The organism is Shewanella sp. 2_MG-2023 (genome assembly GCF_030548905.1).
Lineage (GTDB): Bacteria > Pseudomonadota > Gammaproteobacteria > Enterobacterales > Shewanellaceae > Shewanella > Shewanella electrodiphila.
Map to the genome: position 1 here is coordinate 57672 of NZ_JAUOSO010000013.1, position 115343 is coordinate 173014.

A 115343-nucleotide genomic window follows, 5' to 3' on the forward strand; every position below is an offset into this window, starting at 1 on the left:
CCAGTATATTGTTCAGCCTTATTGGCTGCGCCTCTGGACCCGCGACACTGCAACAAGGCCCTGATGCTGAAACCACTAAAGATGGTTTAGTTAAAGTCGATAATTCAAAGCTCGCACTTTCATATGCAAGACCCAATGTTAATTGGCAGCAATACAGTAAACTGTATTTTAAACCGACAAAGGTCACCAACGATCACCCTGATGATTATCGCGCGCCGAAAATTGATAGGCAAAGTGACGGTTTAAACGCAACCTACGACCTACCTCAAGAGTCATTAGATAAAATGGCGCTACAATTTTCAAAGACCGTTGCCGATGTGTTTAATAGCGAGCAGCCTTTTGAGTTAGTCACTCAAGCTGGGCCAAATACATTAATCATTGAAACTGCAGTCACCGATATTCGCTTAACTGCTCCGATTGAAAAGTCTCGCAGAAGCTTTAACTCATCAGGTAAAACATACACCCAAAGCTCAGGCTCGATGGTGTTATTAGCCGTGCTTAAAGATGCTGAAAGTGGCGAAGTGTTAGCGAAAGCTGCCGATCGTGCGATGGGATTTGATCAATGGCGTCAAAACACTCAAGTATTTAATTGGGGAGATGTCAAAACGGTTTATCGTCGCTGGGCAAACGACTTCAAAAATGCCTTAATTGAAGCCAATGCTCAAACTGAAAACTAACATTATACATTCATTAGTTTGAATCAAGCGCCTTAGGTAAATAGCTTAAGGCGCTTGTTGCTTATAAGCCTCGTTGCCATTCTTGGCGAAGTGGAATTGTCCCTGTAATGGCATCAGAAACTTGATTCAATAATTGTTGTTTATCCTTGCCAAGTACACCTTTTAGCACTAAATAATTAGAAGCGTGATCGGATCTAAAAATGGTCTTGGTGAGATCAAGCTCTGATAATAATGTCTGCATCTCATTCAACAGCCCAAGTTGATCAGGTAATTCAAATTTACCATCAAACACGCTATCCATTTTCTCAGTGCCTAAGGGTAAGGTGACCACTAAAGTCGAAAGATAATCAGGCTGGGCAGCATTCATTAATTTCGCTGAAGCTTTAGCATGTTGTTGTGATAATTGTTTACCGCCAAGTCCCATTAAAATCATTACCGACGACTTCATGCCCGCTTGCTTGATTTTTTCAAGCGCCATTAAGGAACTTGCGTAATCCTCACCTTTTTTAATCCTAGTGAGTACTTCGTCATCGCCGCTTTCACAACCGACATAAAGCAATGAAAGCCCCATACCACGTAGTTCAGACAACTGTTCGACCGTTTTATTGGTCAAATTTCGTGGTAAGCAATAACTACTGATACGCGTCACGGAAGGTAAGTGAGTATTAATTAATTGGCATATTTCTTTTAATCGCTTAAAAGGCAACGTCATCGCATCACCATCTGCCAAGAACACCCTAGAAATGGGATGACCAGATGCGGCAGCAGCTAATATATCCTGCTCAATCTGCTCAATTTTAGTTGCTCTAAACTTTTTTTGCTCTTGGGTGTACATGTCGCAAAAACTGCAGTGATTCCAGCTACAACCATTGGTTACTTGAAGGATAAGCGACTTCCATTCTGATGGAGGTCGAAACACGGGTTCAATATAATTAATCACACTTTTCCCTTTTTAGTGCTCTGTTTTAAATACGCCCTGTACGAATTACGAGCATAGCGATTGTTTTTTATTCTATTTTTTGATCCAAAACGTTTGAATTGCTCGTATTGGTTGTTTATAGTCGTTTTGTTAACTAAATAATTATTCAGGCTAATTGATTATGAATCAAGTCGCATATGCACTCAGTGAACGTAGAGGCGAAGCCCTCGATCAAGAGCACCATTGGGAACTCATGACAGCAGATCAAAAAATGGCGCTGTATGATCTCAACCGATTTGGTTACCGATTGCTTTTTGTGAGAATGATGCCAGAAGGCCCTCTGGCAGTCATTGCTCAACAAAAAGAGTTGGCGACAATTGATTTTGAAGGCGAACTTAACCTACGCCCAGAGATCAAGTTACGTGATGAGTCTCAATCATAGTCTCAATCATAGTCACAAAGACTGTCTTAGTCTCAATGACAGCATTAATCACAATCATCCTCATGGTTAGTTAAGTACTTTATTGCCCGATAAAAAGAGTGCCTTGGCACTCTTTTTTTATGGCTTACTTTCTAATCAAATTGCTACAAGTTAAGCAGCATATCAATGTGCGGGATCCCATCTTCTAAATACATTTCAGAGTTAACAGTAAACCCCTGCTGCTGATAAAAGTCACTGAGATGCTGTTGCGCGCCTATTTGGATACTGGTTTGTGGCCACTGAGTTTTGACCACATCGATTGATCGCTGCATTAATGCATGAGCAATCCCTTTGCCACGACCTTGTTCTGCAATAATCACTCGACCAATACTGGCTTGGGGATAACTGACTCCTGCCGCTAAAATTCGAGTGTAAGCGATTAATTCACCTTGCTGATTGATGCCTAGTAAATGTAAGGTTTCAGCTAAACGATCTTTATTATCAAGCTCTGGATAAGGACAATTTTGCTCGACAACAAACACATCTACCCGCAGCTTTAATACCTCGTAAAGCTCATCAAGACTAAGCTGGTTAAAGTGCACAAGTTTCCATTGCATTGAATCTAAAGCAGACATATTGGTCCATTATCATTGGAGTGTATTTTGGCAGTCTAGCATGAAAAAAATACCTGATTAACATGCTTATTTGTGCATTTATTTCAGCCAAAAAAATACCGAGCCAAAGCTCGGTATTTTATCGGTTAAATTAGCTCAATTTAGAACTTGTATTTAACGCCAACTTTTAACTGCCAAGTAGACTTGTTTACGTCATAGCTATTGTAATTGTCAGTCTCTAACCCATCTTGCCCGTAAGGCACTGAGTAAGAGTAAACACCCGTTTCTGGGTTATAATTATGGTCTACCAACTTCTTACTACCATAGCTTTGTGTTTCTACACGGCCCCAATCATCATTCATCAGGTTAAGTACGTTTTTCACGTCAAAGTATAAAATACCTTTATGCCCATCCATAAATCCTGGTAGTTCCTGAGTGAAACGGAAATCTAATTGATGTACCCATGGTTGGTTACTAGTACCCTTACCTGCAATACCACCTGCGTACTTACTCAGACCGATTTCATCAATCGCCTTCTTGAACTCTTCGTACGTTAAACCGTTATATTCTACTAACGGATCATCCGCGTCCGTTGGTATATAAGGTAGATAGTATGAAGAACCATAAAACGCACTTTGATCCCCGAAACCACCGTCTTTATAAGAGCCAAGCACCCAAGTTAACGGGTTACCTTCACGGGCTTCGTAGAACATATTGAAGCTAGATGCATAACCAGCAACAAACTCAGTTTCATAACCTAGGCTAACAGTGAAACGGTGTGGCGTTTCATAGTAACCAGGACCCATAGAGGTACCATTGCGATCAGATTGAACAGGTGTGTATTGGTAGTTAGAAGTGGCTGTTGAAGATGAGCCTTGGTTACCTTCATCTACTGAGTTATATGCATAACTAGCACGCATATTCAGGCCCATATCCCAACTCTTAGCTAAGGTAAAAGATAACGTTTTACTGGTGCCATCTTCTTCGGCATTGGTCAGCATCAAGTCATAACGGTCAGTGTTTCCACCAACACCATTGTTAGCTAATGGGTCCCATGTTTCATAAATGACACGACCACTATCATCTGTTTTCACTTCACGACGAGCAAGGTCAACCCAAGCTACATCATTTTCTTTTTGGATATATAAGAATTCACCACCGAAGAACCAGTCTTGACCTAGAGCACCGAAGTCCCAGGTGCTATCAAAGCCAATGCTTGCACGCCAATCAGAAGGTAAATCGAAATCAGGATCTAATGAGTTAGTGTTACCATCGCCGCCCACTAAACCATCTTGTGCGTCACTTGGTACATCACCAAAGTCCGGCGTGCCCCATGCGTTATCCCAGCCACCATCATATGTTAGTAAGCTATTACCATCATTTGAGAAACTGTTAGACATCCATACCGTTGGTGAACCACCGCTATAACGACCCACCCCACCGCGCAACTTCACGTCATCTGATAGGATATAAGTTAAACCGATACGTGGTAGCCAGATATCCTTGCCATCAAAAGTAGCATTGTTGGCAAAACCATAGCGTTCAACAAAGTTATCATTCAATGCAGGTGAGTCTGACATGCTGATGGTTTCGTAGCGTAAGCCAAAGGTCATTTCTAAGTCGTCATTAATATTCCAAGTATCCTCAGCAAACAACGCTAAAGTACTCATATTAAATTCTGCAGCTACGTCTGTTGGATTGCCTGACTTTGCATTTGAATAAAAGAAGTCATCAACAATGGCCTGCTCAAAGTCTTCAATTGATTTGAAACTCCAATTACCCGATACGTTTTGTGCGAACAAATTGAATACTTCAATTTTATTGTATTGCACACCAAAGCCTATTTCATGATCACCTAAGTAGTAATCACCAACAAAACGCATTTCTAAATTTTGGTTATTTAGCTCATTAGCTTGGCGTGATTTATCAGTACCAAAGGTAACTTTGTCGCCTGAACCAAAGCTTTTCCATGGTTCATCAGCATTTGGGAACCAGTAAGTTTGTACTTCAACTTGGCCAATACCTAGGTCATCAATGGTGTTTGAGTTTGAAGTGGTATCTTTGTATGCCACTTTAATTTCAGTACTGAAATCTTCAGTCCAGTCGCTGTATAAATTAGCAGCGTACGTCTCTAAGATTTCTTCTTTGTTATACCAAGTGCTTGATAACTTAATGCTGCTTGAGTTGCTTGCTAAGTTGTTAGTTAAGTTACCTTTGGTATTTTGATAAGTAAAACTGGCACGGTGATCGTCGTTAATATTCCAGTCAATTTTAGCCAGAATTTTCTTATCTTCTTCTTGAGGGGTTTTATCGTAAGCACCAATATTTTCTAGACCGTAAATGCTTGCTGCAGCATCTCTCACACGCTGCAATTCGGCTTCTGTAATGTCAGAGTTGTTGCCAAAACCAGCTCCTTCAGGTCCCCATTCAGCAGATTTTGGCGCATCAAAGCTTTCATAAGAACCAAAGAAAAACAGTTTATCTTTGATGATTGGGAAGCCAATGGTGCCTCCAAAGGTTTTTTCTTCGAATTTTTGTTCTACCTTTTCACGAACACCATCTTCATCTGCGCGAGTAAGACCTTCACCAGCCATGCTGTCATTGGTCATTTCGTAAAAAACGGTACCAGAAACTTCGTTAGTACCAGACTTAGTTACCGCATTAATCTGCGCGCCAGTAAAGCCACCTAATCGTGCAGTATAAGGAGAAACATTTAACGCAACACTTTCTACTGCATCAATTGAGATAGGTGAACGCTGAGTTGGATAACCATTTGAGTTAAGGCCGAAATCATCATTTTGAGAAATACCATCGACAACGAAGGTGTTAAAGCGAGGGTTCATACCCGCTACGCTCATGGAAATACCATCGGTACCCACTACAGCCATTGGGTTTTGACGCAATACATCTTTAAGATCACGACTAATTCCTGGTGCGTTAGCAATTTCTTTTGCACCAAACTCGCTGTTAGCCCCAGCACTGCGGTAGTAACTAGCATTACCGACAACACCGATACGTTCCATATCAGCTGCAGATTGCAGAGTACGGTTAAAACGTAATGTTTCACCTACGTTTAGATATAAATCTTGCTCTATATCATCAGCAAATTTACCTGAATCAACTTTGATGATATATGGACCACCAACACGAAGACCACGAGCAAGGAATTGACCCTCAGCGCCTACTGACACTTCTGTTACAGTCCCTGTTGGTTCATGGATGATAGTAATTGTTGCATCTGTAACAGCATTTCCTTGAGGGCCAACAATCTGGCCTCGGATGTTTGATGCAGTATCGGCTGCCATGGCTGGTAGAGAAACACCCATAGCAAAGCAAGTCGCTAGTGCTAAGCGACTGATTTTATTGTTTAACATTTTCAGACCCCTGAAATATTTTTATATTTTAATTTGTTTGCTAGTTAATCTAGCTTTTAATATGAAGCTGTAGAGTAAAAACTTCAGGGCGGATTTTATAACCAATTTGTTTCAAAATCATGTCATTCTTGAACTATTTCTCAACAAAACCTAAACTATTCGCGCTCAATTTACTTTACAAATGCAACCAAAGCCATACAGACCAAGGTTTCTCGGCTTTTTCGTCACAAAAAATTAATAAATAAAAGATAATATACAAACCTTCTAAACCATCGATTTGGTCACATTACTAGGGTCAAAGTGGCTAAATCGTTAAAGGAATAATAATAATGAAACCTGCAGTACTTCTATTAAGCGCAACAATTACGTTAGCTAGCGCAATCAGCCAACCCGTTCATGCTTTTGGTCAAATAGGTCATAGAATTATTGGCGAGCTCGCTCAAAATAATCTATCACCAACAGCACAAAGTAATATCAATGCATTAACAAAAGGTGAATCACTGGCACAAATGTCGACTTGGCCTGATGAAATCCGTTCAGATAAAAATTGGTACCACTCTTCACCTTGGCACTATGTGTCTATTGAAGATGATGAAACGTGGGAGACAGTAACAAGAAATCCTAAAGGCGACATTATTGAAAGCCTTGAGCGATATGAAAAAATCTTAATCGATCCAAAAACAACAAAAAAAGATAAATGGGAAGCACTCGCTTTTTATGTTCATTTTGTCGGCGACATTCATCAGCCATTGCATGTAGGTCATAGTCATGACCGTGGTGGTAATTCGGTAAAACTGAAGTGGTTTGGAGACGATACAAATCTGCACTCTGTGTGGGACAGTAAAATTATTGAGCATCAAAAATTAAGCTACACCGAATACACAGGGTTTATTGAACGTATCTCAGATAAAGACATCAAAAACTGGCAAGGCAAAAGCTATTATGACTGGGCTGATGAATCTAAAGCATTACGTGCAGGAACATACGAGCTAGAAAAGAATCGTGATGATCAACCCGATCTTCGATTCCAGTACATATTCAACCATACCCCAACAGTTGAATTAAGACTGCAACAAGCTGGCATTCGTTTAGCTGAAAAGCTTAACGTCATATTTGGTCAGTAAATTAAAGCGCAAAATCTGCATGATTATCAAAATTTTATGAATCATGAACATAAGCCCACTTGTTTAATGATAGGTGGGTTTAATTTTTAGGAAACAATTCGTTAATCAATACGCCGTATATTCGTCATTTTTTCATCATTTATTTCGCATAAAACTATCTTAAATACGTAGCAATAGAGACTTATTAGTTCTTTATTACATTAATAATCACGAATGAGATCACTAGTGCGAATTACAGTCAACTTTATTAAGCCGTCTCGACAGATGATCGTTATAAAGTAAAAATGAGCAAGGTGAAACTTGAGCAGGAATAACGAGAAGTGAGCCTAACCAGCAGAAAATAAGAGCCTGTAAATAATGTTGCCTTATAAGATATCAAATAAAAAAAGCCACTATTGTTACCAATAGTGGCTTCCTGTTATTACAGCGCCAACAAGGTGGAGCTGTAATACACTTTTAACGTCTAGATTAACCTAATGTGATTAACGTTCGAAGTTATGGTAAACATCAATACCAAACGACTTACCAGTGTCATGACACGTTGCACATGACTCAGCAGTTCCTTCAGTAAACCATTTATCGGTAGTTGGAACGTTAAATTCGCCACCATTTTGTTCCATATGGCTCAATGCTGAATCTGAATCATGACATGCAAAACAGTTTGCTGTAATTGGGCTAGTCATTACGCCAGCAGTACCTTCGTTAAACGCTTTTGAAAGCATATATTGATTAGGCACATCAGCTAGGCTTACACCGTCAGCATGACAAGACACACAGTTGTCAGCATTCAAGCTTGCTGCAGAGTTAACTACATTCTCACCAGTCTCTTCATCAGTCTTAGCACCTGAAAGTGCATTACCGATACCCCAGTGCATGCTATGAACCATAGGTCCGAAACCAGGAGCTGATAAAGCGCCTTTACGATCTTGGCCGTTGTTATGACACGCAACACAATCTAAGCCGCCATCACGGTATCCACCATTTTTATGATAGTTAGTATCGTTGTTGTGACAAGTCGTACAGCTATCTTCAGTTACTGCGTGACGACGTCCCCAATCTTGTACTTTTTCAAAGTTAATTGGGTCAACGACTTCACTGTAACCAGTGAAAGATACACCGAACTCACCATCACTATCTTCCCAGTTAGTATCTGCGATAGTGATACGTGAACTTGCTGACAAGTTAGCATCTTCAAAGCCATCTGTTAGCTCGCCGTAACACACTGAACGAGAACCATCTTCGTTTTCAATGTAACCTTCTGCGCCATGAGAAATCACACGAGCCACAATAGAATCATTATGGTAGTTGTTGATGTAAGCACCGCCATAAGTCACTTCATGGGCTTCATACATTTCACCAATATTTAATTGCACAGGTGTTTCACCTGAGTTATCAAATAATGCGATATCAACACAGTAACCTGAAGTCCATGCTACGTCTTTGTGGTCAATCCACTCATCCATAGTTGGATTAAAGTATGGGTTACTTGTTGTGGTGTAATGGTTAGCACGAATTTCTTCACGCTCAACTAAACCAATAGAAGATGATTCAGCATGGAAAGCACGCGCATCGAATCCGTCAGCAGGTACAATAACGCCTGACTCGCCATTACCATGACAGTCACTACAACCATTGCCAGCAATACTAGTATTAACTACAGGTTCTGCGTGACAGGTGTAACAATTAGTTGGGGTGAAATCTTTTTCAAATTTCTGATGGTTAATATGACCCAATTTCTGCATGCTATTTTTAGCATAACCACCAGTGTCTAAAGAGTTTCCTTCAGCGTCGATATCACGAGGTACGTTGTTATGACACACCATACAGCCGCCAACAAAATCAACTTCTCCTTCTGTATTTAAGGCAACATACTTACTGTGCTTAATATCTGATGTTGCATAATCTACGTGGCACGAGTAACAAGTTTCAGTTGTGCTGGTATGAGTATTTTCAGGCTTGTTGACAATAATGTAAGGTGAAGATGCAATGTTATCCCCGCCACCCACTTGTAAACGAATCAAGCCTTCTGTATCCGCTTGAACAGCTGCCATCGGCGCAACAAATTCGTAGCGACCATCATCTAACATGGTTAACGTTGCACCTTCTGTGGCACTATCACCACCCGCGCTAGCACTGCCACCAACAGAGCCATCACGTGCACGCTGAATTCCATGGTCAGTTTTTGCAGCTAAATATACAGCGGCATTTTCAAGACCATTAATTAACGTGCCATCTTCATCTGTAATTTCAAACTCAAGGGTAACTTGACCTTCTCCTACAAGATGTGAAATATATTCGACATTAGTCACTGTTGAAACTTCTGTCACTGGGGTACTTGGTTCTCCAGGTGCACCTGGTTCGCCTGGCGCACCATCTTCTCCATCACTTCCGTCACTTCCACAGCCTGCTATCCCCATAGCGGCTGCAATAACGAACGCTAATTTACGTTTGGTTAAATGCTTCATCATCACTCCTAATTATTTTTGTTACTACTTTATAGGTATAAAGTTAATTTAATATAACCTTATGCAGATCAAAGAAGAGTGATGACTGTCACAACCGTCTGTATCATATGTTTTAAAACGAGGTGTTTATGTTAAAAAGTTGAGCCAGATCAATATCACTAGCCACTAATGCAATAACAAAGCTTTAACAGCATTATCTTTACATTACTTTACAATGACTTAAGCAACACCATTGAGAAATAAATAATACTAACAGCTAAAAGATGAAGAAAAGTTTAAAAATCTTATCGTTGAATTATGACGTATATCTTGAGGTTATAAGAGAGCTTTTAGATTTTTCATACCACTTTAAGCCTGAGAGGATTAAAAGTGTAGATCAACTCATACCGTAAACACTAAGATATTGAAAAATAGAAATATACTCAAAAAAATTTGCTCAATTTATAGCCTGGAATGTTTTTTAGCCATAAAAAAACCACTATGGTAAATAGTGGTTTTTTTTCAATACTTATATAGATTTAGCAAAAACTAGTTAATAATCTTGCCGTCTATATCATCTCGCGACACTAATGCTTTGCATTAGCTAACGACATTAACGCTCGAAGTTATGGAACTTGTCGATACCGAATGATTTACCAGTATCATGACATGTTGCACAAGATTCTGATGTACCTTCTGTGTACCAAGTACCATCAGCAGCTTCAACGTTTAACTCACCACCATTCTGCTCCATGTGGCTTAACGCTGATGCACTGTCGTGACAAGCATAACAGTTAGCTGTTACTGGACTAGTCATCACACCAGAAGTTCCGCCATTAAATGCTTTAGAAAGCATGTACTGGTTAGGGATTTCTGCTAGTGAGATACCTTCAGCGTGACAAGATACACAATTGTCAGCATTCAAGCTTGCTGCAGAGTTAACTACATTCTCACCAGTCTCTTCATCAGTCTTAGCACCTGAAAGGGTATTACCGATACCCCAGTGCATGCTGTGAACCATAGGGCCAAAGCCTGGTGCTGAGTTTTTAGCGCTACGATCTTGGCCATTGTTATGACAAGCAACACAATCTAGGCCGCCTTCAGCATAACTGCCGTTTTTGTGATAGTTAGTTTCATCGTTATGACAAGTTGTACAGCTTTCAGTTGTTACTGCATGACGACGATCGTAGTCAAACTCTTCAGTACCTAGTTCAGTACCGCTCCAAGTAACATTGGTTGAGTATGAAGTGAAAGACACACCATTTTTACCATCATCATCAGACCACGTGCTATCAGCAAAAGTTAGACGAGAGCTGGCCATTAAGTTATTGGCTCCAGCATCTGAGTCAATAACCGCGAAACAAAGACTGCGAGTACCGTCTTCACGATCAACTTTCCCATAACTGCTTGCAGGGCGACCAACCAAAGACTCATTATAATATCCATGCAAGTACGCACTGGTATAAACTAATTTTCCGTCATCATACAAATCTTTTATAATTTGCTTAACTGGTGTTTCATCAGTGGTAAACAACTCTAAATCAGTACAGAAACCTTCAGTCTCTTCACTTTCAATTTCACCGTAGCGATCGTAAATGGTGAAATCAACTTCTTCATAGTAAGGCTCCGATAACGTAGTGAAGTAGCCTTCACGAATAGTTTGACGCTCATCAATACCGATCTTGTCAGATTTAGTGTGGAATTCACGTGCATCGAAGTCACTGTTTGCAGATAGTAAAGCCATGTTATCTGACATATCAGTGCTGTGACAATCACTACAACCATTACCTGCAATACTTGTATTCATCACTGGTTCAGCGTGACAGGTATAACAGTTAGTCGGTGTGAAGTCTTTTTCAAACTTCTGGTGATTGATGTGACCAATCTTTTGCAAAGTGTTAGTAGCGTAACCACCGTCTTCTTCAGCACGAGACACGTTGTTATGACATACTAAACAACCTGCAACAAAATCAACGTCACCTTCTACGTTAATTGCTGTATAGCTTGCATGTCTTTGGCTAGATGTCGCGTAATCAACGTGACAGCTATAGCATGTTTCAGTAGTTGAAGTGTGGATCATTTCAGGTTTGTCAACAACGAGTGGTTGTGAACGAGCGATTTGAGTTGAGTCATCACCGCCAACACGTAACCAAACGATACCTTCAGATGCTACTGTTACTGCTGGCATGGCAGCAACTAACTCATAGCGACCTTCACCTAATCCAGTAAGCACGGTACCTTCTTTAGTGGTATCAGTGTAACCACCAATTGCGCCATCGCGATTTAATACCACGCCACGTTCAGTTTTTTCAGCAAATTTAGCTTCAGCTTTAACTAGGCCTTCAACTAACTCATCTTCTTCGTTAGTTACTTCAAATTCGTAACGAATTTGACCTTCTTCAATAGCATGAGAAATCATAGTGATATGAGTCACTTCAGACATCTCTGTAACAGGTGGAGTCGGTCCTGGACCTGGTTCACCTGGTGCGCCATCTTCGCCGTCTTTACCATCGCTACCACAGCCTGCAATCCCCATTGCTGCTGCAACAACGAAAGCTAATCTGCTTTTCGTTAAGTTTTTCATCATCACTCCGAATGTATTTGATACTACTTTGTAGGTATAACCCGTTTTTAATATTAGACTTTTCTGTATTGTTAAATAGTGACTAGAATCACATGCGCCATGACAAGACGTATATTTTATCGCCTTTATGGTAGAACTTTGAACCAGATCTTAATCAACACATTCTTATATAATCAAAGACGAATTTAACAAATACTTAAGCTGTTGTTTTTAAATGACTTTTAAAACCTTAAAAATGATTAATATTTTAAAAACCTTTATTTTCAAGCCTTTATATTAAAATTTAAGGTTCGCATTACGGTTAAACATACGAAGTATAGACAGGATTAATAATGAGTTAAGGTTATTTTAAGGTTGGAACACTAAAAACCATCAATTAATAGTGTAACCATATGTATCAAATGGTTTTAAATTATATTTGAATGCAATATATAATCTTGTGTCAATCATCCCAAATTCAGAATATAAAAAAGCCACTATGACTAGTGGCTTTTTTTATTCAAACATCAAACCTAAGAGTTAGTCTTGATTTAAGCTAACTCTACCAGTTTATATTGATAACTATTTAACGCTCAAAAACATGGAATTTTTCGATACCAAAAGATTTACCTTCAGCATGACAAGTGGCACAAGATTCTGATGTAGGTTGAGTATGCCAATCAGCAGTAACTGGTACGTTTAGCTCACCACCATTTTGTTCCATGTGGCTTTGTGCTTTCTCATCATTATGACAAGCAAAACAGTTTGCCATAACAGGAGAAGTCATCACACCAGCTTCACCACCATTGAATGCTTTAGACTTAATGTACGCATTTGGCACTTCGTATAAATCGATACCATCAGCATGACAAGCAACACAGTTTTCAGCATTTAGCTTAGTTGCTGAGTTCGGCTCACCAGTCACTGCATCGCTACCTTCACCCCAGTGCATGCTATGAACCATTGGTCCAAAACCAGGTGCTGAGCTTTTAGCATTACGATCTTGGCCATTGTTATGACATGCTATACAACCAATACCACCTTCATCAAAAGTGCCACCTTTATGGTAATCACCTTCAGAGTTATGACATGAAGTACAACTGTCAGCAGTAACGCTATGACGACGATCAAACTCATGAATGAACGCACCTTCAGCACTGACGATATCTGAATGAGCAGTCATGCTCACTAAGCCATCAAACGTAATACGTGCTGAAGCAAATAACTCAGAACCCACGAAGCTTTCATCTAAAGTGCCACATAAAGCCATGCTCTCACCAGATGTAGAAACGCTCATAGACGCAGCGCGACCAGTGATTGACGCTTCGTAGTACCCATGTAAGTAGCTAGATACAGAAACAGTACCAGCATCCACTAGTTCACCTAAGTTAAGTTGATTTTCTTCAACATCGTGAAGAGAAATATCGCTACACCACTCTCCTGACTCTTCGCCTTGAACAAAGTAAGGAGCTGATGCTGAAACAACATGCTCTTCCTTCAATTCTTTACGTTCAGTCATTACAGTGTGGAATTGACGCCAGTCATCACCAGTTTGGTTAAAGCTATTAAATGTTGCTTCAACTTCAGTGTTTGCAACACCTGCTGCATCATGACAATCAATACAAGTCTGTTGGTTATAAACAGTCGTGATTGGATCTACGTGACAAGTTGTACAGTTAGATACTTCAAAACCAGTTTCAAAACCTTGGTGATTGATATGACCAATTTTTTGCATATGGGTGTTTGAGCCATTGTCGTCACGAGTAACGTGACCGTGACAAGTCATACAACCAGCAACAAAATCAGTTTCACCTTCTAAATCAACCGCTACACGCGATGGATGTCTGAAACTTGAAGTTGAGTAATCAACGTGACAGGTATAACAAGCTTCTGTTGACGTTGTCATCGCTGCTTCTGGCTTATCAATTACGATGTAGTCAGATGTTGCGATGTCACCGCCGCCCACTTGAAAGCGAATAATACCTTCAGTGCCAGCAGTTACTGCTGCCATTGGTGCAATAAACTCATAATTGCCATTTTCAAGCTCAGTTAACGAAGCACCTTCGTCACTCGCTTTTGCTGCGCCGCCGACAGGATTTTCATCACTGCTGTTACTACGCTTAATACCATGCTCAGTTAACGCGGCAAGATATAACTCGGCATCTTCTAAGCCAATAATGCGAATATCATCTTCATTGGTAATGCCAAACTCAACCGTTACTTGTCCATCTTCAACCGCATGATGGATAACATCTACATTTGTAATTTCTGATGTTTCTGTTGTTGGTGGGGTTGGTCCTGGACCTGGTTCCCCTGGGTTGCCATCTTTACCATCACTACCACAACCTGCAATCCCCACTGCCGCTGCGATAACAAATGCTAATTTGCATTTCGTTAAATGTTTCATCATCACTCCGTTATTTTTAATACCTAATAGGCACTTGCGCGCATATTAGGTATTCCATTTAGTGAAATGAGTGACGCTGATCACATGAGATCTGAAATTTAACAAATATGATATTGTTTAAATTAAAAACTTGAGCTGTGTCTTGTTTAGGTAAAGCTGATATTAACAAGTATGACCTGAATGCTAACTTGAGGTTTATAAATCAATAAACTAGGTGACAAAATGTATCATTAACTAAAAGATTTAACCCATGGCTTTTAAACACAAAAAAGACCCTTTCGGGCCTTTATTGGTGGGCATATTTTCAGTAATTAAAGTTCAACCTATACAAGCATTAAGAACAGCAATCTCTTCGCATACTCTTTTTAGGTAACTTATCGTAAATCACTTTTGCCATTAATAGTGCCAACACAATACCCGAGCCCATGGTGACATACGAAGGAAGCAGTTCATGCTCGTGACCAATTTGCGGCATCACCACAAAACCAAACTCTGCCACAAGATAGTTAACCAATACACCAAACGCTAATGCGACACCCAGTACGCCGCCTAGATAGCCAAACAAGGCGCGCTTACCTAACTCTTTAGTGACAACGCCTAAAGTCGCGATATTAGTAGCAGGACCTGCCATCATGAACACCAATACCGCACCAGGTGAAACACCAGCCAATAACAAACCAGCCGCAATCGGCGTGGATGCTGTAGCGCAGATGTACATAGGCACAGAAATCAATACCATCACTAACATAGCCAGTATGCCATCCCCCCACTTGGCAAGAAAATCACCAGGCACAAACGTCTGTACTAATGCTGCAAAGAATAACCCCACCAACAACCATAACGTGGTATCTCTGACTAAATCAGTGGCGGCATAAACCAACCCTGATTTCACTCTTGATAATATTGACTCATTTTTAAGCTCTGTCGCCATGTCTTTAGTGGATTCACAGCAGCTTTCAGACGATTCAGCAGCGAGATCCGGCTTACTTGAACAACAACTGGTCTCCTCTGCCATAAGGTTAGCTTTATCCGCTTTGCTTGCACAACAGCTAGCTTTGTCTGACTTAACCTCAGCTTTATCCACTTTACTAGAACAACAGCTGGTTTTTTCAGGCTGTACCGCCTTACTTGAGCAACAGCTTTTAGTCTCAGTTGTACTAGCCATCATAGGCGCTGTATCAGGTGTAAATTTAGGCGCTGCGCTGGCTTTATTTTTACTGCAGCAAGAAGAAGTCACTTCACCTTTATCGCCAAGCTCGCGGGCTAATTTTTCACCCTTATCTAACTTAGTTTCAACGATTTCAGGCTTATCATCTCGTCCGACTAATAGCCCAGCCACAACAGCACTGGTGATAGCAGCAATAGGGCGAATGATGGCCATAAATGGCCCTAATAAAACATAAGACACCGTTACTGAATCGACACCCGTTTCAGGCGTCGACACTAAAAATGATGTCGTTGCAGCTTTTGAAGCACCCGAGCGACGAAGTCCCACTGCCGCCGGAATAACCCCGCATGAACACAGCGGCAAAGGTGCGCCAATAACAGCAGCCTTAACAACAGTTTTTAAACCGTGACCACCCAGCTGTTTTTGCATCCACGCCATCGGCACAAACACTTTTAACAAGCCAGCCAACACTAGGCCTAATAACAGCCACGGCGCTGACTCTAAAAATAACTCAATAAAATTACTTAATAACATAATATGTCCTACCCCTGCTTTTCTGCATGAAGGTGATGTTCAACTTTTGGGCTTAACTCTTTATCGGTTGATTCTAGCGCCTCTAAAATAGAGCAGTGCTCAGCACTATCAGGTCCGCCGCAACACGCCTGTGATAATTTATTTAATGAACTGGCAAAAAATTCAAGCTCTGCGATCTTCGCCTGTACTTGTTCTAACTTGGTATCCACCAAGCCTTTCACATCGGCGCAGGCCCAATTAGCTTTGTCCAACTCAATCGATAACAGCTCTGCAATATCATTTAAACTAAAGCCGACCGCTTTCGCACGAATAATAAAACGTAATTTTTGCGCATCATCTTGGCTATATAGTCGATACCCTGCCTCTGAACGAGTTGAAGATGTCAATAAACCATGCTTTTCATAAAATCGCAGCGTATCTGTTTTAACATCAAATAAAGTCGCGAGTTCGCCAATTCGATACATATATTTACCTGCCCAGTGAAAACTTAAATTCAAACCTTTACCAGCTTAATAAGCCAATTATAAACCTTGGAGTTAAATCCAAGGTCAAGGGTTTTATAGAACAAAGTTCACCCCCTTACTTTGTTCTTATTTCAATATTGTGAAATCGCGCATAAATTTCCCGAAATAACACTGATTACGTTAAAATACGCGCGTTTCATTACGGCCCACCTAAAAACAATAAGATGAAGGGCGTAGGAACTTTGGCAAAACAGATTTCACGCAACTGTGTTCGAGTAATTCTGTTTTGCCAAACTTCCTTAAAATAAATAGTGGACACTGTACCTACATGAATACTGTCAGACCTATTCGTCGCGCGCTGTTAAGCGTATCTGATAAAACTGGAATGCTTGAGTTTGCTAAAGCATTACATGAGCAAGGCGTAGAATTACTTTCTACTGGTGGCACCGCTAAATTACTTGCTGATAATAATATTCCAGTGACCGAAGTCTCTGACTACACGGGTCATCCTGAGATCATGGATGGTCGTGTTAAAACTCTGCATCCAAAAGTACACGGTGGCATTCTAGCCCGTCGTGGTATTGATGAAATCGTGATGGAACAAAACGCCATCAAACCAATCGATTTAGTTGCCGTTAACCTATACCCATTTGCTTCTACTGTAGCAAAAGAAGGTTGTACCCTTGCCGATGCTGTTGAAAACATCGATATCGGTGGCCCAACAATGGTGCGTTCTACCGCTAAAAACCATAAAGACACCACGATTGTTGTTAATGCTAGCGACTACGGCCGCGTCATTGCAGAAATGCAAGCAAACGAAGGTAGCACCACACTTGAAACCCGTTTTGATCTAGCGATTGCAGCGTTCGAGCACACTGCAGCTTATGACGGCATGATTGCTAACTACTTTGGCACTATGGTTCCTGCCCACAGTAAAGATGAGTGTCACGAAGATTCAAGCTTCCCACGTACATTCAACACTCAGCTAATCAAAAAACAAGATTTACGCTACGGTGAAAACAGCCATCAAAAAGCGGCTTTCTATGTTGATAGCAACATTGATGAAGCCTCAGTTGCAAGTGCAACACAATTGCAAGGTAAAGCGCTGTCATACAACAACATCGCCGATACTGATTCAGCACTAGAATGTGTTAAAGAATTTGACGGCCCAGCTTGTGTCATCGTAAAACATGCTAACCCTTGTGGTGTGGCATTAGGCAACACGATTCTTGAAGCTTACGATCGCGCATTCAAAACTGACCCAACGTCAGCATTTGGTGGCATCATCGCCTTTAACCAAGAGTTAGATGCTGATACCGCAAAAGCCATTGTTGACCGTCAATTTGTTGAAGTGATTATTGCGCCAACAATAAGCCAAGCAGCACGTGATATCGTGGCAGCAAAAGCTAACGTACGTTTATTAGAGTGCGGCCAGTGGAATACTAAAACCACGACTCAAGACTTCAAACGTGTTAACGGCGGCTTATTAGTTCAAGACCGCGACCAAGGCATGGTTGATGTGGCTGACGTTAAAGTGGTATCAAAAATACAACCAACAGCCGAGCAGCTAACTGACTTAATGTTCTGCTGGAAAGTGGCTAAATTCGTTAAATCTAACGCGATTGTTTACGCAAAAGATGGCATGACTATCGGTGTCGGCGCTGGCCAAATGAGCCGTGTTTACTCAGCTAAAGTGGCTGGCATTAAAGCGGCTGACGAAGGTTTAGTGGTTGAAGGTTCAGTGATGGCATCGGATGCCTTCTTCCCATTCCGTGACGGTATCGATGCAGCAGCGGCTGCAGGTATTAGCTGTATCATCCAACCGGGTGGCTCAATCCGTGATGAAGAAATCATCGCAGCGGCAGATGAGCACGGCATTGCCATGGTATTTACTGGCATGCGTCACTTCCGTCACTAAATAGCATTTGAATAGAGCAGCCTCATTTGGCTGCTTTTTTCGTTTTTAAAAGATTATATTTTTAATTGTTTGAGGGTGAATCAATGAGAGTCTTAGTAATAGGCGGCGGCGGACGCGAGCACGCACTGGCTTGGAAAGCAGCACAATCACCACAAGTTGACACTGTATTTGTCGCGCCAGGCAATGCGGGCACGTCTTTAGAGCCAAAACTAGAAAACGTCGACATTAACGTTGAAGCGATTTCAGAGTTAGTTAAGTTTGCTCAAGACAACAAAATTGAATTGACGATTGTGGGTCCAGAAGTGCCATTAGCACTGGGCGTAGTCGATGCTTTTAACGAAGCAAAATTACCGATTTTCGGCCCTACCCAAGGCGCTGCGCAGCTTGAGTCTTCAAAAGCCTTTACCAAAGACTTTTTAGCACGTCATAACATCCCAACAGCTGACTACTCAAACTTCACTGAAATTGAAGCAGCAAAAGCGTACTCAGCAGAGTTAACCTCAAAAACAGGTTTCCCTGTTGTGATTAAAGCTGACGGCTTAGCAGCAGGCAAAGGCGTGATTATCGCTGCTGACCAAGCTGAAGCTGATGCGGCAATCGAAGACATGCTAGCTGGCAACAAGTTCGGTGAAGCCGGTTCTCGCGTCGTTATCGAAGAATTTTTAAAAGGTGAAGAAGCCAGCTTTATCGTGATGGTAGACGGCAAAAACATCTTAGCAATGGCCACCAGCCAAGACCATAAAGCCCGTGATAACGGCGATTATGGCCCTAACACTGGCGGCATGGGTGCATACTCACCAGCCCCTGTTGTCACCCAAGCCGTTCACGATTGGACGATTGCAAATGTTATCCGCCCAACGGTTGATGGCATGGCAGCAGAAGGCAATGTATACACAGGCTTCTTATATGCAGGATTAATGATTTCTCCAGATGGCAGCGCAAAAGTACTTGAGTACAACTGCCGCTTTGGCGACCCAGAAACACAACCAATCATGATGCGTCTACAATCAGACTTAGTTGAGCTTTGTCTAGCAGCCACCCGTGGTGAGTTAGATACTGTGACTGCAGAATTTGATTCACGCGCAGCAGTCGGTGTTGTACTTGCAGCAGGCGGTTACCCAGATGCATACCGCAAAGCTGACGTGATTGACGGTTTATCTTTAGGTGATAACAACGCCAAAGTATTCCACGCTGGCACAGCAATGAAAGACGGCCACGTTGTCACTGCAGGCGGCCGCGTATTGTGTGCTACTGCGTTAGGTAATACAGTTACAGAAGCACAAGCAAGCGCATACAAGTTAGTCGATGCCATCCACTGGGATGACGTCTACTTCCGCACTGATATTGCCTACCGTGCAATTGCACGTGAGCAAGGGAAAGCATAAACTTTTGGTTTGAGGTTAGTAGTTGTTAACCCACTAACCTCAAATCAGCTAAGAGCAAATCCCTGTGATGGTAGCTAATACCCAAAATCACAGGGATTTTTGTTTAAATTAGTTTCTGAAAATAACTATTCAATTAGATCAAATTTAATTGAGAAAGTTTCTTGGCTTCTTTTTCCTTTCCATAACTTTGCATTTGGATGTTGTTCTCGAATTATCAAGCAAATAATATCTAAAACATCTTTACTTATCTCTGGTCCAAAATATATTCCGGTCAAAGCATTTAGTTCATATTTGCAACAAGTCCCGGCAACTGGATGGATACATCGCCACTCTTTCTCATATTCCCAAGATTCTGATTTTATGTATAAATGATCTATACACGTTCCATATTTCTGATGTACCAATAAATTAACTGCATTTATTTCTGGATAGGTATCTGGATATTCAACTTTTCTTACTTGCGAAAACATTTTCTGTGAAGTATCAAACTCTAAACAAAACCCTGTTTGCTTATCGGCATAATGAGACCACATTAAGTGATCATCATTACATTCAGAAAAACACGTAACACCAATATTTTTCATATTACGGTTTATGTAAGAACGCACACGATGATCCGAAAGATTCTTAATCAAGGTGTTAAAGTTATCATTATTAGAATTTTTTAATGCTCCAAGAGTTATATCTGGAGTCTCTGCATCTTTATATAGAAACTCTTGTAATACTTTTATTTCCGAACTTGTTGGCTCAGAAATTTTTGCTCTAATTGCGCAATCATAAGGATCATTAAAATTTAACGGGGAGCCGAAATACAGGGTTCGAGACTGTAAGTTTTTCAAGCTCTGTACGCTAAATGCTTCATATTTATATAGCTTCTTTGGTTTACTCATAGGTTCTTATTTGCCTAGTTTTTAAGTTATATACCTGAACGACTATTATCACTATATATCAAAAGCCTTTCGTAAAATAACCTCAATCTAACCAATTGCCTGCCGCAGGCTTTTGCACAGATGCATCTAAGACACGCAGCAAGTACATCCCTGTAAGCTCTGCCAAAACATCCATGTTTTGGAAGGTCTTAGACGCATCTGTACTGGGTATTTCACCTCTTCGATTTAACTTCATTTGTATTCAGTAATAGAACAAAGCCGCAGTATCCATTTAACTTGAGGCCATCAAGAAAATTGCGTGAGTCCAGACATGGATGTCTGGCTAGCTTTCGAGGGGAAGGGACGCCCCATCGAAAGCGTTAGTCATTTTCGAAGATGGTCGAAGTAGAATCAAAACGAGGCCAAAAGATAAACAATACTCCGTTGGAAATTTTGCTTTTTAAATTTCGCCGGAGCGCTGAGGGATTATCAAGGGGGACAAGCGCTTTCCCCCTTGATTTTGGTGTGGGCGAAGCGCCACGATCTTAATTTAGATGCAGAAGTAGAAGTGGATTTAGATGTAGATTTATAAAATAAAAATCACTTCGGCATTTCTGCCGAAACCCAATTACCAGTATGACTGCTCATTCAGTGCATCCACACAAAAACTATCCCCTTCAATCGGCTCAATCTCGGTGCCAACTAATGACTGTGCTAACCATCCTTCAGGGTAAGTCAGGATAAGAGGTGCTTTGATGCAGTCTTCGCTGATAGGGTTAAAGCCAACCTTAACGTAGTAGTTAGGGTCACCGTAAGTAAATACTAACTCAACACCATTGTCTTTAAGCTGCTTTAAGCCAAAGTTAATTAGCCTTTGGCCAATCCCTTTTGCTTGAAAAGCAGTGCTCACCGCAACAGGAGATAAAATAAATGCATTGGCTTTATTCGCTAATGTTAAACGGCTAAAGAAGATAGCCCCTACAATCTTGTTTTCTATGGTTGCAACAAAGCCCAACAAGTCAGTCTCAGGTGTTGTCACAATCAATTCAGAAACTAAGTGACCAATCACCTTGCCTTCAGCCTCGCCCTCAGCATCCCCAAACGATTGAGTAAATAACTCAATAACATCGTCTGTTGCGTTAGTAGTGAAAGTCGATAACTTTATAGTGTCATCTGTCATATTTTGCAATTAAGCCTCTGAAACGGAATTTATTGATGTCATATAACATTATTATCGACGGTTATTTCACTACAAGCCAGTTTGCTAAAATCAAATTGCGACCCTAAAACAAAAAAGCCGAGCATGGGCTCGGCAAAGGGGTGATTCAAATGAAAAATGGGTTAATCACGGTTATCGGTATCTTCGTACTCAGTAATTTTGGCACCAAACTGATAGCCACCATTATTACGGTTGTATTCGCGAAATAAGCTTACTGAGAAATAGGTCGGTGCATCAGTATCAATCACACCTGAAACCACCTGTGCCAATGTTTCTACGTCATGCTCTGCAGAAAAATAGAAATGCTTGGTTTTCTGCAACGATAACTGCTTAGCTTGCTCTTTTGTGATAAGGATTTCACTAAACTGCGTCGCTACAATTCTCGTAAACTCAGTATGGTACGCATCACCTTCTTCTAGCAACAGCATAGATGTTTCAGCCACCACCATTTCACTCATAGCTTGCTCTAATTGAGCTTGTTCAGATGCTTCATTGGCATTTGCCGTCGCTGAAACACCCAATGCGCTAAATGATAGCGACATAAGCACTGCGCCAATTTGTTTTTTATTCATGTAATACCTATATATCGTGGCGGTTTATTGAGGTGCGAAAGCCTCTCAATAAAGGAAAATCTCAATAACCGCAGTCTACCCTTTACAGATCTAAGCAATTAATCGCTTTTGAAGGACTCAACCCTCATATAGCTTGTTTAAGGCCTAAACTTAACCGCTTAATGCCTTCGAACAAGCAGTTCAAATCACATCAACATTTTTCGGTAATATTTTAAATGGGTATTTATGCACGCTAAATAACTATTATGAATAGCTATGCTTAATAAATGTCTGAATTGTTAAAACCAGCTAAATCCAATCCAATTAACGCCTATAACAACGACCCACAAACATCGACTTGAGCTACTGCTTTATGGCAGGATGTCGCACCGTCACAATTTAATAACAATAGTAACCAAGGCTAAAAATAACTTATACCTAGCACGACCTATAATAAAAATAACATTAGGGATAGCTTTATGTCTGACTCTCAAATCAAGCAGCCGAGTTTGCTTGATGCACTCTTACCCGTCTTTGCATTAATCACTATGCTTGGCGCTGCGGTATACCTTTTTTCATCTGACAGCTCTTCAGGTGCTAACCAAATAGCGCTGATCCTTGCTGCGTGTATTGCCATCGTGATTGGTTATAAAAATGGTTACAGCTGGAACCAAATGGAGCGCGGAATAGTCAACAGTATTGGTATCGCCACAGGCGCATTACTGATTCTATTTACTGTAGGATCGCTCATTGGTACTTGGATTTTGTCAGGTACTGTACCGACAATGATTTATTACGGTATGCAAATCCTCAACCCCAAATATTTCTACGCTGCAAGTTGTATCTTGTGCGCAATAGTCGCTATCAGTATCGGCAGTTCATGGACGGTGGCCGGTACAATAGGTATTGCACTGGTGGGCATTGCCTCGGCAATGGGCTTAGATATTAATATCACCGCTGGCGCTATTATTAGTGGTGCTTATTTCGGCGATAAAATGTCGCCATTATCTGATACCACCAACCTTGCGCCCGCTGTTGCAGGTTCTGATATTTTCAGTCATATCAAGCATATGACTTGGACAACCGTGCCAAGCATCATTATTGCGCTCATTGTGTTTACGATTATTGGCTTGTCTGCGGATGTGTTGAGTTTTGACTCGCAACTAGGCACAACGTTAGCTCTGCTTGAGCAAACCTACGACCCCGGCCTGCATTTACTCTTACCCCTGTTAGTCGTGCTGTTTTTAGCAAACAAGAAAATGCCCGCTTTCCCTACCGTCATTTTAGGTACCATTGCAGGGGCAATTTGCGCAGCCCTTTTCCAATTCGACAACATCATAGCGTATGTTAATGAGCCCGATTTATTGCCATTTGTGGCGATCATTAAAGGCATTTGGATTGCGATGTTCGATGGTTACGTGGCAGCCACGGGCGATGAGGTACTGGATAACTTACTCAGCCGTGGTGGTATGAGCAGCATGGTCACTACCGTTTGGTTAATTCTCTGTGCCATGGCGTTTGGCGGCGTCATGGAAGTAACAGGCTTACTTTCAAGATTACTAGAAAGCATTCTTAGCTTAGTCACAGGTACCAGTAGCTTAATCATCACTACATTAGGAGTTTGTATCGGCGCTAACGTGATTACTGCCGACCAGTATATCGCCATTGTACTGCCTGGAAGGATGCTGAAACTTGAATATCAAAAACGTCAACTTGCTGCTGTGAACCTCAGCCGCGCCCTTGAAGACTCGGCCACTGTTACCAGCCCATTAATTCCTTGGAATACTTGTGGCGCATTTATGGCAAGCACCTTAGGTGTAGCGACTATCGCTTACTTGCCCTATGCGATATTTAACTTGGTCTGCCCATTTATCAGTGCATCGTATGCTTACTTCAATATTAAAATTGAGCCGTTAGAAGAAACCGAATTAACGATAACTAATCCAAGTGAAGGTTAACCGAATTTATCTTTTAACCAACCATAATGATAATAACTCCACTGCCCTATTCGCCTTGCTTTGGTAAAGGGCATCGCAGGCAGTGGCGCGTTATAAAGCGGTAAATCAGGTAAAGATTCACCAGCAATACTTTGAGCTAGCCTAAAGGCAGCTTGAGCACTAAAAGATACTCCTGCGCCACAATAACCAAGGCTATAACCAACACCATTTTTACTGTACACATGGGGCATGTCATCCATTGATGCCGCGATCCAACCTGTCCAGTTATAGGCAATTTTTTTGCGGCTTAAATACGGGAAACATTTATCCATAGCTAGCTTTAAGCGCTGACCATAAATAGGTTCAGCCGCATCTTTGCCCCATACCGCGCCTCTTCCGCCGAATAACAGTCGGTTATCAGGTAGCAGCCTAAAGTAATACTTTAATATTCTGGTATCCATGGTGACTTGGTTAGTATGCAAACCCGCTTGGGCTAGCTCATCATCGGTCAATGGCTCGGTGACAATAATATTACTTAAAATGGGTAAAAACTTGTCATCCACTCGCTGATTAAACTGTTTTGGTGAGTAGGCATTTCCCGCCATTATCACTTTGTTTGCCAACAGTTCACCATGCTCGGTAAGCAGTCGATGTTTACCGTTTTCTTCAATCCAATCGACAACACAAGACTGCTCATTAATGCTAACACCTTGCTTTTGAACCAATGATTTATAACCCAGTAACAATTTCAGCGGATTTACACCAAAGCCATCATTAAGCCTTAATGCCCCATAAGCTTGATGATGATTGAGATATTGAGTTTTAAACTTATCAGCACTAATAAATTGCGCCGTAAAATCACTGTCTTGCGCCATGTTTTGCTGAATAAAATCAGCGGCGGCTTTAAGGCTGTTAAGCGCTTTGGGGTTATGCGCCACTTTAAGATAGCCATGTTCTTGGGGTTCACAGGCTATCTGGTGTTGATTTATCAGCCCTTCTACTCGGCTTACCGCTTGACTGAACTCCTGATAAATACCTTGTGCAGTAGCAAGATCCCACCGCTTTGCCATAGCTGAGTAGCCTAAACGGCCTGAACCTTTAAGCACGAACCCCGCATTTCGTGCACTGGCACCAAACCCTACCTGATTAGCTTCAAGTACACGGCAATCAATATTAAATTCAGTTGCTAAGTAATACGCTGTTAGTAATCCAGTGTACCCACCGCCGATAATCGCCACATCTGTTTGTTGACTACTCTTAAGTGAAGGTAGTAGCGCAGGCAAGCTTTGGGTCGATGCCCAATAACTATCTGCAAAAGGTTGCGATGCTGGCGTGCTGTTGATTAAAGGATCGTAATAACTTGAGGGCATACAAGGTACTCATTTATCGCTGTGCTGAAATACATTAAAAGTGATGTTTTGAAGCGGACTTAGCCAAATTCAATCACCATTTCACAAGCGGTGCAGTGACAGTCATCACCACATATCACGCACAAGTAATCGCTGTTGTCATGTCGCTGATTCCAGCGACTCGGGTGTAATTTGATGAGTTTACCTCCAGCATGTGTGAAGTAACCTACTGCTGAGTTATTGGGGCTTTGCTGCCACAAATGACTCACGCCAGCTTTAGCCCCTTGCTGTTTTACTGCTGCAATTGAAGCCTGCAATAGCCGAGAACCAATACCTTTCCCTCGCTGACCTTCTGCCACAGTATTGCATTTGAAGTAACACATATCTTCAACGGAAACTGGCCACTTATCTGGAGTGCACCATTGATCAATGGGCCACTTTCCCGCCGCATAAGTTAATCGAAAACCGACGATAGTTGATTGACTGTCAATCTGTGAAGTTTCATCACTTATCGCGATAAAATGCGCATTAATATTATTTTTTATGCCCATTTGATAAATTTTTTCAAGGGAGGCGAAATTTAAATAGCCTTCACCATGCACGAGATTACCTAGTTCTATAACCTGTTGAAAATATTCAGGAGTTAAGTTTCTTATCATTATTATATTGACTCCAATTGTCATCATTATATCGCCAAGACTACACAATAAATTCGGCAAAATAAACGATGTTAATCTTTTGTGATAATTTGGCGATAACACAGTGAGATCCCTTTGCCAGAATCGTTAGCAATTAAACAAAAGGAGCTCTGTTATGAAATCATCAGTCTTAAAGGCGTCAGAAGTACAACCGTCAATTTCAGTATCAACATCATCTGCATCAATGAAAACTAAAGCGACTCTACTTTCACTTGGCCTAGTGGCTGCAGGTCTATTCAGTGTTTCAGCCACTGCTGCAGAATTAGAAATTAGCGTGGTTAACTTAACCCATGGTAATCACTTCACCCCTATCTTAATTGCAGCTCATGATGCTGATAGCCACTTATTTGAAGTCGGCACCGAAGCAACACCAGCATTGCAAAAAATGGCTGAAGGTGGCGATGTTGGTGATTTAGACGCTGCTGTGATGGGCGCAGGTGGTTTTACCGCAGTTAACCCTGCGATGGGATTACTAGCACCAGGGGCTAATGTCAGCGAAGTGATGCTTGATTCCATGGAAATGACGCACCTTTCAATTGTTGCCATGGTGCTACCAACCAATGATGCCTTTATCGGTTTAGATGGTTGGGAAATCCCTACTGAAGCAGGTAGTTATACAGTTTACTTAAATGCCTATGACGCAGGCACTGAAGCCAATGATGAAATGGTTAATGGCGGCGGTATGGCAGGCGTTCCAGGTATTCCTGCAGCACCTGGTGGTGACGGAGGTATGAATGGTACTGGTGTTATGGATGGTTCTACTAATGCTAATGTTCACACTCATCCAGGTGTGCTTGGTGATACTGATGCAACCGGTGGCGCAAGTGATTTAGATAGCCGCATTCATCGCTGGTTAAACCCTGTTGCGAAAGTAGTTGTTACTGTCAAATAAGGGGACTCGCGATGAGATATTTAACAAATAGTAAAACTAAACATACGCATAAATATAGCTTAACGGCAGTAGCATTAATTGCGGTGTTAGGACTAAGCGGTTGTTCTGATGATGACGATGAATCACCTACACCAGAACCTGTTACTCCGCCTGAACCGACTGTTGTAATGCAGACTTATACGGTTACCGTGACCAATTTAACGGCTAACCAACCTATGTCACCGATTGCCATTGCCTCACACAATAGTGATGTGATGTTGTGGCAAGCAGGTGAAGCAGCCAATGTTGCACTGGAAAAAATTGCTGAAGGCGGCGATGCCGCAGATGTTGCAGCAATTGAAGGCGTGACGTCTACGGTCAGTGGCGCAGGTATTTTAATGCCGGGTATGTCAGAAACTATCACTGTGACACTTGATGAAGCAGACATTGCCAATCTCACTGTCGCCACAATGTTAGTCAACACCAATGATGCGTTTACTGGCCTAAATAGTTATGACATTAGTATGTTGGCTGTTGATGAGTCAGTGTCGATGCGCGGTATGGTTTACGATGCAGGCACCGAAGCGAACTCAGAAGCACAAGGCACGATGCCTGGACCTGCTGATGGTGGCGAAGGATATAACTCAGAACGTGATGATGTAGATTTTGTTCATATTCATCCTGGTGTGATCACCATGTACGACGGATTGATGGACAGTGTATTAACGCCTTCACATCGTTTTGATAATCCGGCAATCTCCATTTCGATTAGTCGAACGGAATAGTGAAAACATCCATGATTAAGCTTAAACAAGTTTGTTAACAAATAAAAAACAAACAGGTTGAAATTTAATCTTCCCATCTCAGGTCTGGTTATTAGGGATCTGATTTGGGAAATTTTGGATGAACGATAACACTAAGCATAACGGCCACCAGATAAAGCAGCATATTTTACTGGTTGAAGACGAACAAGATTTAGCCAAGCTGATTATGTTGAATCTCACGGCATTAAACTACGAAGTGTTTCATGCCACGACCTTAAGCCAAGCCATGCAAATCATCGACACTAAATCACTCGATCTGATTTTAATGGATCGTATGCTCCCTGATGGTGATGGCATTATGCTTTGCCAGCAACTCAGAGAAGCTGGAAAATCATTGCCTGTGATGATGTTAACAGCCAAAGATTCAGAAGCCGATATTGTTTTAGGCTTAGAAGCTGGCGCAGACGATTATCTCGTCAAACCCTTTAGCGTATTAGAGCTTCGAGCAAGGGTTAAAGCCATGCTCAGGCGCAGTAAAGTACAACAAGTACAAACTGAGCAATTGGAGTTTAACGGGGTCACCATTAACTCAACAACCCGCGAAGTAGTGTCTAACAATAGTACGTTAGAGCTCACAGCGAGAGAGTTCGATTTATTACTGTTTCTTGCCCAGCATCCCCTGCAAGTGTTTAGCAGAATGCAGTTATTAGAAGCAGTATGGGGTTATAACTATGACGGCTATGAGCACACTGTTAATAGCCATATAAATCGCTTGCGCACTAAGCTTTCTCGAAGCCCTGGCCACCCGGAATTAGTCAAAACAGTATGGGGAGTCGGTTACAAATTTTCACCACCCGAAGCTGGAGCACATTAGCCCTGTTGAATTAAACGCACTTCAAATTAACTCAGTACTCTGACTTCATTCACCCTAGTCGAACCAAGGTAGGTCCCACATCATGAATCGATTATTTAACCGGCTGTTCCTATCTGCGACTGTGGTGGTATTACTGTTATTTGTCGCACTGTGGCAGTGGTTGCAACTTAATCACGAATTTAGTCGTAATCAAATTCAGCAATCATTACATCTGCAACTTGCCGAACATATGGCGCATATCAACCCGTTACTTTCACAAGGGATTACCTCAGATGCCGCGCTAAAGGAAGCATTTCATGACTTTATGCTGTTAGGGCCAAGCTTTGAAATTTATACCCTTGATCCCGAAGGCCGTGTCATCGCTTATGATGCCAAAGAAGAAAAAATCAAAAAAGATCGCGTCAACCTAAGCCAAATTCAGCAGTTTATTGCAGGTGGTGACTTACCGATTTTAGGCACAGATCCACGCTCAACTGAAACCCAGAAAATATTCTCCGTCAGTCCACTAGTGACAGAAAACGGCCTTCATAGTGGATACTTATACGTAATCATTGGCGGCGAGGATTATGACAGTTGGCAGGCGTTAATTAATTCAGAAAACCAGCCTAAACTTTGGGGCGCAACAATCGGTTTTTGGGTGATTTTCGCGTTGATTCTATTTGTGCTGTTATTAGGTTTTTTCACTCGCCCGATTCAAAAGCTTGCCAGTGATTTAACTCGCCTTAAAGACGCTCCATTAGAAGAAAACCTGGCTTTGCCGAATCGCTATAACGGCAGCTTAGAAATCAAAAAGCTCAGTGAGCACATTAATCACTTGCTGCAAGAGTTAAACCAGCAACATCAACAAGTGAAACGACAACAACAGGCCAAACATGATTTTTTACTCCATTTATCCCATGACTTAAAGACACCATTAACATCATTGATTGGCTATATCGACACTTGGTTACTGTCTCCACCCGACGAACGTCAGCCAGAGTACATTGAATATGCTGCAAACTCTGGGCAAAACCTACAGCAATTATTATCGCAGTTACTTGAGCTTGCCGCCCTTGAAAATGGCCAAATCAGTGCTCAAATAGCTAAAATTAATTTGCGTGAAGTCTTACTCGATTTAAATCAAACTTTTGCCCCTAGGGCAAAAAAACTAGGGATTACATTAGATTTTAATGTCACGGATCAACTGCAGGTTTATACCGATCCTCAGCTGATGAGGCGGATTTTAAATAATCTCGTCGACAACGCACTGCGATACACACCTAAAGGCGGCACGATAACGGTTTACAGTGAAACACATCATGATCAAACGTGGTTAGCGGTTGAGGATACTGGCGCAGGCATGCACAAGCATGAAGTAGAGGCTTTGAAACAGTTATCTATACAGCAGCTTAACTTTGAGCCAAATCAAGCGCTGCCACAACTCGGAGTTGGTTTAGCCATTGTCAGGCAGTTATTAGGCTTATTGAAGTGCCGAATTGATATAAAAAGTACCCCAGGAAAAGGAAGTCACTTTATGATTGAGCTAGCAACCCATTAACTCTTTCGTTAATGCTGCAATATTTTAAGAAAAAACAAAGGTTAAAAAACAAGAAAGCCACCTTAAAATGGTGGCTTTATATATTATCTATCGACAGCGTCGCTAAATAATCATTCTGAGAGCATTCCCGTTTACGAGCATCACTCTCAATGAATCAGGCTGTGACTAGCCATTTTCAATTGAAAGGTACAAAGCTTTAATTTTGTGGAAGAAAAGACTCACAAAACCAGCAGCTAAACAGCCCCACATTAGCAATACTGCAGCAACAGTTACGAATTGCCCCATGTAGTAACCAGCATTAGCAACATAGATGTAATGGGTACCTGGTAGCAGTGCAGCAAAAATAGCAAAGAATACTAACGCAACAATAATTTGAACTTTCATATTTATCTCTCTTTTGGCAAAGGCTACTAGATGTGGCTTCCATCCCACCATAAAACAAAGCTAGTCAGCTTATTAATATTATTCTCACAATGAGCATAAAATATCAAATTAGTTCCATGAAGAGTTTTGCAAAGATCACAAAATAGAATATTCCATTCTCACTTTGTGATAAAGCGCACCTAAATAGTTAAAACAATGATTTATATAGTCTAGGCATGTTGATCTTTCAAGGTTGTTTTTGCAGCAAATTGTTGTTCATTTAGACAAGACAGAGGCTTTGTGGTGTAGTTATTCTACATAAAAAGCCGATAACGCAGTAAAAATGAACAACAAACGCTGCCCGAAGGGTTCGGCTAAAAACGGATTCTGCATTGTTGAGCGAATTTTTTGCGAATAAAGAGTGCTTAGGTTACTAGGCGGCAATTCACTCGCCGCGCTTAATCCGTTTTTATCTCGAACAAAACTCAACCAGCAAAGTTCAACAAGCCCTAACAGTCCTTTGTTAATTTTCTATTTATTCTTGCCATAAAAAAAGACGAGTCATGCTCGTCTTTTATTTAATACCCAAATTATGCACCATCAATTATTTGCGGCGCTTTATTTATGGTATTTTTATTTATGGTACTTAGGCGATAATTGATTAACTGAGTTAATGAATGCGCCAGCATGCTCTGGATTAACATGTTGATGAATACCATGACCCAAGTTAAATACATGGCCAGTACCTTCACCGTAAGATGACAAGATTTGGTCAACTTCTTGATGAATACGCTCAGGAGATGCGTAAAGTACAGATGGGTCCATGTTGCCTTGAAGCGCAACTTTATGTCCAACACGACGACGTGCATCACCGATGTCAACAGTCCAGTCTAAACCTAGTGCATCACAACCTGTTTCAGCCATAGATTCTAACCACAGTCCGCCACCTTTAGTGAATAAGGTAACTGGTACTTGGCGACCGTCTGCATGGCGAGTTAAACCATCAACGATTTTTTGCATGTAACGTAGTGAGAATTCACGGTAAGCGTGGTGAGATAACGCACCGCCCCATGAATCAAAGATCATTAACGATTGCGCGCCATTAGCTACTTGTGCGTTTAGGTATAAGATAACTGAGTCAGCTAACTTGTCTAAAAGCATGTGTAATGTTGCTGGCTCTTCGTAAGCCATTTTCTTGATCTTTTCGAAAGTCTTGCTTGAACCACCTTCGACCATGTAAGTCGCTAGTGTCCAAGGTGAACCAGAGAAACCGATTAAAGGTACTTCACCTTTTAGTTCACGACGGATGGTGCTAACAGCACGCATTACGTAACCTAATTCATCTTCTGGATCTGGAATGCAAAGCTTTTTGATTGAATCGATGGTGTCAGTAGGACGTTCGAAACGTGGGCCTTCGCCTGTTTCAAAGTAAAGACCTAAGCCCATTGCATCTGGAACGGTAAGAATATCTGAGAATAGAATTGCAGCATCTAAGTCGTAACGACGAAGTGGTTGTAACGTCACTTCACATGCTAAATCTTGGTTCTTACAAAGAGACATAAAGTCACCCGCTTCTGCGCGAGTCGCTTTATATTCAGGTAGATAACGTCCAGCTTGACGCATCATCCACACAGGTGTTTTGTCAACAGGCTGTTTTAATAAGGCGCGTAAATAACGATCATTCTTTAATTCTGCCATTGGGCTTAATTCCTAAACATATAGTGATATCCGCTGGCGCGTAGTTTAGCACTTATGCGATTAATGTAACCAGCGATGCTAAATTAATGTGAACTAACACCCTAACTAGTATCGAAATTGCTAATGTAATCGTTAGCATGCTCACAATAATACCCATATTTAGGTATCAGGTAGCCTAATTAGATAAAAAAGTTGCACCTCTTGTTCGCCTTTGGTATAAAAAGTCTGCGCTAGCAAGAACAATCAAGAAGCACGATAAATCGAGCCCTTAAAAAAATCTATTTGCCCAGTGGTAGCTTGCTATCACTGGGCATTTTTCTTTTTATGCTATTTCCCCGTGATACAAATCACTATCAAATAAGACCTTATCTGGTCGATCCATTAGATCTTTTACAGAAAACAGTTGATCAATAGTCACTTTCTCTCATACATTAAGTGATATGGATTAGTTGCAACACTGGAATTCGTTATGCTGACAAAACTAGAAAAAGCCGAACAAAAATGGGGCGGCTCTAACAAGCTTGTCGATCAATGGCTACATCATCGCAGAGCGTTGCTGATCCAATATTTCAAAATTGCCGGCCTTGCGCCATATACCATGCCCGCTAAAAGCCTGCCTAAAGCTGATGCTGTTAAGCAATTCTGTGCACAATTGGTGGATTATGTCTCAGAAGGCCACTTCGAAGTCTATGATCAGGTGGTAACTGAATGCGAGAAATTTGGCGAAAGCAGTAAAGAAAGAGCGCAAACATTATTACCACAAATCAGTGAAACCACTGATGCAGCCCTCGACTTTAATGATAAATACACTGAAGCCGATAATGATGATGTATTAATGGACCTAGATGCAGACCTCTCTAAATTAGCTCAAGCAATGGAAACCCGCTTTGCCTTCGAAGATGAACTACTTGAGCAACTTCACGAGCACCATTCAAAAGCAAGTTAACTCGCTTAACACTTATCCATATCAGCCTTATTCACACATTAAAAAGCTCTCTTTGATTTTCATCACAAGAGAGCTTCTCTAGCACGTATAACGATCCACTTACCTAGCTTATTTACGCCAATTATCTGGTAACTCTACCTGTGACCAAAGATCATTACACAACACTTGATGCTGATGCCAATCACCTTGCTTAAGCCACTTAACCAGTGCATCACCCACTTGTGGATATTTAATCGGCTTAGGTGAAGCTGACTTAAGCCAGCGATTTAAAATACCTGCATCTAATTTATCCATGCTTTGCGCTGCAGCTAATAACTCTAATGCTGCCACATTAGAAGACTGCTCAAACTGACCCTGCAATGGCTTAACCAGCAGCTTCTTGCCAAGGGTCATCGCTTCACTCGCCAATTCAAAGCCTGCATTACCAATCACCCCACCACACTGAGACATATGCTGCTTAAACCCTTCACGATTAAAACCAAACCAATTTATGTGTTCGGGTAATCCCTGTAACGGTTTATCTGCGTGATAAACAAAAAATTGATACTCTGAGAATGGGCTTAAGAATTTGGCAATAGTGTCGGCATTTTCAAACGGAAGATACACCAATATTTGATGACTATGATCGCCAGAGTTAGGTTCTACTTCAACAAATGGCGGTAATATTGGAAACCCAAAATGGTGCCAATGACAACCAAGCTTAATATCTGTTGGCGCAAAGTTATTTAATAGTACCCGATCAAACCAGCTCATTCCCTGCTTTGGCACAGGATACTGCAGCGCAGCTTGATGACTAATACTGATGGAGGTAACCCCCTGTTTTTTAGCCGCCCATGCCGTAACAGGCTCAAAATCATTCAAGACTAAATCGTAATCAGACAAATCCATTTGCTGAACTTCAGATAAAATAGATGACGATAAATTACGTTTCACCGTTTTGGTCAAATTAACTCGACCTGACTCAGTAATAAACGACATCCCCTCTCTTACTTGATAGTCACCAAAGCACTCCATATCAAAATATTGATCTTTATTACGACCGCTAAATAAAAAGTCGACTTCGACATCTGTTTTACTCAATGATTTCGCCATGACACGCGCACGACTAATATGGCCATTTCCAGTCCCTTGAACACCATATAATATTTTCATAAAGTTCCTTGTGCTAACTCAAGCAATATTGCATCACACTTAGGGTGACGGTGAGTTGTTAATTAGACATCTTGTTATTTAAAGCAATATAAATACGCTAACGGATTAAATAAATTGTTCAGCCAAGGTGACTGCGCCTATACCCAGTCCCATACCAGCCAAAATATCTAACGGGTAATGCACACCTAATGCGATTCGAGATAAACCAATAAAACCAGCCCAAGCAAACGCGATTGGTGCCAATATAGGAAACGTTGTCATGACAACCGACGCCATAATAAAAGCTGCTGCAGTATGTCCTGACGGTAAACTGAATTTATCTGAAGGTTGAAAATCAGACTCGAAACCTGCAAATGCAGCGCAAGGACGAGTGCGACGAATAGAATTTTTTAATAACAAATAAAGTGGCAGTTCAATCACGTAACTTACAAGCATCAAATTAAAAAAATGACTGCCTTGTGGGTGAAGAAACAATAAGCCTACCGCCATGTACACGTAGCAATGACCATCACCTGTTGCTGACACTTTTTTAGCAAAATCAGTGATTTTATGATCACGACAAAAAGTCAAAATATGACAAAACAACTGCTTGTCTAAGTTGGCGATGCTTAACGTCACGTCCTTTGCCATAATTGTGCCCTTATTGATTAATTGTTATTCAACCATTGTAAGGACTGTAAATATTTCGAATGACGGAGACATGACAATCTATCGAAAGTTTTATGACAAAGTGTTAATTAGACTGTCTCCAAAAAGAATTAATTGAGCGTACTTAGGGAGGATTTAGCCAACGAGACTTAAGTTAAGGTGATTAAGTTAAGGTGATTAAGTTAAGTGATTAAGTTACTTAAGGCAATAAAAGTAAGGTGCCTTGAGAAGACACCTCATTCGACAAAAAATTTAAGCTGATGCTTCTGCAAGATTGTCGGATTTACTGGTGCGATAGATTTTGATCAAATGAAAAATATTGATCCCAGCCACGAACGCGTTCATACCAGCCACTGGCCATGCTTCAATTTGTACACCGTAAATAACGAATAATGTACAACCAACAAAATTTAACCAGCGAAGCCAAATAATGTCTTTCATCATTAACGAAATCGCCACCATAACAGATGCGCCATAACCAATGATTTCAACAACGTCTAACCCTTCCATAAGAACCTCTAAGTAAGGCTCTCTGCCATCCATAAGCGTTACGGGGGGTCCGTGCCCCTAAAGCAAATAAAACAAACTGCATTTAATTAAGTGCTGATATTAACAAAAATTCATACAAGGTTGTAATAAAAATCCGTAATATGATGACTAAGATCAATATTTGTTTCACCCCAAGGCCATTATGTAAGTTACTTTCTTACAGACTAAGCTAAACTGGATCATTATGGCTGCTTATAACATCAGGTTATAAATCAACTTGTTGCTTTATCGCATTCTGGTGATGAATATCGCTGTTAATTTCAAAAAAAGCTCATATAATTCATTTAAGATTGCTTAACTACTGGCGAATTTATTCAAATCGCTAACCCCAAGGAGTGTCACTATGGAATACAACACCTCAGAACTGTGTGATATGTATTTAGATGTTGTTGATGTCGTCGAACCTATGTTCAGTAACTATGGCGGTACTAGCTCTTTTGGTGGTTCTATTAGCACCATTAAGTGCTTTGAAGATAACGGCCTGATTGCTGATGCTCTTCAGGCTGATGGCGAAGGCAAAGTATTATTAGTTGATGGTGGTGGCTCTATGCGCCGCGCATTGGTCGATGCTTCTATCGCAGAAATTGCAGTTGCTAATAAGTGGGAAGGCATTATTGTTTATGGCTCAGTAAGAGACGTAGACACATTAGAAGAAATGGACATTGGTATTCAAGCACTTGCTTCAATTCCAATTGGCGCCGACAGTAATGGTGTTGGTGAGGTCGAAATTCCAGTCAATTTTGGCGGTGTGACTTTCCTACCTTTCGATCATATTTATGCTGATAACACTGGGGTGATTTTATCGCCTGAAGCTTTAGATATTGAATAATCGATTCAATATTGCATAAATAAACTAAAGCCAGCTATGCTGGCTTTTTTATTGCCTGTAAAATAAACGCTAATGAATAAATTAGATATCACTGCTCACATAACAATAATAACGAGATAAGTAGGCCCTATGCTGCAAATGATGACTCAAGCCTGGTTAGATACATATCTATCAACGCGCGATGGCGAAACCAAGTTAGGCCAGCAGGTGCAATTGCTCAGTCAGGTGAACACTCAACCTAGCGAGCTAAAACATGCCCTTGTACAAGCAAAAAATCAAGGCGTACAGTTTGTGATCTTGGGTATCAGTGAAGATGCAGGCCCCAGAGCCAACTTAGGCCGTGGCGGTTCAACCACCGCATTTAATGCCGCGATGAGCCAGCTACTGAATTTACAATCAAACCGCTACCTCAACGGCAGTGAATGTCTTATTCTAGGTAATATTGAACCTAAGCAACTCGATACTCACGCCAGTACAGAACAACTAAGACAGGCTACAGCTGAACTTGACCATCAAGTCATTGAAGTAATCAGTCACATTCTCGCAGCAGAGCTTGAGCCTATTGTGATTGGTGGCGGCCACAATAATGCTTATGGATTATTAATGGCGCTGAAGTCTCATTTCAATCAAGCCGCCGCAGCCGTAAACCTAGACCCCCATAGTGATTTCAGACCTCGAGAAGGACGACATAGTGGCAATGGCTTTAGTTACGCCGCAGCCAATGGCGCCTTAGCTTATTACCACGTTCTAGGACTACATGAGCTTAAAAACAGCGAAACCACTCTAGAGCAGCTAAGTTTATTTGGCGGCGAGTGGCATAGCTTTCAGCAAATATGGGTCAGGCGAGAAGTGAGTTTGGAAGAGGCTCTAAAGGCAATTGCCAACAATTTAAATCAAACCCAGCTTCCTGTTGCGCTCGAACTGGATGTCGATGCTATTGCAAAAATGCCCAGCAGTGCATCAACGTTTGCTGGCGTGCCATTGTTAGATGCATGTCATTACATCCACTATATAGCCAAACACTGTCAAACGGCATATCTGCACATTGCAGAAGCCGCGCCCCAATGTCATGAGGCTGGTGAAATCGCAGGCAATAGAGATGTTGGTCAAAGTGTTAGCGAATTAATATATGCCTATATTCAAGCGAAGAAACCTGTCCAATATTAGGCGTGTTGGTCTTAGCTAGTTGAACGTTGCTCAAGATAAAAACGGATTAAGCGGCGGCAAGAGAATTGCCGCCTGTAATCTAAGCACTCTTTATTCGCAAAAAATTCGCTCAATAATGCAGAATCCGTTTTTAGCCGAATCTTTCAGGCAACGTTTGTTGTCCACTTTTTACAACGTTATCGGCTTTTTATATAAAATAACTGCATAACAGAGCATCAACCTTGTCTAAATCAACAATAATTCGCTGCAAAAATAACCTTGAAAGATCAACACGCCTTAAACTCAATAGCTAACAGTCATCTCAACAGGCTTGGCTATAGTTGAACCCTGTTATTAGATTAAACGTATCAATTACTGCTCATGTGTTATTTCACCATTTACAGGCTATTCAATATCGAACAGATTTATGGTCTAATGCAGGGCAATTTTGTAGAACTGTTTTTACAGCGCTATTTACACAAAAGCATATATCGATTCTGTATCGCTGAATTCCACGCTGTTTCTAGTAAACTGGATCACACTCTCGCTGATTAAAGTTTCTGCAAAGCAAGCAATGGCATACACTCGCTGTTAATTACCGCATATTATAGGAATACACAGATGTCTGAGGGCGACCCAAAGAACACTCATTTTGGTTATAAGACCGTTGATTCAGAAAAGAAAGCTGACTTAGTCGCTGACGTATTTCACTCGGTTGCAGCTAAATACGACATTATGAATGATGTCATGTCATTTGGTGTTCATCGTTTCTGGAAACGCCACACTATTGCAACTGCGGGCGCACGTCCTGGTATGAAAGTGTTGGATCTGGCCGGTGGTACTGGTGACTTAACCGCTAAATTCTCACATTTAGTCGGCGACCGTGGCCAAGTTATTTTAGCGGACATTAACGACTCAATGTTAAAAGTTGGTCGGACTAAATTACGCGACAAAGGCATTGTGGGTAACGTAGATTATGTTCAAGCCAATGCTGAAGCCTTACCGTTCCCTGATAATTATTTCGACATTATCACTATCGCATTTGGCCTACGTAACGTAACAGATAAAGATGCAGCATTACGTTCAATGCGCCGCGTGCTAAAACCAGGCGGAAAGTTATTGGTGCTTGAGTTCTCAAAGCCACAACATGAAGTAATGCGCAAAGTTTACGATATGTATAGCTTTAAAGTATTGCCTAAAATGGGCGCACTAATCACTCAAGATGCTGACAGCTATGAGTACTTAGCTGAATCAATTCGTATGCACCCAGATCAAGAAACATTAAAGCAAATGATGATTGATGCAGGTCTTGAGCAAGTTGATTACACCAACATGACTGATGGTGTTGTTGCATTGCACCGTGGTTATAAGTTCTGATGCATCCCAATCATTTTTCATTACTGACTTGCGCTGCTCTAGAAACTGCCATTGCGCAGTTACAAGCGCAAGATCAGGGTGAATATGCACGCCTTAAAAATTTACACGGCAAAGTGTTCTGCATTCAATTAAGTCAGCTTGAATGGCCTTTATATTTAGTCTTTGCTAAACAAGTTCAAGTACTCAGTATTTATGATGGGGATATCGATGTCAGCGTGACAGCCGATGCCACCACACTTTACCAAATATCTGAAGGCGAAAGCCTAACAGAGCTGATTAAACAAGATAAGCTGAAGCTTGATGGCGACGTTAATTTATTACAAAGTTTTAGCCATTATCTGCGTCATATTGAATTAGATTTTGCAGAGCCCTTGTCACGTTATATTGGGGATGCTCCGACGCATATGTTGGTTTCTGGCGCTAAACAACTTGCCAGTTCAGCAAAGCAGGTTTTTGAAAAGTCACGTTCTCACGTTGGCCAATTAACCACCGAAGAATATCGTCTTGCCCCCCATCAAATAGAATTCATTCATTTTCGTGATAGTCTTGAAGAACTCGCTGATAGCACATCGGCACTGGTTACCCGAATAGATAAATTAAGAGAAAAAATTACCCCATGACAATTGCAAGTATCAGGCGCGGTTATCAAGTCATCAAAACTGTATTACATTACGGCTTAGACGAACTTTTACCCAGTAATAAAACACCCTGGTACTTCTCTCTTCTGCGACACAGCTTTTTCTGGCTCCGTAACCAACACAAAGATAAGCCATCAGCTCAGCGGCTAAAATTGGCGATGCAAGAGTTAGGGCCGGTTTATATTAAGCTCGGACAAATGCTATCTACACGTCGTGACTTACTCAATGATGAGTGGGCAGAAGAGCTAGCCATGCTTCAAGACAGAGTACCTCCATTCGATTCAGCTTTGGCCCGCGAAGCCATTGAAGCCGAACTAAAAGCGCCGATTGAAAGCTTATTTGATAATTTTGATGAAACGCCATTGGCTTCAGCGTCGATCTCGCAAGTGCATACCGCAAACCTCAAAGAAAATGGCGCTGAAGTGGTATTAAAAGTACTTCGCCCAAATGTTGAAGCGCAAGTACAGGCTGATTTACAGCTTATGTGCCAAGCGGCGAGCTTTTTAGAAAGGTTACTAGGCGAAGGCAACCGCTTACGCCCTGCAGAAGTGATTGAAGATTATCGCACCACGATTCTGGGGGAACTCAATTTAAACCTTGAAGCTCTTAATGCGATTAAGCTTCGCAATAACTTCTTAGATTCTGACGCACTGTACGTACCTTACGTGTATGAAGATTATTGCTACTCCCGTCTAATGGTAATGGAGCGTGTGTATGGTATTCCTGTTTCCGATGTTGAAGCACTGAGAGCCCAGGGCACCAATTTAAAACTACTTGCTGAGCGCGGTGTTGAGCTGTTTTTCACCCAAGTATTTCGTGATAATTTTTTCCATGCAGACATGCACCCCGGCAATATTTTTATTAGCCGTGAGCACCCTGACAACCCATTTTATATCGGCATGGATTGCGGGATTATGGGCACCTTGAATGATGTCGATAAACGTTATTTAGCTGAGAACTTCCTTGCGTTTTTCAACCGAGATTATCAGCGTATTGCTCAGCTCTATATTGAATCTGGCTGGGTATCAGAAAACACCGATGTGTTAGCATTCGAGCAAGCGGTTAAAGTGGTTTGCGAACCAATGTTCAATAAACCATTAGATGAGATTTCTTTTGGTCATGTATTACTAGAGTTGTTCCGCACCGCTCGTCAGTTCGATATTGTGGTACAGCCGCAATTAGTCTTGCTTGAAAAAACCTTACTGTACATCGAAGGTTTAGGCCGTCAGCTTTACCCACAGCTTGATCTTTGGTCTACAGCGAAACCTTTTTTAGAGCAATGGATGTCTGAGCAAGTGGGGCCTAAAGCGATATTTGACAAAGTAAAAATGAAGTCGCCATATTGGGCTGAAAAACTGCCAGAATTCCCAGAGCTTATTTACGACAACCTAAAAGTGGGTCGTAAACTGCTAGGAACACAACAACAGATGCTAGATAAGTATCTGAAGTTTCAACACAAAGCTCATAAAAGTAACTACTTATTAATAACATCTGCTGTATTGTTGATCTGCGGCACACTATTATTAAATCAAGACGCTACACTATGGCCTTCTTATATTTGTCTAACTGCAGGTATAGTGCTTTGGTTCACAGGATGGCGATCCAGACCAAAGAATCGTAAATTTTAACTAGCACTTATTCATTAGAGGTTCATAATACTCAATATAATGAGTGCTAAAATTTAGGCATTATTAAAAACACTTTTTTATTCTATAGAGGAAATGTTCATGGGCGGCATCAGTATTTGGCAGCTTCTTATCGTTGCGTTAATTGTTGTTTTGTTATTCGGAACTAAAAAGTTACGTTCTTTAGGTGGTGATTTAGGTGGAGCAGTTAAAGGCTTCAAAAATGCTATGAATCCTGAAGATGAAGAGAAAAAATCTTTAGAAGATAAAGATAGCACTGCAAAAACCTCTCAACAGGCAACTGAACAAAAGTCCGAGTCAAAGGACAAAGAACAGGCGTAATTCATTATGTTCGACGGTATTGGCTTTATGGAGCTACTGCTGATTGGAATTTTGGGGCTAGTGGTTCTCGGCCCCGAAAGACTTCCTACTGCGGTACGTTCAATCTCTGGGTGGATTCGCTCATTAAAGCGAATGGCAAACTCTGTTAAAGACGAATTAGAGCAAGAGCTTAAAATCGAAGAGCTTCATGCTGACTTAAAGAAAGCTGAAAGCAAAGGTTTGTCTAACCTATCTCCTGAATTACAAGAGTCTATTGATCAGCTAAAAGATGCTGCGCAATCCGTTAATCGTCCCTACCAAGTAGAAGACGTTAAAAAGGATGCACCTAAAGCGGAATCAGCTGAAAGCAGCACTGAATCAAGTGCGCCAACAAATGACTCAACCAGTTCAAATACCAAAAGCTAGCGGGTAATCAATGTCACAACAGCTACCTCTCATTAGTCATTTGCTTGAATTGCGTAATAAATTACTCAGAGCTATCGGCAGTGTTTTGCTGGTGTTTATCTGTTTAGTTTACTGGGCAAATGATATATACCATTACATGGCGATTCCATTAATGCAGTCACTGCCTGAAACAAGCAGTATGATTGCTACTGATGTAGCTGCGCCATTTTTCGCCCCATTTAAGTTAACCTTAGTTTTATCATTTTTTGTGGCGATTCCTTATGTGCTTTACCAAGCTTGGTCGTTTGTTGCACCAGGTTTATATAAGCATGAAAAACGTCTAGTGACCCCTCTGTTATTCAGCAGTACCTTGCTGTTTTATTTAGGGATCGCGTTTGCTTATTACATTGTATTCCCGGTTGTATTTGGCTTTTTCACCAGTGTTGCGCCTGAAGGTGTTACTGTGGCAACCGACATCAGCAGCTATTTAAGCTTTATTCTAAAGTTGTTTTTTGCCTTTGGTTTGGCCTTTGAAATCCCTGTTGCTGTGGTATTAATGTGCTGGGCAGGTGTCACCACACCTGAAGAGCTTAAGCAAAAACGACCATATATTGTCGTAGGTGCTTTTGTCGTTGGCATGATGCTAACGCCACCAGATATTATTTCTCAAACAATGTTAGCAATTCCTATGTTAATATTATTTGAAGGCGGACTATTAGCAGCCAAGCTATATACGCCGAAAGAAGATACAGATAACGAAGAGTCTGAGAGCGAACGCACCGACAGCTAAAGTTAATTGCATTTGTTACTCATGGACTAGTAAAACAATAATAAAGAAGGATTCTGTTATGCGTTTAACCTTGGTTGCCACTTTTGCTTTGGCTATCTCTTCTCAAGCTCATGCTAGCATCGAGCAACAACTGGCTAATTGTGCCAGTCATACTGATAAATTAGACCGCCTAATGTGCTTTGACGCATTGGCGGCTTCAGTTAATACCGCAGTTGCAACTCAGCTTCCTGCTGCAGTGCCTACAACTTCAACAGAAGCTACAGCCGTTGCAACCACAGCAGTTGCAGCAAATACCCCTACGACTGTTGCACCTGCCGTTGCAAGTGTTTTTTCAACTCAAGCTGCCAGTACTGCTGAACAAGAGTTTGGTCTAAAGAAAAATACAGCAGAAAAAGATGAACAGACTTTTGGCTTAAAGCAAGTGTCAGAAGAAGAGGATGATGTTCGTTTATATGCTGAAGTCAGTTCAGTTAGTAAAGATCCTTATGGCGCATTAATCGTTAAATTATCTAACGACCAAACTTGGAAACAAGTAGGGACTTCACGCTACAAATTAAAAGCGGGTCAAACCATCTATATCGAAAAAGGTGCGTTAAGCTCATTCTTGCTTGGCAGTGATGACCGTAACTCGACTATGCGAGTTAAGCGCGTTAACTAATCATGCCTCAGCATATCGATATTGCTGTTAATCTACTGAGTAGTCGGTTAGCAGCAGATATAGACAACATCATACACAAAGCGGTGGAACATCATGTTTCACCGTTAATCGTTATCGGCAGTGATATTGCCGAGAGTGATGAGTCCGCCAAGCTCTGTCAGCAATATCCCCTTAAACTTTATAGCACCGCAGGTGTTCATCCTCATCAAGCCAGTAGCTGGGATGAAAATAGCCTAGATAAACTGACTCAAATAGCCAATAGCAAACATGTCGTCGCCATTGGCGAATGTGGTTTAGATTACAACCGTGATTTTTCTCCTCGAAAAGATCAACGTCAGGCTTTTGAAGCACAACTTGCGTTAGCAGCTACATTGAATATGCCTGTTTTGATGCATTGTCGTGATGCTCATGATGATTTTATCGCGATTTTAAAGCGTTATCGCCATAAACTCCCAAGCGCTGTATTACACTGTTTTACAGGCACAGAGACCGAACTTAAAGAATGTATCACCCTTGATTTATATATTGGCATCACTGGCTGGGTTTGCGATGAAAGACGCGGTGCAGAACTTGCGAGTATCGTACATCTTATCCCGAACAATCGGTTCGTGGTTGAAACTGATAGCCCTTATTTGCTGCCAAGAAGCATGCGCCCAAAACCTAAGTCGAGCAAAAATCTGCCACAATACTTGCCTTATATTGTTGAGTCTATCGCGACACTTCGCAACCAACCTTATGAAGAGTTTGCTGCCCATTGTTATGCTAATAGTATTCGTTTGTTTAATTTAGGCGAGCGGTAATGCTAAAGCATAATATGGATTGGTTACGTCGCTCAATGGCATTGTTATTATCAAGTTTTTTCATCGTCTTAAGCACAGGTGTCAACGCTTATGATGCGACCAGTTATACTGACAACACAGAACATCATAATATCCCACTACGCTTAACCGCTTCTTCAATCACTAAAATCGACTTAAAGCCGTGGCTGTACATCCATAATTCGAATGATGTCACTGAAATTGCCAGCCTCAAACTCCAGAACAATAATCAGAGTCAATGGCGTAAATTAACCAGTAATGACTTACGCAAAATTGGCGCTAAAAATACCTGGTTAAGCTTCAGTCTTTATAATCCAAATGATCAGCTATCACGCATTATTGCTCTAGATAACCCATTAATGGATAGCATTAAGCTATTCCATTTAGTCAATAATGAATTACTCAATATTGAACATATGGGAGACACCCTCCCCTTCGATCAGCGTCCATTGCAGAGTAATTTATTTTTATATCCTTTTGATATAAAACCAGGAGAACTGCATACGTTTTATTTCAAAATTGATAATCGTGGCAGCCTCAATTTTCCTTTAGTGTTATGGAGTAAAAACGATTTTAGCCATGCCATTGAAACCCAAAGTTTAGCGAATGGTTTTCAAATTGGGATTTTGATTGCTATTGGGGTTTTTAGCCTATTTATTGCCTTAGCCTCTGGGTCGTTCAGTTACAGTTACTACAGTGGCTACGTGATTTGTTTAACCGTTATTGTGGCTAGTATTCATGGTATTGCATTTCAGTATTTATGGCCTAACTGGCCCTCTTTACAACAGTTAGCTGTTCCCGTCTTAATCCCGCTGGCACTGGCTTTTGCATTGATGTTTACTGAAAAGGTCATGCAACTTAAATATCACAGCAAGCGAATGTTATTACTTGGCCGTTACTTAGCGGTATATTGTATTTTATTAAGCTTAATTGTCTCTTTTATCGACTTTAAATTTTCCCTTTATCTACTGAGTTTTTCAGTCATCTTCATCAGCTTTATACTGATTGTTTTTTCGCTTATCCAAGTCTTCAAAAGAACCAAAAATGCCCGATTATATGCAATAGGTCGTATTGGTCTATTTGTCGGTTCCTTGTTCAGTGGGCTGATGTATTTAGGTTATCTCAACTGGGCAGTATTCCCGCAAACACCTGTAATGATAGGACTAACATTTGAAGTTGTGATAATGGCAGCTGTACTGGCTATGCGTTATAACGATGAGCGTAAAGCCAAATTACAAATGCAGCAAAAAGCACTTGAGCAAGCCGTGCGTTTACAACAAAACCGAGATGAAGCATTAAGGGCAGAAGCCGAGGCAAATGAGCGTCTTGAACAAATGGTTGCCGAAAGAACCTTAGAACTTGAAGTGACCTTACGTGAACTCAATGAAGCGAACCAAAAGCTGACTCAGCAAAACACTATCGATAGCCTTACTGGGGTGAAAAATCGCAGCGAATTTGATCGTCGTTTAACCGCTGAGGGTCGTATTAGCCGACGTCAACAAACCTCGTTGGCGCTATTAATGCTTGATATCGATAAATTTAAAGCCATTAATGACGAACACGGACACCTTGCGGGTGACCACTCGATAAAAGTGATTGCGACAACAATTTCAGATTATTTAAAGCGTCCAACCGATCTGGTATCACGTTTTGGCGGTGAAGAGTTTGCTATTATATTACCGAATACTGATAGTGAAGGAGCGATGACGCTAGCAGAACACGTTCGCCTAGCAATATCCAAGTTATCAATTAATTGGGAAGGAAGCCCTATTCCCCTTTTTGTGAGTATCGGAGTCAGTGCTGCAGTTGTTGAAACTGAAGAACATCCGACTTTGTTACTTGAACAAGCAGATAAAGCGCTTTATCAAGCTAAGCGCGGTGGGCGAAATCAAGTTTGCCAATTTTCGCCAGAATAAGATGAGATTAATATCAGGAGTCAAATGTGAATATTATTACTAGTGCGTTTCCACAGCGCAGAATGCGCCGTATGCGTAAACATGATTTCAGCCGTCGTTTAATGTCAGAAAATAAATTATCGGTGAATGATCTTATCTACCCAATGTTTATTCTTGAGGGAAACAATCGCACTGAACAAGTCGCATCAATGCCTGGTGTCGAACGTTACTCAATTGATTTATTACTTAAAGAAGCTGCAGAGTTGGTCGAACTAGGTATTCCGCTAATTGCATTATTCCCAGTGACTCCTGCTGAGAAAAAATCGTTAATGGCAGAAGAAGCCTATAACTCAGATGGCCTAGTTCAACGCGCAGTGCGTGAGCTAAAACAAGCCTTCCCTGAACTCGGTGTGATGACAGATGTTGCACTAGACCCGTTCACGACACATGGCCAAGATGGCATCATTGATGATACTGGTTACATTCTTAATGACATCACGACTGAAATTCTAGTCAAACAAGCATTATCTCATGCTGAAGCTGGCGCAGATATCGTAGCCCCTTCAGATATGATGGATGGCCGCATTGGCGCTATTCGTGAAGCGCTGGAAGCTGCAGGTCATGTGAATACTCAAATCATGGCGTATTCTGCTAAGTACTCTTCTAGCTACTATGGCCCTTTCCGTGATGCGGTTGGCTCTGCTGGCAACCTTAAAGGTGGCAATAAACACAGCTACCAAATGGATCCAGGTAATAGTGACGAAGCACTTCATGAAGTCGCCTTAGATATTCAAGAAGGTGCTGACATGGTTATGGTTAAGCCTGGCATGCCGTATTTAGATATTGTCCGCCGAGTTAAAACTGAACTTGCCGTACCGACATTCGCTTATCAAGTGAGTGGTGAATACGCCATGCATATGGCAGCGATTCAAAATGGCTGGTTAGCTGAAAAAGCCATTGTGATGGAGTCGTTACTTTGCTTTAAGCGTGCTGGGGCGGATGGTATTTTAACTTACTTCGCCAAATCAGCAGCACAATGGCTCAAAGAAGATAAGTAATAACTAACGTTAACCGCTTTATTTTTTAGATTGTTTACAAAAAGAGGCCAATTGGCCTCTTTTTTTATATCATTTTGAATCTAGACAATTAAATCATTCAACTAGTCTTTAAAAATTAATTAACAGGGTTTATGCTTAAATTTGCGCTTAATTTCATCAATAACGTATAGGTTAATGATGACAATGGATTGAAAGTTAAGGAATGCAAATGATTGTGGATAGCATTGATGTATTGTATTACGTAAAAATTGGCTCGAGCGTATTCGCAATTGCGAACGATGGTCAATGGCACGCTATTAGTTCTGAACAAGTCATTAATACTCTTCCATTATATGATATCAACGCAGAAGATATCCTCATTAACGACCAAAGCGCACCCTATATCGTCGTTGATCAGCAAGTTGTCACTATTCCAAATACTTTATTGATTAATTCGTCTCAAAATCCATCAACTCCCTCTTCTACACAGCCAAATAGCCCTGATAGCCAAGCACCTGATAACGCATATAATAAGACGCCATCTTCAGAGACACAAGGGTTAAACTATTTCTACAATGTCATTCAGACTCAATACAATGCTTTAATCGCACAATCTGGTTATAACTCTCAAGGTGATAACCTTTTAAAGGACACTAATAACATTAGTTCGCTAATAGGCGAGCAGGATTCTTTTGTAACACTCACTCTATCCGTCAATATTGATGATGCCAATGATGGTTATTTAAATAGATTCGAAGTCCCTTCTGTTAGTATTTCTGGTCAAGCATTAGATGCTATTAATGGCCAGATATTGAGCTTGAAGCTGACAGATGTTCATGGCCAGCAACTTTATATAGAAGTCACTGTAATCAACGAAAGTTGGCGTCTAGACAATGTTGATATATCCAACCTTGCAGAAGGACTTCTCAATGCAGAGATAAGTGCTCCCACTTATCAAGGAATAGCTGAACCCGCTTTTGATAACTCAGTTAAAGACACCCTTGCTAGTATCAGTATCGAGATTGAAGATCTTGATAATGTTATCAATGCTGCTGAAATATCGTCTGTCATCATTAAAGGGACGGTGGTTAATGTTGAAGATGGCCAAACGATAATGGTGACCTTATCTGATGCAAATGGCTCAAACCATCAAGTCAACACCACGGTAGCAAATGGTATCTGGACTCTTCCTCCTCAAGACTTATCAGACTTTGATCAAGGCTCCCTGATTGCAACTGCTGAAGTTATCGATATTGCAGGTAATCCTGTATCTGCAACCACACAACTGCCAGTCGATACTCTGGCTGATATTACCATTGAAATTATCGATAACGATGGCGTCATTAATGCTACTGAAATTACACAAGTCGCCATTCAGGGCACTGTGACCAATGTTGAAGATGGTCAAATCGTTACGGTAACCCTAACGGATAATCAAGGCCACAACTTGATGCTCACCACCATCGTCACTGGTGGCATTTGGGTATTGCCCCCTCAAGATTTAACTGCATTTGATGATGGCTACCTAATAGCAACAGCTGAAGTCTCTGACATTGCCGGTAACCCTGCATCTGCAACCACACAACTGCCTGTCGATACTCTGGCTGATATTACCATTGAAATTATCGATAACGATGGCGTCATTAATGCTACTGAAATTACACAAGTCGCCATTCAGGGCACTGTGACCAATGTTGAAGATGGTCAAATCGTTACGGTAACCCTAACGGATAATCAAGGCCACAGCTTGATGCTCACCACCATCGTCACTGGTGGCATTTGGGTATTGCCCCCTCAAGATTTAACTGCATTTGATGATGGCCACTTAATAGCAACAGCTGAAGTCTCTGACGTTGCGGGTAACCCTGCATCTGCAACCACACAACAGCCTGTCGATACTCTGGCTGATATTACCATTGAAATTATCGATAACGATGGCGTCATTAATGCTACTGAAATTACACAAGTCGCCATTCAGGGCACTGTGACCAATGTTGAAGATGGTCAAATCGTTACGGTAACCCTAACGGATAATCAAGGCCACAGCTTGATGCTCACCACCATCGTCACTGGTGGCATTTGGGTATTGCCCCCTCAAGATTTAACTGCATTTGATGATGGCTACTTAATAGCAACAGCTGAAGTCTCTGACGTTGCGGGTAACCCTGCATCTGTAACCACACAACTGCCTGTCGATACTCTGGCTGATATTACCATTGAAATTATCGATAACGATGGCGTCATTAATGCTACTGAAATTACACAAGTCGCCATTCAGGGCACTGTGACCAATGTTGAAGATGGTCAAATCGTTACGGTAACCCTAACGGATAATCAAGGCCACAACTTGATGCTCACCACCATCGTCACTGGTGGCATTTGGGTATTGCCCCCTCAAGATTTAACTGCATTTGATGATGGCTACCTAATAGCAACTGCTGAAGTCTCTGACATTGCGGGTAACCCTGCATCTGCAACCACACAACTGCCTGTCGATACTCTGGCTGATATTACCATTGAAATTATCGATAACGATGGCGTCATTAATGCTACTGAAATTACACAAGTCGCCATTCAGGGCACTGTGACCAATGTTGAAGATGGTCAAATCGTTACGGTAACCCTAACGGATAATCAAGGCCACAACTTGATGCTCACCACCATCGTCACTGGTGGCATTTGGGTATTGCCCCCTCAAGATTTAACTGCATTTGATGATGGCTACCTAATAGCAACAGCTGAAGTCTCTGACGTTGCGGGTAACCCAATATCTGCAACCACGGGCGATCCCATTGATATATTAGCTGCAGTCAACATTACCGTTGACACAGGCAACGACGAATTTGTTAATCGTTTCGAGATGAAGAAACTTGACTTTTCAGGCTCCGTTTTTGACGTAGAGAATGGTCAAGCTGTCACTATCACCATTACTGATGTTGACGGAAAGACTCTCACCTACACAACCCAAGTCGTGGATGGTATATGGCGAATTGAAAATGCAGATATTGAAGCACTAGTCGATGGGGAATTACGTTTTGATGTTAACACTCAGGACATTGCAGGTAATCCGGCTTCTTCTTCTACAACGGTAATTAAAGATACTGTTGCCAATGTCACTATCAATGTCCTTGATAGCGACCAGATTTTAAATCAGCAAGATATTGATGACCTTAATACCATTTTTGGGGTCGCTAACAATATCGAAGATGGTCAAGTCATTTTCATCACAGTTACCGATAGTTTAGGCCAAGTTTTCACCCTTTCATCAGAGGTGAATAATGGTCTTTGGACTGCATCAGGACTAGATGCTTCTGATTTAGCAGACGGTATATTACACCTTTATGCCGTCGCAATTGATGCAGAAGGAAATCCTGCATTTGCTACTAATACCATCATAAAAGATACCCTAGCTGATATTACAGTTGAGATTATTGATAACGATGGCGTACTTAATGCCGCTGAAATGACGCAAGTCTCGATACAAGGTACTGTTGCTAATGTTGAGGATGGTCAAACCGTTACTGTGACGATGACAGATAATCAAGGAAACTCCCTCAGTGTAACCACAGTAGTTATCAACGGAACTTGGAACTTACCTCCACAAGATTTATCAAACTTTGATGATGGCTCCTTAATTGCTACTGCTGAAGTGAACGATATTGCAGGGAACCTTGCTTCAAATTCGACTCAAATACTTGTTGATACTAGCGCTGAGATCTCAGTCGAAATTATAGATAATGACGGTGTCATTAACACGACGGAATTAAGCCAAGTCATTATCCAAGGGCGCGTAAGTAATATCGAGGACGGTCAACTCGTTACAGTAACGCTAACTGACGATTTCAATAACTCATTAACATTAACAACAACCATCATAAATGGAGTGTGGAGTTTAGCCCCTCAAGATTTATCAGCGTTCGATGACGGTTCACTCTTAGTGACAGCTATCGCATACGACAATGCTGGTAACCAAGCACAAGGATCGACCTCAATCCCAATTGATACGACAGCTGCAATTGACATCACGATTATTGATAACGATGGTGTTATCAATGCTGCAGAAATGAACCAAGTGGTTATTCAAGGCAGCGTCACAAACGTTGAAGATGGCCAAACGGTTACGGTGAATCTCACCGATAACCAAGGCCACTCACTGACCCTAACCACCATCGTCACTAGTGGTGTTTGGATTCTCCCAGCACAAGATTTATCAGCCTTTGATGATGGCTCACTAGCGGTCACAGCAGAGGTCAGCGATATAGCAGGCAACCCTGCATCAGCCACCGCACAAATGCCTGTTGATATATTGGCTGATATCACTATTGATGTGGACACGGGTGGAGACTCTGTCATTAACCGCTTTGAAATGCTGCGCCTTGATTTCTCGGGTCAAGTTGATGATGTTGAAGACGGTCAAACCATTACTATTACCCTAACTGATAGCCTCAATAACCAACTCACTTTCAATACCACTGTCGTCGCAGGTGTTTGGCAAATTAGCGATGCAGATGTTTCATCACTCGTCGATGGCAATATTAGCTTTACAGCGAATACTATCGATATCGCTGGCAATCCCACTTCTGTCACAGCCATTGTCAGCAAAGATTCTCAAGCATCTGTGACCATTGAAGCGGTAGATGATGACAATACGCTTAATGCAGTTGAAGTCCCCAGCACAACTTTGCGCGGTGAAGCACTTAATATTGAAGATGGTCAAAATGTACTAATTTGGGTGACTGATTCAAGTGGCACTAGATTGATATTTAATACCAGTGTTGTTGATGCTCAGTGGCAACTTGATAACCTTGATTTGTCATCATTACTTGATGGTGAACTCACGCTACGTGCATTAGCTGTCGATGTAGAAGGTAATCCGAGCATTGGCAACAACACAGTAGCTAAAGATACAGCTGCCGATATCACTGTGGAAATTGTTGATAACGACGGAGTTATCAATGCCACTGAAATGACTCAAGTAGTTATTCAAGGTAGCGTCTCAAACATTGAAGATGGCCAAATAGTTACCGTCAATCTCACCGATAACCAAGGCCATTCATTGACAGTAACCGCTATCGTTACAGGTGGTGTTTGGACACTCCCAGCACAAGATCTATCCACCTTTGATGATGGATCTTTAGCAGTCACTGCTGAGGTCAGTGATGTAGCGGGTAACCCTGCATCAGCCACCACACAAATGCCTGTGGATACAACCGCATTAATTGACATCACGATTATTGATAACGATGGCGTTATCAATGCTGTTGAAATGACCCAAGTGGTCATTCAAGGCACGGTTACCAATGTCGAAGACGGTCAAACCGTTACCGTGAACCTCACCGATAGCCAAGGCCACTCTCTGACCCTAACCGCCATCGTCACTGGTGGTGTTTGGATTCTCCCAGCACAAGATTTATCAAGCTTTGATGATGGCTCATTACTTGTCACAGCAGAGGTTAGCGATGTTGCAGGCAACCCTGCAACAGTCTCCGCACAAATGCCTGTGGATACTACCGCATCAATCACTGTCGAAATTGTCGATAGTGATAGTTTCATTAACCAAACTGAGCTTAGTGCAGTCATTGTCAGCGGTACTGTGACGAATATCGAAGCTGGTCAGCAAGTCAGAATCACATTAACCGACGCCAACAATGTATCAACTACCGTAACGACCACGGTCAATACTGACGGTACTTATAGTATTACTGCTCAAGACCTTGCTGCTTTAGGGTTTGTTGATGGCACGCTTACGGCAACCGCCACAGCAATAGATATTGCAGGTAATAGCGCAACTGCATCAGATCAAGTGCTCATTGATACTCAAGTGACAATCGATATTGATACTGGAGCCGATGGTTTTGATGTCGGTTTATTCACCTATGGAAGAGAATCGTCTCTTGCTGGAACTACAACAGGGGTAGAGCAACGCCAAACGGTCACACTTACATTAACCGACGGTATCACAACCAAGACATTTACCACGACGGTCAACGCTGATGGTAGCTGGCTGTTTGACGACACTTTACATGTTGATGGTTTAAATCAGCGAATGAGTTGGCAAATGGAAGTCAGCGTTAGTGATTTAGCCGGTAATACTGCTGTGGATGATATGCCATCATTGGATATACCCAATGATGGCTATCTCTACGAGTTAGCATTAAACATTAACAATCAAACTGGTGCAGAATTTAGTTTTGATATTCCTGATGCGGTACTTTCTTTATCAGCGGATCAATCCTTTTTGTTACGAAGCCAATCAAATGGGCAAGACTTAAGCATTGTCATTGCGCCAGATGGGTTATCGTTCCAAGTCTTTAGAAATGGCGATAACGAACTGGTGCTTGAGGCTGCGTTAACGGGTGCAGACCTGCAAGTCACTCTTTTTCAACCACTTGATAATCCTGCAATTGGTAAACTCTCCACATTTATTCGACTTGAAGGAGTCCAAACGGATACCGATGGCACCACAGAAAAAATCATTACCTATGCCATTTTACACGCCAAAGACACACCAGAATTGGCCATCGATGATCACTTTACTGTTATTGAGGATACGTCAATAACAGGCTCTATCACAGGTAACGACTATACAATTGAAGGGCCACTGATTGTTGAAAGCATCAACTTTAACGGCACTGATTATGCTGTTGCAATAGGAGCCCCTGCCGTTATTGATACAGGCAAAGGTGAGTTAACCGTGTTGTATAACGGCTTTTGGCGGTTTGTAGCGAGTGATAACCTCGACAATACGATAGAACAATCAATTAGCTTTGATTATACAGTGACAGATTTTGACGGCAGTATTGCTACTGCTACCAGTACAATCACTATCATTGATGGTGCCATTGGAATAATGGCAGATGCCACATTTACGACTTCAGAAACTGTAATTACTTCGCCTAATTCTGATACTCAAATATTTACCATCACCGCAGGTTCCGACACGATTATCCCCAGTTCAGTGGTTTTTAGTGCTTTATCTTTAATCCCATTAACAGCGCTAGGGCTAACCTCTAACGGAGATGCCATCAGTTATGCCTTAAGCGGTGACGCTAAATCAATTATTGCCACAGCGAATGGGGTGACAGTATTTAGTCTGTCTCTATCGGCCATTAGTAATGGTGACGATGTTAATGTCACCGCAACAATGAATATTGAAAGGCCACTCGATCATAGCTCGTCAGATTCACTCGAGCTGGCCACATTGATCGATGCTGTCGATATTGATGGCAGTCATATTGACTTAGGCAATCTTAATTGGGCCATTAATGACGGCAGTAATGCCCTTATTGACAATATCAGTACTTTAACCTTTGATGAAGCTAATCTCATTGGGACACCTCTGGTTCAAACAGGTCAGTTTGATATACAGGTTGGCGCAGATGCGATAAACACTCTAGGGTTTGATGCTAATGAGCTGCCGGTTCTCACTGCAGGTGGCGAGCAAATCATGTTCGACATTTCAGTAGATGGTTTAACCTTAACGGCCTATGTAGGGGATATTGGCCAACCTATCTTTACCATTGAAATAGACAATAACTGGAACTTAGAAGCCGATACACTATCGCATAATTACACGACTACTTTATATCAACCGTTCGACCAAGTTGGCACCGATGAGGTCAATATTGGCCTGTTTATCACTGACTTTGACGGTGATACCACTCAAGCCAACATGATGTTAATCGTCCAAGATGACGACCCGGGTGACATCACAGGCATCAGCTTAGAAATAAGTGAGCTTCCTAGCATCAGCCCGGGCGTCAATAACCGAGTCAAAGGCTTAATTGACATAACGACCAAAGGCGATCCAATCGTCGATATTAAGTTTGACCTCTATGATTTTGATCCTGTATTAGATTCCGATGGCCAATTAGTCACTCAGAATGGTTCGACAGTATATTGGGTCATTTCTGATAATGGCGCCACAGCCGAGGGGCAACTGTCCGACGGCACCTTAGTCTTTAGAATGGCACTACCAGCCGATATTCATATTGATGCAGAAAGTACCGCTCAAATTGATTTTTCCATGCAATTGTTTGGCCCTATTGATAATCAAACTGGCGCAGGAACCGAAAACACCATTAATGTCGATATCCTCGCGACAGATACTGATAGCACAGGTATTAATGCCGTCATTTCAATCGATATCTATGACGGTATAACCCCCAATTTACCTGCTTCATTGAGCATAGCAATCAATGAAGGGGAGCTGGTAGATAATATTAGTGTGTTAAGCAGCGCCATACTCAATATCGATGGTGGCAGTGACGATATCAGTAACATTGAACTCGCTGCAGGCTTTAGCTTTGGCAGCTATACCAGTGATGGGCAAGCCATTGTATTAAGTAATTTTGCCGATGGAAGTGGCTGGTACAACGCCATTCGAACTGGTGATAATAGCGATGTCTTTAGAATTCGATTTAATGCGAATGGCAAAGTCGAGTTTGAACAATTTGCCGCCGTTGATCACCCTGATGGTAATGGCGAAAACAACCTAACAATGAGTTTCGAAGTTGTAGCTACCGACGCTGATGGCGATCAGTCCAATAATCAAACCATTAATATTAATATTCAAGATGATGTGCCCATCCAAAACGACTCATCACTCACCTTCACTGAAGAAAATAATACCGAATACAGCGTCAATTTATTTAACCAAAAACAACAAGGTGCAGATGGCGCTCAGGTCAGCAAATTTATTTATGATGGCACAGAGTATTCAGCTGGGGACTCCGTTGAACTGTTCACTGACACTGGCGTTAAATATGGCACACTTGTCATCACAGCTGATGGTAAAGCCACTGTTACCAGTGTGGTTTTTGAATATGCTGAGCTATTTTATAGCGAAGATGTGCAGGTTTATGTCACCGATACAGATGGTGATACTGTCATTGATAACCTCACGATTACAGCTAATGATAAAGCTGGTTCAATCAAGGTGCTCAACCCTAACTTCACTGAAGATACACCTGGCCTATTAGCCATAGTCGCGTTACCGGGCGATATTGATGAAGGTGAAATTATCCAAAGCATCATTATCAATAAAGCCTCCCTTGCTGACGGCACACTCACCTTAGACGGTCAGCCCGTGAGCCTAGATGCTGATGGGAATTATATTTTACAAGGCAGTGACCTATTTATCAGTAATTTAGGCATTGCGATTCCAAATGGCGATTTAGTGTTTCACCCTCCAGAAGATGCATCAGATGCCACCTTAGCGATTTCTGCGCAAATCACGGTCAACATTAATAATAAACCGTCAATCACCACCGAAGTGCCTTTCTCTATTGCCTCTGTAGCAGACACGCCAGAATGGGAAAGTAACAGCCAGTTCAGCTATGACGTCAACGAAGACGCTGGCGCCATTGATATTAGTATTAACGCGACCACAAAAGATATTGTAGGGACAGATCCGCAAGGCTCAGAAGTTATTATTTATGCCATAACCAATATTGCTGCAGGCATTACCATTACCAGTACCAACAGCGATGGTGTTGAGTTTTCTATTGCCAACGGACAAGAGATAAGCGCCGATGAACTCGCCTTATTGCAAGTCACTGTCGATGACAATTTGGCTGGTGAATTTAGTTTTGATGTCACTGCACTATCAACCGAGCCTGACAATGGCTCAACCGCGCCAAGCAGCACTGAAACCGTGGTTATTAAAGTAACGCCTGTTGCAGATACGCCAACACTTGTTACAAGAGACATCACTAGCCAAGAAGATGTCCCCATTGCGTTAAACTTGATGCTTTTTGGTTCACTTACGGATAATTCAGGCTCAGAAAACCTACACTTTGAATTAACCTTACCTACAGGCTGGGCGATTGATGCGCCAAGTGCAGTTGATTTGGGCAATGGGGTTTGGACCGTCTCTTTTGAGGATGTATTCTCTGCGCCACCTGCTGAGGCGACTCTCATCCCACTGGCAGATGCCAGCTCTGCCAATTTAGGGGACTTTGATATCTCAGTGCGAAGCTATGCTACTGAATCATCCCAAGATGGCATCGATCCCGTTGATAATCCACTAAATCCTAATCCCAACTATAGTCAGCCGCAAAATGTCACCATTTCACTGACAGGTGTAGCTAATGACGCACCGACAATTAATTCAGATCCCAATGTATGGGAAATCACTGACTCAGGCGATATTAATTCAGTAGTACCTTTTAACGAAGATAGCGATATTCCTTTATCGTTTACAGTTATCAGCTCAGACGATGATGGTTCCGAGAGCTTAAGCTTACGATTAGTAGGCTTACCTGATGGCGCCAGTTTTATCGATTCAAATGGCCAAACAGTTAATTTATCAGTGGTCGATTTTGACAATGGACTGCCCGTGTATAGTGTGACAGCAACTGAGCTATCGACATTATCAATCAGGCCCCCTGAAGATTTTAGTGGCCAAATAAACTTGACGCTATTTGTTGAAAGTACCGAATTGGACGGAGACATAGCTGAGTATGAGTTAAACCTCAATATAGATATTGCCCCTGTCATTGATGAAACGTCCGACTCTTTAAAAACCACCAGCTTGGGTAAAGAAGATCAACCCATAGTGCTTAATTTAATGCCGGCTCTGTTAGCTGATATGGACGGCAGTGAAACCATCACTGGCATGACAATCTTCCCATCAAGTGAAGGTATGATTTATCTATTTGACGGTGCAGAAATAACGGTCAGTAGCTTCGGATCACTATTGTCAGAACTGACTGATGAGTTTAGCCCAACACTGACCGAGTTATTAAATTCAGGTCGCTTAGCCGTATTACCACCACAAGATGCCGATGGACCATTCACATTAGATGTCAGTTATCAAATCACCGATACATCGGAAACTGGCGCGACGACAGTACAAGAAATAAGTAGCCAACTCTCAGTCGAAGTTGATGCGGTGGTTGAGGTCATAACCCGCTTACAAATTAATAATACCGTCCTTTACAGCTCAGATGGTCAGCCAATAACGCTTACCGATGACATTGTCTTTTTTGACGGTGATATAGACGGCTCTGAAGTCATCGATTACATCGTCATAACGATGCCAAGTGCTGATGGATGGTTTGTTACCCATCCCAATGGCGCCATCAATGATGGTGACGGCCGTTGGATTATCCCCAGCAATAATATGACCAACGACACGACTCAAGAACAAGCATTATCGATTTTAGAGGGTATGACAATATCAAGCGAACATGCCACTGTTTTGCAAGGTATTATCGTTGAAGCAAGAGTGTTAGACAGAGATGATCCTGAAATCATTACTGCAAATATCTTCGTTACTTTCGATCAACCAACTTCAACATCTACTGCCTCTACGGTAACTGCACTGCAAGCCACCGATGTCGATGCGACAGAAGACAGCACCATCAATTTTGCGGGTCATCTCAACTTATCCATCACCAGTGATAATAATGATGTCATAAGCTTTAGAGTGCTAGCCAGCGACTTACCTCAGGGCGGTTATTTTACCGGTAGTGACGTTATCGCCCTCTATGACAGTAGTGGCGAAAACATCATCGAATATGTCTTTACTACAGCATCGTTAAGTAACTTAGCATTACATAATATTTCTGAGGATTTTTCCGGTGATTTGACTATTCCTATTCGCATCATTGCCACAGACTCATTAAGTGGTGATACCAAAATAGATGATTCTCAGAATTTGGAAATTAATATTACCCCAGTGGCTGATGGTGTCACTCTGGAGTCATTAATTGATACCATGGATGAAGATGACCCTAAGGCCCTAGGGTTATTTTTAGCCTTCGCTGACACAGATGCCACCGCTAACACTGGTGGTGAAGAAAAAATCATTTTGGACGACCCTGCACAGCTATTTACCATTACCCTGCTCGATGGCGGCCAGCTCATTGATAACACTGGTTTGTTCCAGCTAAAATCTGGCACTGATGATACTTGGGAATTTACAGGTAACACCAATGTAGCATTAAACAATGCCCTAGCTTTATTGCAATTTTCACCACCAGAACACCTAAGTGGTGACTTTAGACTACAAATCTCTGGTTCAGTTAGTGATACGGCAGATATTGATGGTGCTAATGTTATCGACAACGCAAACTTCAGCGATACTATAACGATTCAAGTCACCCCTGTTACTGATGCTGCAGAGGTGCCAGCAGATCTTATTATCATTCACGGTTCTGAAGATACCAATATAGCGCTAGCAGGGATCGATAGCTCTGTGATTGGTCTTATTGATGTAGATGGTTCTGAAGTGCAATACATCACCATCCAAGGAGTCCCAGAAGGTGCCACTGTTTATTACCAAGATGCTGGTGGTAATTTACAGCTTTTACCCAACAATGGTGCTGATGGAGGTCAGTTTAATGGTTCTCCTACAAGCTACTGGACTATTACCCCAGACCAACTCGATAGCATTGTCATTAAGCCACCGCAAAACTTTAATGGCGATATGTCATTGTCACTTTCAATCATCACTCAAGAGTTAGGTACTGATGACTTCGTCACAACCTCTATGGACTTTTTAGTGGGTGTCAGTCCAGTCGCAGATGGTGTCCAAATAATCTCAGATCCAGATGACTACAGCGCCATAGAAGGCGATGCTATCAAAGTCGAACTAGGGGCTGAGCTAATTGACCTTGAAGGGCATGAGTCCATTAGAGTCGAAGTGACGATTACTTCAGCAGAAGCGACTGCCCTCATCGATTTAGCAGGTATTGAAATTGATGGTCAATTTGCTGCATTAATTTCTGACGGGAATGGCGGATTTACAGCATCGCTGCTGGTCAATGAAACCAGTTTAGAGGAAATAAAAATCTTACCTGGTGAACTTGCATTCGGTACCTTACAAGTTGAGTTGGCACTTTCCAGTATTGATACAGCTGAAGTACTAGGCTCAAATGAAACAGATCAAAGCGCTGCACAAATAGTCAATTTCGAGATTGAAATAACCCCAGAAGTCGACCCACCGATTTGGACACAATTTGGCGATATTAATGCTTTAACTACCAACGATATCCCACTCAACCTTGGGCTTGAATTACAAAATCCAGCCCCAGGAGAGACTGCAAGCCTCACTATTTTAGGCGTGCCTGACGGTGCAACGTTATCAGCTGGGACCCAACAAGGTAATCAATGGATTGTCCCAATTGAGAGTGTTGCTGGCCTAATGATAAGCGGTGTAACGGCAGGTACCACTTTTGAATTAAGTCTAGACCCAACAGCAACACTTGATGGCGAATCTGCAGAAGGCGCTCTAGAAACCATCACAATTACCGTTGATGTTAACGCAGTAATGAACAGTCCAGCTGCCATGGCCAACTTTGCTTTCAATGATGCGAATACCGATGTAAATCCTAATAACCTTGAACCCATGACACAAAGCGCAGCCGTTTATGGTGTACACCTTGAAGATTTCCAACAGCAAGTCATGGAAGAAATGTATCAAAGGATGCAATTTGAATACATGAGGCAATATGACACGCCTTACCGTTATGTGTCGCCAATGGACCCTATTGACTCAATTTTGCCAATCAATCCTGTCATTAATGATGCAAGTACTAATACAAGTACCAATACAGGTACTCATGCAAATACTAATGTAATTTCTAATGAAAATGCTTATGCGCAAGATTTCAGTACCCCAGCATCGCAGCAAAGCCTGTCAGCAAATGTCGAAGCTGCACCTATAGACATTCAGCCTTTTAGTATTGATTTTAATCCCAACACAAAACCTGAGTATGGCTATCAAGATCCTATTGGCAGTGAGCTTATTGATGGTGAACTTATTAGAATTGAGTTAAGCCCAAATAATCCTGTCGACGACATTACCCCGATTGAATTTACACTCAATCAATTCATGCCAATATCAGCACAACCAACAAGTTTAATGACTACGAATGACATCATCTCAGTAGCCCAAAATTCAGCGTTATCCCTGATCAGTGTTGATACTCATTGGGGGGATAAACTTATTGAACAACCAGGATTTGGTTACATACAACCTATTCCTGATAGTTCACCGACTAGATTTTCACAAACAGATGCATCACACACAGATTTATCTCACACCAATAGTGCCTTTAATACTGAACTTAGCAATCAACCTAATGATGAAATCAATTCGCTAAATTCACTTACATCGGCCATTAAAGATTCCTTATCAAAACAAGAAACGTTAACCACCAGTTTTGAAAGTGAAAGTTATTTAAATCAATCAGAACTAGATGAAATCAATCAACTAACTCAACAGCAAACGCTGCTAAACCAAAGTTAAATATTTAAGTAACAATAGTGATAAAAACAATATAAACAGAGACATAAAAGCTAGATAAACAATAACAAAGATGCAAAGGATGAGCCGTCTATAATGTCAGCAAATGAAAGCGCTAAACAACAAGCTAATCATCAAGCCTTAATCAGTTTACTGACACTGATTAAGGCTCATTTTGGCCTGCCTATTTCCTCAGAAAGTCTTTCTAAAACCTTATCCGCCCATCCTATTAACAGCGGCGAAGAACAACGGGCACTTCAGCTAAGTGATTTACTCAAACAAATTAATGTTGATAGTGCGCCCCAAGCATTAAGCTTTAATCATTTAGCTTTGCCCGCAATCATATTTGATCAACACAACCAGGTCTACTTTGCATCAGAAAAACAGCAAGGCGCATTAATCCTTGTTAATATGCAAGGTCAACACACTCAAATAAATGAAAAACAGTTCGCAGCGCAATTTAAATCCAAGTCAGCCCATTGCTGGTACATCAAGCCCATAGAACAACTTGATGAGCGCGGTACTGAACACCATAAAGACACTAAAAGGCATTGGCTTTTAGCGGCATTTGATGAAGTAAAACCCTTTTATGGCAGCTTTTTAATCGGCTCGTTAGCGATTAACTTGCTGGCATTAGTCACCCCGCTATTTACCATGAATGTTTATGACCGCGTCGTACCCAACCAAGCTATCGATACTCTATGGGTACTCGCCAGTGGCGCGTCAATTGCCATTGTATTTGACTGGCTATTACGCCAAGCCAGAACACGTTTAGCAGACGTTGCTGGTAAACAGGTTGATATAAAACTGTCATCAACCTTATTTGAAAAAGTCATCGGCATGCGATTAGAAAACCGTCCAGCTTCTTCAGGTGCATTTGCAAAACAGCTGCAAGAATTTGACAGCATTCGTGATTTCATCACCTCTGTCACTCTCGTCACTGCAGTGGATTTACCCTTCACCTTATTATTTCTGGTGTTAATTGCTTGGCTTGGTGGTGTCATGGTGTTTGTGCCACTGACCTGCATGGTCGTGCTCATTTTGCTGAGTGTTTTCATGCAAAAGCGCTTATCAGTAACCATCGAAGAATCATCAAAGCTATCAACTCAGCGCCAAGCTCATCTTGTTGAAAGCTTAAATATGCTGGCAGAAATAAAACAAAATAACGGTCAAGCAAAAGCCTCGAGAGTCTGGAATGAAACCGTCAGCAGTCTAGCTGACTGGCAAAATGAATCTCGTATTAGCTCTAATACCCTTAGTCATAGCGTGATGAATTGCCAACAGTTAGTGTCAATTGGCTTAATCATCACTGGGGTATATCAGATCCACCAAGGCAACTTAAGTATGGGGGGCTTAATCGCCATCGTAATGTTAAGCGGCAGAGCTTCCAGCGCCATTAATCAAATCGCCATGTTGTTACTTAAATATCAGCAAACTCGATCTGCGATTACCTCCGTTGAATCTATTTTAGAGTTACCGCAAGAGAACCAACAGCAATCATTAAATGTGGCGCAATTCCCTTTCAATGGCAGCCTTAACCTTCGTGGTGCAAGCTTTAGTTACCCTGAACAACCCCTGTCAGCATTTAACGATGTATCTCTTGATATTAAAGCGGGTGAAAAGGTCGGATTTTATGGTCCTGCTGGTGCAGGAAAATCAACGCTCATGGCGCTGATAGCAGGCCAATATCAACTCAGTGAAGGTCAACTGTTTTATAACCAATTGGAAGCTCAACAATGGTCAGTCGGCAGGCTCCGTGACCATATTGGTTATATGAGCCAACAACCTAACTTAGTCTATGGCACAGTGCTTGATAATTTGCTTTACGGTATCGGCCAAGTGGATGAAACCTTGCTAGCACAAACCATGATGAGTACAGGCATTGATAAGCTCATGGATCGGCTTGGAAGCGGCCTTAATAGCCAAGTAGGTGAGTTTGGTCGTCAGCTATCAGGTGGCCAACGTCAAGCTATAGCCCTTTGCCGTACCCTACTTCGCCAGCCGACTTTATTGATCCTTGATGAACCCACCAGCGCCATGGATGAACGCAGTGAAACCCAAATTATTAGCAGTTTAAAAATGAATACTCAAAACTGCACTATGCTCATTTCGTCACACAATCCAAAAGTGCTTAGCCTTTGCGACCGTATTATTGTGATGGATAAAGGTGCCATTATTGGCGAGAAATCTGCTGCCGAGTTACTTGAACCTAATAAACGTCGTATCAAAGCGGTTAACGTTCGCAACACCAGCAACTCAAAGGCTCACACTTCAAATACAAGTGCTTCAAAAACGAATACCTCAAAGATAAGTGAGGTGAAATCATGAGTGTAAACTTACATATAAAACACCTTGAAGGAGCTAAACGAGCCAACCGAGTCATATTACTCACATTTGGCTTACTCTGTTTCACACTCATTTGGGCAGCTTTTGCGACATTAGAAGAAGTTGTCGTCGGTGAAGGCAAAGTGGTTCCCGCCTCTGCAGTGCAACAAATTGAGAGTTTAGACGGTGGCAGTTTAAAAGAGATCCTTGTTAAAGAAGGCGATACCGTCATCGCAGGACAAACCCTATTAGTTATCGATGAACTCAGATTTGCTTCAGCATTTCATGAAGCCAGATTAAATAGTGTGGCGCTTAAAAACCAACTAACTCGACTCGAAGCCTTACTCGATAGTGTCCTTATTGATGACACCCAAGCATTATGGTTTTCACAAGTACAAATTACCCCACAACAGTTTGATATTGCCGACAGCTCAGCAAACAGACGATCACAGGCAATATATAACTCGCAGCTATCGCAATTAATTTCACAGCTAGATCAAACCGCCCAAATAGTTGAGCAAAAACGCCAAGCAAAAGAAGAAGTGAACATTAATATCAATGCTCAGCGCAGTGGGCTTACGATGGCAAAACAAGAAATTCGCATGACCCGTGAGGCTGTTGGTGAAGGCGCTGTAGCAGAGTTAGAGTTATTAAAACTTGAGCGTGATGCAGTAAGACTGCAAGGAGAATTATCAGCATCACAAGCCAGTGAAAGGCAACTTAAAGCCGCCATCAGTCAAGCAGTGGCAGAGCGCCGAAATGTCGCACTCGATTTTGTTAACCGCACCACTGATGAGCGCAATAAAACCAGTAATGAATTATCTGCATTAACCGAAAATATGAAAGCCCTAGCCGACAGGCTGGAACGTACCCAAATTACCAGTCCCGTTTCGGGCAGCGTGTCTAATATTGTCGTGCGATCAGCAGGGCAAGTGGTAGAACCAGGCCAAGTACTCATGGAAGTCGTCCCTCAAGATGACCAACTCATTATCGAAAGTCATATCGCGCCCAAGGACATTGCTTTTGTTCATAAAGGCTTAAAAGCAATGGTGAAATTTACGGCTTATGACTTTGTAATATACGGTGGTATTAAAGGTGAGGTCATATACGTTAGTCCTGATGCACAACAACTTGAAGATGGCACAACTTACTATGAAGCCCATATTCAAACTGATGAAAACCAACTGAACGGCTGGCCAATTATTTCAGGCATGCAAGCCTCAACCGATATTTTAACTGGCAATAAAACCGTCTTAAATTACTGGCTAAAACCGCTATTGCGGGCCAGAGCAAATGCGCTACGAGAACCGTAAGGTAAAGGTAAGGATATTATGCAAAAACTGTTATTCATTTCTGCTTTAGTAATATCAACACAGGCACAAGCACTGACGTTGGAACAATCAGTAGCAGAAGCGATAAATCACCACCCGAGGTTGCAGCAAAAATATGCCAGCTTTGAAGCCGCAGTTCGTTATAAAAAAGCCGCTGTGGGTGATTATCTTCCTCAAGTTAAACTCTACGGTGGTGTCGGTTACGAAGAAGTTCGATATAACAGCGGCCAACGAGTTGATACTGATCTAAATCGCACCGAACTCGGCGTTAAAGTATCGCAATTATTGTTTGATGGGTTTAGAACAACCTCTGAAATTGACCGCCTTGAATTTGAACAAGAAGCCGAGCGATTTGGCTTGATTTCAGAAGCTGAAAACTTGTCACTAGAAGTCGCCACCGTTTACTTAAACCTAGTCGAAGCAAACCGTATTGTCGGCCTCGCTGAGCGCAATATTGAAGAACATAAAGATATCCTTAAGGATATCATTTTACGTCAAAATAAAGGCTTAAGCAGTGAATCTGATGTCGCTCAAGTTAAAGCGCGTGTGGCAACCAGTCAATCGGGTTATCTCGCAGCACGCAATCAGCAAATGGATTTACAAGCTAAGTATTATGATCTTGTCGGGCAACTTCCGGTAGATTTATATAATGCTAAACCTGACTTTAATTATGTGCCTACCTCATTAAAATTAGCGCTTGAACAAGCAGTTAAGAATCACCCTGAAATCGATGCTGCAATCAATGACACTCAAGCAGCCTCATCTCAATATGAGCGCGAAAAAAGTGATTACTGGCCTAAGCTATCAATCGAGTTACAAGCAAACAAAAATGACAATATTGGCGGAATTGAAGGCCCTGATGAAGACGCCAGAGCCATGTTAATGCTGAGCTATGATTTGTATAACGGCGGCTCAACCAATGACCGAGCAGAAGCCGCAGCTTGGCAAGTTCAGCAAGCTAAATCCATTCGTCAGCAAACCGAAAAGCAAGTGATAGAAGGCACTCGCCTAGCTTGGAATTCATACGAATTTGTCGGTCAGCAACGTAAATTCTATCAAGTAAATGTCGATCAGGCTGTGCAGGCAGAACAAGGCTATCAACGCCAGTTTGAACTTGGCAGACGTTCATTGCTTGATGTCCTCGATGCCAAAGTCGAAGTGTATCTTGCGCGCAAAAACTATCTTAGTGCTTATTACAATTATCACATTGCGGCCTATCGCTTAATTAACGCGACAGGGCAACTGATCGAATCATTTAGGGTCGACACCCCTAACCAATGGCAAGAGGAGAAGTAACATGAAATCAATTAACTTACTGCCACTTTGCCTACTTGCCCTAACACTCAGCGCTTGTATAGAAACACCGCGCCCAGCCCTTGTTGAACAGCAAAGTCGTGATTTATACGATTTGGATACAGATGGTGTGATTACCGCACGCGATCTGTGCCTAACTACTCCTGATGGTTCAGTTATCAATAATGATGGCTGTGAAAGCTCGACCACAGTAGAAAAACAAGCCAGTAGAGTGGTGATGTTTGAGTTTGATAAGCACACGTTAACCACTTACGAATCAGAACGATTGGCAAAAATGGTCAATGCTGTTAAACATTATCAAGATGCAAGAATATACTTAATCGGTGACACCAGCCCTGAAGGCAGTGATGCCTATAACCATGAACTCGCTAAAAAACGCGCCGCTGAAATCACGCGAATAATCGTAGCCCAAGGCATTAATGAGCAACAAATTACCTCGCAAGTATATTTTGAATCTAACATGATCCCAAATGCCATCAGAGGTCGCGAGCATCGCTTAGTTGCAGTTGCTAAATGGCAGGAGTCAGGTATTGAAAAAGCTTGGCATATTTTTTCAACAGAAAAAGTAGCTAAACCTAAGCCAAGTAAAGCTACTGGCATATAATATAAATAAAAAATATTATTAAAAATGCTGCCATGCTGGGTCTTTTTTTGATTACAGGGCAAGTTCAAAGTTATGTTTGAATTATTGCCCTTATCAGTGATCTAGCTAACACGCCGAGCATATTCGACTTCACTAACTTACGCCGAAATGATTGAATTATTGTATTCTTCATTCATGAGGCCTTATCATGCATAAAAGCGTTAAAACATTACTAGCCACAACGGCTCTATTTTTCAGTAGTCATTTGATTACAGGTACAGCAGTAGCAAACAGCGGCTGTGCATTTGATGAAGAGCAATCAGGCTTCATGGCGACATGCAGCGAGGAGAAACAAGAAGTGATTATCACTGGCATTGTTGAAATTTCAGCACTTGAAAAAGATTTACCAGGTTACGCAGCAGAGTACGAAAACTACCAAACTAATGCAGATGCAATTTCAGCATTAAAAGCAATCGACACGCCAACGAATGTTGTTGTGATTATCGGTACTTGGTGCCCAGATTGTCACCGTGAAACACCACGTTTCATGAAGCTAATTGAAGAAGTTGCTAACCCAAATATCACCGTCACTTACATAGGTGTAGATCGCAGCAAATTAGATTCAGAAGGCTTAGCTGCTAACTATGAGTTCAGCCGTATACCAACCTTCATCGTAGAGCAAGACGATAAAGAAATTGGCCGCATTGTAGAAAGCCCTGAAGTGACTTTAGAGCAAGATTTACTGAACATCGTTAAGTAATCAGTATTTAAGCATCTGATTAATTGATAATCAAAAAGGGACGCTAACGTAAGTTAGCGTCCCTTTTTTGTATTCTTTCACTGCTGTTTCTGGGTAATGAAAACGATGAAATAGCTTATTCAGTTTGCTCAACTCGTTCAGCTAACATGGTCAATACGCCTTCTCGCAGCGCACCGCCAGAAAGGTTAAGCGATTCGATATCCAGCAGTTCAAACAAGGCGATTAAAATAGCAATACCTGAGGCAAACGTTGGTGCTTTTTCTTCAGATAAACCCTGAATATGATGCAGAGATTCATTCTTTTGCGCTAAAACCTCATCACGAAAACGGTATAACACCTTTAAGGTAATGATTTCTGATAATTCACGATGATTAAGCACAGATACAACCGACTGTACTGCGCCAGAGGCGCCTACAACACCTTGCCAACCTAATTCTCTCAATAACTCGCTATGCGGTTCAAGCGCCTTTGATACGGCTAATTTGGCTTGTTCGAAATGATGAAGTTGATAAGGGACTTGATTGAAAAACTGTTGATTAAAGCGAACACAGCCAAAGTCTAAACTGGTTTTAAATAGCACTTGATTGCCATTACCGATAATAAACTCAGTGCTAGCACCACCAATATCAATCACCAAACGTTGACCATCACCTTCAGTGGTGGCTGCCATACCTTGATAAATGAGTTCAGCTTCACGCAGGCCGCTAATCACTTCAATAGGATGACCTAAAATCGGTAACGAGCGTTGATGGAATTCTTGAGCATTTGAGATAACACGAAGGGTTGCTGTTGCAAAAACAGCGACATGTTGCTGAGCGACTTGATGCTTTTCAAGCATCTCAGCAAACATGGATAAGCAATCCAAACCACGTTGTAATACTGCTTCAGCTAAGCGATTATCCTCGCCAATACCTTCTGCCAAACGCACTTTCTGCTTATATTTAGCAATAATTGTTGGCTGGCCATCCAATGTTTGGGCAACCAACATATTAAAGCTATTTGAGCCAAGCGTTATCGCGGCGTAACAAGGTAATGTAGCTGAACCAGTCATTTACGAGTGTCTGCGATTCCTTTGAGGTGGACGACCACCACTGCGATGTGCACCATTACGATTGCCACCGTCACGACCACGCGTCGTAGGGTGCTTACGATGAATACGCACTGGAGGCGGTAAATCATCAAGTAATGCTTCACGATCGTAATTCGTCACAGGAATTGAATGTGATATATACGTTTCAATTGCAGGTAGATTCAGTGCATATTCTTCACATGCAAAACTCACCGAAACGCCTTTTTGACCCGCACGACCTGTACGGCCAATACGGTGAACATAATCTTCACAATCATCTGGTAAATCATAGTTATACACATGAGATACATCAGAAATATGTAGACCACGAGCAGCAACATCCGTCGCCACTAATAAATCAAGTGCACCTGAAGTAAATTGCTCAAGAATACGGATACGTTTCTTTTGCGGCACATCACCTGTTAATAAACCTACGCGATGTCCATCACCTTCTAACCATGACCAAACTTTTTCACAGCTGTGCTTGGTATTTGAGAAAATGATCGCTTTTTCAGGCCAATCTTCTTCTAGCAAGGTTAATAACAGACGCATTTTGTCATCTGTTGAAGGGTAGAAAATTTCTTCTTTAATGTTCTTAGATGTTTTTTGCTCAGGGGCAATTTCAACTTTCTCAGGATCATTCATATGATCATAAGCCAGTTCTTGCACCTTCATTGATAATGTTGCTGAATACAACATGTTCAAGCGAGACTTGGCATCAGGCATACGTCTAAACAAGAAACGAATGTCCTTAATAAAGCCTAAATCGAACATACGATCAGCTTCATCAAGTACAACCGCTTGAATTGAATTCAAGCTGATCACACCTTGACGAACATAATCGATAATACGGCCAGTGGTACCAATAAGAATATCAACACCAGCATCAAGTACTTGACGTTGAACATCGTAACTTTCGCCACCGTAGACAATACCGACCTTTAAGCCAGTATGTTTTTCTAATAATTTGGCATCTTTTGCAATCTGAATCGCTAATTCGCGAGTCGGCGCCATAATAATTGAACGTGGCTGATTAATTTGTCGCCCTTCTGGTATGGCAACCGATAAAAGATGGTTAAATGTGGCAACCAAAAAAGCCATTGTTTTGCCAGTACCTGTTTGTGCCTGACCTGCAATATCTTTTTGTTGCAATAAAATGGGAAGAGATAACGCCTGAATTGGCGTACAAAATTCAAAGCCATTTTCGTTTAAAGCCTGAATTACCTCTGGTTTCAAAGGGAAGTCAGCAAACTTTTGGGTAGATAAATGTGTTTCGCTCATAGCTCAAGCATACTCGTTAGTGTTGCAAAAAAAGACTTAATCGTTTGAAATAGCCCACACGTTTACTTGAAAACTATTTAACCGCCCCAATATACATGGTAAGCCATTAATAAACTAGCAATGGTGCCAAATCTGGAGATTTACATGAGCGATAAAATTGTATACCTAAGCGATGACAGCTTCGAAAATGACGTCATTAACTCAGAATTGCCTGTATTGGTAGACTTCTGGGCTGAATGGTGTGGTCCTTGTAAAATGATTGCGCCAATCTTAGACGACGTAGCTGAAGAGTACGCGGGTAAGATCACTGTAGCTAAACTTAACGTTGACCAAAATAATGTATCACCTGCTAAGTACGGTGTACGTGGCATCCCGACATTATTAATGTTCAAAGGCGGCGAGTTAGTTGCCACTAAAGTAGGTGCATTATCAAAGACTCAATTAAAAGAGTTTATTGACGCACAAGCTTAATCAAGCCTCTCATTAAAATGACAGCTGTTGATTGAAAGTTGAATATTATTCATAACGAGCTAACACGGTTAGTTCGCTATTGTTTAAAAACTAACAATATTTAGTTAACTCAACCGATACACCTTATGACATTGCTGCGCATTTTAAGCTTGAAAAGTGATAATCGGCACAATATGTGAACAATTTGTGCCGATTTTTCGCTAAAATTCTGGACGTCATGCAGATATAGTGCTAATTTATTCATCAGATTTTTTCAACTAAACTCCTACTCGCTTTTCAATCACACATTTCTACATTGTTCTACCCTTTGATTGATTGCGGTAAGCATCGTCGCGTAATACAAGACCCCCAACATGAATTTAACTGAATTAAAAGACACGTCTATATCAGACCTAGTTTCACTAGCAGAAAGCATGAAATTAGAAAATATGGCCCGTGCTCGCAAGCAGGACATCATTTTCTCCATTCTGAAAGCCCACGCCAAAAGCGGTGAAGATATCTTTGGCGGCGGCGTATTAGAAATCCTCCAAGATGGCTTTGGATTTTTAAGAAGTTCGGATGGTTCTTACCTAGCTGGCCCAGATGACATTTATGTCTCACCAAGCCAGATCAGACGCTTCAATATGCGTACCGGTGATACCATTTTTGGTAAAATCCGCCCACCAAAAGACGGTGAACGCTATTTTGCTCTGCTAAAAGTCAACGAAGTTAACTTCGACAAACCTGAAAATTCTCGCTCTAAAATCTTATTCGAAAACCTTACCCCACTGCATGCTGAAGATCGTCTACGTATGGAACGCGGTAACGGTTCTACTGAAGACATCACTTCACGAATTCTTGATTTATGTTCTCCGATTGGTAAAGGTCAGCGTGGTTTGATCGTTGCACCGCCAAAAGCAGGTAAAACCTTACTGCTACAGAACATGGCGCAAAGCATTACCCATAACAACCCAGAAGTGGTGTTAATGGTATTGCTAATCGACGAACGTCCTGAAGAAGTAACCGAAATGCAGCGCATGGTTAAAGGTGAAGTTATTGCTTCTACTTTCGATGAGCCAGCATCACGTCACGTACAAGTGGCTGAAATGGTTATCGAGAAAGCCAAACGTTTAGTTGAGCATAAGAAAGATGTCGTTATCTTATTAGACTCAATCACGCGTCTTGCTCGTGCTTACAACACGGTTATCCCATCATCAGGTAAAGTACTTACCGGTGGTGTTGATGCCAACGCACTTCATCGTCCAAAGCGTTTCTTTGGTGCAGCTCGTAACATCGAACACGGTGGCAGCTTAACCATTATCGCAACAGCGCTAGTTGATACTGGCTCTAAGATGGATGAAGTTATTTACGAAGAATTTAAAGGTACAGGTAACCAAGAGTTACACCTTTCTCGTAAAGCAGCTGAAAAACGTGTTTTCCCTGCAATCGACTTTAACCGTTCAGGTACACGTCGCGAAGAAAAACTCACTACGCCAGATGAACTGCAGAAGATGTGGATTTTACGTAAAATCCTTAATCCTATGGATGAAGTATCAGGTATGGAATTCCTTATCGATAAATTGGCTATGACCAAAACAAACGATGAGTTCTTCACTGCAATGAAGCGCGCTAAAAGCTAATTCGTTTTTATAAGCAAATTCTAAAAATGCCGTTAATTCCATTGAATTAACGGCATTTTTTTATGTAGAATCAAATGGATTAACTAATAATTAACAAACAAAAAGGATTTGATGTGTTTAAATTTATCTTGGTGTTTTTCACCATTGTTACGCTTACAGGTTGTGTTACTCCTATCAATCTACAAGAACAAAGCCCTTCCCCTGAGTATCAGAATCAACAACCCATTTTAATCAGCGTTATTGATAACCGAAAAAGAGTTAAAGAAGGTAAACCTGAAACCTTTATTGGCCGAGCACATGTAACATTTGGCATTCCTGTAGATTGGAATGTTGATGCATTACTTGCCACAGAAAAAGATGACAAATCACTTACTCTAAGTGAATGGCTACAAAAAAGAATTGTTCTCGGATTAACGGATAAAGGTTGGCAGGTAAAACCGGCAGATTTAGACGCTGTACCAACTGAAACAATTGCGAGTGATGTACTAGTAGAACAAGAATCACAACACCTTCTTGTACTTGATTTACAAGAGTGGTTTTTCAGTATCAATTTAAATTGGGTATCGTCGTTTAGCTTTGATACCGAAGTAAATACTTATTTATTTGATAAGGATCAGGGTCTATCGCATCAAGCAAACCTCAAAGAAAGAGACGTAGTTGATGAAAAGGCTGATGAATCGCCACAAAATAACGTATTGAGAGCATATCGAGATCAGTTATTGCAAATCTTATCTGATCCAGCATTAAAAGCTCAAATTCAACAATCACCAAATGTTATCACCACTGATTCAGGGACAGCGCTCTAAACTCATAATTTAGTAATAAAAAGCCGCTTAACAATCATTAAGCGGCTTTTTGAGGGTTAAATTCCTAAATTTTAAACAGACTAACTAATATAACTTTGGCCTGCGTACACCACGAAATGTCGTAGTGCTAACACTCCTAAAATCGTGCTACAAGAAACCGTAATTAAAAAGCCCTTAGTATGACGCCATGACTTAGGTGCTAATGTACTAGCAAGTACAGGGACCACTAGACCAAGTCCGACAACACCTAGCCAGAATACGCTAGCCCAAGTCCCAGTCGTAATAGCTGATGTTGCCGCCTGAGCTGCTGGACCTGAAAAGTTAAGACCAACAAACAGCAAGACTAAACATAAGGCTTCATTGAATGCGACAGGGTATTCAATGCGGTGTACTTGCTCAATACAGTCAGACTCTTTTTTACTGAAGAACAAGGTGGCCACTAAGATATTACCCGCCGAACCCACAGACAGCGCCGATGCTAAAAATAACGCAGGTAACACAGCGGTATTTAAAATCGGGTAGCTAATTAACGCAGAGAGTAAGAAACCAGTGTAAATCCCAACTCCTATCGCCAGTACAAAAATCAGCTTATTCAGACTATTTTCAAGCTTGCGACACACCTTTACCACACCCGATAACCATGGCGCATATTGCAGTAACGGTTTTTCAAAAACTAAACCTGCAAATACAAATACCAGCGGGATATAAAATAATAACGCTAATACCCCCCAAGCCATTACTGAAGTAAAGTTGTAGTTGAGTAAAATATGATAAAACTCAAATGGCTTAGTCAAGTCAAGCATTAACAACGCCATACCGACACAAATAGAGATCGGTCCAACAACAGCTGCAGCCTTGATAACTGGTAAGCCTTCAGTGGGTAAGCCACGACTTTGCCTGTACCATTTAAGCCCTATTGCCACCAGCATTGAACCCGCTGATAACCCTGCCATAAATAAGTAAACTGCGATTATCCAGTTCCAAACGACTGGATCATATTGCTCCATTGAGCCCCAGATATTATTCATGCTTTGATCCCTCCTTTACGGCTAGGAATGCGATAAACCCTTGGCTCTGTGCCTAGATTCACTTTTTGTTGATAATGATTTTTAGTGTCTAATAACTGACTGACTTCAGAAGTTAAATCATTGGCATCACCAAAAGTCAGTGCTTGAGTAGGACAAACCGTGACACAAGCTGGCTCTTCACCGCGAGCTAAGCGGGTTTCTTTACAAAAGTCGCACTTGTCTGGCACTCGGGTTTCAGGGTTAATAAAACGCACTTTGTAAGGGCAAGCAGCAACGCAATACAAGCAACCAACACACTTGCCTTCATTGATAGACACAATGCCATCATCATTGACGTAGGCCGCGCCAGTTGGGCAGACTTTCACACAAGGAGCATTCTCACACTGCTCACATGAAACGCGATTATATTTAAAATGAAGGTGAGGAAAGTTGCCATAAGGCCCCTCAACGCGAACCTGAATACGGGTCACCGACTCAGGGACATTATTTTCACTGCGACAAGCGACATTACACGCTTGGCAGCCAATGCACTTGTTTTCATCGTGCACAAGGACATAACGTTTAGTCATAATGAACTCCGATTAAATCTTGGCTATTTTGACGCCGGTAGTGTGCAAGTTCATGCCAGTAACCGGAGACGTAACGTGAGGAAGTAAGTTGCCGCAATGAATACCTTTACCGGTAGCACGTGCAAGCTCTTTGTTTTTAGAACCGCAGCCCATATAAGCAAATACGGTGTCTGGGCGAATACCAGGCGTGACCAGAGCATGACCCTCTTCACTGCCAGTGTCGTTGAAAATTCGAATCTTATCACCGCTAGAAATGCCCATGTGTCCGGCTGTAATTGGATGGATCCAAAGGGCGTTATCAGACATCAAATTCGCTAAGATAGGTACATTTTGAGTCGCACCATTGGTGTGAACGGCAACTTTACCTTGAATGAAAAACAGCTCATCAGCTTTTTTCATAGTCACTTCGCGATATTTAATCACCCCGCGGCCAGGCGCCATTTTTTCGACCTTATTAGAGCTCAATTCAATCTTGCCTGAAGGCGTTTTGAAGCTCAGATGACTGGCATAAGTGGAATCTTCATCAGGTGTAATGGCATTGGGATATTCAGACACAAACGTATTTACCATGCTTGGTTCACGCAGCATTAACGGTTTACCGTAGCTGACCCAACCATCACGCTTAATCTTGTCTAATAATTTAACGTCTTTGTTCACTTGGAACATCTGTAAGGTCTGCATATTTTCCCAAGGGAAGTATTCACCTTGACCTAATTTGTCAGCCACCTCTTTCCAGATCTGCCAGCTTGGTTTGGTATCACCAATGGTATCTACCACTCGTTGACGCACGTAATAAGCAGGATTTTTACCTGACTTATCTTTAATTTCTTCATCACGTTCAAGATAGGTTGATTCAGGCAAGAATACATCGGCGTAAGCTGCGCTCTCAGTAATGTACAAGTCACAAGCCACCACAAAATCTAGCTTCTGCATTGATTCAACAATGCGCGCTCTATCTGTCATGGTTTGCATTGGATTAGTACGGCTCATTACCCAGCCATGAAGTTGATACGGCACAGCATCAAGGGTTGCATCCAGAATTGTTTGATAAATTCCGCCTGATGACCACAACATGGAATATTGCTCATCCACCATATCGATGCGTTTCGCTTCGATTTTAGGCAGGTTTTTAACCCCTGGCTTAGATAAGGTTGGTGCAACCGTTTCGCCAGCAAACTTATTATAATTCGACGCTTTTTTACCGAAGTACAAACCACCTTTACGTTCAATGTTACCCACCAGTACATTGGCAGCGTATAACGCGCGGCGCATTTCAAACTCTTCTGTTGTGAATGACGAACGATGCCCGAAATCCACTAATACATGTGGCGCTGCAGCTGCGTACTCATGGGTTATACGGCGAATATCTTCTGCTGGTACATCACTGATCGCTTCAGCCCACTCTGGAGTGTAGTTTTTAACTTCTTTAGCAAATTCATCGAAGCCTTCAACGTATTTCGCGACAAAATCTTTATCGTACAAATCATCATGAATAAGCGTATGACACATGGCCAACGCAACTGCGACATCAGTGCCAGGCTTAATCGCGTACCACTCATCAGCTTTGTCTGCCACGATAGAAAAGCGCGGTTCAAATACGACTAGCTTTGCGCCCTTTTCCATTTGGGCATTCATCATTCCTCGAGTTTCAGACATGTTGATGCCTTCATACAAGTTATGACCAAAATTAATGATGTACTTTGAATTACTTAAATCACGCTTGATTTTGCCACCAAAAATGGCTTTAGCCGCAACCACATAACCCGCAGGACACGTTGAGGCATGGGTGAAAGTATTAGGACTACCAAAGGATTTTGCTAGGTGGAAAAGATGGCCTTCAAGTGAGCCAGATTTAGACGAAAAAGCAACAGACTCAGCACCGTGTTTGGCTTTAATTTTATTGAGGTTTTCAGCAATCAAACTATAGGCTTCATCCCACTCGATTTCTGCCCATTTACCTTCACCACGTTCACCCACTCGCTTCAGCGGTTTAACAATACGTTGCTTATCGTAAAGTAAACTATGACCAGCACCACCGCGAGCACAAACTGCACCACCAAATGATTTGGCTTTTTTATTACCGAGAATGGATACGTTTTTGCCGTTAACCACTCTGGCTGATATTGGACAGCGTGTAGAACACATTTCGCAACTACTTGCGATAGACTCTTCACTGCCTTGAACTGTGACACTGCCTAAGGCGGCAATCGAGCCGGGCAAAGCAGCAAGGGCACAACCTGCGGTACCTGCGCCTGCGCCTTTGATAAAGGTTCGCCGATCTAGTTTCATGGTGTATCTCCCAAATGACAATAATGACCAAGAACATGAAACGGCGTTCGCATTATCCAAAAAACTGGATTGCCAAGCTGTTAAGCTGTTCTAAGGTTTTCATCATTCTCACTCAAGGAAATCACCTTGAATATTGTGGTAAACCACATACTCACTCGTCTACATCGTGCATTGTGATTGGGTTCACGGTTTAAAAAACCGCCTACTGCAATCACAAAATAACGCTATTGTGGTTAACCACATATTGCTAAAAAATATGAATTAATGCACAAAACTAGCGTTTATCGGCTATAAATCAGCGTATGTACGATCTCTTATTACGCATTTATATTTAGCGCTCAAACTCACTCAGTTAACTCACAACTTTTTGCTGACTGCCCCTCTTCTTTAATCCCAATGTGGCCACACAACCTGTTATCTCATCTTCACGATTATCTAATCGAAAAGTACCTTCGTGCTCCTTCATCACCTCATTACAAATTGCTAGCCCTAAACCTAAACCATTTTCTTTAGTGGTAAAAAAGGTCGCCATTAATGCATCAGAGTTTTGTGGTAGCCCTGGTCCATTATCAATAATCTGCACATCTACTTGATGCTCTTTAAAATGCATCGAAATAACAATTTTACCTTGTGCTGGCTTTGATTGAACTGGCTGGGTTTGTTCACTGATGGCATCAATACTGTTTTTGATTAAATTAATCAGCACTTGCATTAAACCAACACGATCAGCGGTGATAAAGAATGGTTCGCCTTGGGTATTGGTATCAATGCGAATATCGTTTCTCGCTAACTCAAGCTTTAATAACGAAATACTTTCGTCCACTAAGGTCAAAATATTCACATCAACCATCACAGCTTCTTTACGCTTTAATAACCCCCTGATTCGATGCACCACTTCACCCGCTCGCGTAGATTGTTGATGGATCTTACCGAGTAATTCGATGGCGGTGTCTTTATCCATTTGGTGTTTATTCTCAAGGCGCATTAATGCTCCTTCGCTATAGCTGGTGATGGCCGCGATAGGCTGATTTATTTCATGGGCAAGCCCAGCACCAATCTCGCCAATCATGGCAGCACTTTGTAACTTCTCTAACGCAATTTCTTGTTGTTTTAATTGCCTTTCTGAAGCCACTAACGATTCACTTTTTTGATGAAAACGATACTCAATCCATAAGTGATAAACCGTCGCGACCACAAATAAGAAAACAGCCAATATGCCCCAATGTCGATTATCTTTAAGCCATTTTAATAACGTATCCCAACGATTAACGTCAGAGTTTTCCACATGCAGTTCGCTAAATAATTGAATCACTGCTAACTGGCTGATAGGTGACGTCCAGCCTTTCAGCTGAGCCGTAATGGCTGCGGGATGATCTGAAGGCAACTTCATCAAAGCTTGGGTAATAGCTTTGCTCAGCTCATTATCAACACTCTCATTGGCTGCAAACGACCAATTAGGATAGAGGTGTGTACTGCATTGGCAGTCAAAGCCTTTGGGCTTACTTGGGTTTAATATTCTATATTCTTCGGCCTTAATTAACCCACGCGCCACCATATCTTCAAAGGTACATAAAGGCGTGATTGCAGCATCTACGTTACCATCACGGACCTGATACAAAAGTGGGTCTAGCGGAAAACCTAAAAAGTGTATTTCTTTAAAATAGTTTTTAGAATCCATACCTAATTTGTGCATTAAACCAATAGTGGCTTGATAGCCGCCCAAAGCATGAGGATCGCTCGCTGCAACCGATTTGTTTTTCAAGTCATACAAAGTACGGTATTCACTATCAGCTTTGACGATAACAGCAGATCCAATTGCAGAAGTCGCACCGTTATGACGACGAGAGCGCATAGTGGCAAGCCAAGATAGCGGGAACTGATTAGAAAGGTAAAGGTATTGCCCAGGGTTGGTGATAATGAACTGAATCTCCCCAGACTCCATCGCTTGGTTTAGCGCGACAAAGTTACCTGGATAGACGTTAAAATGCGTGTCTGGCACTTGTTCATTAAGATAGTCCATCATCGGAGTCCAACGTGCGATAGCTTGTTGGTCTCCCCAATTAGCTAACACGCCCACATGTAGCTCTTGGGGTTTTGCCCATGCAGAAGAAATAAAGCTCAATAGTAAAAAGCACACGATAATTCGTAGCACAGTAAACGCCTTAATTAGAGAAGTTTAATAAGCTTACGATAGAGCAACAACAATGCAACGTGATGCAATTCATGCTTTATATAAAATTAGTTCGCTTATCGATTCAAACTGAGATATCTATCAATAATACATCTACTTTTCGCAAAGAATGACTCTGATGAGCAATGGCGAAAGCCATTGTAAAAAACCACATTGAGGAACGGTTATGCTAAATGACATTAACGGCCCTGTTTATCTCGTCGATGATGATGAAGCCATTATTGATTCCATTACTTTTTTGATGGAAGGTTACGGCTATAAGCTGATTAGCTTTAACTCAGGAGATTTGTTCTTATCCTCGGTAGATCTTGCTACTGCAGGTTGCGTGATTTTAGATGCCAGAATGCCCGGCCTTTCTGGCCCAGAAGTGCAGCAATTGCTGACTGAAGCCAACAGTCCATTAGCTGTGATTTTTCTGACGGGACACGGCGATGTCCCGATGGCTGTCGATGCATTTAAACAAGGCGCATTTGATTTCTTTCAAAAGCCAGTGCAAGGAAAAGTGCTATCCAATTCCATCGAAAAAGGACTGCTATACAGTATTCGCCAACACTGGAAAATGCATCACTTAGCCTTGATAGATGGACTGTCTGAACGTGAGAAACAAATTTTTAAATTGGTTATTGCAGGCAATACCAACAAACAAATGTCCAATGAATTGTGCGTCGCAGTCAGAACCATCGAAGTTCATCGTTCAAAACTAATGGATAAACTTGGGGTGCAGAATATTGCTGAATTAATGAAGCTAGCGCCTTTGGTTTAGCGATATCGACCAAGGTCTTCAATCAATAAAGTTTGAAGCTTATTTTTGGACAGAAATGCGTTAGCACATTAATTCTAATCCGTGAGTTTCAGGTTAAATGCTCTATGTGTAACGCCGCATTAAGTGGTGAGCAACGCAGACCACTGAACTTAAAGTATTGTGCCGTAAACACGAAATTCAAAGCAAACCGAAAATGCCGAGCGTTGGGAATCCGTCTTAAATGCTTTGTTATATTTTTGATTCGTATATCATTTTTGCTTGTGTTGCTTTGTCTAATCGACGGTGAACTAGAGAAACCATTGAAAGTATATCTAGTGCGTCAATTTCTTCTATTGACCACGTAATTTTTGGTGCGTGTGCTGTTGTATTGCGAAAAGTACCAAATAAACCTTTTAGTAAGTTCATAAAGCCTTTTTGCTCACTCTTTTCACTTTCGGTAACTAAGGAATTGAGTGCTAAATGAGGAATGTGCTTAAAAGAAAACGCTTCATCAACTAATGCGGAGCCATCAGATGTTAAACCCGTTTTATTTCTAATTTTATCAGCTACACTTTTTGTAGCTTCAAATACAGCGTGGAAATAGTTATCGACAACTAACTCCTCTTTGCAATATTTTAGAACGTCGGGATGAACATTACGAGAAACAAGGTGGTCTTTGAGTTTATACGCTCTAGCTGCTGCTTCACTGATGGTGTTCGACTTAGTAACTGTTCCTATTATTCCATTTTCACCGATATTAAAACCAGCAAAGCTAAGAATTTTATTTAACTGATATCGAGTGTCATTGAACCACTCAAGGTTATTGTAATGGCGAGCAGGGCTAATTGCATTCTGAATGAATGCCAGTACGTTGTTAGAGCAACCATCTATGATTTGCTTGTTGGCTAAAGCTGAATTGAGCCTTTTCCATTTGGTATTTACAGAATCAATATCTTCGATTCCTGATTCATAGAGTAGCTTTCCAATTTCAGTTCCAGTAAAACCAGTTTCCGTATTACCAAGTAACTTACAAACTGATTCGATAATACTTAAATCTAGACTTTTAATAGCAGCCATAAGCTTCCTTAAAAAATATAACAGTATATTAGGCTGAATTCCGAATAAGAACGGTCTTAATAAGAACAGGTCGCCAGTACTGTAATCATTCCAGACTAACAGTAAACCACTTTATCAACAATGAGTTATAACATAGAAAGAACTGATCCCCAGTTTATCTGCCTGAGTGAAACAAAGAACCTCCATCATTGCATAAAATGCACTCTGGGTTATGAACGTCATCCCCCTAATTCATTCCAAACTTCGTTTAGATCAACGTCGTGGCGCTTCGCCCACACCAGACTAAAAGGGAGTGAACTGCGACTCCCTCTTAGAACACCCCGCAGCTCCGGCGAAATTTAAACAGCAAAATTTCCAACGGAGTACCTTATAGCGTTTAACTTCAAATGTAGCCCGCTTCGGCAAGCTGCAAAAATCACTAACGCTTACGATGGGGCGTCCCTTCCCCTCGAAAGCTAGCTAGCCATCCATGGCTAGACTCACGCAATTTTCTTGCTTGCCTCAATTCACATTTAACATTCAGGGCTAGGATAGTTTCAGGAAATAATTGTTGATATAAAATGAACCTGCAGGTGCAATAAATCCCCATTGAAATTGCTGAAATTCGTTGAAGAAAATAGCGTAAGCCTGACAGGACGTCAGGCTAGCTTTAGTTGGCCATGGATGGCCTGTCTAAAGCGTTAGCTATTTTCGAATAAGCATGAGGCTTACTCGCTTTGAAAGAGTAATTTCGGTGGGGCGGCAAGGGATATCTAAAAGGGAAATGCTGTTGTTTCCCTTTCGTCTGGTGTGGGCGAAGCGCCACGACTTTGATTCAATCCTTCCATGGCTAGACTCACGCAATTTTCTTGCTTACCTCAATTCAAATTGAGCATTTAAGCCTAAGAATAATTTCAAGAAATAATTGTAGATACAAATGAACCTGCGGGTGCAATAAATCCCCATTGAAATTGCTGAAATGCGTAGAAGAAAATAGTGTAAGCCTGACAGGACGTCAGGCTAGCTTTAGTTGGCCATGGATGGCCTGTCTAAAGCGTTAGCTATTTTCGAATAAGCATGAGGCTTACTTGCTTTGAAAGAGTAATTTCGTTGGGGCGGCAAGGGATATCGAAAAGGGAAATGCTGTTGTTTCCCTTTCGTCTGGTGTGGGCGAAGCGCCACGACTTTGATTCAATCCTTCCATGGCTAGACTCACGCAATTTTCTTGCTTGCCTCAATTCACATTTAACATTCAGGGCTAGGATAGTTTCAGGAAATAATTGTTGATATAAAATGAACCTGCAGGTGCAATAAATCCCCATTGAAATTGCTGAAATTCGTTGAAGAAAATAGCGTAAGCCTGACAGGACGTCAGGCTAGCTTTAGTTGGCCATGGATGGCCTGTCTAAAGCGTTAGCTATTTTCGAATAAGCATGAGGCTTACTCGCTTTGAAAGAGTAATTTCGTTGGGGCGGCAAGGGATATCGAAAAGAGAAATGCTGTTGTTTCCCTTTCGTCTGGTGTGGGCGAAGCGCCACGACTTTGATTTAGACGTTGATTTAAATTTTTATCCAAATTTAGTAATCAATCGCCAACTAAACCTCTACTACGTTCTCCCCTGATAGTGATAAAATCTCTGCATCAGAATTATCCAGAAACTAGGTATTTATAAACAATGTTTATCCATCATGTTAACGACATCGACTGGCTAGTGATTACAGCTTTTGAAGAACTGAAAACGATGTTTATCGAAGAAGCAGGTGCTATCCCATCTTGCTTCTCTAGTGCCAGTGAATTGAGCCTGATTGATCAAGCCAAGCGCACTTATGGATATTTGCCTACACTCAGCGGCGTAATCACCGATACTGGTACATTTCAAAGTCAGGATAACGAAGAAGATTTAAGCCCACAGCTTGCCTGCCTAGTTGAGGGACGTGGTCGGGTGTTTATTTATCACGACGGCTTTGTGGCTTTTGTGGATGACGAACAAACCTTTATTACCCGAATGGACTGAAATTATTCAATAAGCTGAAACTCGCATCCCTAGCAAGAAAAAGAGTAAAAGCGAGTTACAACCTCTAACTTTATACTTCATTTATTTTAGCTCTATTACAGAAAGGCATGGCTCAATCTAATCCATTAGCTGCCGCAGCGTTTTATGCAGATACATCCATATTTTCGTGGGTATTAACGCATCTACGCTGGGATTAGTGTCTCTTCGATTTAACTGTATTCGCCACTAATAGACACAGAACAAAACCTTTCAGAATCAATTTGAATTGAGGTCATCGAGAAAAGGACGTGAGCTTGGCATGGATGCCAAGTTAGCTTTCGTTAGGCCACGGACGGCCTATCGGAAGCGTTAGGCCTTTTCGGCAACGGCCGAAGCAGGCACACATGAAGTTTGAAGCTGGATCGAACCCCATCGAAAATTATGCGTTTTTCAGCATTTTTCGTCTGGGGCGCTGAGGGTTTCCAAAGGGACGCAAGCGCTTTGCCCCTTTGGTCTGGTGTGGGCGAAGCGCCACGACTTTGGTTTGTTCAAATAGCAATCAAGGAATAAGGCAAAGCTTATTCCATATGCCAACCGCTATTTAATCAAATAGTTAATAACCAAGCCCATCAACAAAAAAGCCGCTGAACATTGCTGTTTAGCGGCTTTAAAATGTTTAGCGGTTAATTAACAGCTAACAATAGTCTGCGCCATTTTACGGCGTAGGTAAGCAATTTGCTGCATATGAGGCAAGTCTTTCGGGCACGCATCCTGACAACCTAGTAAGGTCATACAACCAAACACGCCATCTTGATTACCTATCACATGATAAAAATCTTCAGCGCTACGGGTATCACGGCTGTCCATTTCAAAACGGGCGATTTTCATCATCCCAACTGCGCCAACAAAACTGTCTTTCATTTGCTTAGTTGCACAAGCAGATACACAGACACCGCATTCCACACAACGTTCTAGCTCATACAATTTCGCCGCTTCAGCAGGATCCATTGGCGTTTCTAAGCGATGGATATCAATATCATTCGCATCAGGTTGTAGCCACAATTGTAAACGCTCAGCAAGCTGACGCATAAATTTGCCTGTGTTTACCGATAAATCGCCAATCAATTCAAAACCAGGCAATGGCATCAGTTTAATTTTTCCATCAGGGAAATTAGCCGTTAGCGTGCGACAAGCCAAGGTGGGTTTGCCATTAATCACCATGGCGCAACTGCCACAGATACCCGCGCGGCACACAAAATCAAATTGCAACGATGGATCTTGTTGTTCACGTAACAAGTTCAATGCAATAAACACTGTCATACCTGGCGCTTCGGTGATCTCGTAAGTCACCATTTTTGGTTTATCGTTAGGGTCTTGCGGATCATAACGAAAAATTTCAAAACTAATCGTACGTGGGCTAGTCATTACTTCTCTCCCGACACAGCAATCGTGTCACTTAGTCTTTCATTACGAGGACGTAATGTTTCAGGTAAGTCAAATGGCATAATGGCCGCTTGCTTATCAAAACGATCTGCATCATCACCCAGCTCTGCAAGAATGTCTGCGATTTGAGTTTCACGTTTTGCAGTATCAGGATGCGCTACGGCATTATCATTACCGTAACCACGATAACCTGGTGGTAATTCCATTTTCATCACATCAAGCTGCTCGTAACTTAACGTCGGCTCCAATGCGTTTTCATTAGGCCAAGTGGATAGAGTTCGGTTAAGCCATTCTTTGTCGTTACGTTGTGGGTAATCTTCACGGGCATGGGCTCCGCGACTTTCTGTACGAGCGTTAGCACCACAGGCAACGGTTAAAGCAACACGTAACATACGCGGTACGCGCAATGCTTCCACTAGCTCAGGGTTGGCATGGCGTTTCTTACACTTAAGACCAATATTCTTGCTGCGCTGCAGTAAGTCTTTTAACTCGGTAATGGCTTTTTCAAGCTCAGTGCCATTACGGAAAATGCCCACGTAATCCATCATAATGCGTTGCATGGCGAGCTTAATTACAAACACATTTTCAGTGCCGTCGCCTACAAGTAAGTCATCAATTTCATCTTGTAACTTGCTCATGCTGTTATCAATCAATTGAGTGTTGATTTCAAGGGTGTTTTTCTCACAATAATCGGCCACATATTTTCCGATAATCATGCCACCGACAACGGTCTCAGCCAGTGAGTTACCACCTAAGCGGTTAAAACCGTGCATATCCCAACAGGCTGCTTCACCGACACTGAATAAGCCTGCAAGTTGCGGGCTTTCACCAGTTGCATTAGTGCGGATACCACCCATAGAATAATGCTGTGTTGGCCTAACTGGGATCCAATCTTTTGCAGGATCAATCCCTAAGAAGTTTTCGCAAATTTCTTTCACTTCACGTAAGTTGGTTTCAACGTGTTTGCGGCCAAGCAAGGTAATATCGAGCCATAAATGTGGCCCATAAGGGCTATCAACCCCTTTGCCTTTTCGCATATGTTCGGTCATGCGACGCGAGACCACATCACGTGATGCGAGTTCTTTCTTTTCAGGCTCGTAATCAGGCATAAAGCGATGACCATCTTTGTCACGCAATAAGCCACCATCACCACGACACCCTTCTGTGGTTAAAATCCCCACAGGCACAATCGCTGTTGGATGGAACTGCACCGCTTCCATGTTCCCTAACGTCGCAACGCCGGTATCCAATGCCAATGCTTGGCCGATACCTTCACAGATAATTGCGTTGGTCGATACTTCATAAATACGGCCATAGCCGCCCGTAGCAATCGTGGTTGATTTACCAATATAGGCACGTAGTTCACCCGTCACTAAACAGCGTGCAATCACACCATGACAGCGTTTGCCATCATGGATAAGTGATAGCGCTTCAATGCGCTCATGAACAGGAATATCCATTTCAATGGCTTTGTTATCAACGGCATATAACAGTGAATGGCCGGTACCATCTGCGGTATAACAGGTACGCCACTTTTTAGTGCCACCAAAATCACGGGCATTAATTAAGCCGTGCGCTTCTTCAGCTTCAGTAATCGTGACCTTTTCAGCATTCACAACAACCTGACGATCACCCGCAGTAATGCGTGACCAAGGTACCCCCCAGTTAGCCAGTTCACGCACCGCTTTGGGCGCACAATGAGCAAACATGCGCGCTACGTCTTGATCGCAGCCCCAGTCAGACCCTTTTACGGTATCTTGGAAATGAACATCTTCATCATCGCCCATCCCTTTAACCGTATTACCAAGGCTGGCTTGCATGCCGCCTTGTGCTGCAGCTGAGTGAGAACGCTTAGCGGGAATTAGCGATAGCACGACTGTGTCTAAACCACGCTCTTTTGAAGCAATAGCCACACGTAAACCAGCAAGGCCTGCGCCGACGACTAATGAGTCTGTATATATAATTTTCACGGATACTCCTTAAATACGTTATGAGCCATGAATGCAATGCACTCTGGTTCATCTACAACTCGTTAGTCTTTAGCTCGGCACAAATGGAGTCACGGGTAACTCCAATGATTGACCGATAAAAATATAAGTAAGCAAACTAGCGATACCAATAATCATCAAGTACACCACCATCACTTTGGCAAGCTTTAACGCAGCCATGCGTTTAGTGGTAATGCCCCATTTAATGGCAACGCGATACAAACCAAACATGGCATGAATGACCACTGCAGGGAGTAGCAATATATAGAGCATCCACACATCTTGGTGATAGACCCGCTCAGCGGATAAATGCGGTCCAATTTCAGGATTAGTGATCATGTCAAACAAGTGCACTGGCGCGAGGAAGAATAAAAGAAAGCCAGTGATCAACTGCCAAAACCAAATTTTAGTATCTTGGTGCGGCATAATTGTCATTTGGCTGCGCAGTGCTCGCCATTGTTGGATTTGGGCAGGGAATCGTCTTAATGCAAACAGAGCATGCACTAATACGACGATTAACATAAATGCCGAGACGAATTTAGTCGTTACAGGAAAACCTTGTCCGTTGTCACTGAACATACTGCCTTCAAGAAAATGCGCCACATGATAAAAGGCATCTTTGCTGATCAAAATGCTCGATTCAAAATGCAAATGCATAATAATGAAAAAGCCTAACAACAACCCGGTAGCACTTTGTAATTTATCGGCTCTGGCTGCCCAAATCGGGTTCAAATACCCTTTTGACGAGACGTCATGAATCTTTTGTGTTTGAGTTTGCGATGAAGCAGTCATAGTTTCCATGCCTGTTAATGACACATTTCTGGTAAATTTAGCTTATCAGCTATCCCTATTTCGCCTTGGCCATAAAAATTAAATCGTGATCAAGCTCACTTACCATTGATCGTCTTTTAGAACTTGATCACAATCACAAATTGTTCAAATTTAAGAACTCAAAATTTTGCTTATCTTTCATTTATTTATAGTGACATTCAAACAAAAGTACGAGTTACACTGATTTCGTTATGAATATTAATAGGTTAATCATTAACCAGTTGTTAAAAGTGCTAAAACAAGCCTTTCGATGCAAATATGTAATATTTCACTATCAAATGCTGCTGTTTTAGCCTTCAAGCAGGTACAATACGCGATTAAATTATTCTCATAGGAAAAACTCCATGCCTTGGATTCAACTTCGCATTAGCACTAACAGCGACCACGCCGACGCAGTCGGTGATCTTTTAATGGAGCAAGGTTCTGTATCAATTACCTATGAAGATGGTAAAGACACCCCTATTTTTGAGCCTAAATTAGGTGAAACGCCACTTTGGCAAGACACCATAGTGATTGCATTATTTGATGCTGGCACTGACTTAAGTCCAACAGTGAGTTTTTTAGAAACTCTGCCTTATTTAGGTAAAGGGTTTAAACATAAAATTGAACAAATTGAAGACAAAGACTGGGTTCGCGAATGGATGGATAGCTTTCACCCAATTAAATTCGGCCAACGCTTATGGATATGCCCAAGCTGGCGCGACATTCCTGAGCCAGAGGCAGTCAACGTCATTCTTGATCCTGGTTTAGCTTTCGGTACAGGCACACATGCAACAACGGCGTTATGCCTTGAATGGTTAGACGGTTTAGATCTTTCAGATAAAGAAGTCATCGACTTTGGTTGTGGTTCGGGCATTTTAGCCATCGCCGCCCTTAAACTTGGTGCGAAAACCGTCACAGGTGTTGATATTGACTACCAAGCGATTGATGCATCGACTGCCAACGCTGAACGTAACGGCGTTGCAGATAAGCTTGCTTTATACTTACCAGAAAACCAACCAGAGAATCTGCAAGCCGATATCTTGGTGGCTAACATCCTTGCAGGCCCACTTCGCGAGTTAGCACCACTGATCGCAGAAAAAGTGAAAACTGGCGGAAAATTAGCTTTATCAGGCCTCTTAGAAGAACAAGCAGAAGAAATCTCACAGTTTTATAGCCAATGGTTCATCATGGATGAAGCGGCTCACAAAGAAGACTGGAGTCGCTTGACAGGTACCCGCAAATAACGGTAAAGGCAGCGCATCCCTTATGGCAGCTAGATCTACGCATAAGGGAGCGATGACTACTCTCCAACTAAAAGTCAAGTAAAAAAGTTACATTTAGTTCATTTATTGACCTTTTCAGGAAGGCAAAAAAGGGCTAATATAGCGCCCCTTTGACGAGCAAGGTGAATAACGCAATGCAAATTGGCCCGTATCAACTGAAGAATCAGCTGATTGTGGCACCAATGGCAGGTGTCACCGATCGCGCTTTTAGAAACCTCTGTTTACGCTATGGCGCAGGTCTAGCGGTTTCAGAAATGCTTTCATCGAATCCTGAAGTTTGGGATACCGATAAAAGCCGCCAGCGCATGATGCATTCTGGCGAAGAAGGTATACGTTCAGTACAAATCGCAGGTGCAGATCCTGAATTAATGGCAAACGCAGCTCAGTTCAATGTTGAACAAGGTGCGCATATCATTGATATCAATATGGGTTGCCCAGCGAAAAAAGTGAATAAAAAGCTCGCAGGCTCGGCATTAATGCAAGATCCCCAGCTAGTAAAAGAGATTTTACAAGCTGTAGTTAGTGCAGTTGATGTTCCTGTGACATTAAAAATTCGCACAGGTTGGCAACCTGAACATCGTAATGGTGTTGAAATTGCCCGCATTGCAGAAGATTGTGGTATCGCTTCGCTCGCCGTTCACGGTAGAACGAGACAATGCATGTATAAAGGCTTTGCCGAATACGACACTATTAAAGCAATAAAACAAAATGTCTCACTCCCTGTTGTTGCCAACGGAGATATCGACAGTCCAGAGAAAGCTAAGTTCGTCTTAGATTACACTGGCGCCGATGCTGTAATGGTAGGACGTGGAGCCCAAGGCAGACCGTGGATTTTTAGAGAAATCCACCACTACTTGGAAACAGGTAAAAAATTACCGCCAGTTGAGGCGAGCGAGCAACGAGAAATCATGCTCGAACACCTTAACAAATTGTACGAATTGTACGGCGAATACAAAGGTGTCCGATTTGCCCGAAAGCATATGGGATGGTACCTAAACCAAGAAGAACAGCGACAGTTCCGTGCTGACTTTAATAGGCTTGAAACCGCTGAACAGCAATATTCCCTAGTGGAATGTTACTTTGATGAATTAGTAAATTTTTAATATAAAGAGCAGAATAGAATGTTTGATCAGACAACTACTAACACAGAAGTTCACCAGCTAACCGTAGGTAAGATTGAAACCGCTAACGGTACTATCAAGCCACAACTATTACGTGACGCAGTTAAGCGTGCAGTAACAAACTTCTTCTCTCAGTTAGACGGTCAAGAAGCGTCTGAAGTTTATGAAATGGTTTTAAGTGAAGTTGAAGCACCACTACTAGACATCATCATGCAACACACTCGTGGTAACCAAACACGTGCTGCAAACATGTTAGGTATCAACCGTGGTACTTTACGTAAGAAATTAAAAAAATACGGCATGAACTAAGAAGTAATTCTTAAGCTGTTGTATTAAAAAGGCTTTCCAGAAATGGAAAGCCTTTTTTGTTATTAATGTTTGAACTTGCTGCTCAACTTGCTGCTCAACTTGCTGCTCAACTTGCTACTTAAGCTTAAATCGATATCGCTTCATCACAAGGTTATCTATCACCCAATACACACCGGATAATGACAATAGCAACATCATTAATCCAAATACCCAGCTAAACGGATTATTAAAACTACCTTGGTGCAGGTAATCCATAAAGTGCAGCTTAAACATCAAATCGGCTAAATCAGTGTGATCATTTTTATGGCCAACCAATCGACCATTGACACCATTAATGTAAATTCGGGTATTCAAATCATCACTAATGCTGACTTGCCACAATGGGTTACATTCTTTGGGCCACTCTTTAAAACTTGTAGATAATTGCCTGTGACTCTTTATTTCGCCTGCTCCAGTATAACTTTGCAAAGCGATTGATTCAGCCAAGTCGGCATCAATAAGGACTTCTTTTCCGCTATAAGCATCGACCAATACTTGCTGTTGGCAATCGTGTTGATATCGCTGTACTTGCTCATCTAGTAAATACACAGGCTGGTTATTAAGCACAATTGTACTAACCTGCTCCATCGGTTTAAATCGCTCAAGAATAGATGATAATGGCTCTAGATCGTGACTACTAAACGCAGTTAAATCTAGCGGCGCTATACTGCGATAATAATGAGTGCCTTTCAGATCTTCACTTGGGGTGATATTGAAATAAATACCTGTTCCTAGCCAGATTAATAATTGAATGCCAATAATAGTCCCAAGCCAATAATGACAAAACCTTAGCCAATGTTTTATTTTTTTGATTGTCATTAGCAATACCTCTTGCGGCGCTGCCAAACCAATACGCCACCAGCAAATACAGCGATAAAAGAAGCGATGGCAGTATAAAATAGTAATTGATTATCAATGGCTTCACCGTCGTCATAATCCATGATGTGCCACTTCCAAAATAAATCAAACAAGCGCCAATACTCATGTCTTCTTGTCACGACTTCGCCAGTTTGCGCTGAAATATATAACGTCGATTGGCCGATATCATCAAAGACCACTCGCCATACGGGTAAGTGTCGTGCAGCTAACTCTGAAGGTAATTGCTCCAGTGGGGTTTTATCGTTGAGCAACCCAATAAATTGAATTTGTGCAGTTGGAGATATTGATTGCTGATGTTGAAAGGATTGCGATATCTGCTCTGCCTGCGACTTTGAAATAGCTGCAAGTCGTTGACCAGATGCAGCATCAATTAACAGGGATTGGTCATTGAGATTCACATGGTAAACCAACTGTGTATTGAGCATCCTTAAGGTGATTTTTCTCGCTTCTGGAAATGATTGATATACTTTTGCGATGGGGTATTTGACCGCTGAAGCGCGGATTTTGTCTGCTCGCTCCATCGCAATGTGGTCGCTACGAATGAAGCCGATATCCATTAGTACAAAATAGCTACCAGTGAGACCCCAAATGAAGATCGGAATGGCCAATAGCAACATCAACCAACGATGAACAAACTGCGCTGACGATACCTTTTTTAGCGTTTTTCTAGAGTTCAAATTCGAATGTTACCTGTATTTCTTATTATTAGTGGTGGTTCTACTCGCAAGACTTTAAGCATAAGCAAATGCTAAGTTACCCTAAACATTTGCTTATTCACAATAGTTACATTACCCATTTCAACGCAAGATAATAACGTCGCCCCATTAAATCATAGGTCATCGTGTTGGTGTTTCCGTCTGTGTAACTTTGATGATATGGCGCTTGTTTATCAAATAGATTATCGATACCAGCCGTGAACCCTAAACTACGGGTTAATTGGTAATAAAGCTGTGTATTATGATAGGTCACAGCGTCTACAGAATCACCAATATCACCTGCAGCGGCGTATTGATCATCCGCCTCGCCAATATATTGAATGTTATAGCCAAAGCGCCAATCATCTTTAGCAATATCAAAATACAAATTTGAACGCCACTTGGTATAACTGCCGTCATAGCCAATGGTGCCAGCCCGTTCTTCTACTGGTGCACCTTCATAAGTTTGCAGATTATATTCATCTAAATAACTGACTTCAAACGAGGTGTTTGTGGTGAACTCACCAAAGTCCTTTTGATAGAACATAGCTAAATCGACACCTGATACTTCTTCTGTTGCTGCATTTCCTAATTGGGTTTGCAAATAGGTAATTTCACCGGTTTGCTCGTCGCGAATAAAGTGCTCATCGTTGCAAAAAGGGTGGCTCATATTGGCACTGTCATAACAGGCAGCAAGTTTACTTGAGCCATTGACTGAGTTAATTGCGTTTTCAATTTTTATGTCATAGTAATCAAGCGTGACATTCAGCCCCTCGATAAAACTCACATCCCACACAACACCGACAGTGAATGTGTCTGCCTCTTCAGGTTGTAAATCTGCGTTACCACCACGGTCAGTTAATATAGTGCCTTCATGGTTAAAATCTATTGGCACATCTGCAGCTTGGCAATTGGCAAAACGATGTGAGCTTGGGTCAAGTTGGCTCCAGTCGCTACAAGGATCTGTGGTGTTCATTGAACCTTGGCTAATGCCGCCAAACAATTCAGGAATATTAGGTACTCTAAACGCAGTCGATTTGGTCGTACGAAGGGTGAGCTGGTCATTCAGCATCCACTGTAAACCAAGCTTATAGTTAGTATCACTGCCAAACGTATCAAAATGCGAGTAACGCACAGCTGCGGTTAAATCAACGGCTTTAGCCAGAGGCTTATCTGCTAACAAAGGAATATAAGCTTCTAAATACACTTCATCTGCGGTGTATTCTCCACTAATAGGGCCCTGTTGGCTGGTATTTGCTTCACCACTTATTGCTAAAGGATCAGGGTTACTCCAGCCCTTTTCTTTTCGATGCTCAATACCTGTGGCAAAACTCATAGTACCTGCAGGAAGTTGCCATAAGTCACCCGTTAAATTGGCAGTTAGACTTAATTGCTCATTTCCTCCATCACTCATCATATCGAATAAGAAGTAATCGAGCATTTCAGGGGTTAGTGAGCCCTCTCCCCAAAAGTCAGCACAAGGTATATTCGGATCAACACTGCAATTATCGTAATCTGTTGCCTCGCCTAAGCGAGTGTTGTTAATCACATTAGTGACTTCAAATGAGCCACGATTACTGCCGTAATTAACTGCGGCATCCCATTGCCAACCATTGTCTAAACCCCCTTGTAAACCGGCTACAACTCGCCATGTATCTGTTTCAATATTAAATTCACGAGGCGCTTCAGCTAAACGGCGGCTGTTAAGTAAAAAATCATTCTCAGTGAGGTTAGACTCGTGCCAGCTTGGTATTGTAATACCACTGACAGTTTGCGGAGTTGCGGGCAGTGTAGAACTGCGATGGGTATACATCGCCTCTGTAAATAGCTGCACATTGTCAGTTAAGTCGTACTCGCCTGAGGCAAAGACATTAAAACGCTCATTTGGCTGCACCGCATTAAAGTATTCAAAATAGTTGTCTCTATCGCTACTAGCATATTCATCACTACCATTAGGTAATAATTTCACTTCATCACCGATTGAATTACCATTTTCATCCAAGAAATAACCACGACCTCCTGGCAATGCAGTGCTGCCGCCACAGACTAATTCACCGTCGACTTCAGTTAATGGACATGGGGCGCGGCTGGTCATTTCTACCGCGTCAGCTTTATCATAACTTAACGCAATATATCCGCTGCCTCGCTCACCAACTTTCCCCACTGCTAAATCAAATTGATATTGCTCGCCATCACCTTGTTCAGTCATGCCCGTTCTTGCTTGAAACTCAACACCATCAATTTGGTCTTTAGTAATAATGTTAACCACACCTGCGACAGCGTCGGCGCCATAAACAGCAGAAGCACCATCTTTTAATACTTCAATACGCTCAATGACGCTGACAGGAATAGTATTTAAGTCCACTGACGAGTTAGCCCCCGTACCGCTGTTTACCATTCGTCTGCCATTAAGCAGTACTAGAGTTCGGTTTACCCCAAGACCTCGAAGGTTCACTTGAGTTGAGCCATAACCGCCATCAGTCCAATAAGCATTAGTTTGATTACCGGCAAACCCTGCAGAAGCAGACATTCTTTGCAATACTGCATCCACTGACGTTGCCCCCATCTGGGCAATATCATCAGCGGTGAACACTGCCATTGGTGCGGTTGAGGTGATTTCTTCTCTTTTTATCCGACTGCCAGTAATGCTAATTTTTTCCATCGACTTCAAATAAGGTGAGTGGCTTGCTGCAATGGACTCGGTCGCCATACTGTTAACTTCAATATCGTTCGCTTCGATATCAGATGAGGCAACAGAAATAAATGAACATAACGTCGCAGAAACCAATAAAGCGACCTTAGAAAAAGAAAATCTCACTGAATTCACCATAACAACCTTTAGTAGTATGCAAAATAGTTAACGTAATCACACAATTATTTAACCGTTCAACGTGCTAAACAACTTACAATTGTCATACTGCGACACTGTGTCACACCCCAGTAAAAGCCCAGAATACAAAGTGAGCAATATATATATCCCGTGTCTTCACTATCAACTTTGATGGAATGAAATAAACGGTCTGAATGACAAAATGATTAACTCATCAATAAATTGTTGTACTCTAAAGCCAATAATCCCCTTCGGATATTTCGATGAAACAAATACTCGCTCTATTTTTAGCATCACAAGTGGCTTGCTTTACTTCTGCAGTGTCAGCAGGCACTTTACACGACGCGTCGCTCGCTAAATTACCTGAGCCGGTGAGCAATAATGCCATTGCAAAAGTCAGTACTACGCAGGGTCAATACTTGCTGAGTTTTACTGGGCTAGCTCAAGGTAAGGGCTACCAAGATGTGCACAATAAAGCCTGGGCACTAAATTTAACTAAAGCAGAAGCGCAATGGCAACCCATTAAAGCCGTACCATTTGTCGCTCCACTTGCTGGTCGTTTAGCGTCTATTGCAGTTGGTCTTGAAGATAAAGCCTATGTTTTTGGCGGTTATACTGTTGCCGAAAACCATGAAGAAATCAGCACTGTAGATAACTATCAATTTGATATATTAAATAATCAATACCAACGTATTGCAGATATGCCAGTGGCTGTGGATGACACTGCAGCGAGTGTATATCAGCAGCGTTATATCTATTTGTTTGGCGGCTGGCATAACGATGGCAATGTTAACTTAGTCCAAGTTTACGACACCAAAACTAACACTTGGGATCAAGCTAGCCCTATTCCTGCTCCAGCAGTATTTGGTCAAGCCGTTGCGATGGTAAATAATAAAATCGTCTTATGTGATGGGGTAAAAGTGCAGGCTAATATTGGTCAACGTCGAAGCTATCAATCATCACCAGTGTGTTTGTACGGTGAAGTTAATCCTCAAAATCATTTAAGGATCAGCTGGCAATTATTACCTCATTATTCTATTGCCACGCCAACAAATCAAAGCAGAACGACACCATTAGCTACCGCTCACTATCGTATGGCGGCGACTGGCATTAATAATACCGCTGATGGACAAGCCGTATTTATGGCTGGCAGCAACAACCCATATAATTACAGTGGTATCGGTTATAACGGCAGCCCTAGCGAGCCACACAACTTGCAATACACCTTTGATTTTAAAACGATGCAATGGCTTGCGCCTATTTCGCTTGATGTTCCTAGCATGGATCATCGAGGGTTAATTTGCCACCAAGACCAATTACTGAGAGTGGGCGGTATGCTTAAGCAACAACAGGTTAGCGATCAAATCCTCTCAAGTGGATTAACGGGTAATCAAACTTGTACTCTGTAAGGAGTATAGAGTCTTATGTAATGTGATCTAGCTAACAATAAAGTATCGATTTGATTGCCTCAATTAAAGATATATTTAAAATGCATGTATAAATTAAATGTATCTTTTGGAATCACTATGACATCTACTGACCTTGAGCAATTAAGCACTTTATCAATACCCGCTTTGATTGATCACCTTGAATCGACTCATCACCAGTATGTTCGTGAAACTGCGCCACTGTTAGTTGAGTACTCGCAAAAAATGGTACAAGCCCACGGCGAAGATCATGCTGAAATTAAACCATTAGCCACGCTAATCGGTGCACTAATCGCTGATTTAATGCCGCATTTAATGAAAGAAGAACAAATATTGTTTCCTGCAATGCGAAGACTGGCTGCAGGCGAAGAAGTGAATGGCTGTTTTGGTCATATTGGGAATCCAATTAATGCCATGGAGCACGAGCATGATCATGCTGGCACAGTTTTGCAGCAGTTAAGAGAGCTCACCAATAATTACCAAATCCCTGAAGGCGTTTGTAGCACATGGCAAAAATGCTACCGCACTTTGGCCGAGTTTGATGCGGACTTACAAACTCATATTCATACTGAAAATGTATTATTGTTTCCAAAAGCGCTAGCTATTTAACTCTCATCATCTCTGATGAGTTGATAAAAAAACAAACCTATTTGATTCATCAAGTCCTTGGCTCTTGCTTCCCCCAGCAGAGCCATTTTTATGTCTTGAGGTTATTCATCTATAAGCATAAACAAGCCCTGCTAAGTACTTGTAATAATCAAAACTACTCGAACAATGCAGGACTAGCTCTTAATTTAAAGTTCAGTTCACGCTAGCATTTTGTGACTCACTTTTTGCCCACTTTCGCCCTTGATGCGCCATACGATATAAAATAGGTAGCACAAACAGCGTCAACATTGTCGATGAGATAATGCCACCAATCACTACAGTAGCAATAGGTCGTTGTACTTCAGCACCTGTACCAATGTTTAGCGCCATGGGAACAAAGCCAAGCCCAGCCACTAATGCCGTCATTAATACAGGACGTAACCTAATCAATGCCCCGTCAATAATGGCATTCAGTAACTCGCCTTTCTCTTGATATAACTGCCGAATAAAGCTCAACAGCACTAAGCCATTAAGCACCGCCACACCAGATAATGCGATGAATCCAACACCAGCAGAAATAGATAACGGCATGTCTCTTAACCATAACGAAATAACACCACCTGTTAACGCAAGTGGGATCCCGGTAAAGACAATGGCAGCATCTCTTACCGAATTAAACGCTATAACTAACAAGCCTAAAATAAGCGCCAACGTCAGAGGCACCACTATCAATAAACGTTGACTGGCTGACTCTAGTTGCTCAAACGTGCCACCATATTCCAACCAATAACCAGCCGGCAAATCCACTTGCTGACTAATTTGTTGTTTTGCTTCAGTGACGAATGAGCCTAAGTCACGACCACGCACATTAGCTGTTACAACAATACGGCGTTTACCGTTCTCACGGCTGATTTGATTTGGAGATGGGGCGATATCTAATGTCGCTACTTCAGATAAAGGCACATACTGCCCCGATGGCAGTACAATAGGTAACGCTTGTAAACTCTCTACATCTTTACGAATATTTTCAGGTAAACGCTGAACAATCTTAAAGCGACGATCACCTTCAAAAATAAGCCCTGCCTCTTCACCACCGATGGCCGTTGCGACAAAATCTTGCAGCTCACTGACCGTTAAACCATAACGAGCTAACGCCATGCGATCAGGTTGAATTGACAACATTGGTAAACCCGTCACTTGCTCAACTTGAAGATCCGATGCGCCTTCAATTTGCTCTAGCACTTCATGAATGGCATTGGCCGAGGTTAATAATTGCTGTAAATCATCACCAACCACTTTAATGCCTAAGTCAGCACGTACACCCGAAATGAGTTCGTTAAAACGCATTTCAATTGGCTGCGTCAGTTCAAAGTTATTACCAGGTTGACCAGAAACAGCATCGACAATATCGGCGGCAAGCGCATCATGGCTCATTTTCGGATTTGGCCATTCATTACGAGGTTTAAGCATAATGAAAGTATCAGCAATGTTCGGCGGCATAGGGTCGTTCGCCACCTCTGGAGTTCCTATTTTAGAAAATACATTGAGTACTTGGGGGAAGTGTTTAATTCTATCCTCAAGCATCATTTGCATATCTACAGATTGCTCTAAACCTGTACCTGGAATACGAATCGCCTGCAGCAAAATATCTTCTTCATTAAGCTGTGGAATAAACTCTGACCCCAGCGTAGCGGCTAACCAAATTGACAATGCCACCAAACCCACAGCTGCACTCAACACTAACCAGCGAAACTTCATCGCTACAATCAACAATGGTTTATACAAAGATTTACTTAAGGTAATAACCCGGCTTTCTTTTTCGCTAATCTTACCTGTCATAAACAAAGCAACAGCGGCAGGAACAAGCGTTAACGACAGCACTAACGCTGCTAAAAGTGCCATCACAACGGTGGCAGCCATTGGGTGGAACATCTTACCTTCAACACCCGTAAGGCTGAATAGTGGAATATAAACGACCGTAATGATCAATACACCAAATAAGCTTGGGCGAATAACTTCATTAGTGGCCTCATACACCAATTGTAAACGTTGTTTACGTGGCAAAATATGCCCGCCATTTTGTGCCTGTGCTTGGCCTAATCGGCGAATGGCATTTTCGACAATAATCACCGCACCATCGACAATCAAGCCAAAATCCAATGCCCCTAAGCTCATCAGGTTTGCAGATACGCCAGCTTGCACCATGCCTGTCATTGTCGCTAACATTGCCAGCGGAATGACCGCAGCAGTGATGAGGGCTGCTCTTGCGTTGCCCAACAAAATGAATAGCACCACAATAACTAACAATGCACCTTCAACGAGATTTTTCTGAACTGTATATACCGCTTTATCAACCAAAGTCGTGCGATCGTATACTGCCTCAACTTTAATCCCATCAGGTAATGACGCTTTAACGTCCTCAAGTCTTTCAGCCACAGCTAATGATACTTGGCGTGAATTCTCGCCCACCAGCATCATTGCACTGCCTAATACGGTTTCTTTTCCGTCTCGAGTGGCGGCACCAGTTCTTAACGCCTTACCAATGCCAACCTCTGCCACATCACTCATTAAGATTGGTGCGCTATCAATACGCTTAACAACAACCTGTTTAATATCGCTAATGGTTTTAAGCTGCCCGGCTGAACGAACTGTAAGTTGCTGTCCTTCGCGCTCAATATAACCTGCACCACGATTGCTGTTATTGCTTTGTAGCGCCATTTTGATATCGACAAAGGAAACCCCATAGGTCAACATTTTCAATGGTTGAGGCGTGATGTGATATTCCTTATCAAAGCCCCCTATGGTGTTGATTTCAGTCACTCCTTTCACTTGAGCTAATTGCGGTTTAATAATCCAGTCTTGGATTTCTCTTAGCGCTGTAGCATCGAAATCACTTCCATCAGCTTGTTTAGCATTCGACTTCGCTTCGATGGTGTACATAAAGATTTCGCCCAGACCAGTAGAAATAGGCCCCATTTCAGGCTCAATTCCAGCAGGTAAAGCCCCTTTTATGCCATTTAAACGCTCGCTAATTAGATTACGAGCAAAATAAAGGTCGGTGCCTTCATCAAATACGACTGTCACCTGCGATAATCCATATCGCGACAATGAACGAGTGTTAGACAAATTTGGAATACCCATCAGGGCATTTTCAATTGGATAGGTAATCCGTTGTTCGGTTTCTTGTGGTGAATAACCTGCAGCACGCGTGCTTATTTGCACTTGTACATTGGTAATATCTGGCACGGCATCAATCGGTAATTTCTGATAACTCCAAAGCCCAACAGCAACCAGCAATAAAGCTAGAAACATCATCATCCAGCGTCGATTAATCGCAAGACGTAAAACTGATTCAATCATATTTCGTCTCCTTTAATGAACGTGGGCAGCACTAGATTTTTCAAGATCCGCTTTAAGAAGAAAGCTCTTCTCAACGGCATATTCTTCACCTATAGAAATGCCAGATAACACCTCTGTTAGCTGGCTATCACTCTGGCCTAACTCAACAACGCGCTTTTCAAACCCTTCCTCATTACGGACAAACACCACTTGTTGACCCTCCATAACCTGAACAGCACGATTATCAATAACCATCGCCACAGATTGCTGACTCAAAGTTAATTCACCGGACAACAAAGCGCCCACAGCCCATTGCCCTTGCTTATTGTCTAGTGGCGCACGAGCTAAGGTATAAGCTTGATTATTCGTTGAGTTGAGAAGATGTTTTATTGTTGAATTTACTTGCTGTTTATTCGCACTCGCAGTGTCTGACCCAATAACAAGGTGTTGACCAACTGACACTGAGGTTAATTGTCCAGGGAAGATCTGATACTCAACCCACAACTCACTGTCATCCATGATGCTAAGCAGCACATTATCTGTGGCAAGCTCGCCCACATTGGCATTTCTGCTGACTACGACACCCGATATCGGCGCTGTTATTGAGTAATGCTTTAAGCTTGCATTAGACTCAACTTTGGCAATCACTTGCCCTGCTTTTACATTGTCGCCTACGGCAAAATTAAACTCAGTAATAAGCCCTGAAAATCTTGCTCTCACTTGGCTTATAGCTGTTTCAGGTACGACAGTGCGGCCATACAAGGTTACTGTTTTTTTGATATCACCCGATTGAGCGGTTTGCGAAACGATCCCTGATAATGTGACTTGCTCCGCACTGATATGCACTTGGCCTTCTTCATGTTCATCGTGACCATGCTCGTCATGCCCGTGCTCATCATCTCTATGATCATTATGTGCTTGTTCATCTGAATGGTTTTCTGAGTGACTATCTGAATGTTCGTTTTTATGTTCATCATGACCGAGAGTATTCTGTGTTTGCTCATTAGCGTGATGTTCAGAATGCACATCTTGATGATCATGATCGCCTGATGCATAAGCTGGAACAGCAAACATAAAGACTGCCGCCACAGCAATATGAACCACAGAAAGGTTATTGAATGGTCTTAAGTTCATTTGGGGAATCCTTGGAAATCTTCAAAAAAGGTATGTTGAGAGGCGGGAAGAGGTTCAGCAATTAATTGCTCTATGTCCACGCCATAACGCAATGCAGAAGCAGCAGCCTCAATTAATGCTCGACGAGAAAAGAGTAATTCCTCTCTTGCAGTTAAGTAATCAAGGTAGCTATATAGTCCTTGCTCATAAGCCGTTTGCGTATCTTCTAGAGCCAAAGTTAGTGTAGGAATAATGCTAAATTGCAAACGATTGACCGTGACAATGGCTTGCTGTCTATTGGCATAAGCACGATATAATTGTGCATACAATTCTCGTAAGGCAATCTCTCTATTAATCAGCACTTCATCTTTTGCTGCTTGAGCCGAAATGACAGCGCCCGTATTTCGTTCACCACTGAACAAGGGCACACTGAACCCTGCCGAAAATGCCATATCGTTGGTTTGCTGCATTTGTTTTACGCCAACCGACCAACTGACATCAGTACTCGATTGAGATTGAACAAAACGTAATTCGGCTTCTTTTAGCTGAGCTTGAGTTAAATAAGCTTCGATTGCTGGGCTATATTTCACCTTTTCAAATAAAGGTGCTAATGCAACATCGTCGGTGAAATCAAATAAGCTGCCTTCAATGGTTTCATAGTTAACCTGAGTTTCTCCCCACATCATACTGAGTGCTAATTTTGCGTAATCAAGTTGATGTAAATGGGTTTCTGCAATCAGCCTGGTATTATAAACAGCCGCCTGTGCTCTTTTAACTTCAGCATCAGGAGTCACCCCCGCTTTAGCGCGATGCTGCACCACCAATAACGTTTCTTCTGCAAGGCTCAATGCATCACCAGCAAGCTGCAACTTAGATTGCGCAGCTAACACATCAATATAGCGTCGTGTAGTTGTCGCAAGTATGCCAAGCCCTGCAATCTTTTGCTCAGCATCCAGTAACGCACGTTTTCTATTCACAATGCCTATGCGAGCATCTGATTTATCGCCAAGCTCTATTATCGATGATAACGACACTGTCGTTTCTGCACTATCAACAGCTTGAAAATCGCCAGAGCCAGCAATATTTTCAAGTTCTACGCCTAATTCGAACCCAGGCGAAAGCGCTTGTGTTTGCGCCTCACCTTCAAGCGCAAGTTGTCTGAATTGAAAAGTTTTCAAAGAAGGATGCTGTAATTGAACACGTTCAATTACAGTCAGTAGCGTCAATGATTCTGAAGCGGAGATCGAGCCAGTCGCGTATGAACTGGCAGAAACTAGCGCTGTTGTCCCTAATAAACAGCAAGCTATTTTTCTTAATAGAAAAGTACACCGTTTCGGGATGGTTATATTGTAAAACATCTGAGAATTAGCCTCGATTCAATACAAAAGATAAAACCTGCTGGCAATATGATTGATTAGAAAATACAGCAAGTTTTAGCAAATTCCGTAAAAAATTTGCTCATTTAAAAATGATTTTTGATTTAACGATTAAGCTTGGGGAGGGCGCAAAAAACTAAAGTAAGGAGCTTCTACTGCGTTGGAATTAAAGGTAAAAGCCAGGTAATCCGAATAGATATTGCCATGGTGTGCCATTGTGACTGGATGCATTAGCGTCATACAACAAGAGCAGCAGTTACTGCTGCATTCAGCACAGTCATCGTCAGCATGACTGTCGGCAAGAAAAATATCATCACAAAGCTCGTCGCTCGCTAGCGAGTGTTCATCAACAAAGGTTGTGTCTACTGAAGAAACATCATTGATTACTGTGGTGAAAAGTTCGACATTAACAGCGCAATCTTTATGCTCAAGAGCACAGTTGTCGGCCATCGCAACAACAGACTGCATCGCAAAAATCAGAATCAACAACAAGCGCGCCAGCATAGCTGGAAACGTGATCGTTGTGATTTTTACATCGCGATAAAAGCCTAACATTAATTCTTAGCGGCACCCTTTTTAGTGAACACATAATTAAATAGACCAACTAATAACATGTGTATCGCGCAAGTCTATGCTAAACCCCTTTAAAACACTACTGAGATTATTTGCTAATTGAATAGAGTAGACTTAAAAAACTAAAAACCTCGTTGAACGCACAATTTTATTCGATTAATCGGCGGATTTCTTGCAGCTGCTCAATTTCAAGATGCGGTAAAATATGTTGCGCCCTACCACCTTCATCAGCTTGAAGATTAAGCCAAAGACTTTGACAGCCTGCGTGTCTTGCGCCTAATACATCACTTATAGGATGATCGCCTATGTGCAATAGTTCATTGGTTTGGATATTTAAATGCTGACAACTAAGATCAAATAAATCGCTATAGGGTTTCATTCTTACCCCATGTCCAGGATGAACCACAAACTCTAAGGCATCATTAAGCCCAACACGGCGAGCATCGACATTACCATTAGTAATGCCAATTAATGGATACTGTTTGCCTAAGTCTGACAGTAAATTAAGAACACCATCATCAACCGTAAAGTCACTGCGATGAAAACAAAAACACTCTAAGCCTTGTTGCGCGCCTTGGCTTGCTTCAATTTCTGAATAATCCCATTGGATCAAAGCCTGCCTGAGGACTTCATAGCGCGCAGCTGTGGTGTCATGGGCCAGCTCACCATGCACAGCAATAACCTGTGCTTTTAGCTCACGCCATTGGGTTATTCCCCAGTTCGTCGGGGTGTTAAATTGCTCTTGCATAAATAGTGATAACGCAGATTCGGCTTTAATAATATGCGGTGCGTTATGGTACAAGGTATCGTCTAAATCAAAACTGATCGCCTTAAAAGGCCGCAGTCGTAAATATTGTTTCATTATTTCCCCTTGGCTTTTTTCGCTCTAGGATGAGCGCCATCGTAGACTTTTGCCAAGTGCTGAAAATCGAGACTGGTATAGATTTGCGTTGTGGATAAGTTAGCGTGTCCCAATAATTCTTGCACCGCTCTTAAATCTGCACTTGATTCAAGCATATGCGTTGCGAAGGAATGTCGCAATTTATGTGGGTGAACTTTTGCAGATAAAGCTTGCTCTTGGCCCCATTTATTCATTCTGAGCTGAATACTACGATGAGATAAACGTTTGCCTTGCTGACTGACAAATAAGGCATCACCCGCTTCTGCTTTTACCAAGGCGCTTCGGCAATCACACCAATGATTAATTGCTTCTATCGCCATTTTGCCAATAGGCACAACTCGCTGCTTACTGCCCTTACCCATCACTTTGACTTCGTTTTGACTGAAATCGATATCTGCCACATCTAAACTCGCCAGCTCAGCTAAACGCAAACCGCTGGAATAAAATAACTCCATAATGGCTTTGTCACGCTTACTGAGTGGATCATCAGCATCAATATCTAACAAGTGCGTCACTGCATCTAAATCCATATTCTTAGGCAGTGGCTTTGCTTGCTTTGGTGCATTAAGTGTTTTGGCTGGGTTGGTTTTAATGGCTTGTTCACGGACTAAAAAATCAAAAAATTGCTTTAAAGACGATAAACATAACGATAATGAACGTGGGCTAAGTCCTTGTCGATGAAGCTTAGACAGCACGGCTTGCAATTGATCGCGGTTAACCGTTAGCCAGCCTTCATTACATTCATCGAGTGAAGCGCCTTTAGGCTGCGAAAATATGATTTCAGCAGCGCGATGAATTTCATAAAGATAATTTCGTACGGTATGCGGCGAAAGCTGCCTTTCAGAATGAAGGTAGCGTTCAAATGCGGCTAGCCAACTGAGTTGACCCATGACACTGCCTCCAGTCATTGCTTAACAGAGCGTTGAGCGAGTCGGTTGCCAATTAGAATTTTGGCAACATATGATCCAATAGGTCTCTAATTTGTTGGAAAAAGAGATGATCCATATCAGGATGAAAATGGGCGGCATCAGCAGACGCTACGCCAAAAATAACTTGACCATTTTCATCTGATAATTTGGTCAGTGCTACCGAGCCCACCTCAGTGCCAAATAATCGTTTCGATTCAGATTGCGTTAAACGACCAAAGTAATAACCTTGCTGAATTCGTTGACGCCAAATCTTCGCCAATTCGCTGTCGATATCATGCACGGTTATCAGCCTTACATGGGTAAAACCAAACTCGGCCTTTAACTTTCCAGATAAAACTTGTCTGAGCTGGCCTAAATCTTCACACTTTAAGATCTGCATCGATAAATCGCTATTAAAGCGAAATATCTTTTCATTCTCTGTGGCGATTTTCATTAAAGAAGTAATTTCTTCTTCAAGTTGAGTCACCCGTTCACGCAGCATTTCTTGACGACGCTCAACTAAGGACACCGAACCACGCTCATGATGAGAGAGTCTCATTGCCAACAATAATTCAGGATATCGATTGAAAAAATCAGGGTTATCCAGCAGGTATTCGCGGATCATTAACTCATCAATCGGTAAATCTTCCATTACTACATCAGTGCCTAAAGCTGCCGCCGATTGGGCATCTTCTGCTAATAATTTTTTGGTGTTGAATGCGTCGCTCATAACTGGATTTGTCCATCAAATACGTGTTCAGCAGGCCCAGTCATCCATAATGGTTTTCCTTCACCTTCCCAATTAATGGTGAGGCGGCCGCCAGGTAAATCCACTTTTACCTGTCTGTCTAATTTATTTTGTAATATGCCAACTGCAACTGCTGCGCAAGCGCCTGTGCCACAAGCGAGTGTTTCCGCTGCGCCGCGCTCATAGACTCTTAATTTAATATGGCCACGATCCACAACCTGCATAAAGCCCACATTCACTCCCTTAGGGAAGCGTTCATGCTTAGTCAGCATTGGACCAATTTCTTCGACCTCTGCGGTGTCAACGTCATCCACATCAAGTACACAATGCGGATTGCCCATTGAAATAGCACCACACAAAAAAGTTTGTTTAGGGGTTTGCAATAAATAGGTTTTTTCAGGACGTTTGGCGCGAAAGGGAATTTTCCCCGGCTCTGTCACAGGTACACCCATATTCACGGTCACAGTACCATCACGCTCAAGTCGTAACGTCATTTTGCCTGAGCTAGTGCTGACGCGAATTTTATACTTGTTGATTAAGCCTTTATTACGCACGAAACGCGCAAAGCAACGTGCACCATTGCCACATTGCTCTACTTCACCGCCATCGGCATTAAAAATTCGATAATGGAAATCTAAATCTGGGTCGTAAGGAGGCTCAACTAACAATAGCTGATCAAAACCAATACCGAAATTTCGGTCAGCTAAACGGCGAATTTGATCTGGCGAAAAAAACACATTCTGTGTTACGCCATCAACCACCATAAAATCATTACCCAGTCCATGCATCTTGGTGAATTGGATCAAAAGAGTTTCCCTTATCGAACTAAAAAATAAACCTAATAAAATCAGTTAACCTTATTAAGGCGGTAAATGCTATTAAAGGCTGTGAATACCGTTAAGGCAGTAAATGCTCACCTTGCCACAATTGCTCAAGCTTTTCACGCTCACGGATCACTTGGTTTTGATCTTTATCGACCATGACCTCTGCCGCTCTTGGACGTGAATTATAATTTGATGCCATTACAAAACCATAAGCACCGCTTGAACGCACCGCTAATAAGTCACCCGCTTGTACATTGAGCTGACGGTTTTTACCTAAAAAGTCACCGGTTTCGCACACTGGACCTACAACGTCATAGTCAAAACTCGGTGCATCAGTTAATTGTACCGGAATGATATTTTGCCATGCACTGTAAAGCGCTGGGCGGATTAAATCATTCATTGCACCGTCAACAATCGCAAAACGCTTATCGCTGTTTTCTTTCAGTGACAACACTTCAGTGACAAAAATACCTGCATTGGCTGCAATCGCACGGCCTGGTTCAAAAATTAATTTAAGTGGACGGTCGCCTAAACGCTCAAGTAACGCAGCGGCATACACATCTGGATGTGGCGGCGTTTCATCATCATAAGGGACACCTAAGCCACCACCAACATCAAAATGATGAATTTCAATACCATTGGCTGCTAAACGATCAATTAAGGCTAGCATTCGGTCCATGGCATCTAAAAATGGCTGCATTTCAGTTAACTGTGAACCAATATGACAATCCACGCCTTTAACGGCTAAGTTCGGTAACGCATGTGCACGAGCAAAAACCTGCTCAGCTTCGTCCATCGCAATACCAAATTTGTTCTCTTTAAGGCCGGTAGAAATATAAGGATGTGTGCCTGCATCAACATCAGGATTAACCCTCAGTGAAACAGGGGCTACTTTTCCTAGCTTTCCTGCTACCTCATTTAATAATTCAAGTTCAGCGCTTGATTCAACATTGAAACAATAAATACCGGTATTCAGTGCTTGTTCCATTTCAGCTGTTGTTTTGCCCACACCTGAAAACACCACTTTTTTAGGGTCGCCGCCAGCGGCAATAACACGTGCAAGTTCACCACCTGAGACAATATCAAAACCACTGCCTAAACGTGCAAGTACATTTAATACTGCCAGATTCGAGTTTGCTTTAACCGCATAACAGACAAGGTGTGGGTGATTGGCTACTGCATTATCAAATGCATTCCAATGACGCTCTAACGTCGCACGTGAATAAATATATAACGGCGTGCCGTGGGTACGGGCAAGTTCAGCAACAGAACAGTCTTCAGCAAAAAGTTGATCCTGTTGATAATTAAAATAATCCAAAATGCGCTTCCTTTAAAATTGTTCTATTTTTGTGTCGACTCTTGAGACTGCTCTTGAGTTTGTTGTTGGGTTTGTTCACTAGTCGGCTCTTGCGATTTTCGCTCTTCCTGATTGGTTTCAACTTCAGGAGATTTGTATAACGGGCCTTTTTGTCCGCAGCCAATAATCGATAGGCTAGCAAGCATTACTAATAAAAACAGTCTCATTTTTCTCAACATCTATGCATATGGGGAGTTATAGCCTTATAATCGCATTCATAACCTAGGAAGTACAAGGATAGAAATACATGGCTATGACAGATACAGAATTTCATCAGTTGGCAGATGAGATGTTCGGCAAGATTGAAAACGCCATCGAAGCGGCTATTGATGAACAAGATGCCGATGTCGATATCTTCGCAAGCGGTAATGTATTGCAGTTAGAATTTGAAGATGGTTCGCAAATTGTCATCAACAAGCAAGAGCCTTTACATGAGTTATGGATAGCTAGCCGCACTGGTGGTTACCATTTCGCGTTTGTTGACGGCAAATGGTTTGATGAGCGTAACAATAGTGAGTTCATGCCTTTTGTTATCGACGCGATTACAAAACAAAGCGGCATTGCGCTATCTATTTAACGCCATCGACTTGATGGTGCTAAATAAGAATGAATTGAGCTTAAATATCTGAGCTCAATTCGTTCATTGCAATACCAAAAGGTACGACATTCAATTCACCGTCAATCCGTTCCAATTTAAAAAATTGCGGCATATTAAAATAGTGCAGTGATGACTCATCTCGCTCAAAAGCAAAGCTGTGACTTTCTTTTTCAACTAATTCTTTCATCGACATATCATCAAATATTTGATGTTTTAATTGATTGAGTTCATCAATGATAAACACATCAAGCGCATCCGGTCGTTGCCTTAAAAAATACTGTTTCGCGCCTTTGGAAATATAAAGTTTAATTACACTAGGGATACTGCGGTAAGGATCTTTTTTTAATACTGCTACTGGCGCCGTCAACTCAGGCTTTTTAAATCGCTCTACTTTTATTGGCGCGACTTTGACGTCATCGCCTTTGAGTTCCTTATATACCATCCCCATTGAATTGAAGAATAACCCAAAGCGTTTATGTGATAACTGTATTGGGTGCATCAAGGCTGAGGACTCTCTTGCTTCATGACAATATTTTACACACAGAGTAAATACTGCCAATAACGCATCGTTGATTTGTTTTTTTAATCGTTCTGCGCAATTAACCACTTGAATATCAACTTGCTCAGGCGTGCCTTTTAAGCCTAAAGCGATAAACGCTAGGGCTTCTAGTAAACCTTGTTCGCCTTTAAAACGATGACATTGCCATTCGCCCCAGCTATTGAGGCAAATTAAATCAATCGTAGACAGCATGTTTTGTTGCTTTTTACCTAAGGAAAACACATTGCCATTCATATAATCGATCATGATTTCTTGGCCTTGCCATTTTAATGTGGGATCGCCATCCACATTGGCAACGACAATGACTTTTTTGTAAAAATACGGCTGGCACAATTCGGCTTTGGAAACTTTATTGGTTGTCGCTAATAAAGGCACTAAGCGACTGGCCAGGTCGGTTAACGCACTCGAGCGGTGCTTTTTACGGCCATACTCTTGCCATTGTGTGTCGGCTGCAGAAATCCCATTCATCGCTGACCAAGCAATCAATGCGGTGGGCGTATCTGCTTTGATAATAGATGACTCTCCAAGCAGCTGACCTGACTTTAATGGTTGTCGATAAAGGTAATAGCGCGACTCTTTGAGGCTATGAATAATGGTCATATTCGGTTCAAACACCGAACGACTCCATAGCTTGTTTAAAGGCAATAATTGATGCTCGTCATCACTAAAGTAAGTATGGAGTTTACGCGCCAGCATGCCGAGTTCTTCAACTCTAAAGCGATCACTCAATGCTTGTTTTGAGGCAAACTCTAAAAGGGTGCGATAACTGATTAATAGCAGTTCATTGAGCTGTTTGTTAAACCACTTTAATTGACCTGAATGCCAATGTTGGCTGTTGTCTAAGGTTTCTAATAAACTTGGTGGCCAGTTCCAGTCATTAACTAATTGCTGCATTTTATTGCGTCGCCAATCATTGCCGACACACGCATTGGTTAAATTCACACCACATTTAAGATAAAAGCAACGTCGGACAATTTCTAAACGCCTGATATCACGCTTAGCTAATAAGTAGCTTTCAATACGTTGGTATAAAATAAGGTAAGCGTCATTAGATTCAGAAAAATCACCTTGCTCACATTGTTGCCAAATTTGCGCAGTAATGAAATGAGACTCTGGATAATCAGCAGCATACGTTTCTAACAACAATACTTTAAGCAGCGCTTTATGGGGTTTGTTTAAGCCTTTATACAATTGCCATAAGGACGCACCAAAATACTCAGTTGCTGGCATGGATTGCACGTCGCCTAAAAATAATACCGATTCATCTTGATTAGAGTTAGGCCACCATCCAACGGTTTTTCCCGCCAAACGTATGTGGGAGCGATAAAACTCTTCTAACAATAACCAATGCTGGGTACTGCCGCTATGTTCTTCACCTAACGAGCTATAACAGTTTTCAAAGGCACTGCACTCGCGAAATTGTAATGGGTGAACCAGATAAAAGTTAACTTCAAAGTCTAAAGAAGCAAACCATTGAGTCAATGCTGTGGTTTTCTCGGTAATTAAGGTTAAATCTGCATTGCTCAAGTTGGCCTTATACACTAGCCATACATCAACATCACTTTTAGGGTTTTGACCAAAGCTTGCCGTGCTGCCCATGGCATAAATGCCTTCAAAAGAACAAGGTTCTGCGGCGTTTGAAGTCAGTTTAGGCAAATTAAAAACATCACATGCCGAAAATGATTTTGTAGAATCCTGGTATTGATTGATACCGAATGGCGTTAATGCTGAATTGCCACCAGGCAATTGCGGGTGATGATGCTGAATAAGGTAAGCAATGAGATCAAACAGGTTTTGCTGTTTTGGTGACAACAGAGATTGAGCTCGTTCATAGCGAACGAGATTAAGTTGGTTGGCAATTTCAGCTGAGCGAGGCACTTTTTCTATCAAGGCTTCCATCCTTGTACTATCACCTTACGACTTATTCACACACACATTTAAGTAAACACTCGCTTAAATTAGGGATAAATTCATTAGCAATAACTTGTTCATGGTATCACTTTTATTTAAATACGCCAGTAAATGAGATCTACGTCACAAAAAAAAGATGTGCATAGTTCAAACAATCGCTATCGGTTTGTTACATAAGCCCACAGGCAATGTTAGCATTGTCGCAATTAAGTCTATCGATGGAACTCTCTAGCATGTCTCAAAATGTTATTCGTATCGCTACTCGTAAAAGTCCACTGGCTATGTGGCAAGCTGAATTCGTTAAAGCTGAACTTGAACGTATTCATTCAGGTTTAACGGTTGAACTTTTGCCAATGAGCACTAAAGGAGACGTTATTTTAGATACGCCTCTTGCTAAAGTGGGTGGTAAAGGTTTATTTGTTAAAGAGCTTGAAGTTGCCATGCTTGAAGATCGCGCAGATATCGCTGTGCATTCAATGAAAGATGTGCCAGTAGATTTCCCTGAAGGGTTAGGTTTACAAGTTATTTGTGAACGTGAAGATCCACGTGATGCATTCGTATCTAATACCTACAAAACAATTGCAGAATTACCGCAAGGTGCTGTAGTAGGTACTTCTAGTTTACGTCGTCAATGCCAAATTCGCGCTGCCCGCCCAGATCTTGTTATCAAAGACTTACGCGGCAATGTAGGTACACGTTTAGCTAAACTAGACAGTGGCGATTACGATGCCATTATCCTTGCAGCAGCTGGACTTATTCGTCTTAAATTAGATGAACGTATTGCTAGCTTTATTTCTGCAGAAGATTCACTACCAGCTAACGGTCAAGGTGCTGTAGGTATTGAATGCCGTATGAATGACGAACGTGTTAAAGCACTACTTGCTCCACTTGAGCATTTAGAAACTCGTTACCGCGTACTTGCTGAACGTGCTATGAACACTCGCCTTGAAGGTGGTTGTCAGGTGCCAATCGGTGCTTATGCTGAAATCGAAGGTGATACCTTAAGCTTACGTGGCTTAGTGGGTAACCCTGATGGTAGTCAAGTCATTGAAGGCGCTGTATCTGGACCTAAAACTGATGCTGTTGCACTAGGTGAAGCACTAGCTGAAGATTTACTAAGCCGTGGCGCAAAAACTATTTTAGACGCTGTTTACAACAAGTAATCAGGCAAAGTCAAAATATGAAAGTCTTGCTAACGCGCCCTGAAGGGCGCAATCAAGCGATGGCTGAACAGCTTAAAAATAAAGGCGTCGATTTTATTGTCACGCCTTTATTAGCTGTTGCTGCAACACTCTCCCCTATTGAAACCCAACAACTCTCTCAAGCTGACAGTATTATTTTTATCAGCACCAATGCAGTTCATTTTGCCGCTCAATCACTTAAAAGTCAGTTTCCAAATTGCCGCTACTACGCTGTCGGTCAAGCGACTGCTGATGCATTAATCCAATACAATATTCAAGCTGAAGTCGCCCCTGAAAACAGCCAAGATAGTGAAGGATTACTCTCACTTTCGTCACTTGCTGAGATCCAACATCAGCGAATTATCATCGTCAGAGGGGTTGGTGGTAGAGAAACCATTGCAGAAAAATTAACCTTAAGACAAGCTAAAGTTAACTATTGGGAAGTTTACCAAAGAGTTATGCCAAAGCTTGATGCACAAAGCGTTTGCAGCCACTGGCAGGCAGCCCAAATAGACACAATTGTGGTCACCAGCGGCGAAGTCCTTGTTAATCTAATTAATCTTGTGCCAAAAGAGTTATTTGCATGGTTGCAATCATGTCATATCATAGTCCCAAGTCACCGAGTGGAACAAAGGGCAAAAACAGCAGGACTTTGTCACGTCACTAATGCTAATGGCGCGAATACTCAAGCTGTTTTACAAGCGTTATCTCTTTAATCATTAAAGCAAAGTCTGTTATTTGCGATCTTGTTTAATCCTGCCAGACTTGTACCCTATCACTCGATATTTATGTCGCGCAGTAAATGGTCGCACTAGTAAATAGCCACACTAGGCACTCAAGGACAGCTCATGGAAAACAATAAGCAAGACTCAAGTCAATTAAATACCAAGGATTCAACCGCTGAATCAGTGAATAATGAGGCTGAGTCTTCGACTGAACTTGAAACCAGTACCACTCCAAGTACTAAGCAAACGGCTCAATCAACTCCCCCCTCATCAACTAAGATCGTCGACACTGAAAGTCATAGTGACGATGCAGCATCTACTTCAAATAGAAAAAGTTCGTGGTGGGTAAGATTGAGCATTTTATTATGCCTCATCATTGCACTCGCTGGCATTGGCATTAGTTACCTGTTGCTCGTTGAACTTGAAAGCCAAAAAATTGAACTGCAAACTCAAAATCAACAGACTCAAGCTATCAGCAATGAAGTGACTGAAGCCCTAATAGAGCCCAAGAGACGTATCGCTGAGTTAGAAATACAACAGCAAAATGATAGCTTGGCTTACCAGCAGCAAAATCAACTGGCTAAATCACATCAACAATTACAAGAGCGTGTGGCCACTATTGCTCAACGCAATCCAAACCATTGGATGGCATCGGAAGCTGAATACTTAGTCCGTATGGCGGGAAGAAAGCTATGGCTTGAAAATGACCCTAAAACAGCGGCCAGCCTATTAAGTTCTGCGGATGACCGTATTGAAGCAATGAAAGACCCTGCACTGCTACCTATACGCCGAGCTCTTGCCCACGACTTAGCCAAAACCAATGCGATTAAAACCACAGATGTAGCCGGTACTATCTATACTATCGATAGCATTTTAATCCAGCTGGATAGCTTGCCGTTAAACCGCGCTAAAGCGCAGTCAGCAGAAGACTTGGCAGAGCAGCATGTAATGACGGATTCATTAGATGATTGGCAAAGTAACCTTGCTAAAACCTGGCACTCAGTCACCGATGGTTTCATTACTATTCGTAAACGCACCACAGATTTAGAGCCGTTACTGGCGCCAGATCAACAATGGTACTTAATTGAGAATATTCGCAATAAACTCTTACAGGCGCAGCTTGCTTTATACCAACATGATGAAGTGAACTACCGACAATCAATTGGGTTTGCTCGAACTTGGATTCAACAATATTTTGATTTAGAAGAAACCAAAACCCAAGAAGCAATGACAGCGTTAGATGCGTTAATCACTGTCAAAATTGAGCAAGTTAAACATACCAATTTTGAGTCAACTCGATTGTTACAACAACTGATTACCTTTGGCTCATTGGTTCCAACTGAGGAACCGCAGTTATGATTAAAGTTCTGGCCTATGTCATCATCATTTTAATTGGTTTTTGTATTAGTCCGTTTATTATCGGAAATACAGGTTACGTATACATTGCTGCTGGTGAATATCAAATTGAAACCAGTTTAGTATTTGGCCTACTGGGCTTAGTATTGTTTTACTGCGCATTACAGTTAGTAGAATGGCTGATTATTTTCTTACTTAATGTGATCATTAATAGCCGGTATTTACCTGAAAGATGGCGCAGAGAAGCAGCTAAAAAATATACCCTTCAAGGCGCACTCGCACTGGCTGAAGAAGATTGGCCGAACGCAGAAAAAGCCATGGCAAAAGGTGCAGCAAAAGGCGAACTACCAGCTTTAAATCTTTTTGCTGCCGCAAGAGCTGCTCATCATCAGCTTAATACTGACGCCCGTGATAAATATTTAGCCGAGGCCGCAAAAGATCCATTAACTAAAACAGCGGTCAACACCTCGAAAACGCGCTACTTAATTCAACAAGGGAATCTCGCCGAAGCCAGAGCAGAGCTCGATTCATTAAACCCAACAAGTAAAAGTAAAACACCAGTATTGAAGCTAGCGCTAGATCTTTATCAGTTGCAACAAGACTGGCAAGCCTTAAAAATTCTATTACCCGCTATTCGCAAACGCCAAATAGTGTCAGAGCAACAATGTACTGATGTTGAGCAGTTAACCAATACAGCATTGTTAAATGCGGCAACAGAAGCCAACGAACAAGAATTAGAGAAGAGTTGGCATTGGTTGAGTAAAGCGGAAAGAAACCAAGCTAAATTGATTGCGATATACGCTCGCGGTCTATGCCAATACGATAGAAAAAAAGATGCTTTAAAGCTCATCACTAAGAGTCTTAAAGCAGAACATGATCCTGCATTACTGTCTGTATTACCTTTAATCCTTGATTCAGAAGATGAAGATATTAGAAAGTTATTGCTGCGTTTTGAGCAAACACACGAACATGATGCTGAATATCAAATATGTATGGCTAAATTAGCTCAGCAAAAACGCGATACTAAATCAGCTAAAAAACATTGGTTACAGGTTTGCGAGATCGTCCCAAAACGTGAAAATTGGTTAGCACTCGCTCAAATTCAAGAGCAGCTTGGCGAAAATACAGCTGCATTACAAAGCTATCGCAAAGCAGCTAATTCTACTGAATAATATTCAGCAAACCGAATATTTAACTAAACA

At 41.8% G+C, this 115343-nt stretch carries 86 protein-coding genes and 1 pseudogene (1 of these 87 only partly in view); 44 read left to right on the forward strand and 43 right to left on the reverse strand.

The features are described 5' to 3' along the window. Positions 1-677, forward strand: the 3' portion of a protein-coding gene (locus Q4600_RS13870; protein WP_303517033.1) for a DUF3313 family protein. The gene continues 37 nt to the left of window position 1, outside the view; 677 of the gene's 714 nt are visible here — the last part of the coding sequence; the start codon falls outside the window, past its left edge; the stop codon is at positions 675-677. 61 nt (positions 678-738) lie between these two features. Here the strand turns inward: Q4600_RS13870 and Q4600_RS13875 are convergent, their stop codons facing one another. Then, entirely contained in the window at positions 739-1617 is an 879-nt protein-coding gene (locus tag Q4600_RS13875; RefSeq protein WP_303517034.1) for a radical SAM protein, read from the reverse strand. Between the two features lie 160 nt (positions 1618-1777). Here Q4600_RS13875 and Q4600_RS13880 point away from each other — a divergent pair, with 160 nt between their 5' ends. After that, a complete protein-coding gene (locus Q4600_RS13880) occupies positions 1778-2038 on the forward strand; it encodes a hypothetical protein (RefSeq protein WP_303517035.1) in 261 nt (86 codons plus the stop codon). Positions 2039-2181: 143 nt separating this feature from the next. On the opposite strand, the gene Q4600_RS13885 is transcribed toward Q4600_RS13880, so the two are convergent. Together Q4600_RS13885 and Q4600_RS13890 are read right to left on the reverse strand one after the other, a co-directional pair. After that, entirely contained in the window at positions 2182-2652 is a 471-nt protein-coding gene (locus Q4600_RS13885) for a GNAT family N-acetyltransferase (protein WP_303517036.1), read from the reverse strand. Positions 2653-2792: 140 nt separating this feature from the next. After that, a complete protein-coding gene (locus Q4600_RS13890) occupies positions 2793-6005 on the reverse strand; it encodes a TonB-dependent receptor (protein WP_303517037.1) in 3213 nt (1070 codons plus the stop codon). 329 nt (positions 6006-6334) lie between these two features. On the opposite strand from Q4600_RS13890, the gene Q4600_RS13895 reads away from it, so the two are divergent. Then, complete coding sequence (locus Q4600_RS13895; RefSeq protein ID WP_303517038.1) at positions 6335-7129, forward strand: S1/P1 nuclease; 795 nt, start codon at positions 6335-6337, stop codon at positions 7127-7129. 482 nt (positions 7130-7611) lie between these two features. Here Q4600_RS13895 and Q4600_RS13900 read toward each other — a convergent pair whose 3' ends face one another. From Q4600_RS13900 to zntR, 5 genes are all read right to left on the reverse strand, one after another. Continuing rightward, complete coding sequence (locus Q4600_RS13900) at positions 7612-9594, reverse strand: hypothetical protein (RefSeq protein WP_303517039.1); 1983 nt, start codon at positions 9592-9594, stop codon at positions 7612-7614. A 592-nt stretch (positions 9595-10186) separates the two neighbouring features. Further along, complete coding sequence (locus Q4600_RS13905) at positions 10187-12157, reverse strand: hypothetical protein (protein ID WP_303517040.1); 1971 nt, start codon at positions 12155-12157, stop codon at positions 10187-10189. A 565-nt stretch (positions 12158-12722) separates the two neighbouring features. Continuing rightward, on the reverse strand, positions 12723-14543 hold the full coding sequence (locus Q4600_RS13910; RefSeq protein ID WP_303517041.1) for a hypothetical protein: 1821 nt from the start codon (positions 14541-14543) through the stop codon (positions 12723-12725). Between the two features lie 334 nt (positions 14544-14877). Further along, the gene (locus Q4600_RS13915; protein WP_102526413.1) at positions 14878-16245 is read right to left on the reverse strand and encodes an SO_0444 family Cu/Zn efflux transporter; all 1368 of its coding nucleotides are present in this window, start codon (positions 16243-16245) and stop codon (positions 14878-14880) included. An 8-nt stretch (positions 16246-16253) separates the two neighbouring features. Continuing rightward, a complete protein-coding gene (zntR, locus tag Q4600_RS13920; RefSeq protein WP_248957007.1) occupies positions 16254-16709 on the reverse strand; it encodes a Zn(2+)-responsive transcriptional regulator in 456 nt (151 codons plus the stop codon). 328 nt (positions 16710-17037) lie between these two features. Here zntR and purH point away from each other — a divergent pair, with 328 nt between their 5' ends. Together purH and purD are read left to right on the forward strand one after the other, a co-directional pair. Beyond that, a complete protein-coding gene (gene purH / locus Q4600_RS13925) occupies positions 17038-18627 on the forward strand; it encodes a bifunctional phosphoribosylaminoimidazolecarboxamide formyltransferase/IMP cyclohydrolase (protein WP_303517042.1) in 1590 nt (529 codons plus the stop codon). Positions 18628-18710: 83 nt separating this feature from the next. Next, positions 18711-20012, forward strand: coding sequence for a phosphoribosylamine--glycine ligase (purD, locus tag Q4600_RS13930; RefSeq protein ID WP_303517043.1), 1302 nt, complete (start codon positions 18711-18713; stop codon positions 20010-20012). A gap of 125 nt (positions 20013-20137) precedes the next feature. Here purD and Q4600_RS13935 read toward each other — a convergent pair whose 3' ends face one another. The 4 genes from Q4600_RS13935 to Q4600_RS13950 all read right to left on the reverse strand — a co-directional run bounded on the left by Q4600_RS13935 (position 20138) and on the right by Q4600_RS13950 (position 22672). Further along, on the reverse strand, positions 20138-20902 hold the full coding sequence (locus tag Q4600_RS13935) for a DUF2971 domain-containing protein (protein ID WP_303517044.1): 765 nt from the start codon (positions 20900-20902) through the stop codon (positions 20138-20140). Between the two features lie 82 nt (positions 20903-20984). Then, positions 20985-21137, reverse strand: a complete 153-nt coding sequence (locus tag Q4600_RS13940; protein WP_303517045.1) for a hypothetical protein — start codon at positions 21135-21137, stop codon at positions 20985-20987. 372 nt (positions 21138-21509) lie between these two features. After that, positions 21510-22061: a GNAT family N-acetyltransferase gene (locus tag Q4600_RS13945; protein WP_303517046.1), complete on the reverse strand. Its 552-nt coding sequence runs from the start codon at positions 22059-22061 to the stop codon at positions 21510-21512. Positions 22062-22222: 161 nt separating this feature from the next. Then, positions 22223-22672 carry a hypothetical protein gene (locus Q4600_RS13950; protein ID WP_102526408.1) on the reverse strand — a complete coding sequence of 150 codons (450 nt, stop codon included), beginning with the start codon at positions 22670-22672 and terminating at the stop codon, positions 22223-22225. A gap of 458 nt (positions 22673-23130) precedes the next feature. On the opposite strand from Q4600_RS13950, the gene nhaC reads away from it, so the two are divergent. Beyond that, positions 23131-24609 carry a Na+/H+ antiporter NhaC gene (gene nhaC, locus Q4600_RS13955; RefSeq protein ID WP_303517047.1) on the forward strand — a complete coding sequence of 493 codons (1479 nt, stop codon included), beginning with the start codon at positions 23131-23133 and terminating at the stop codon, positions 24607-24609. On the opposite strand, the gene Q4600_RS13960 is transcribed toward nhaC, so the two are convergent. Together Q4600_RS13960 and Q4600_RS13965 are read right to left on the reverse strand one after the other, a co-directional pair. Next, the gene (locus Q4600_RS13960) at positions 24606-25958 is read right to left on the reverse strand and encodes an FAD-binding oxidoreductase (protein WP_303517048.1); all 1353 of its coding nucleotides are present in this window, start codon (positions 25956-25958) and stop codon (positions 24606-24608) included. The genes nhaC and Q4600_RS13960 overlap by 4 nt on opposite strands. A gap of 59 nt (positions 25959-26017) precedes the next feature. Beyond that, positions 26018-26596 (reverse strand): GNAT family N-acetyltransferase, encoded by a 579-nt coding sequence (locus tag Q4600_RS13965; RefSeq protein WP_303517049.1) that lies wholly within the window; start codon positions 26594-26596, stop codon positions 26018-26020. Between the two features lie 223 nt (positions 26597-26819). On the opposite strand from Q4600_RS13965, the gene Q4600_RS13970 reads away from it, so the two are divergent. The 4 genes from Q4600_RS13970 (at position 26820) to Q4600_RS13985 (ending at position 30681) form a co-directional block, all read left to right on the forward strand. Continuing rightward, the gene (locus Q4600_RS13970) at positions 26820-27527 is read left to right on the forward strand and encodes a spondin domain-containing protein (protein WP_303517082.1); all 708 of its coding nucleotides are present in this window, start codon (positions 26820-26822) and stop codon (positions 27525-27527) included. A gap of 11 nt (positions 27528-27538) precedes the next feature. After that, positions 27539-28291 (forward strand): spondin domain-containing protein, encoded by a 753-nt coding sequence (locus tag Q4600_RS13975; RefSeq protein WP_248956997.1) that lies wholly within the window; start codon positions 27539-27541, stop codon positions 28289-28291. 118 nt (positions 28292-28409) lie between these two features. Then, positions 28410-29144: a response regulator transcription factor gene (locus tag Q4600_RS13980; protein ID WP_102526399.1), complete on the forward strand. Its 735-nt coding sequence runs from the start codon at positions 28410-28412 to the stop codon at positions 29142-29144. Positions 29145-29226: 82 nt separating this feature from the next. Then, the gene (locus Q4600_RS13985; RefSeq protein ID WP_303517050.1) at positions 29227-30681 is read left to right on the forward strand and encodes a HAMP domain-containing sensor histidine kinase; all 1455 of its coding nucleotides are present in this window, start codon (positions 29227-29229) and stop codon (positions 30679-30681) included. Between the two features lie 165 nt (positions 30682-30846). Here the strand turns inward: Q4600_RS13985 and Q4600_RS13990 are convergent, their stop codons facing one another. Further along, on the reverse strand, positions 30847-31065 hold the full coding sequence (locus Q4600_RS13990) for a hypothetical protein (protein ID WP_102526397.1): 219 nt from the start codon (positions 31063-31065) through the stop codon (positions 30847-30849). Between the two features lie 612 nt (positions 31066-31677). Further along, the gene (hemE, locus tag Q4600_RS13995; RefSeq protein ID WP_102526396.1) at positions 31678-32742 is read right to left on the reverse strand and encodes a uroporphyrinogen decarboxylase; all 1065 of its coding nucleotides are present in this window, start codon (positions 32740-32742) and stop codon (positions 31678-31680) included. A 469-nt stretch (positions 32743-33211) separates the two neighbouring features. On the opposite strand from hemE, the gene rsd reads away from it, so the two are divergent. After that, positions 33212-33688: a sigma D regulator gene (rsd, locus tag Q4600_RS14000; protein WP_303517051.1), complete on the forward strand. Its 477-nt coding sequence runs from the start codon at positions 33212-33214 to the stop codon at positions 33686-33688. Positions 33689-33796: 108 nt separating this feature from the next. On the opposite strand, the gene Q4600_RS14005 is transcribed toward rsd, so the two are convergent. The 3 genes from Q4600_RS14005 to Q4600_RS14015 form a co-directional block, all read right to left on the reverse strand. Then, on the reverse strand, positions 33797-34840 hold the full coding sequence (locus tag Q4600_RS14005; protein ID WP_102526394.1) for an MJ1255/VC2487 family glycosyltransferase: 1044 nt from the start codon (positions 34838-34840) through the stop codon (positions 33797-33799). Between the two features lie 105 nt (positions 34841-34945). Beyond that, positions 34946-35458, reverse strand: coding sequence for a phosphatase PAP2 family protein (locus Q4600_RS14010; protein WP_324295182.1), 513 nt, complete (start codon positions 35456-35458; stop codon positions 34946-34948). Positions 35459-35740: 282 nt separating this feature from the next. Further along, a complete protein-coding gene (locus Q4600_RS14015) occupies positions 35741-35998 on the reverse strand; it encodes a YgjV family protein (protein WP_102526446.1) in 258 nt (85 codons plus the stop codon). A 382-nt stretch (positions 35999-36380) separates the two neighbouring features. Here Q4600_RS14015 and rraA point away from each other — a divergent pair, with 382 nt between their 5' ends. From rraA to Q4600_RS14105, 18 genes are all read left to right on the forward strand, one after another. Then, positions 36381-36866 (forward strand): ribonuclease E activity regulator RraA, encoded by a 486-nt coding sequence (gene rraA / locus Q4600_RS14020; protein WP_102526393.1) that lies wholly within the window; start codon positions 36381-36383, stop codon positions 36864-36866. A 129-nt stretch (positions 36867-36995) separates the two neighbouring features. Next, positions 36996-38033, forward strand: a complete 1038-nt coding sequence (locus Q4600_RS14025) for a formimidoylglutamase (protein WP_303517052.1) — start codon at positions 36996-36998, stop codon at positions 38031-38033. Between the two features lie 600 nt (positions 38034-38633). Next, positions 38634-39389 carry a bifunctional demethylmenaquinone methyltransferase/2-methoxy-6-polyprenyl-1,4-benzoquinol methylase UbiE gene (ubiE, locus tag Q4600_RS14030; RefSeq protein ID WP_102526391.1) on the forward strand — a complete coding sequence of 252 codons (756 nt, stop codon included), beginning with the start codon at positions 38634-38636 and terminating at the stop codon, positions 39387-39389. Further along, positions 39389-40009, forward strand: a complete 621-nt coding sequence (locus tag Q4600_RS14035) for an SCP2 domain-containing protein (protein ID WP_303517053.1) — start codon at positions 39389-39391, stop codon at positions 40007-40009. The genes ubiE and Q4600_RS14035 overlap by 1 nt, the downstream gene beginning before the upstream one ends. Beyond that, on the forward strand, positions 40006-41655 hold the full coding sequence (ubiB, locus tag Q4600_RS14040; RefSeq protein WP_303517054.1) for a ubiquinone biosynthesis regulatory protein kinase UbiB: 1650 nt from the start codon (positions 40006-40008) through the stop codon (positions 41653-41655). Before Q4600_RS14035 ends, ubiB begins: the two co-directional genes overlap by 4 nt. Positions 41656-41754: 99 nt before the next feature. After that, the gene (tatA, locus tag Q4600_RS14045; RefSeq protein ID WP_102526388.1) at positions 41755-41994 is read left to right on the forward strand and encodes a Sec-independent protein translocase subunit TatA; all 240 of its coding nucleotides are present in this window, start codon (positions 41755-41757) and stop codon (positions 41992-41994) included. Positions 41995-42000: 6 nt separating this feature from the next. Continuing rightward, positions 42001-42399, forward strand: a complete 399-nt coding sequence (tatB, locus tag Q4600_RS14050; RefSeq protein ID WP_102526387.1) for a Sec-independent protein translocase protein TatB — start codon at positions 42001-42003, stop codon at positions 42397-42399. Between the two features lie 10 nt (positions 42400-42409). Continuing rightward, entirely contained in the window at positions 42410-43168 is a 759-nt protein-coding gene (tatC, locus tag Q4600_RS14055; RefSeq protein ID WP_102526386.1) for a twin-arginine translocase subunit TatC, read from the forward strand. 58 nt (positions 43169-43226) lie between these two features. Continuing rightward, positions 43227-43826: a hypothetical protein gene (locus Q4600_RS14060; RefSeq protein WP_303517055.1), complete on the forward strand. Its 600-nt coding sequence runs from the start codon at positions 43227-43229 to the stop codon at positions 43824-43826. A 2-nt stretch (positions 43827-43828) separates the two neighbouring features. After that, a complete protein-coding gene (locus Q4600_RS14065) occupies positions 43829-44626 on the forward strand; it encodes a TatD family hydrolase (RefSeq protein WP_303517056.1) in 798 nt (265 codons plus the stop codon). Further along, positions 44626-46560, forward strand: a complete 1935-nt coding sequence (locus Q4600_RS14070; protein WP_303517057.1) for a diguanylate cyclase — start codon at positions 44626-44628, stop codon at positions 46558-46560. The genes Q4600_RS14065 and Q4600_RS14070 overlap by 1 nt, the downstream gene beginning before the upstream one ends. 26 nt (positions 46561-46586) lie before the next feature. Beyond that, on the forward strand, positions 46587-47597 hold the full coding sequence (gene hemB, locus Q4600_RS14075) for a porphobilinogen synthase (RefSeq protein ID WP_102526383.1): 1011 nt from the start codon (positions 46587-46589) through the stop codon (positions 47595-47597). 208 nt (positions 47598-47805) lie between these two features. Then, positions 47806-61833 (forward strand): adhesin, encoded by a 14028-nt coding sequence (locus Q4600_RS14080; protein ID WP_303517058.1) that lies wholly within the window; start codon positions 47806-47808, stop codon positions 61831-61833. A 93-nt stretch (positions 61834-61926) separates the two neighbouring features. Then, complete coding sequence (locus Q4600_RS14085; RefSeq protein ID WP_303517059.1) at positions 61927-64158, forward strand: type I secretion system permease/ATPase; 2232 nt, start codon at positions 61927-61929, stop codon at positions 64156-64158. Beyond that, positions 64155-65468 carry an HlyD family type I secretion periplasmic adaptor subunit gene (locus Q4600_RS14090; protein ID WP_303517060.1) on the forward strand — a complete coding sequence of 438 codons (1314 nt, stop codon included), beginning with the start codon at positions 64155-64157 and terminating at the stop codon, positions 65466-65468. Before Q4600_RS14085 ends, Q4600_RS14090 begins: the two co-directional genes overlap by 4 nt. Before the next feature lie 18 nt (positions 65469-65486). Continuing rightward, complete coding sequence (locus tag Q4600_RS14095; RefSeq protein WP_102529362.1) at positions 65487-66782, forward strand: TolC family outer membrane protein; 1296 nt, start codon at positions 65487-65489, stop codon at positions 66780-66782. A 1-nt stretch (position 66783) separates the two neighbouring features. Next, positions 66784-67404: an OmpA family protein gene (locus tag Q4600_RS14100; protein ID WP_248956833.1), complete on the forward strand. Its 621-nt coding sequence runs from the start codon at positions 66784-66786 to the stop codon at positions 67402-67404. 187 nt (positions 67405-67591) lie between these two features. After that, positions 67592-68143, forward strand: coding sequence for a thioredoxin family protein (locus Q4600_RS14105; RefSeq protein WP_303517061.1), 552 nt, complete (start codon positions 67592-67594; stop codon positions 68141-68143). 115 nt (positions 68144-68258) lie between these two features. Here Q4600_RS14105 and Q4600_RS14110 read toward each other — a convergent pair whose 3' ends face one another. Both Q4600_RS14110 and rhlB read right to left on the reverse strand, forming a co-directional pair. Beyond that, entirely contained in the window at positions 68259-69194 is a 936-nt protein-coding gene (locus Q4600_RS14110) for an exopolyphosphatase (protein WP_229371501.1), read from the reverse strand. Beyond that, complete coding sequence (gene rhlB / locus Q4600_RS14115; protein ID WP_102529366.1) at positions 69195-70493, reverse strand: ATP-dependent RNA helicase RhlB; 1299 nt, start codon at positions 70491-70493, stop codon at positions 69195-69197. 144 nt (positions 70494-70637) lie between these two features. On the opposite strand from rhlB, the gene trxA reads away from it, so the two are divergent. The 3 genes from trxA (at position 70638) to Q4600_RS14130 (ending at position 73389) form a co-directional block, all read left to right on the forward strand. Continuing rightward, entirely contained in the window at positions 70638-70964 is a 327-nt protein-coding gene (gene trxA / locus Q4600_RS14120; RefSeq protein ID WP_102529367.1) for a thioredoxin TrxA, read from the forward strand. A 353-nt stretch (positions 70965-71317) separates the two neighbouring features. Next, the gene (rho, locus tag Q4600_RS14125; protein WP_102529368.1) at positions 71318-72583 is read left to right on the forward strand and encodes a transcription termination factor Rho; all 1266 of its coding nucleotides are present in this window, start codon (positions 71318-71320) and stop codon (positions 72581-72583) included. 113 nt (positions 72584-72696) lie between these two features. Next, entirely contained in the window at positions 72697-73389 is a 693-nt protein-coding gene (locus tag Q4600_RS14130; protein ID WP_102529369.1) for a hypothetical protein, read from the forward strand. Positions 73390-73469: 80 nt separating this feature from the next. Here the strand turns inward: Q4600_RS14130 and nrfD are convergent, their stop codons facing one another. The 4 genes from nrfD to Q4600_RS14150 all read right to left on the reverse strand — a co-directional run bounded on the left by nrfD (position 73470) and on the right by Q4600_RS14150 (position 79427). Next, positions 73470-74417, reverse strand: a complete 948-nt coding sequence (nrfD, locus tag Q4600_RS14135; protein ID WP_102529370.1) for an NrfD/PsrC family molybdoenzyme membrane anchor subunit — start codon at positions 74415-74417, stop codon at positions 73470-73472. Further along, positions 74414-74986 carry a 4Fe-4S dicluster domain-containing protein gene (locus Q4600_RS14140; protein ID WP_102529371.1) on the reverse strand — a complete coding sequence of 191 codons (573 nt, stop codon included), beginning with the start codon at positions 74984-74986 and terminating at the stop codon, positions 74414-74416. Before Q4600_RS14140 ends, nrfD begins: the two co-directional genes overlap by 4 nt. Positions 74987-74998: 12 nt before the next feature. After that, positions 74999-77275 carry a thiosulfate reductase PhsA gene (gene phsA, locus Q4600_RS14145; protein ID WP_303517062.1) on the reverse strand — a complete coding sequence of 759 codons (2277 nt, stop codon included), beginning with the start codon at positions 77273-77275 and terminating at the stop codon, positions 74999-75001. Positions 77276-77627: 352 nt separating this feature from the next. Continuing rightward, the gene (locus Q4600_RS14150; protein WP_303517063.1) at positions 77628-79427 is read right to left on the reverse strand and encodes a sensor histidine kinase; all 1800 of its coding nucleotides are present in this window, start codon (positions 79425-79427) and stop codon (positions 77628-77630) included. A 205-nt stretch (positions 79428-79632) separates the two neighbouring features. Between Q4600_RS14150 and Q4600_RS14155 the strand changes: the two genes are divergently transcribed. Next, positions 79633-80229 carry a response regulator transcription factor gene (locus Q4600_RS14155; RefSeq protein ID WP_102529374.1) on the forward strand — a complete coding sequence of 199 codons (597 nt, stop codon included), beginning with the start codon at positions 79633-79635 and terminating at the stop codon, positions 80227-80229. 228 nt (positions 80230-80457) lie between these two features. On the opposite strand, the gene Q4600_RS14160 is transcribed toward Q4600_RS14155, so the two are convergent. Continuing rightward, positions 80458-81285, reverse strand: coding sequence for a TIGR02391 family protein (locus Q4600_RS14160; RefSeq protein ID WP_303517064.1), 828 nt, complete (start codon positions 81283-81285; stop codon positions 80458-80460). Between the two features lie 1654 nt (positions 81286-82939). Here Q4600_RS14160 and Q4600_RS14165 point away from each other — a divergent pair. Next, complete coding sequence (locus Q4600_RS14165; protein WP_248956840.1) at positions 82940-83278, forward strand: cytosolic protein; 339 nt, start codon at positions 82940-82942, stop codon at positions 83276-83278. 666 nt (positions 83279-83944) lie between these two features. Here Q4600_RS14165 and Q4600_RS14170 read toward each other — a convergent pair. The 3 genes from Q4600_RS14170 to Q4600_RS14180 form a co-directional block, all read right to left on the reverse strand. Next, entirely contained in the window at positions 83945-84682 is a 738-nt protein-coding gene (locus tag Q4600_RS14170) for a fumarate reductase iron-sulfur subunit (RefSeq protein WP_102529538.1), read from the reverse strand. Continuing rightward, positions 84682-86670: a fumarate reductase flavoprotein subunit gene (locus Q4600_RS14175; protein ID WP_303517065.1), complete on the reverse strand. Its 1989-nt coding sequence runs from the start codon at positions 86668-86670 to the stop codon at positions 84682-84684. The genes Q4600_RS14170 and Q4600_RS14175 overlap by 1 nt, the downstream gene beginning before the upstream one ends. Before the next feature lie 69 nt (positions 86671-86739). Further along, complete coding sequence (locus Q4600_RS14180) at positions 86740-87480, reverse strand: fumarate reductase cytochrome b subunit (protein ID WP_102529536.1); 741 nt, start codon at positions 87478-87480, stop codon at positions 86740-86742. 383 nt (positions 87481-87863) lie between these two features. Between Q4600_RS14180 and prmA the strand changes: the two genes are divergently transcribed. The 3 genes from prmA (at position 87864) to fis (ending at position 90214) form a co-directional block, all read left to right on the forward strand. Then, the gene (gene prmA / locus Q4600_RS14185) at positions 87864-88745 is read left to right on the forward strand and encodes a 50S ribosomal protein L11 methyltransferase (RefSeq protein WP_303517066.1); all 882 of its coding nucleotides are present in this window, start codon (positions 87864-87866) and stop codon (positions 88743-88745) included. 173 nt (positions 88746-88918) lie between these two features. Beyond that, positions 88919-89887 (forward strand): tRNA dihydrouridine synthase DusB, encoded by a 969-nt coding sequence (gene dusB / locus Q4600_RS14190; RefSeq protein ID WP_102529534.1) that lies wholly within the window; start codon positions 88919-88921, stop codon positions 89885-89887. 18 nt (positions 89888-89905) lie between these two features. Next, positions 89906-90214, forward strand: a complete 309-nt coding sequence (gene fis, locus Q4600_RS14195) for a DNA-binding transcriptional regulator Fis (protein ID WP_055023591.1) — start codon at positions 89906-89908, stop codon at positions 90212-90214. Between the two features lie 114 nt (positions 90215-90328). Here the strand turns inward: fis and Q4600_RS14200 are convergent, their stop codons facing one another. The 3 genes from Q4600_RS14200 to Q4600_RS14210 all read right to left on the reverse strand — a co-directional run bounded on the left by Q4600_RS14200 (position 90329) and on the right by Q4600_RS14210 (position 94645). Next, a complete protein-coding gene (locus tag Q4600_RS14200) occupies positions 90329-91072 on the reverse strand; it encodes a peptidase (protein ID WP_303517067.1) in 744 nt (247 codons plus the stop codon). Further along, complete coding sequence (locus Q4600_RS14205) at positions 91072-91809, reverse strand: PepSY domain-containing protein (RefSeq protein ID WP_303517068.1); 738 nt, start codon at positions 91807-91809, stop codon at positions 91072-91074. The genes Q4600_RS14200 and Q4600_RS14205 overlap by 1 nt, the downstream gene beginning before the upstream one ends. A 106-nt stretch (positions 91810-91915) precedes the next feature. Then, the gene (locus Q4600_RS14210; protein WP_303517069.1) at positions 91916-94645 is read right to left on the reverse strand and encodes a TonB-dependent receptor; all 2730 of its coding nucleotides are present in this window, start codon (positions 94643-94645) and stop codon (positions 91916-91918) included. A gap of 275 nt (positions 94646-94920) precedes the next feature. On the opposite strand from Q4600_RS14210, the gene Q4600_RS14215 reads away from it, so the two are divergent. Continuing rightward, positions 94921-96066: a kelch repeat-containing protein gene (locus tag Q4600_RS14215; protein WP_303517070.1), complete on the forward strand. Its 1146-nt coding sequence runs from the start codon at positions 94921-94923 to the stop codon at positions 96064-96066. A gap of 135 nt (positions 96067-96201) precedes the next feature. Then, positions 96202-96693: pseudogene (locus Q4600_RS14220) on the forward strand (hemerythrin domain-containing protein); the annotation flags it as partial. A 192-nt stretch (positions 96694-96885) separates the two neighbouring features. Here the strand turns inward: Q4600_RS14220 and Q4600_RS14225 are convergent. From Q4600_RS14225 to Q4600_RS14270, 10 genes are all read right to left on the reverse strand, one after another. Then, entirely contained in the window at positions 96886-100032 is a 3147-nt protein-coding gene (locus Q4600_RS14225; RefSeq protein WP_303517071.1) for an efflux RND transporter permease subunit, read from the reverse strand. A gap of 12 nt (positions 100033-100044) precedes the next feature. Further along, positions 100045-101145: an efflux RND transporter periplasmic adaptor subunit gene (locus Q4600_RS14230; protein WP_303517072.1), complete on the reverse strand. Its 1101-nt coding sequence runs from the start codon at positions 101143-101145 to the stop codon at positions 100045-100047. Beyond that, complete coding sequence (locus Q4600_RS14235; protein ID WP_303517073.1) at positions 101142-102482, reverse strand: TolC family protein; 1341 nt, start codon at positions 102480-102482, stop codon at positions 101142-101144. The genes Q4600_RS14230 and Q4600_RS14235 overlap by 4 nt, the downstream gene beginning before the upstream one ends. A 129-nt stretch (positions 102483-102611) precedes the next feature. Next, a complete protein-coding gene (locus Q4600_RS14240) occupies positions 102612-103055 on the reverse strand; it encodes a hypothetical protein (RefSeq protein WP_303517074.1) in 444 nt (147 codons plus the stop codon). 166 nt (positions 103056-103221) lie between these two features. Further along, on the reverse strand, positions 103222-103935 hold the full coding sequence (locus Q4600_RS14245; protein WP_303517075.1) for an HAD-IA family hydrolase: 714 nt from the start codon (positions 103933-103935) through the stop codon (positions 103222-103224). Continuing rightward, the gene (gene xerC, locus Q4600_RS14250; protein WP_303517076.1) at positions 103935-104864 is read right to left on the reverse strand and encodes a tyrosine recombinase XerC; all 930 of its coding nucleotides are present in this window, start codon (positions 104862-104864) and stop codon (positions 103935-103937) included. Before xerC ends, Q4600_RS14245 begins: the two co-directional genes overlap by 1 nt. Positions 104865-104916: 52 nt before the next feature. After that, on the reverse strand, positions 104917-105534 hold the full coding sequence (locus Q4600_RS14255) for a DUF484 family protein (RefSeq protein ID WP_102529540.1): 618 nt from the start codon (positions 105532-105534) through the stop codon (positions 104917-104919). Between the two features lie 74 nt (positions 105535-105608). Beyond that, positions 105609-106436 carry a diaminopimelate epimerase gene (dapF, locus tag Q4600_RS14260; RefSeq protein WP_229372264.1) on the reverse strand — a complete coding sequence of 276 codons (828 nt, stop codon included), beginning with the start codon at positions 106434-106436 and terminating at the stop codon, positions 105609-105611. Between the two features lie 91 nt (positions 106437-106527). Further along, entirely contained in the window at positions 106528-107772 is a 1245-nt protein-coding gene (lysA, locus tag Q4600_RS14265) for a diaminopimelate decarboxylase (RefSeq protein WP_303517077.1), read from the reverse strand. Between the two features lie 23 nt (positions 107773-107795). Next, complete coding sequence (locus tag Q4600_RS14270) at positions 107796-107990, reverse strand: lipoprotein (protein WP_102529508.1); 195 nt, start codon at positions 107988-107990, stop codon at positions 107796-107798. Positions 107991-108058: 68 nt separating this feature from the next. Here Q4600_RS14270 and cyaY point away from each other — a divergent pair, with 68 nt between their 5' ends. Next, positions 108059-108388: an iron donor protein CyaY gene (gene cyaY, locus Q4600_RS14275; RefSeq protein ID WP_102529507.1), complete on the forward strand. Its 330-nt coding sequence runs from the start codon at positions 108059-108061 to the stop codon at positions 108386-108388. A 40-nt stretch (positions 108389-108428) separates the two neighbouring features. On the opposite strand, the gene Q4600_RS14280 is transcribed toward cyaY, so the two are convergent. Further along, entirely contained in the window at positions 108429-110867 is a 2439-nt protein-coding gene (locus Q4600_RS14280) for a class I adenylate cyclase (RefSeq protein ID WP_303517078.1), read from the reverse strand. A 245-nt stretch (positions 110868-111112) separates the two neighbouring features. Between Q4600_RS14280 and hemC the strand changes: the two genes are divergently transcribed. The 4 genes from hemC to Q4600_RS14300 all read left to right on the forward strand — a co-directional run bounded on the left by hemC (position 111113) and on the right by Q4600_RS14300 (position 115313). Continuing rightward, positions 111113-112042 carry a hydroxymethylbilane synthase gene (hemC, locus tag Q4600_RS14285; RefSeq protein ID WP_102529505.1) on the forward strand — a complete coding sequence of 310 codons (930 nt, stop codon included), beginning with the start codon at positions 111113-111115 and terminating at the stop codon, positions 112040-112042. Between the two features lie 17 nt (positions 112043-112059). Continuing rightward, positions 112060-112776 carry a uroporphyrinogen-III synthase gene (locus Q4600_RS14290; protein ID WP_102529504.1) on the forward strand — a complete coding sequence of 239 codons (717 nt, stop codon included), beginning with the start codon at positions 112060-112062 and terminating at the stop codon, positions 112774-112776. A gap of 132 nt (positions 112777-112908) precedes the next feature. Next, positions 112909-114144 (forward strand): uroporphyrinogen-III C-methyltransferase, encoded by a 1236-nt coding sequence (locus Q4600_RS14295; RefSeq protein ID WP_303517079.1) that lies wholly within the window; start codon positions 112909-112911, stop codon positions 114142-114144. Continuing rightward, positions 114141-115313 carry a heme biosynthesis HemY N-terminal domain-containing protein gene (locus Q4600_RS14300; RefSeq protein ID WP_303517080.1) on the forward strand — a complete coding sequence of 391 codons (1173 nt, stop codon included), beginning with the start codon at positions 114141-114143 and terminating at the stop codon, positions 115311-115313. Before Q4600_RS14295 ends, Q4600_RS14300 begins: the two co-directional genes overlap by 4 nt. Positions 115314-115343: the final 30 nt, after the last annotated feature.

Coding starts and splice junctions, on each gene's coding strand:
- trxA (WP_102529367.1), top strand. CDS start 70,638: ATGAGCGATAAAATTGTATACCTAAGCGATGACAGCTTCGAAAATGAC.
- Q4600_RS13905 (WP_303517040.1), bottom strand. CDS start 12,157: ATGAAAAACTTAACGAAAAGCAGATTAGCTTTCGTTGTTGCAGCAGCA.
- Q4600_RS14235 (WP_303517073.1), bottom strand. CDS start 102,482: ATGTTTTACAATATAACCATCCCGAAACGGTGTACTTTTCTATTAAGA.
- nrfD (WP_102529370.1), bottom strand. CDS start 74,417: ATGAATAATATCTGGGGCTCAATGGAGCAATATGATCCAGTCGTTTGG.
- Q4600_RS13975 (WP_248956997.1), top strand. CDS start 27,539: ATGAGATATTTAACAAATAGTAAAACTAAACATACGCATAAATATAGC.
- Q4600_RS13980 (WP_102526399.1), top strand. CDS start 28,410: ATGAACGATAACACTAAGCATAACGGCCACCAGATAAAGCAGCATATT.
- Q4600_RS14290 (WP_102529504.1), top strand. CDS start 112,060: ATGAAAGTCTTGCTAACGCGCCCTGAAGGGCGCAATCAAGCGATGGCT.
- xerC (WP_303517076.1), bottom strand. CDS start 104,864: ATGGGTCAACTCAGTTGGCTAGCCGCATTTGAACGCTACCTTCATTCT.
- Q4600_RS14230 (WP_303517072.1), bottom strand. CDS start 101,145: ATGAACTTAAGACCATTCAATAACCTTTCTGTGGTTCATATTGCTGTG.
- Q4600_RS14225 (WP_303517071.1), bottom strand. CDS start 100,032: ATGATTGAATCAGTTTTACGTCTTGCGATTAATCGACGCTGGATGATG.
- Q4600_RS14065 (WP_303517056.1), top strand. CDS start 43,829: ATGCCTCAGCATATCGATATTGCTGTTAATCTACTGAGTAGTCGGTTA.
- Q4600_RS14300 (WP_303517080.1), top strand. CDS start 114,141: ATGATTAAAGTTCTGGCCTATGTCATCATCATTTTAATTGGTTTTTGT.
- purD (WP_303517043.1), top strand. CDS start 18,711: ATGAGAGTCTTAGTAATAGGCGGCGGCGGACGCGAGCACGCACTGGCT.
- purH (WP_303517042.1), top strand. CDS start 17,038: ATGAATACTGTCAGACCTATTCGTCGCGCGCTGTTAAGCGTATCTGAT.
- Q4600_RS14270 (WP_102529508.1), bottom strand. CDS start 107,990: ATGTTGAGAAAAATGAGACTGTTTTTATTAGTAATGCTTGCTAGCCTA.
- Q4600_RS14070 (WP_303517057.1), top strand. CDS start 44,626: ATGCTAAAGCATAATATGGATTGGTTACGTCGCTCAATGGCATTGTTA.
- Q4600_RS14255 (WP_102529540.1), bottom strand. CDS start 105,534: ATGGAAGATTTACCGATTGATGAGTTAATGATCCGCGAATACCTGCTG.
- zntR (WP_248957007.1), bottom strand. CDS start 16,709: ATGTATCGAATTGGCGAACTCGCGACTTTATTTGATGTTAAAACAGAT.
- Q4600_RS14155 (WP_102529374.1), top strand. CDS start 79,633: ATGCTAAATGACATTAACGGCCCTGTTTATCTCGTCGATGATGATGAA.
- Q4600_RS13990 (WP_102526397.1), bottom strand. CDS start 31,065: ATGAAAGTTCAAATTATTGTTGCGTTAGTATTCTTTGCTATTTTTGCT.
- rraA (WP_102526393.1), top strand. CDS start 36,381: ATGGAATACAACACCTCAGAACTGTGTGATATGTATTTAGATGTTGTT.
- Q4600_RS13935 (WP_303517044.1), bottom strand. CDS start 20,902: ATGAGTAAACCAAAGAAGCTATATAAATATGAAGCATTTAGCGTACAG.
- cyaY (WP_102529507.1), top strand. CDS start 108,059: ATGGCTATGACAGATACAGAATTTCATCAGTTGGCAGATGAGATGTTC.
- Q4600_RS14085 (WP_303517059.1), top strand. CDS start 61,927: ATGTCAGCAAATGAAAGCGCTAAACAACAAGCTAATCATCAAGCCTTA.
- Q4600_RS13970 (WP_303517082.1), top strand. CDS start 26,820: ATGAAAACTAAAGCGACTCTACTTTCACTTGGCCTAGTGGCTGCAGGT.
- Q4600_RS13895 (WP_303517038.1), top strand. CDS start 6,335: ATGAAACCTGCAGTACTTCTATTAAGCGCAACAATTACGTTAGCTAGC.
- Q4600_RS14170 (WP_102529538.1), bottom strand. CDS start 84,682: ATGACTAGCCCACGTACGATTAGTTTTGAAATTTTTCGTTATGATCCG.
- Q4600_RS14215 (WP_303517070.1), top strand. CDS start 94,921: ATGAAACAAATACTCGCTCTATTTTTAGCATCACAAGTGGCTTGCTTT.
- Q4600_RS14140 (WP_102529371.1), bottom strand. CDS start 74,986: ATGACTAAACGTTATGTCCTTGTGCACGATGAAAACAAGTGCATTGGC.
- Q4600_RS14295 (WP_303517079.1), top strand. CDS start 112,909: ATGGAAAACAATAAGCAAGACTCAAGTCAATTAAATACCAAGGATTCA.
- Q4600_RS14165 (WP_248956840.1), top strand. CDS start 82,940: ATGTTTATCCATCATGTTAACGACATCGACTGGCTAGTGATTACAGCT.
- Q4600_RS14105 (WP_303517061.1), top strand. CDS start 67,592: ATGCATAAAAGCGTTAAAACATTACTAGCCACAACGGCTCTATTTTTC.
- Q4600_RS14200 (WP_303517067.1), bottom strand. CDS start 91,072: ATGACAATCAAAAAAATAAAACATTGGCTAAGGTTTTGTCATTATTGG.
- rsd (WP_303517051.1), top strand. CDS start 33,212: ATGCTGACAAAACTAGAAAAAGCCGAACAAAAATGGGGCGGCTCTAAC.
- Q4600_RS13915 (WP_102526413.1), bottom strand. CDS start 16,245: ATGTTATTAAGTAATTTTATTGAGTTATTTTTAGAGTCAGCGCCGTGG.
- Q4600_RS14180 (WP_102529536.1), bottom strand. CDS start 87,480: ATGACTGCTTCATCGCAAACTCAAACACAAAAGATTCATGACGTCTCG.
- tatB (WP_102526387.1), top strand. CDS start 42,001: ATGTTCGACGGTATTGGCTTTATGGAGCTACTGCTGATTGGAATTTTG.
- Q4600_RS14025 (WP_303517052.1), top strand. CDS start 36,996: ATGCTGCAAATGATGACTCAAGCCTGGTTAGATACATATCTATCAACG.
- hemE (WP_102526396.1), bottom strand. CDS start 32,742: ATGGCAGAATTAAAGAATGATCGTTATTTACGCGCCTTATTAAAACAG.
- fis (WP_055023591.1), top strand. CDS start 89,906: ATGTTTGATCAGACAACTACTAACACAGAAGTTCACCAGCTAACCGTA.
- Q4600_RS14015 (WP_102526446.1), bottom strand. CDS start 35,998: ATGGAAGGGTTAGACGTTGTTGAAATCATTGGTTATGGCGCATCTGTT.
- phsA (WP_303517062.1), bottom strand. CDS start 77,275: ATGAAACTAGATCGGCGAACCTTTATCAAAGGCGCAGGCGCAGGTACC.
- nhaC (WP_303517047.1), top strand. CDS start 23,131: ATGTCTGACTCTCAAATCAAGCAGCCGAGTTTGCTTGATGCACTCTTA.
- Q4600_RS13945 (WP_303517046.1), bottom strand. CDS start 22,061: ATGACAGATGACACTATAAAGTTATCGACTTTCACTACTAACGCAACA.
- Q4600_RS14160 (WP_303517064.1), bottom strand. CDS start 81,285: ATGGCTGCTATTAAAAGTCTAGATTTAAGTATTATCGAATCAGTTTGT.
- Q4600_RS14090 (WP_303517060.1), top strand. CDS start 64,155: ATGAGTGTAAACTTACATATAAAACACCTTGAAGGAGCTAAACGAGCC.
- rho (WP_102529368.1), top strand. CDS start 71,318: ATGAATTTAACTGAATTAAAAGACACGTCTATATCAGACCTAGTTTCA.
- Q4600_RS14100 (WP_248956833.1), top strand. CDS start 66,784: ATGAAATCAATTAACTTACTGCCACTTTGCCTACTTGCCCTAACACTC.
- ubiB (WP_303517054.1), top strand. CDS start 40,006: ATGACAATTGCAAGTATCAGGCGCGGTTATCAAGTCATCAAAACTGTA.
- Q4600_RS13890 (WP_303517037.1), bottom strand. CDS start 6,005: ATGTTAAACAATAAAATCAGTCGCTTAGCACTAGCGACTTGCTTTGCT.
- Q4600_RS14240 (WP_303517074.1), bottom strand. CDS start 103,055: ATGTTAGGCTTTTATCGCGATGTAAAAATCACAACGATCACGTTTCCA.
- dusB (WP_102529534.1), top strand. CDS start 88,919: ATGCAAATTGGCCCGTATCAACTGAAGAATCAGCTGATTGTGGCACCA.
- Q4600_RS13960 (WP_303517048.1), bottom strand. CDS start 25,958: ATGCCCTCAAGTTATTACGATCCTTTAATCAACAGCACGCCAGCATCG.
- Q4600_RS13965 (WP_303517049.1), bottom strand. CDS start 26,596: ATGATAAGAAACTTAACTCCTGAATATTTTCAACAGGTTATAGAACTA.
- tatA (WP_102526388.1), top strand. CDS start 41,755: ATGGGCGGCATCAGTATTTGGCAGCTTCTTATCGTTGCGTTAATTGTT.
- Q4600_RS13910 (WP_303517041.1), bottom strand. CDS start 14,543: ATGAAACATTTAACGAAATGCAAATTAGCATTTGTTATCGCAGCGGCA.
- hemC (WP_102529505.1), top strand. CDS start 111,113: ATGTCTCAAAATGTTATTCGTATCGCTACTCGTAAAAGTCCACTGGCT.
- Q4600_RS13985 (WP_303517050.1), top strand. CDS start 29,227: ATGAATCGATTATTTAACCGGCTGTTCCTATCTGCGACTGTGGTGGTA.
- Q4600_RS14095 (WP_102529362.1), top strand. CDS start 65,487: ATGCAAAAACTGTTATTCATTTCTGCTTTAGTAATATCAACACAGGCA.
- Q4600_RS13940 (WP_303517045.1), bottom strand. CDS start 21,137: ATGAAGTTAAATCGAAGAGGTGAAATACCCAGTACAGATGCGTCTAAG.
- Q4600_RS13950 (WP_102526408.1), bottom strand. CDS start 22,672: ATGAATAAAAAACAAATTGGCGCAGTGCTTATGTCGCTATCATTTAGC.
- prmA (WP_303517066.1), top strand. CDS start 87,864: ATGCCTTGGATTCAACTTCGCATTAGCACTAACAGCGACCACGCCGAC.
- Q4600_RS14245 (WP_303517075.1), bottom strand. CDS start 103,935: ATGAAACAATATTTACGACTGCGGCCTTTTAAGGCGATCAGTTTTGAT.
- Q4600_RS13885 (WP_303517036.1), bottom strand. CDS start 2,652: ATGTCTGCTTTAGATTCAATGCAATGGAAACTTGTGCACTTTAACCAG.
- Q4600_RS14080 (WP_303517058.1), top strand. CDS start 47,806: ATGATTGTGGATAGCATTGATGTATTGTATTACGTAAAAATTGGCTCG.
- Q4600_RS14005 (WP_102526394.1), bottom strand. CDS start 34,840: ATGAAAATATTATATGGTGTTCAAGGGACTGGAAATGGCCATATTAGT.
- Q4600_RS14110 (WP_229371501.1), bottom strand. CDS start 69,194: ATGACTGGTTCAGCTACATTACCTTGTTACGCCGCGATAACGCTTGGC.
- Q4600_RS14280 (WP_303517078.1), bottom strand. CDS start 110,867: ATGGAAGCCTTGATAGAAAAAGTGCCTCGCTCAGCTGAAATTGCCAAC.
- rhlB (WP_102529366.1), bottom strand. CDS start 70,493: ATGAGCGAAACACATTTATCTACCCAAAAGTTTGCTGACTTCCCTTTG.
- Q4600_RS14060 (WP_303517055.1), top strand. CDS start 43,227: ATGCGTTTAACCTTGGTTGCCACTTTTGCTTTGGCTATCTCTTCTCAA.
- Q4600_RS13900 (WP_303517039.1), bottom strand. CDS start 9,594: ATGAAGCATTTAACCAAACGTAAATTAGCGTTCGTTATTGCAGCCGCT.
- tatC (WP_102526386.1), top strand. CDS start 42,410: ATGTCACAACAGCTACCTCTCATTAGTCATTTGCTTGAATTGCGTAAT.
- ubiE (WP_102526391.1), top strand. CDS start 38,634: ATGTCTGAGGGCGACCCAAAGAACACTCATTTTGGTTATAAGACCGTT.
- Q4600_RS13880 (WP_303517035.1), top strand. CDS start 1,778: ATGAATCAAGTCGCATATGCACTCAGTGAACGTAGAGGCGAAGCCCTC.
- Q4600_RS14035 (WP_303517053.1), top strand. CDS start 39,389: ATGCATCCCAATCATTTTTCATTACTGACTTGCGCTGCTCTAGAAACT.